This window comes from Streptomyces sp. NPDC001920, assembly GCF_053594495.1.
In genome coordinates this window covers 57,672-171,875 of the sequence record NZ_JBSFEP010000013.1, presented here as the reverse complement: position 1 = coordinate 171,875, position 114,204 = coordinate 57,672, and the positions used below count along the sequence as shown (strand labels likewise).

Annotated in this window: 106 protein-coding genes, 5 tRNA genes and 1 riboswitch (1 of these 112 cut by a window edge); of the genes, 78 read left to right on the top strand and 33 right to left on the bottom strand. The window is 70.7% G+C overall.

Annotation, left to right across the window (positions count from 1 at the left end; translation table 11 throughout):
* Positions 1-27: 27 nt before the first annotated feature.
* From cimA to ACWCPI_RS23355, 3 genes are all read left to right on the top strand, one after another.
* Positions 28-1,632, top strand: coding sequence for a citramalate synthase (gene cimA / locus ACWCPI_RS23365; RefSeq protein WP_451039917.1), 1,605 nt, complete (start codon positions 28-30; stop codon positions 1,630-1,632).
* A 54-nt stretch (positions 1,633-1,686) separates the two neighbouring features.
* The gene (locus ACWCPI_RS23360) at positions 1,687-2,121 is read left to right on the top strand and encodes a VOC family protein (protein WP_451039916.1); all 435 of its coding nucleotides are present in this window, start codon (positions 1,687-1,689) and stop codon (positions 2,119-2,121) included.
* A gap of 110 nt (positions 2,122-2,231) precedes the next feature.
* Entirely contained in the window at positions 2,232-3,578 is a 1,347-nt protein-coding gene (locus tag ACWCPI_RS23355; RefSeq protein WP_451039915.1) for a hypothetical protein, read from the top strand.
* A gap of 132 nt (positions 3,579-3,710) precedes the next feature.
* On the opposite strand, the gene ACWCPI_RS23350 is transcribed toward ACWCPI_RS23355, so the two are convergent.
* Positions 3,711-4,490 (bottom strand): S1 family peptidase, encoded by a 780-nt coding sequence (locus ACWCPI_RS23350; RefSeq protein ID WP_388801029.1) that lies wholly within the window; start codon positions 4,488-4,490, stop codon positions 3,711-3,713.
* 315 nt (positions 4,491-4,805) lie between these two features.
* On the opposite strand from ACWCPI_RS23350, the gene ACWCPI_RS23345 reads away from it, so the two are divergent.
* Positions 4,806-5,375 carry a YdeI/OmpD-associated family protein gene (locus ACWCPI_RS23345; RefSeq protein WP_451039914.1) on the top strand — a complete coding sequence of 190 codons (570 nt, stop codon included), beginning with the start codon at positions 4,806-4,808 and terminating at the stop codon, positions 5,373-5,375.
* 42 nt (positions 5,376-5,417) lie between these two features.
* Here ACWCPI_RS23345 and ACWCPI_RS23340 read toward each other — a convergent pair whose 3' ends face one another.
* Complete coding sequence (locus ACWCPI_RS23340) at positions 5,418-5,969, bottom strand: YceI family protein (protein WP_451039913.1); 552 nt, start codon at positions 5,967-5,969, stop codon at positions 5,418-5,420.
* A 137-nt stretch (positions 5,970-6,106) separates the two neighbouring features.
* Between ACWCPI_RS23340 and ACWCPI_RS23335 the strand changes: the two genes are divergently transcribed.
* From ACWCPI_RS23335 to ACWCPI_RS23325, 3 genes are all read left to right on the top strand, one after another.
* A complete protein-coding gene (locus ACWCPI_RS23335; RefSeq protein ID WP_451040016.1) occupies positions 6,107-8,431 on the top strand; it encodes a polysaccharide lyase 8 family protein in 2,325 nt (774 codons plus the stop codon).
* 154 nt (positions 8,432-8,585) lie between these two features.
* On the top strand, positions 8,586-10,169 hold the full coding sequence (locus ACWCPI_RS23330) for an acyl-CoA carboxylase subunit beta (RefSeq protein ID WP_451039912.1): 1,584 nt from the start codon (positions 8,586-8,588) through the stop codon (positions 10,167-10,169).
* A gap of 57 nt (positions 10,170-10,226) precedes the next feature.
* Complete coding sequence (locus ACWCPI_RS23325) at positions 10,227-10,421, top strand: acyl-CoA carboxylase subunit epsilon (RefSeq protein ID WP_451039911.1); 195 nt, start codon at positions 10,227-10,229, stop codon at positions 10,419-10,421.
* A 58-nt stretch (positions 10,422-10,479) separates the two neighbouring features.
* On the opposite strand, the gene ACWCPI_RS23320 is transcribed toward ACWCPI_RS23325, so the two are convergent.
* From ACWCPI_RS23320 to ACWCPI_RS23280, 9 genes are all read right to left on the bottom strand, one after another.
* Positions 10,480-13,509, bottom strand: coding sequence for an NACHT N-terminal Helical domain 1-containing protein (locus ACWCPI_RS23320; protein ID WP_451039910.1), 3,030 nt, complete (start codon positions 13,507-13,509; stop codon positions 10,480-10,482).
* Between the two features lie 91 nt (positions 13,510-13,600).
* Positions 13,601-14,182 carry a GTP-binding protein gene (locus ACWCPI_RS23315; protein ID WP_031224757.1) on the bottom strand — a complete coding sequence of 194 codons (582 nt, stop codon included), beginning with the start codon at positions 14,180-14,182 and terminating at the stop codon, positions 13,601-13,603.
* A complete protein-coding gene (locus ACWCPI_RS23310) occupies positions 14,163-14,735 on the bottom strand; it encodes a DUF742 domain-containing protein (RefSeq protein ID WP_451039909.1) in 573 nt (190 codons plus the stop codon). Before ACWCPI_RS23310 ends, ACWCPI_RS23315 begins: the two co-directional genes overlap by 20 nt.
* A 94-nt stretch (positions 14,736-14,829) precedes the next feature.
* Positions 14,830-15,243: a roadblock/LC7 domain-containing protein gene (locus tag ACWCPI_RS23305; protein WP_004983065.1), complete on the bottom strand. Its 414-nt coding sequence runs from the start codon at positions 15,241-15,243 to the stop codon at positions 14,830-14,832.
* Positions 15,244-15,253: 10 nt separating this feature from the next.
* On the bottom strand, positions 15,254-18,526 hold the full coding sequence (locus ACWCPI_RS23300; protein WP_451039908.1) for a nitrate- and nitrite sensing domain-containing protein: 3,273 nt from the start codon (positions 18,524-18,526) through the stop codon (positions 15,254-15,256).
* Positions 18,527-18,913: 387 nt separating this feature from the next.
* Positions 18,914-19,489: a GTP-binding protein gene (locus tag ACWCPI_RS23295; RefSeq protein WP_388801008.1), complete on the bottom strand. Its 576-nt coding sequence runs from the start codon at positions 19,487-19,489 to the stop codon at positions 18,914-18,916.
* Complete coding sequence (locus ACWCPI_RS23290) at positions 19,470-19,868, bottom strand: DUF742 domain-containing protein (RefSeq protein WP_003997626.1); 399 nt, start codon at positions 19,866-19,868, stop codon at positions 19,470-19,472. Before ACWCPI_RS23290 ends, ACWCPI_RS23295 begins: the two co-directional genes overlap by 20 nt.
* 112 nt (positions 19,869-19,980) lie before the next feature.
* Positions 19,981-20,394, bottom strand: coding sequence for a roadblock/LC7 domain-containing protein (locus ACWCPI_RS23285; protein ID WP_030216565.1), 414 nt, complete (start codon positions 20,392-20,394; stop codon positions 19,981-19,983).
* 9 nt (positions 20,395-20,403) lie between these two features.
* Positions 20,404-24,129 carry a sensor histidine kinase gene (locus tag ACWCPI_RS23280; RefSeq protein WP_451039907.1) on the bottom strand — a complete coding sequence of 1,242 codons (3,726 nt, stop codon included), beginning with the start codon at positions 24,127-24,129 and terminating at the stop codon, positions 20,404-20,406.
* A gap of 614 nt (positions 24,130-24,743) precedes the next feature.
* Between ACWCPI_RS23280 and ACWCPI_RS23275 the strand changes: the two genes are divergently transcribed.
* From ACWCPI_RS23275 to ACWCPI_RS23230, 10 genes are all read left to right on the top strand, one after another.
* Positions 24,744-24,917, top strand: a complete 174-nt coding sequence (locus ACWCPI_RS23275) for a hypothetical protein (protein WP_451039906.1) — start codon at positions 24,744-24,746, stop codon at positions 24,915-24,917.
* Positions 24,918-25,070: 153 nt separating this feature from the next.
* Positions 25,071-25,856, top strand: coding sequence for a fumarylacetoacetate hydrolase family protein (locus tag ACWCPI_RS23270; protein WP_451039905.1), 786 nt, complete (start codon positions 25,071-25,073; stop codon positions 25,854-25,856).
* Complete coding sequence (gltX, locus tag ACWCPI_RS23265) at positions 25,840-27,324, top strand: glutamate--tRNA ligase (RefSeq protein ID WP_451039904.1); 1,485 nt, start codon at positions 25,840-25,842, stop codon at positions 27,322-27,324. The genes ACWCPI_RS23270 and gltX overlap by 17 nt, the downstream gene beginning before the upstream one ends.
* Before the next feature lie 209 nt (positions 27,325-27,533).
* Positions 27,534-27,947 carry a hypothetical protein gene (locus tag ACWCPI_RS23260; protein WP_451039903.1) on the top strand — a complete coding sequence of 138 codons (414 nt, stop codon included), beginning with the start codon at positions 27,534-27,536 and terminating at the stop codon, positions 27,945-27,947.
* Positions 27,948-27,999: 52 nt separating this feature from the next.
* Positions 28,000-28,731: an HAD family hydrolase gene (locus tag ACWCPI_RS23255; RefSeq protein WP_451039902.1), complete on the top strand. Its 732-nt coding sequence runs from the start codon at positions 28,000-28,002 to the stop codon at positions 28,729-28,731.
* A gap of 92 nt (positions 28,732-28,823) precedes the next feature.
* Positions 28,824-28,895: transfer RNA gene (locus ACWCPI_RS23250), tRNA-Gln, on the top strand.
* A gap of 21 nt (positions 28,896-28,916) precedes the next feature.
* Positions 28,917-28,989: transfer RNA gene (locus tag ACWCPI_RS23245), tRNA-Glu, on the top strand.
* Positions 28,990-29,051: 62 nt separating this feature from the next.
* Positions 29,052-29,124 (top strand) — tRNA-Glu (locus ACWCPI_RS23240).
* A gap of 20 nt (positions 29,125-29,144) precedes the next feature.
* Positions 29,145-29,216: transfer RNA gene (locus ACWCPI_RS23235), tRNA-Gln, on the top strand.
* Positions 29,217-29,260: 44 nt separating this feature from the next.
* Positions 29,261-29,333 (top strand) — tRNA-Glu (locus tag ACWCPI_RS23230).
* A 56-nt stretch (positions 29,334-29,389) separates the two neighbouring features.
* On the opposite strand, the gene ACWCPI_RS23225 is transcribed toward ACWCPI_RS23230, so the two are convergent.
* A complete protein-coding gene (locus ACWCPI_RS23225; protein ID WP_451039901.1) occupies positions 29,390-30,043 on the bottom strand; it encodes a MerR family transcriptional regulator in 654 nt (217 codons plus the stop codon).
* Between the two features lie 88 nt (positions 30,044-30,131).
* Between ACWCPI_RS23225 and ACWCPI_RS23220 the strand changes: the two genes are divergently transcribed.
* Positions 30,132-30,653 carry a DUF4188 domain-containing protein gene (locus ACWCPI_RS23220; protein WP_451039900.1) on the top strand — a complete coding sequence of 174 codons (522 nt, stop codon included), beginning with the start codon at positions 30,132-30,134 and terminating at the stop codon, positions 30,651-30,653.
* A gap of 85 nt (positions 30,654-30,738) precedes the next feature.
* On the opposite strand, the gene ndgR is transcribed toward ACWCPI_RS23220, so the two are convergent.
* A complete protein-coding gene (gene ndgR / locus ACWCPI_RS23215) occupies positions 30,739-31,455 on the bottom strand; it encodes an IclR family transcriptional regulator NdgR (protein WP_388800988.1) in 717 nt (238 codons plus the stop codon).
* A 201-nt stretch (positions 31,456-31,656) separates the two neighbouring features.
* Between ndgR and leuC the strand changes: the two genes are divergently transcribed.
* The 4 genes from leuC to ACWCPI_RS23195 all read left to right on the top strand — a co-directional run bounded on the left by leuC (position 31,657) and on the right by ACWCPI_RS23195 (position 34,975).
* Positions 31,657-33,087: a 3-isopropylmalate dehydratase large subunit gene (gene leuC, locus ACWCPI_RS23210; RefSeq protein ID WP_019755406.1), complete on the top strand. Its 1,431-nt coding sequence runs from the start codon at positions 31,657-31,659 to the stop codon at positions 33,085-33,087.
* A 6-nt stretch (positions 33,088-33,093) separates the two neighbouring features.
* A complete protein-coding gene (gene leuD / locus ACWCPI_RS23205; RefSeq protein ID WP_451039899.1) occupies positions 33,094-33,687 on the top strand; it encodes a 3-isopropylmalate dehydratase small subunit in 594 nt (197 codons plus the stop codon).
* Between the two features lie 278 nt (positions 33,688-33,965).
* The gene (locus ACWCPI_RS23200) at positions 33,966-34,196 is read left to right on the top strand and encodes an SCO5555 family protein (RefSeq protein WP_093910159.1); all 231 of its coding nucleotides are present in this window, start codon (positions 33,966-33,968) and stop codon (positions 34,194-34,196) included.
* Between the two features lie 137 nt (positions 34,197-34,333).
* Complete coding sequence (locus ACWCPI_RS23195; RefSeq protein WP_451039898.1) at positions 34,334-34,975, top strand: HU family DNA-binding protein; 642 nt, start codon at positions 34,334-34,336, stop codon at positions 34,973-34,975.
* Positions 34,976-35,053: 78 nt separating this feature from the next.
* Here ACWCPI_RS23195 and ACWCPI_RS23190 read toward each other — a convergent pair whose 3' ends face one another.
* Positions 35,054-35,257 (bottom strand): hypothetical protein, encoded by a 204-nt coding sequence (locus tag ACWCPI_RS23190; RefSeq protein ID WP_388800977.1) that lies wholly within the window; start codon positions 35,255-35,257, stop codon positions 35,054-35,056.
* 120 nt (positions 35,258-35,377) lie between these two features.
* Positions 35,378-36,016 (bottom strand): 2-phospho-L-lactate guanylyltransferase, encoded by a 639-nt coding sequence (gene cofC / locus ACWCPI_RS23185; protein ID WP_451039897.1) that lies wholly within the window; start codon positions 36,014-36,016, stop codon positions 35,378-35,380.
* 169 nt (positions 36,017-36,185) lie between these two features.
* On the opposite strand from cofC, the gene ACWCPI_RS23180 reads away from it, so the two are divergent.
* From ACWCPI_RS23180 to ACWCPI_RS23170, 3 genes are all read left to right on the top strand, one after another.
* Positions 36,186-36,974 (top strand): lysophospholipid acyltransferase family protein, encoded by a 789-nt coding sequence (locus tag ACWCPI_RS23180; RefSeq protein WP_451039896.1) that lies wholly within the window; start codon positions 36,186-36,188, stop codon positions 36,972-36,974.
* Positions 36,971-37,981 (top strand): NAD(P)H-dependent glycerol-3-phosphate dehydrogenase, encoded by a 1,011-nt coding sequence (locus tag ACWCPI_RS23175; RefSeq protein WP_451039895.1) that lies wholly within the window; start codon positions 36,971-36,973, stop codon positions 37,979-37,981. Before ACWCPI_RS23180 ends, ACWCPI_RS23175 begins: the two co-directional genes overlap by 4 nt.
* An 80-nt stretch (positions 37,982-38,061) precedes the next feature.
* On the top strand, positions 38,062-39,219 hold the full coding sequence (locus tag ACWCPI_RS23170; protein ID WP_451039894.1) for a D-alanine--D-alanine ligase family protein: 1,158 nt from the start codon (positions 38,062-38,064) through the stop codon (positions 39,217-39,219).
* A 12-nt stretch (positions 39,220-39,231) separates the two neighbouring features.
* On the opposite strand, the gene ACWCPI_RS23165 is transcribed toward ACWCPI_RS23170, so the two are convergent.
* Complete coding sequence (locus ACWCPI_RS23165) at positions 39,232-39,741, bottom strand: DUF3515 domain-containing protein (RefSeq protein WP_451039893.1); 510 nt, start codon at positions 39,739-39,741, stop codon at positions 39,232-39,234.
* A 20-nt stretch (positions 39,742-39,761) separates the two neighbouring features.
* The gene (locus tag ACWCPI_RS23160; RefSeq protein ID WP_003993216.1) at positions 39,762-39,995 is read right to left on the bottom strand and encodes an Lrp/AsnC family transcriptional regulator; all 234 of its coding nucleotides are present in this window, start codon (positions 39,993-39,995) and stop codon (positions 39,762-39,764) included.
* 206 nt (positions 39,996-40,201) lie between these two features.
* Here ACWCPI_RS23160 and ACWCPI_RS23155 point away from each other — a divergent pair, with 206 nt between their 5' ends.
* Together ACWCPI_RS23155 and thiD are read left to right on the top strand one after the other, a co-directional pair.
* Positions 40,202-41,170, top strand: coding sequence for a thiamine-phosphate kinase (locus tag ACWCPI_RS23155; RefSeq protein ID WP_451039892.1), 969 nt, complete (start codon positions 40,202-40,204; stop codon positions 41,168-41,170).
* On the top strand, positions 41,167-41,958 hold the full coding sequence (thiD, locus tag ACWCPI_RS23150) for a bifunctional hydroxymethylpyrimidine kinase/phosphomethylpyrimidine kinase (protein WP_451039891.1): 792 nt from the start codon (positions 41,167-41,169) through the stop codon (positions 41,956-41,958). Before ACWCPI_RS23155 ends, thiD begins: the two co-directional genes overlap by 4 nt.
* 159 nt (positions 41,959-42,117) lie before the next feature.
* Here the strand turns inward: thiD and rpmB are convergent, their stop codons facing one another.
* The gene (gene rpmB / locus ACWCPI_RS23145) at positions 42,118-42,303 is read right to left on the bottom strand and encodes a 50S ribosomal protein L28 (RefSeq protein WP_003993230.1); all 186 of its coding nucleotides are present in this window, start codon (positions 42,301-42,303) and stop codon (positions 42,118-42,120) included.
* A gap of 257 nt (positions 42,304-42,560) precedes the next feature.
* On the opposite strand from rpmB, the gene ACWCPI_RS23140 reads away from it, so the two are divergent.
* Positions 42,561-44,267 carry a DAK2 domain-containing protein gene (locus ACWCPI_RS23140; protein WP_451039890.1) on the top strand — a complete coding sequence of 569 codons (1,707 nt, stop codon included), beginning with the start codon at positions 42,561-42,563 and terminating at the stop codon, positions 44,265-44,267.
* 37 nt (positions 44,268-44,304) lie between these two features.
* On the opposite strand, the gene ACWCPI_RS23135 is transcribed toward ACWCPI_RS23140, so the two are convergent.
* Both ACWCPI_RS23135 and ACWCPI_RS23130 read right to left on the bottom strand, forming a co-directional pair.
* Positions 44,305-47,268, bottom strand: a complete 2,964-nt coding sequence (locus tag ACWCPI_RS23135; RefSeq protein WP_451039889.1) for a tetratricopeptide repeat protein — start codon at positions 47,266-47,268, stop codon at positions 44,305-44,307.
* Positions 47,265-49,121: an HSP90 family protein gene (locus tag ACWCPI_RS23130; protein ID WP_451039888.1), complete on the bottom strand. Its 1,857-nt coding sequence runs from the start codon at positions 49,119-49,121 to the stop codon at positions 47,265-47,267. The genes ACWCPI_RS23135 and ACWCPI_RS23130 overlap by 4 nt, the downstream gene beginning before the upstream one ends.
* A gap of 190 nt (positions 49,122-49,311) precedes the next feature.
* Between ACWCPI_RS23130 and recG the strand changes: the two genes are divergently transcribed.
* The 8 genes from recG (at position 49,312) to mutM (ending at position 56,617) form a co-directional block, all read left to right on the top strand.
* Positions 49,312-51,528, top strand: a complete 2,217-nt coding sequence (gene recG / locus ACWCPI_RS23125; RefSeq protein ID WP_451039887.1) for an ATP-dependent DNA helicase RecG — start codon at positions 49,312-49,314, stop codon at positions 51,526-51,528.
* 92 nt (positions 51,529-51,620) lie between these two features.
* The gene (gene rsmD, locus ACWCPI_RS23120) at positions 51,621-52,208 is read left to right on the top strand and encodes a 16S rRNA (guanine(966)-N(2))-methyltransferase RsmD (protein WP_451039886.1); all 588 of its coding nucleotides are present in this window, start codon (positions 51,621-51,623) and stop codon (positions 52,206-52,208) included.
* A gap of 26 nt (positions 52,209-52,234) precedes the next feature.
* Positions 52,235-52,714, top strand: coding sequence for a pantetheine-phosphate adenylyltransferase (coaD, locus tag ACWCPI_RS23115; RefSeq protein ID WP_217215171.1), 480 nt, complete (start codon positions 52,235-52,237; stop codon positions 52,712-52,714).
* A 58-nt stretch (positions 52,715-52,772) separates the two neighbouring features.
* Entirely contained in the window at positions 52,773-53,858 is a 1,086-nt protein-coding gene (locus ACWCPI_RS23110; RefSeq protein ID WP_451039885.1) for a cell division initiation protein, read from the top strand.
* Between the two features lie 138 nt (positions 53,859-53,996).
* Positions 53,997-54,638: a YceD family protein gene (locus ACWCPI_RS23105; RefSeq protein ID WP_388800940.1), complete on the top strand. Its 642-nt coding sequence runs from the start codon at positions 53,997-53,999 to the stop codon at positions 54,636-54,638.
* 2 nt (positions 54,639-54,640) lie between these two features.
* Entirely contained in the window at positions 54,641-54,814 is a 174-nt protein-coding gene (gene rpmF, locus ACWCPI_RS23100) for a 50S ribosomal protein L32 (RefSeq protein WP_003951102.1), read from the top strand.
* 19 nt (positions 54,815-54,833) lie between these two features.
* The gene (rnc, locus tag ACWCPI_RS23095) at positions 54,834-55,628 is read left to right on the top strand and encodes a ribonuclease III (RefSeq protein WP_451040015.1); all 795 of its coding nucleotides are present in this window, start codon (positions 54,834-54,836) and stop codon (positions 55,626-55,628) included.
* 128 nt (positions 55,629-55,756) lie between these two features.
* Positions 55,757-56,617, top strand: coding sequence for a bifunctional DNA-formamidopyrimidine glycosylase/DNA-(apurinic or apyrimidinic site) lyase (gene mutM, locus ACWCPI_RS23090; RefSeq protein WP_451039884.1), 861 nt, complete (start codon positions 55,757-55,759; stop codon positions 56,615-56,617).
* On the opposite strand, the gene ACWCPI_RS23085 is transcribed toward mutM, so the two are convergent.
* Complete coding sequence (locus ACWCPI_RS23085; protein ID WP_451039883.1) at positions 56,590-56,991, bottom strand: winged helix-turn-helix transcriptional regulator; 402 nt, start codon at positions 56,989-56,991, stop codon at positions 56,590-56,592. The two genes, mutM and ACWCPI_RS23085, sit on opposite strands and share 28 nt — an antisense overlap.
* 106 nt (positions 56,992-57,097) lie before the next feature.
* Between ACWCPI_RS23085 and ACWCPI_RS23080 the strand changes: the two genes are divergently transcribed.
* Both ACWCPI_RS23080 and ACWCPI_RS23075 read left to right on the top strand, forming a co-directional pair.
* Positions 57,098-57,682 carry a flavodoxin family protein gene (locus tag ACWCPI_RS23080; protein ID WP_451039882.1) on the top strand — a complete coding sequence of 195 codons (585 nt, stop codon included), beginning with the start codon at positions 57,098-57,100 and terminating at the stop codon, positions 57,680-57,682.
* A 91-nt stretch (positions 57,683-57,773) separates the two neighbouring features.
* Complete coding sequence (locus ACWCPI_RS23075; RefSeq protein ID WP_451039881.1) at positions 57,774-58,118, top strand: hypothetical protein; 345 nt, start codon at positions 57,774-57,776, stop codon at positions 58,116-58,118.
* A gap of 54 nt (positions 58,119-58,172) precedes the next feature.
* Here ACWCPI_RS23075 and ACWCPI_RS23070 read toward each other — a convergent pair whose 3' ends face one another.
* Entirely contained in the window at positions 58,173-59,321 is a 1,149-nt protein-coding gene (locus tag ACWCPI_RS23070) for a CAP domain-containing protein (protein ID WP_451039880.1), read from the bottom strand.
* Between the two features lie 152 nt (positions 59,322-59,473).
* Between ACWCPI_RS23070 and ACWCPI_RS23065 the strand changes: the two genes are divergently transcribed.
* From ACWCPI_RS23065 to ACWCPI_RS23050, 4 genes are all read left to right on the top strand, one after another.
* The gene (locus ACWCPI_RS23065) at positions 59,474-59,755 is read left to right on the top strand and encodes an acylphosphatase (RefSeq protein ID WP_451039879.1); all 282 of its coding nucleotides are present in this window, start codon (positions 59,474-59,476) and stop codon (positions 59,753-59,755) included.
* Positions 59,756-60,137: 382 nt separating this feature from the next.
* Positions 60,138-60,341, top strand: coding sequence for a hypothetical protein (locus tag ACWCPI_RS23060; RefSeq protein WP_007493378.1), 204 nt, complete (start codon positions 60,138-60,140; stop codon positions 60,339-60,341).
* A 264-nt stretch (positions 60,342-60,605) separates the two neighbouring features.
* Positions 60,606-64,163, top strand: a complete 3,558-nt coding sequence (gene smc / locus ACWCPI_RS23055) for a chromosome segregation protein SMC (RefSeq protein ID WP_451039878.1) — start codon at positions 60,606-60,608, stop codon at positions 64,161-64,163.
* 215 nt (positions 64,164-64,378) lie between these two features.
* Positions 64,379-65,797 carry a sugar porter family MFS transporter gene (locus tag ACWCPI_RS23050; RefSeq protein WP_451039877.1) on the top strand — a complete coding sequence of 473 codons (1,419 nt, stop codon included), beginning with the start codon at positions 64,379-64,381 and terminating at the stop codon, positions 65,795-65,797.
* A gap of 127 nt (positions 65,798-65,924) precedes the next feature.
* Here the strand turns inward: ACWCPI_RS23050 and ACWCPI_RS23045 are convergent, their stop codons facing one another.
* Positions 65,925-66,896, bottom strand: a complete 972-nt coding sequence (locus ACWCPI_RS23045; RefSeq protein WP_451039876.1) for an LLM class flavin-dependent oxidoreductase — start codon at positions 66,894-66,896, stop codon at positions 65,925-65,927.
* 105 nt (positions 66,897-67,001) lie between these two features.
* Between ACWCPI_RS23045 and ftsY the strand changes: the two genes are divergently transcribed.
* Positions 67,002-68,213: a signal recognition particle-docking protein FtsY gene (gene ftsY, locus ACWCPI_RS23040; RefSeq protein ID WP_451039875.1), complete on the top strand. Its 1,212-nt coding sequence runs from the start codon at positions 67,002-67,004 to the stop codon at positions 68,211-68,213.
* A gap of 91 nt (positions 68,214-68,304) precedes the next feature.
* Here the strand turns inward: ftsY and ACWCPI_RS23035 are convergent, their stop codons facing one another.
* Complete coding sequence (locus ACWCPI_RS23035) at positions 68,305-68,961, bottom strand: bifunctional DNA primase/polymerase (protein WP_451039874.1); 657 nt, start codon at positions 68,959-68,961, stop codon at positions 68,305-68,307.
* A 457-nt stretch (positions 68,962-69,418) separates the two neighbouring features.
* Between ACWCPI_RS23035 and nsdA the strand changes: the two genes are divergently transcribed.
* The 6 genes from nsdA (at position 69,419) to ftsH (ending at position 79,089) form a co-directional block, all read left to right on the top strand.
* Positions 69,419-70,912, top strand: coding sequence for a transcriptional repressor NsdA (gene nsdA / locus ACWCPI_RS23030; RefSeq protein ID WP_451039873.1), 1,494 nt, complete (start codon positions 69,419-69,421; stop codon positions 70,910-70,912).
* Positions 70,913-71,246: 334 nt separating this feature from the next.
* Positions 71,247-72,593, top strand: a complete 1,347-nt coding sequence (locus tag ACWCPI_RS23025; RefSeq protein ID WP_451039872.1) for an ammonium transporter — start codon at positions 71,247-71,249, stop codon at positions 72,591-72,593.
* On the top strand, positions 72,590-72,928 hold the full coding sequence (locus ACWCPI_RS23020) for a P-II family nitrogen regulator (protein ID WP_003997576.1): 339 nt from the start codon (positions 72,590-72,592) through the stop codon (positions 72,926-72,928). The genes ACWCPI_RS23025 and ACWCPI_RS23020 overlap by 4 nt, the downstream gene beginning before the upstream one ends.
* Positions 72,929-72,951: 23 nt before the next feature.
* Positions 72,952-75,399: a [protein-PII] uridylyltransferase gene (locus ACWCPI_RS23015; RefSeq protein WP_451039871.1), complete on the top strand. Its 2,448-nt coding sequence runs from the start codon at positions 72,952-72,954 to the stop codon at positions 75,397-75,399.
* 84 nt (positions 75,400-75,483) lie between these two features.
* Positions 75,484-77,037, top strand: coding sequence for a signal recognition particle protein (gene ffh / locus ACWCPI_RS23010; protein ID WP_451039870.1), 1,554 nt, complete (start codon positions 75,484-75,486; stop codon positions 77,035-77,037).
* Positions 77,038-77,154: 117 nt separating this feature from the next.
* On the top strand, positions 77,155-79,089 hold the full coding sequence (gene ftsH, locus ACWCPI_RS23005) for an ATP-dependent zinc metalloprotease FtsH (protein ID WP_451039869.1): 1,935 nt from the start codon (positions 77,155-77,157) through the stop codon (positions 79,087-79,089).
* Between the two features lie 28 nt (positions 79,090-79,117).
* Here the strand turns inward: ftsH and ACWCPI_RS23000 are convergent, their stop codons facing one another.
* Positions 79,118-79,975, bottom strand: coding sequence for an SAM-dependent methyltransferase (locus tag ACWCPI_RS23000; RefSeq protein WP_451039868.1), 858 nt, complete (start codon positions 79,973-79,975; stop codon positions 79,118-79,120).
* A 559-nt stretch (positions 79,976-80,534) separates the two neighbouring features.
* On the opposite strand from ACWCPI_RS23000, the gene ACWCPI_RS22995 reads away from it, so the two are divergent.
* The 17 genes from ACWCPI_RS22995 to ACWCPI_RS22915 all read left to right on the top strand — a co-directional run bounded on the left by ACWCPI_RS22995 (position 80,535) and on the right by ACWCPI_RS22915 (position 93,657).
* A complete protein-coding gene (locus tag ACWCPI_RS22995; RefSeq protein ID WP_003997568.1) occupies positions 80,535-81,131 on the top strand; it encodes a hypothetical protein in 597 nt (198 codons plus the stop codon).
* Positions 81,132-81,475: 344 nt separating this feature from the next.
* Positions 81,476-81,895, top strand: a complete 420-nt coding sequence (gene rpsP / locus ACWCPI_RS22990; protein WP_133046791.1) for a 30S ribosomal protein S16 — start codon at positions 81,476-81,478, stop codon at positions 81,893-81,895.
* Positions 81,896-81,897: 2 nt separating this feature from the next.
* Complete coding sequence (locus ACWCPI_RS22985) at positions 81,898-82,137, top strand: RNA-binding protein (protein WP_003973401.1); 240 nt, start codon at positions 81,898-81,900, stop codon at positions 82,135-82,137.
* 85 nt (positions 82,138-82,222) lie between these two features.
* On the top strand, positions 82,223-82,774 hold the full coding sequence (rimM, locus tag ACWCPI_RS22980; RefSeq protein WP_451039867.1) for a ribosome maturation factor RimM: 552 nt from the start codon (positions 82,223-82,225) through the stop codon (positions 82,772-82,774).
* Positions 82,774-83,607 (top strand): tRNA (guanosine(37)-N1)-methyltransferase TrmD, encoded by an 834-nt coding sequence (gene trmD, locus ACWCPI_RS22975; protein WP_451039866.1) that lies wholly within the window; start codon positions 82,774-82,776, stop codon positions 83,605-83,607. Before rimM ends, trmD begins: the two co-directional genes overlap by 1 nt.
* 134 nt (positions 83,608-83,741) lie before the next feature.
* Positions 83,742-84,092, top strand: coding sequence for a 50S ribosomal protein L19 (gene rplS / locus ACWCPI_RS22970; RefSeq protein WP_019760519.1), 351 nt, complete (start codon positions 83,742-83,744; stop codon positions 84,090-84,092).
* Positions 84,093-84,152: 60 nt separating this feature from the next.
* A complete protein-coding gene (lepB, locus tag ACWCPI_RS22965) occupies positions 84,153-84,869 on the top strand; it encodes a signal peptidase I (RefSeq protein WP_451039865.1) in 717 nt (238 codons plus the stop codon).
* Positions 84,862-85,953: a signal peptidase I gene (lepB, locus tag ACWCPI_RS22960; protein ID WP_451039864.1), complete on the top strand. Its 1,092-nt coding sequence runs from the start codon at positions 84,862-84,864 to the stop codon at positions 85,951-85,953. The genes lepB (ACWCPI_RS22965) and lepB (ACWCPI_RS22960) overlap by 8 nt, the downstream gene beginning before the upstream one ends.
* Positions 85,841-86,815 (top strand): signal peptidase I, encoded by a 975-nt coding sequence (lepB, locus tag ACWCPI_RS22955; protein WP_451039863.1) that lies wholly within the window; start codon positions 85,841-85,843, stop codon positions 86,813-86,815. Before lepB (ACWCPI_RS22960) ends, lepB (ACWCPI_RS22955) begins: the two co-directional genes overlap by 113 nt.
* Positions 86,816-86,930: 115 nt before the next feature.
* A complete protein-coding gene (lepB, locus tag ACWCPI_RS22950; protein ID WP_451039862.1) occupies positions 86,931-87,707 on the top strand; it encodes a signal peptidase I in 777 nt (258 codons plus the stop codon).
* Entirely contained in the window at positions 87,697-88,251 is a 555-nt protein-coding gene (locus ACWCPI_RS22945; protein WP_451039861.1) for an NUDIX hydrolase, read from the top strand. The genes lepB (ACWCPI_RS22950) and ACWCPI_RS22945 overlap by 11 nt, the downstream gene beginning before the upstream one ends.
* A 56-nt stretch (positions 88,252-88,307) precedes the next feature.
* Entirely contained in the window at positions 88,308-88,616 is a 309-nt protein-coding gene (locus tag ACWCPI_RS22940) for a DUF2469 domain-containing protein (RefSeq protein WP_003965949.1), read from the top strand.
* Between the two features lie 107 nt (positions 88,617-88,723).
* The gene (locus tag ACWCPI_RS22935; RefSeq protein WP_451039860.1) at positions 88,724-89,086 is read left to right on the top strand and encodes a YraN family protein; all 363 of its coding nucleotides are present in this window, start codon (positions 88,724-88,726) and stop codon (positions 89,084-89,086) included.
* A gap of 1 nt (position 89,087) precedes the next feature.
* Positions 89,088-90,710, top strand: coding sequence for a YifB family Mg chelatase-like AAA ATPase (locus ACWCPI_RS22930; RefSeq protein ID WP_451039859.1), 1,623 nt, complete (start codon positions 89,088-89,090; stop codon positions 90,708-90,710).
* Positions 90,707-91,867, top strand: coding sequence for a DNA-processing protein DprA (gene dprA / locus ACWCPI_RS22925; RefSeq protein ID WP_451039858.1), 1,161 nt, complete (start codon positions 90,707-90,709; stop codon positions 91,865-91,867). Before ACWCPI_RS22930 ends, dprA begins: the two co-directional genes overlap by 4 nt.
* Positions 91,868-92,160: 293 nt before the next feature.
* Entirely contained in the window at positions 92,161-93,003 is an 843-nt protein-coding gene (whiG, locus tag ACWCPI_RS22920) for an RNA polymerase sigma factor WhiG (RefSeq protein WP_388800862.1), read from the top strand.
* 96 nt (positions 93,004-93,099) lie between these two features.
* Positions 93,100-93,657, top strand: a complete 558-nt coding sequence (locus ACWCPI_RS22915; protein ID WP_019755150.1) for a TetR/AcrR family transcriptional regulator — start codon at positions 93,100-93,102, stop codon at positions 93,655-93,657.
* 438 nt (positions 93,658-94,095) lie between these two features.
* Here the strand turns inward: ACWCPI_RS22915 and ACWCPI_RS22910 are convergent, their stop codons facing one another.
* Positions 94,096-94,734, bottom strand: coding sequence for a peptidoglycan DD-metalloendopeptidase family protein (locus ACWCPI_RS22910; RefSeq protein ID WP_451039857.1), 639 nt, complete (start codon positions 94,732-94,734; stop codon positions 94,096-94,098).
* Positions 94,735-95,007: 273 nt separating this feature from the next.
* Here ACWCPI_RS22910 and rpsB point away from each other — a divergent pair, with 273 nt between their 5' ends.
* The 11 genes from rpsB to ACWCPI_RS22855 all read left to right on the top strand — a co-directional run bounded on the left by rpsB (position 95,008) and on the right by ACWCPI_RS22855 (position 106,419).
* Complete coding sequence (rpsB, locus tag ACWCPI_RS22905) at positions 95,008-95,880, top strand: 30S ribosomal protein S2 (RefSeq protein WP_451039856.1); 873 nt, start codon at positions 95,008-95,010, stop codon at positions 95,878-95,880.
* A gap of 161 nt (positions 95,881-96,041) precedes the next feature.
* Positions 96,042-96,878, top strand: a complete 837-nt coding sequence (gene tsf, locus ACWCPI_RS22900; protein ID WP_388800856.1) for a translation elongation factor Ts — start codon at positions 96,042-96,044, stop codon at positions 96,876-96,878.
* Positions 96,879-97,082: 204 nt separating this feature from the next.
* Entirely contained in the window at positions 97,083-97,841 is a 759-nt protein-coding gene (gene pyrH / locus ACWCPI_RS22895; protein ID WP_019757092.1) for a UMP kinase, read from the top strand.
* A gap of 168 nt (positions 97,842-98,009) precedes the next feature.
* Positions 98,010-98,567 (top strand): ribosome recycling factor, encoded by a 558-nt coding sequence (gene frr / locus ACWCPI_RS22890; RefSeq protein WP_062709224.1) that lies wholly within the window; start codon positions 98,010-98,012, stop codon positions 98,565-98,567.
* The gene (locus ACWCPI_RS22885; RefSeq protein WP_451039855.1) at positions 98,567-99,724 is read left to right on the top strand and encodes a phosphatidate cytidylyltransferase; all 1,158 of its coding nucleotides are present in this window, start codon (positions 98,567-98,569) and stop codon (positions 99,722-99,724) included. Before frr ends, ACWCPI_RS22885 begins: the two co-directional genes overlap by 1 nt.
* A gap of 116 nt (positions 99,725-99,840) precedes the next feature.
* Positions 99,841-100,290 carry an SRPBCC family protein gene (locus ACWCPI_RS22880; RefSeq protein WP_451039854.1) on the top strand — a complete coding sequence of 150 codons (450 nt, stop codon included), beginning with the start codon at positions 99,841-99,843 and terminating at the stop codon, positions 100,288-100,290.
* A gap of 225 nt (positions 100,291-100,515) precedes the next feature.
* Positions 100,516-101,622: a 23S rRNA (adenine(2503)-C(2))-methyltransferase RlmN gene (rlmN, locus tag ACWCPI_RS22875; RefSeq protein WP_451039853.1), complete on the top strand. Its 1,107-nt coding sequence runs from the start codon at positions 100,516-100,518 to the stop codon at positions 101,620-101,622.
* A gap of 24 nt (positions 101,623-101,646) precedes the next feature.
* Positions 101,647-101,752, top strand: a riboswitch (TPP riboswitch).
* Positions 101,753-101,827: 75 nt separating this feature from the next.
* On the top strand, positions 101,828-102,928 hold the full coding sequence (locus ACWCPI_RS22870) for a thiamine ABC transporter substrate-binding protein (RefSeq protein ID WP_451039852.1): 1,101 nt from the start codon (positions 101,828-101,830) through the stop codon (positions 102,926-102,928).
* A complete protein-coding gene (locus ACWCPI_RS22865; RefSeq protein ID WP_451039851.1) occupies positions 102,904-104,580 on the top strand; it encodes an ABC transporter permease in 1,677 nt (558 codons plus the stop codon). Before ACWCPI_RS22870 ends, ACWCPI_RS22865 begins: the two co-directional genes overlap by 25 nt.
* Positions 104,581-105,600, top strand: a complete 1,020-nt coding sequence (locus tag ACWCPI_RS22860; protein ID WP_451039850.1) for an ABC transporter ATP-binding protein — start codon at positions 104,581-104,583, stop codon at positions 105,598-105,600.
* Between the two features lie 24 nt (positions 105,601-105,624).
* Entirely contained in the window at positions 105,625-106,419 is a 795-nt protein-coding gene (locus tag ACWCPI_RS22855) for a maleylpyruvate isomerase family mycothiol-dependent enzyme (protein ID WP_451039849.1), read from the top strand.
* Positions 106,420-106,497: 78 nt separating this feature from the next.
* Here the strand turns inward: ACWCPI_RS22855 and ACWCPI_RS22850 are convergent, their stop codons facing one another.
* The 7 genes from ACWCPI_RS22850 to ACWCPI_RS22820 all read right to left on the bottom strand — a co-directional run bounded on the left by ACWCPI_RS22850 (position 106,498) and on the right by ACWCPI_RS22820 (position 113,376).
* Entirely contained in the window at positions 106,498-107,160 is a 663-nt protein-coding gene (locus tag ACWCPI_RS22850) for an LAETG motif-containing sortase-dependent surface protein (RefSeq protein WP_451039848.1), read from the bottom strand.
* A 182-nt stretch (positions 107,161-107,342) separates the two neighbouring features.
* Complete coding sequence (locus tag ACWCPI_RS22845) at positions 107,343-108,464, bottom strand: LOG family protein (RefSeq protein WP_451039847.1); 1,122 nt, start codon at positions 108,462-108,464, stop codon at positions 107,343-107,345.
* 37 nt (positions 108,465-108,501) lie between these two features.
* Positions 108,502-108,918, bottom strand: coding sequence for a VOC family protein (locus tag ACWCPI_RS22840; RefSeq protein WP_451040014.1), 417 nt, complete (start codon positions 108,916-108,918; stop codon positions 108,502-108,504).
* A 108-nt stretch (positions 108,919-109,026) separates the two neighbouring features.
* Entirely contained in the window at positions 109,027-110,538 is a 1,512-nt protein-coding gene (locus ACWCPI_RS22835) for a hypothetical protein (protein ID WP_451039846.1), read from the bottom strand.
* On the bottom strand, positions 110,520-111,260 hold the full coding sequence (locus tag ACWCPI_RS22830; RefSeq protein WP_451039845.1) for an ABC transporter ATP-binding protein: 741 nt from the start codon (positions 111,258-111,260) through the stop codon (positions 110,520-110,522). Before ACWCPI_RS22830 ends, ACWCPI_RS22835 begins: the two co-directional genes overlap by 19 nt.
* Positions 111,261-111,464: 204 nt before the next feature.
* The gene (locus ACWCPI_RS22825; RefSeq protein ID WP_451039844.1) at positions 111,465-112,838 is read right to left on the bottom strand and encodes an aspartate aminotransferase family protein; all 1,374 of its coding nucleotides are present in this window, start codon (positions 112,836-112,838) and stop codon (positions 111,465-111,467) included.
* Positions 112,839-112,857: 19 nt separating this feature from the next.
* A complete protein-coding gene (locus tag ACWCPI_RS22820) occupies positions 112,858-113,376 on the bottom strand; it encodes an Lrp/AsnC family transcriptional regulator (RefSeq protein WP_019754642.1) in 519 nt (172 codons plus the stop codon).
* A 170-nt stretch (positions 113,377-113,546) separates the two neighbouring features.
* On the opposite strand from ACWCPI_RS22820, the gene ACWCPI_RS22815 reads away from it, so the two are divergent.
* A protein-coding gene (locus tag ACWCPI_RS22815; RefSeq protein ID WP_451039843.1) for a gamma-aminobutyraldehyde dehydrogenase crosses the window boundary here: on the top strand, positions 113,547-114,204 show its 5' end (the start). The gene runs 791 nt beyond the window's last position; only the first 658 of its 1,449 coding nucleotides appear in the window; the start codon lies at positions 113,547-113,549; its stop codon lies off the right edge, out of view.

Genomic DNA, 114,204 nt, shown 5'->3' with positions numbered 1-114,204 from the left:
GAGATCCAACACAGGAGCCTTGTGACCATGTCGGTATCCAGCGAGCTCGACGATTCGTTCCACGTCTTCGACACCACCCTGCGCGACGGCGCCCAGCGGGAGGGCATCAACCTCACCGTCGCCGACAAGCTGGCCATCGCCCGTCACCTGGACGACTTCGGCGTGGGCTTCATCGAGGGCGGCTGGCCCGGCGCCAACCCGCGCGACACAGAGTTCTTCGCGCGTGCCCAGCAGGAGATCGACTTCCGGCACGCCCAGTTGGTCGCCTTCGGCTCCACCCGCCGCGCGCATGCCAAGGCCGCCGACGACCCGCAGGTCAAGGCCCTGCTGGACTCCGGTGCCCCGGTGATCACGCTGGTCGCGAAGTCCCATGACCGGCATGTCGAGCTGGCCCTGCGCACCTCGCTGGACGAGAACCTGGAGATGGTCCGCGACACGGTGTCGTACCTGCGCGAGCAGGGGCGCCGGGTCTTCGTCGACTGCGAGCACTTCTTCGACGGCTACCGCGCCAACCCCGAGTACGCTAAGTCCGTCGTCCGTGCCGCCTCCGAGGCCGGCGCCGACGTGGTCATCCTCTGCGACACCAACGGCGGCATGCTCCCCGCCCAGGTCCAGGCGGTCGTCGCCACCGTCCTGGCCGACACCGGCGCCCGGCTCGGCATCCACGCCCAGGACGACACCGGCTGCGCGGTGGCGAACACGCTCGCCGCCGTCGACGCCGGCGCCACCCACGTCCAGTGCACGGCCAACGGCTACGGCGAGCGCGTCGGCAACGCCAACCTGTTCCCGGTGGTGGCGGCTCTGGAGCTGAAGTACGGCAAGAAGGTCCTCCCCGACGGCCACCTGCGGGAGATGACCCGTATCTCGCACGCCATCGCCGAGGTCGTCAACCTCACGCCCTCCACGCACCAGCCGTACGTCGGTGTCTCCGCCTTCGCGCACAAGGCCGGACTGCACGCCTCCGCGATCAAGGTCGACCCGGACCTGTACCAGCACATCGACCCCGAGCTGGTCGGCAACACGATGCGCATGCTGGTCTCCGACATGGCGGGCCGCGCCTCCGTGGAGTTGAAGGGCAAGGAGCTCGGCATCGACCTGGGCGGCGACCGCGAGCTGGTCGGGCGGGTGGTCGAGCGGGTCAAGGAGCGGGAGCTGGCGGGCTACACCTACGAGGCCGCGGACGCCTCGTTCGAGCTGCTGCTGCGCACCGAGGTCGAGGGCAAGCCGCTGAAGTACTTCGACGTGGAGTCCTGGCGCGCGATCGTCGAGGACCGTCCCGACGGCACCCACGCCAACGAGGCCACCGTCAAGCTCTGGGCCAAGAGCGAGCGCATCGTGGCCACGGCGGAGGGCAACGGCCCGGTCCACGCCCTCGACCGCGCCCTGCGGGTCGCCCTGGAGAAGATCTACCCCCAGCTCGCCAAGCTGGACCTCGTCGACTACAAGGTCCGCATCCTGGAGGGCGTCCACGGTACCCAGTCCACCACCCGCGTCCTGATCTCCACGTCCGACGGGACCGGGGAGTGGTCGACGGTCGGCGTCGCCGACAACGTGATCGCGGCGTCCTGGCAGGCCCTGGAGGACGCGTACACGTACGGGCTGCTGCGGGCCGGGGTGTCTCCGGCGCAGTAGTCCGAACGGCCCTCGCGCCGCCCCCGGGCCTCTCGCCCACGGCACAGTGGAGCCATGGACGACAGGGAAAGCGACGCCACGCACTTCCTCGCCCGGGGTCAGGTGGCGACCCGGCTGCCCGCCCAGGACCTGGCACGGGCGCGGCGCTTCTACTCCGAGAAGCTGGGGCTGGAGCCCGTCGACGAACGGCCGGGCGGGCTGCTGTACCGCTGCGGCGGCACCGAGTTCGCCGTGTACCTGTCGACGGGCGCCTCTCCCGGCACCTTCACCCAGATGGGCTGGCAGGTCGAGGACGTCGAGGCGGTCGTCGCCGAACTCGGCCGGCGCGGCATCGAGTTCGAGGAGGTGGACGTACCCGGGCTGCGCACGGTCGACGGCATCGCCGACGTCGAGGGCCACTACCCGAGCAAGGGCCACCGCGGCGAACGCGCCGCCTGGTTCCACGACAGCGAGGGCAACCTCCTGGGCATCGGTCAGCCGTACACCTGACCCAAAGCCGTCGTACGAGCGGGGAGGGGCCCGGCACGAGCGGTGCCGCCTGCGGATTCCGCCCACCGGTAACGGTTCGTTCGTCCCGTCCATCAGGTAGCGTCGAGGGTATGAGGACTCCGCTGTTCCGGGGCCTCATGCGCTCGCTGATCGTGCCGGTCGTCGCCGCCGCGGCGGTGCTGACGGCCGGTGCGCCCGGCGCACATGCGGCCACGGACCTTTCCCAGGTCGCCGAGGCGCTGCGCGAGGGTCCCGTCTACGTGGACCCCGCCGCCTCGGACCAGTTGTCGTCGGCGGACGCCGAAGCGCTCGCCGACAAGATCAAGGACGCCGACAAGCCGGTCTTCGTCGCCGTTCTCCCGGCTGATCAGCCGACCCAGAACCTCCTGCTGAACCTCCGCACGCAGACCGGTGTCACGGGTCTGTACGGTGTCCGCGTCGGTGATCGCTTCGACGCGGCGGCGGACTCCGCGGTGCTGTCCGAGCAGGCGGTGGACAACCTGGTCGCGTCGGTGCAGAGCGCCGGCGACCCCAAGGCCCAGTTGAACGACTTCGTCGACGCGGCGCTGCGCAACGTGGGCGGCACCGCACCCGCCAGTTGGAGCGACGGCGGGGGCGGCGGCGTGGACGCCGGTGGCCTGATCGCCGCGGGCGCGGTGCTGGCGGCGGGCGGCGCGGGCGCGTACGCGCTGGTGCGGCGCAACCGGCGCCGCCACGAGGAGGAGCAGCGGGCGGCGCTGGAGAAGCTGCGGGTCGTCGTGGACGAGGACATCACCGCCTTCGGCGAGGAACTGGACCGACTGGACTTCCATCCGGCCGAACCCGGTGCCGACGACGCCATGCGCGCGGACTACGAGCGTGCCCTGGACTCCTACGAACAGGCGAAACGGCTGATGGACGGGGCGCGCAGACCCGAGGACGTCAAGGCCGTCACCCAGGCCCTGGCGGACGGCCGCTTCTCCCTCACCCAGCTGGCCGCCCGCCGGGAGCACCGGCCCCTGCCGGAGCGCCGGCCGCCCTGCTTCTTCGACCCGCGCCACGGTCCGGCGGTGGCCGACGAGACCTGGACGCCGCCCTCCGGCACCGCGCGCGAGGTCCCGGTCTGCGCGGCCGACCGCACCCGGCTGGCCGAGGGCCGCGACCCCGTGGTCCGCGAGGTCGACACGGAGTACGGCCGCCGCCCGTACTGGGACGCCGGTCCCGCCTACGGGCCGTGGGCGGGAGGCTACTTCGGCGGCGGCATCCTCCCCGGCCTGCTCATCGGCACGATGCTGGGCTCCATGATGGCCGCCCCCGCCTACGCCGCCGACTACGGCGCGGGCTACGGCTACTCGGGCTACGAAGGCGGTGACGTCTCCGGCGCGGACTTCGACAGCGGGGACTTCGGCGGTGGATCCGACGGCGGAGGCTTCGGGGGCGGGGACTTCGGCGGCGGCTTCGACGGCGGAGGGTTCTGACCGGCCTCCACAGCGAGCAGATCGCCCATGGCGGACGCCGCGGACGCGGCACGGGCCCGGCGTCCTCGGACGCCGGGCCCGTGGTTACCGGCGGGTCGAAGCGCCCGCGCGGTCGCAGAGTCACAAAGCGGCTCAGAGAGAGGACGCCGCCGAGGCGATCTGGGAGGCGAAGGTCGAGACCTCCGTGTAGACGCCCGGAGCGTTCGGACGGGCGCAGCCTATGCCCCAGCTGACGATGCCCACCTGGATCCAGGCGTTGTTGGCGTCGCGGCGGAACATCGGGCCGCCGGAGTCGCCCTGGCAGGTGTCGACGCCGCCCGACGGGAAGCCGGCGCAGATCTCCTCGTTGGCGACGAGGCCGCTGTAGCCGCTGTAGGAACGGCACTGGGCGTCGCTGACGAACGGCACGGTGGCCTTGAGCATGTAGCGCTGCTGGGCCCCGCCCTCACGGTTCGCGCCCCAGCCGGCCACGGTGAAGGTGCCGGTGTTGTACTGCGTGGTGGTGGCGATCTTCAGCGTCGGCAGGTTGATCGGCTGGGCGAGCTTGATGAGGGCCCAGTCCTTGCCGGTGCCGTTGTAGCCGGGGGCCCGGTACACGTACGTGGAGCGGACCTGGACCCGGCCGCTGGTGGACTGCAGGTCCACGACGCCGGCGGTGGCGGTGATGCTGGTGGTGGGGCCGGTCGCGCCCACGCAGTGCGCGGCGGTGAGCACGATCTGCTGGGTGTACAGCGCGCCGCCGCAGCCCATGGAGAGCCGGACCATGAACGGGAACTCGCCCTGCGTGGCACGGGTTCCGCCGACGACGCGCGTGTCGGCCTGCGCTGCCGAGACGGGCTGAAGGCTGACGATCGCCAGAGCGGCTGCGCCGAGGACCGCGCATCTCTTGAGCGCGGTGAGTAGCTTCTTCAACGTGATGCCTTCCGTGGGGGGTTGGACATACGAACGTGAGAGCGCTGAGATGTCAGGGGCATGTCACGCAAGGGGAGTGAGAGAGGCGAGAGCCCTCTCGTCGTGACATGCGCCGGTCAAGTGTGTTGCTGGATTATCGGAATTCTGTGCGGGTCCGGACAAGGGGCCAATTCAGGCCACGACCGTTCAGGGCAGGGTCCGTCGAGCCGCGCGGCGCCGCCTCGGACTCTCGGGCTCTCGGGCTCTCGGCCCCTCCCCGGTTTTGGCCTGGCACATAGGACAGGATCTGACCTGTATCCGGCCTAGCGTGCCCGTATGGCCTCCTCCGACGACACCCCGTCCCTCGCCTTCGCGTCGACCGCCGCTCTCGACGCCTGGCTGACGGCCCACCCCGCCCCGCACCCCGGCCTCTGGGTGGAGATCGCCAAGAAGGGCTCGGGGATCCGGTCCGTCACCGCCGCCGAGGTCAACGACGTGGCGCTGTGTCATGGCTGGATCACGGGACAGCGCAAGGGCCTGGACGCGTCGTCCTATCTGCAGCGGATCACGCCACGTCGGCCCGGCAGCCTGTGGTCGATGGTCAATGTGCGGCGCGTGGCGGAACTGACCGCCGAGGGGCGCATGCGTCCGGCGGGTCTCGCCGAGGTGGCGGCGGCCCGGGCGGACGGGCGCTGGCAGGCGGCGTACGAGTCGCAGAGCAGGGCAGAGGCCCCGGACGAGCTGGCCGCGGCGCTGAAGAGGGACCCGGCTGCGGCGGCCGCCTTCGACGCGCTGGGCCGGACCGAGCGCTACCAGGTCATGCTCGGTCTGCTGCGGGCCCGGACCCCGCGCGGCCGGGAGAGGCGGGTCGCCGCGATCCTGCGGGAACTGACGAGGCGCCGGTGAGCCGAGGGCTCGCCGGCGCCGTCGTCGAAGGGCGCGAAGGGTTCACGCGTTCCTGATCGCCGAGATGTCGAAGTTCAGCTTGATCTTGTCCGAGACCAGCACGCCGCCCGTCTCCAGAGCCGCGTTCCAGGTCAGGCCCCATTCGGAGCGCAGGAGCTGCGCCTTGCCCTCGAAGCCGACGCGCTCGTTGCCGAAGGGGTCCTTCGCGGCGCCGTTGAACTCCAGGTCGATGGTGATCGGCTTCGTGGTGCCGAGGATCGTCAGATCGCCGGTGATGCGGAAGTCGTCGCCACCGAGGGACTCCGCCCCGGTGGAGCGGAACGTCATCGTCGGGAACTCGTCCGTCCTGAAGAAGTCCGCGCTCTTGAGGTGGCCGTCGCGGTCCGCGGAGCCGGTGTCGATGCTGTCCATCTTGACGTCGATGGACGCCGAGGACGCCGACGGATCGGCGCCGTCCAGGTGCAGCGAACCGCTGAAGTCGAGGAACTTGCCCTTGACGTTGGTGACCATCGCGTGCCGGACGGTGAAGCCGATCGTGGAGTGGGCCGCGTCGATCGTGTAGTCGCCGGTCAGGGGGGTCAGGTCGGTGTTCATGGCTGCGCTCCTCCGCGTTGATGTTGAATCTTTAACTACCTCAACGCGACCCACCGTAGACCTATTCCGTTCAATGTTCAACTGAATCGAGGACGTGTCTGTGGCATCACGTACCGTTACGTGGTATGGGCATGAGCATGACCTTCACGCGCCGTGCCTTCCTGTGCGCCGCCGCCCTCACCGCGACGTCTGCCCAAGGAGCCCGTACCCCGGCCCGAGCGGCGGACGCCGCCCCCGACCCGTACGACGCCCTGCGCCTGCGCTGGCTGGACATCGCCCTCGGTGCCGGCTACGACCCCGCGGCGGAGCCGTACGCCGCCCGCCTCGCCGAGACCGGCACCCTGGCCCGCCGCTTCCGGGCCACCATGGCCCCCACCCCCACCTCGCTGTGGCCCGACCACCCCTACGACCCTCCCGCCGGCATCACCCAGAGCTACGGTCGCCTGTGGACGATGGCGCGGGCCTACGTCCAGCAGGGCACCGGCTGCACCGCCGACCCGTCCCTCCTGGCCGACGTGCTGCGCGGCCTCGACCATCTCGGCGCCACCGTCTACAACCCCTCCATCACCCGGTACGGCAACTGGTGGGAATGGCAGATCGGCAGCCCGCGCCTGCTGACGGACATCACGGCCGCCCTGTACGACCACCTCGGCGAGGCCCGGGTCGCCGCCGCCTGTGCGGCCGTCGATCACTTCGTCCCGGACTCGATGCTCGGCGACTACTCCGGCACCTCCACCGGGGCCAACCGCGTCGACCTGTGCCGCGGCGTCGCCCTGCGCGGCATCCTCGGCCGGGCACCGGCGAAGCTCGCGCTCGCCCGGGACGCCCTCTCCCCGGTCTTCCCGTACGTCACCGAAGGCGACGGCCTCTACGCCGACGGGTCGTTCGTCCAGCACACCTGGGTCGCCTACTCCGGCACCTACGGCCAGGTCCTCCTCGACGGCCTCGGCCGCCTCCTGGCCCTGCTCGCCGGATCCGAGTGGGAGGTCACGGACCCGAACAAGCAGATCGTCCTCGACAGCGTCGAGCGGGCGTTCGCGCCGCTCGTCCACGACGGGCTGATGATGGACGGCGTCAACGGCCGTGCCATCAGCCGGGGTCTGCTCAAGGCGGACGACCGGCAGGTGATGCGCAGCGACCACTTCCACGGGCAGGGCGTCATCGCCGCGGTGGCCCTCCTCGCGGACGGCGCGAGCGCGACGGAGCGCGAGCGTTGGTACGGCCGCGTCAAGGGATGGATCGAACGGGACACGGTGGCACCGATCCTGACGGCTCCTCAGTTCGGTACGGGTGACCTGGCCCGCCTGCACGCGATCGCCGGCTCGCCCGTCCCCGCCACCCCCGAACCCACCGCCCACCACCTCTTCGCCGCCATGGACCGGGCCGTGCACCGCCGCCCCGGCTTCGTCGCCCACATCGCCATGGCGAGCGAGCGCATCGCCCACTACGAGTGCGGCAACGGCGAGAATCCCCGCGGCTGGCACACCGGTGCCGGCATGCTCTCGTGGTGGGCCCAGGGCACCGGCGACCAGTACACGGACTGGTACTGGCCGACCGTCGACTGGTACCGCCTCCCCGGTGCGACCGTCTCCACCCGGCGCCTCCCCGACCGGGCCGGCGGGGAGTGGGGCGCGCCCAAGCCCGACGTGCGCTGGGTCGGCGGCACGACCGACGGCGAGTACGCGGCGATCGGGCAGCACCTGAAGGGGCTCGGCTCGACCCTCGAAGCCCGTAAGTCGTGGTTCTGCGTCGCGGACGCCGTGATCTGCCTGGGGGCGGGGATCACCTGCGCCGACGGCGTCCCCGTCGAGACGGTCGTCGACAACCGCAACCTGGGGGAGGGCGGCACCCGGGCCTTCACCCGCGGACCCGGCTGGGCCCACCTGGAGGGCCACGGCGGCTGGGTGGTCCCGTACGGCGATCTGCGCACCCTGCGCGAGGACCGCACCGGAGCCTGGGCCGACATCAACACAGGCGGTACGCCCGAGCGTCGCACCCGGCGCTGGCAGACCCTGTGGCTGGACCACGGCACGGACCCGACGGACGCCGCGTACCTCTACGTGCTGATGCCGGGTGCCCACCGGGGCGCGGTGGCGGCGCGCGCCGCGCACTGCGCGCGCTGGCTGTCGGTCCTCGCCAACGACACGGGGCGCCAGGCGGTCCGTGTCCCGTCCCTGGGCCTCACCGCCGCCACCTTCTGGCAGCCGGGTACGGCAGGCCCGCTGACGGCCTCCGCCGGCGCGAGTGTGCTGCTTCGCCGCCGGGGCCGTACCGCTACGCTCTGCGTGAGCGAGCCGCCCCGTACGGGCCGACCGCTGGAGATCACCTGGGACCACCCGGTGGGCCGGATCCTGCGGGCGGACGACACGGTCGAGATCCTCGCGACGGGCCGCCGACTGCGCGTCCGCGTCACTCCAGGGGTGGTATGCGGGGTCCACCGATGTGAGGTGGTTCTCCCCTGACGGCTTTGTTCGACCCCCACAACGCGCACGCCCTCTGAGCAGTCGGAAAGGCTGCATGCGGCCATGGTTCTGTTCAGTGGTGCCAGGAAAACGCGCCGGAGACTGTACGGAGTCAACGGCCCGCTTTCCTCGGTGTCCTTCGTAAGGTCACTACATGACCGTTTTGGATGAGGCACCGGGTGAGCCGATCGACGCCCGCGGACGGACGGCCGAGCTGCACGAGATTCGTGCGCAGGCCCTGGCCGGCCCGAGCGAGAAGGCGACCGCCGCGCAGCACGCCAAGGGCAAGCTGACCGCCCGGGAGCGGATCGAGCTGCTGCTGGACCCGGGCTCCTTCCGGGAGGTCGAGCAGCTGCGCCGGCATCGCGCGCAGGGGTTCGGCCTGGAGGCCAAGAAGCCGTACACCGACGGTGTCATCACCGGCTGGGGCACGGTGGAGGGCCGTACGGTCTTCGTCTACGCCCATGACTTCCGCATCTTCGGCGGCGCGCTGGGCGAGGCCCACGCCACGAAGATCCACAAGATCATGGACATGGCCATCGCGGCCGGTGCCCCTCTGGTCTCCCTGAACGACGGCGCGGGCGCCCGTATCCAGGAGGGCGTCTCGGCCCTCGCCGGGTACGGCGGCATCTTCCAGCGCAACACCAAGGCGTCCGGCGTCATCCCGCAGATCAGCGTGATGCTGGGCCCGTGCGCGGGCGGCGCGGCGTACAGCCCGGCCCTGACGGACTTCGTCTTCATGGTCCGTGAGACCTCGCAGATGTTCATCACCGGCCCGGACGTGGTCAAGGCGGTGACCGGCGAGGAGATCACCCAGAACGGCCTGGGCGGCGCGGACGTGCACGCGGAGACGAGCGGTGTCTGCCACTTCGCGTACGACGACGAGGAGACGTGCATCGCGGAGGTCCGCTACCTCCTGTCGCTGCTCCCGCAGAACAACCGCGAGAACCCGCCCCGGGCGGAGTCCTCGGACGCCCCGGACCGCCGCAGCGAGGTGCTCCTGGACCTGGTCCCGGCGGACGGCAACCGGCCGTACGACATGGCGAAGGTCATCGAGGAGATCGTCGACGACGGCGAGTACCTGGAGGTCCACGAGCGCTGGGCGCGGAACATCATCTGCGCGCTGGCCCGACTGGACGGCCAGGTGGTCGGCATCATCGCGAACCAGCCGCAGGTGCTGGCCGGTGTGCTGGACATCGAGGCGTCGGAGAAGGCTGCGCGCTTTGTCCAGATGTGTGATGCTTTCAACATCCCGATCGTCACTTTCCTGGACGTCCCCGGATTCCTGCCGGGCGTCGACCAGGAGCACGGCGGAATCATCCGCCACGGTGCGAAGCTGCTGTACGCCTACTGCAACGCGACCGTCCCCCGAATCTCCCTGATCCTGCGCAAGGCGTACGGCGGCGCCTACATCGTCATGGACAGCCAGTCCATCGGCGCGGACCTCACCTACGCCTGGCCGACGAACGAGATCGCCGTGATGGGTGCCGAGGGTGCGGCCAACGTCATCTTCCGCCGGCAGATCGCCGAGGCCGAGGACCCCGAGGCCATGCGCTCCCGCATGGTCAAGGAGTACAAGTCCGAGCTCATGCACCCCTACTACGCGGCCGAGCGTGGCCTGGTGGACGACGTGATCGACCCCGCGGAGACCCGCGAGGTGCTCATCAAGTCCCTGGCGATGCTCCACACCAAGCACGCCGACCTGCCCTCCCGCAAGCACGGCAACCCCCCGCAGTAACCCAGCGGACCCTTCGCGGCAACCCCGCGGACCTCTCTCTCACGGAGACTGACACCCATGAACCTCCCTGATATTCGCGTCGAGAAGGGCCACGCCGAGCCCGAGGAAGTCGCGGCCCTCACGGCGATCCTGCTGGCCCGCGCCGCCGCCCAGCCGACCGACGCCGCCCCGGCCCACCGCGGCCGCGCCAAGGCCGGCTGGCGCCGCCTGGAGCGCGAGCCGGGGTTCCGGGCGCCGCACAGCTGGCGCTGAGTTCTTGAGTTTGGCTACGGCCCCGTTCTCCTTCCGGAGGGCGGGGCCTAGCGCTGGGTCAGCGGACCTGGACGTCCACACCCGGGATGACGAGCGAGCCGAGGTCCTCGGGAAGGGTGCAGTCGTACAGGCGAAGGCGTGTCACCGTCGGAGGCGGGAACCGAGCCGTCCGCAACCAGGCAGCCACGTCCACTCCGTGCAAGCTCAGGCTGGTCAGCTTGGGCAGGGCGGCGAGGGCATCGATGCCCCTCGGCAGGCAGGTGGTCACCGTCCACAGGTCCAGGCTCCGGATGCCGGAACAGTTCGCCAGTAGCGCCAGGTCGGTGGTCTCCTCCACCTCTCCCAATGTGAGGGTGACGACCCGCGAGGCGAGGCGCAACCGCTTCAGATCTGGTGCGCCACGGAGCCCGAGCGCCAAGAACTCCAGCTCCCGTAGGTCGCCCAGTGCCTCGACGTGCTGCAAAGCGCCGCTGCCCCCCAGGCCGAGCGAGGTCAGCTGCGGCTGGGCACGGAGCGCCGAGAGATCGGGTGTGCCCCGGTGCCGGGTGACGACGAGCTGCTCCAGCGGGGGGAGTTCACTCAAGGCCGAGAAGTCCGTGACGGGGTAGGTGATCGTCACGTGGGTCAGCGACCTCAGCCTGGGCGCGACTTGCCACTGACCGGAGTGCGTGAGCGTGATGCTCCTCCTCTTCAGCGGAAGCCCGGTCAGCACGCGGTCCGCGTACATGTCCGCATCGAAGTAGGCCCAGGCGTCGATGAGTTCCGCGATGACCTCGTTGCGCTCGTCCCCCACATAGCCCGCGAGCAGCGACAGCGCATCCTCACCGCCGATGAGCGCCACTGTTCGTACGGTCTGTGCCGCCGACTTGCCCGACAGGTGCCCCAGGGACCGGGGCAGTCTCCGCAGCAGACTCGTGCCTACCGCCGCCAGCGCAGGCGGATCCGTCACCCGCCGGGCCGGCAACAACGCCTCCACTGCCGCGTCCAGCCGCCCCGCCAGTTCGTCGGAGACCTCCAGGACCGTCTCCTGGCAGGCCGCCGCCAACAGTCGCAGCCGCCGCGCGTGCCGGGGTTCCTCCTCCGCCCGGTCCAGGATCCCGCCGAGCAGTTCCTCCCGCTGGGGCCGGTTGGCACGGCCCGCGGCCATGATGATCGTCTCGCGCCAGATGTCCAGGTGAGCCCGTCCGACAAGGTTGCCGATGCGGTCCTCCTCCATTGCCTCCTCGGCGGCCAGGTACTCCTGGAACGTCCGGTGCACGAAGTCCAGCCGCCCCAGGGCGGGGGAGCGCAGCACCCCCGAGCGTCCCCGCAGTTGGTCAAGAACCCGTCCGCCGTCCTGCTCGTCCAGGTGCCGCATCCCCGACAGCTTGCGGCCGACGTATCTCCCCGCCTGTTCCAGGGAAATCTCGCTCCGGTTGTTGTCGGACAACCGCCACGCCAGATCCCGCAGCAGCACCAGCTTGTCCCCGAGGCTCAGTCTGCTGTCGACGGCGCTGGGGACGTTCCGGTGCGCGTCCCGCTCATGGACCAGGGTGTGCAGCGCGTTCCGGTACAACTCCATCCGGTCTCGGGGGAGTTGGCTGCCCCGGTTCAGATGCATCGCGCACAGCATCGACGCCAGCAACGGCGTCCCCGCGAGCGACTGCAGATGCGGCCGGTCCTTCAGGCTGTTCAGCAACGACTGCTCGTACTGCGGCAGCTCCTCCACCGCGCAGGGCAGCTCCTCGGCCAGCTCCCGCACCGCCTGATGCCACTGCCGTACGAAGGCCGCTAGGTCGGGCGGGGTCATGCGGTCCAGGTGCAGCGGCGTGAACTCCTCCCGTCGCAGCCAGTCCGCCCCTGCGGCAGCCGGCCGCGAGGTGACGACCACCCGCACGTCCCCGTACGCCGCCAGCAGCTTGCGCAGCCACTCCCGTACGGCACGCCGCTCACCGTCCAGCAACTCGTCCACGCCATCGATGAGCAGGAGCACCTTGCCCTCGGACAACTGCCGCTCCACCCACGCCCTCGGCATGACCCCCGTGATGTGCCCGGCCACCGAGTCCAGCATCGCCTCCGGGAGCGGAAGTGCCCGCCCGCTGTACTCCCGCAGCTTCACGATCACCGGCGTCAAGCCGTTCCACCCGCCCAGCTCACCCGCGAACGCACCCCGCGCCGCGGTGACCGCGAGCCACCGCAGGAGGGTCGTCTTGCCCGAGCCCGCCTCGCCGCGCAGCAGCACGCGCGAGGCGCCCCCCAGAGCGGCCTCGACACGCATCCCGGCGGCGTCCCCCCGGCCGCCGTCCTCCCAGTCGCTCATGTCCGGCCGCAACAGTGGCGAGGAGCGCCTCCCAGCCGCCCGCCGGGTAGTCCCGTCATCGCCCGTCGCCCGCAGGCTCACATACGCCATCGACAGCCGAGCCAGCGCCGCCCCCCGGTCCGAAGTACGGCGGAACAGCTCCACCTCGTCCAGCGAGGCGCTGACCAGTTCCAGGTACCGTCGCCGGAACTCCTCGTCCCGGTCGGTCCCCTCCGGCGCGAAGAGCGACCGGTCCGGCAACCGCTCCAGCACCCGGGCGATCTCCGCGCCCACCGACGTCGTGCGCGCGAGCAACTCCGTCAACGCCCGTTCCTCGAACACCGGCAGACTCCGCACGATCCGTACGTAGTACTCCACGCACTCGGTGAACAGCCGCTCGTACAGAGCGCCCTCCGCCTCGCCCAGCCCCACCGGCGGGCGCGCCTCGCGGGTGATCCGCCGGATCAGTTCGGCCGGCTGGGCGTCCGCCGCGAGCAGCGCCTCGTCGGAGAGGTCCGCCGCCGCGAACGTGTCGCACACGGCGTCGATCACCGACAGCCGCCCGGATTCCTCCAGACCCCGGAACTCGTGCTCCAGGAACGGCTCCAGACGGTCGAAGACCGCGTCCGCGATCTGCTCGAACTGCCGCTTCACAGTCCGCGAGAACTTCACCCCGGGCACCCGCACCCGGGCCAACTCCTCGATGGACAGGTGGCGTTCCTGCTCGCGCCGCTTGCCCCCCAGCCAGATCTGCGCCGCCGTGTTCGCCACGGTCGTCCCCAGCCGTAACGCGGCTGCCTCAGCGCTCATCCCCGTACCCCTCCCCGAACGACTTACGGCCCCCATCCCTCCCACAGGAGGAACGGGGGCCGCAACCAAAACGTGCCGAAAGGCGGTGCCGCTAGCGCAGCCGTGCCATCAGGGCGTGCTCGACCAGCGTGATCAGCGTCGACTTGGCGTCCGCGCGGTGGCGGGCGTCCGTCGTGATGATCGGGGTGTCGGGGCCGATCTGCAGGGCCTCGCGCACCTCGTCCGGGTTGTACGGCTGGTTGCCGTCGAAGCCGTTGAGGGCGATGACGAACGGCAGCCCGCTGTTCTCGAAGTAGTCGACGGCCGGGAAGCAGTCGGCGAGCCTCCGGGTGTCGACGAGAACGACGGCGCCGATGGCGCCGCGCACCAGGTCGTCCCACATGAACCAGAAGCGGTCCTGGCCGGGCGTACCGAAGAGGTACAGGATCAGGTCCTGGTCCAGGGTGATACGGCCGAAGTCCATGGCGACCGTCGTGGTCGTCTTGTCTCCGGTGTGGGTGAGGTCGTCGATGCCCGCCGAAGCAGACGTCATCACGGCCTCTGTGCGCAGCGGGTTGATCTCCGAGACGGCGCCGACGAACGTGGTCTTGCCCACGCCGAAGCCGCCCGCCACCACGATCTTCGCGGAGGTGGTGGAGCGGGAAGGACCGCCGCTAGAGCTTGCGAAGTCCACTGAGCACCCTTTCGAGCAGTGTCACGTCTGGCTGGCCGCCGGCGTTCTCGTCGCCGCCGGGCTGATGGATGGCGACCAGGCCCGCCTCCGCCAAGTCGGCGACGAGGATCCTGGCCACGCCGAGAGGGATCGTGAGGAGCGCCGAGATCTCGGCGACCGACTTGATCTCCCGGCAGAGGTTGCAGATCCGCTGATGCTCGGGCAGCTGGCCCTGCATCTGGTGCGGCTGCGCGGTGGTGTGCACCAGCGCCTCGATGGCGAGCTGGTAGCGCGGGCGCGTCCGGCCGCCGGTCATGGCGTACGGGCGCACCAGGGGGTTGTTCGACGCCCCGGCGGGCGCCGGCTCAGGGGCGCGTCGCTGCGGCTGCACCGGCTGGATGCGCGGCGCCGGCGGCTGGTCGTACGGAGAGGGCCCGGGGCCCTGCGGTGCGTACGGCTGCCGCTGGCTCGGCGAGGAGGGGAAGTTGTACCGGTTCTGGGAACCGTCGTGCTGACCCTGGGCAGGGCCGTACGACCAGTTGCCCGATGACGAACCGTCTGGGGGTGTTGCCACTTTCTCTCCTCCTCCGACTGTGCCTGGCACCCAACATGGGAGCCGCGTCCCGAAACCTTACGGCCCCGGGACGCCAAAACGCACCGACTGTCTGTTAGTTGAGCAGGCTCCCCTGGAGCTCCGCACGCAGATCCGGTGTCAGGACCGTACCGGCACGGTCGACCAGAAGCGCCATCTCGTACCCGATGAGGCCGATGTCCGCTTCCGGGTGCGCGAGGACCGCGAGTGACGAACCGTCGGAAATGGACATGATGAAGAGGAATCCCCGCTCCATCTCCACAACCGTCTGGTTCACGCTGCCACCCTCGAAGATGCGGGAGGCGCCTGCCGTCAGAGACGTCAGACCGGAGGCGACGGCCGCGAGCTGATCGGCGCGGTCGCGCGGGAAGCCTTCGGACATCGCCAGAAGGAGTCCGTCGGCGGAGACCACCACCGTGTGAGACACCCCGGGGGTGTTGTCCACGAAGTTGGTGATCAACCAGTTCAGGTTCTGTGCCGCCTGGCTCATCGGGCTCACACTAACGCTCCTGGTTGTAGGTGCTGTCAGGACCGAAGCCCTGGCCGTTCGTTTCACTTCCCGCACTGCGACCCCTCTGGACACCCCGGCGCAGGTTGCTCAGCCTGCCCCGGACGTCCTCGGGAGCGCGGGAGACCTGTGGGCCCCCCTGGGGGGTGGTTGCGGCGGCTCCCTCGACCAGGTTGGCCTTGGGTACCCGCCGCGGCAGGCCGGAGGAGGTCACCCCGCCCGCCTTGGGCTTCCGGAGCTGCGAGGCCTGCTGCCAGCGCTCGTCGTTCTGCGAACGCCAGTCGCTGTCGCCCTTGCCCTCCGGCGCGGAGGCCGGCGCTTCCTGCCGTACGGGCCGTGCGCCGTTGCTGCCGCTCGCGGTGGATCCGCGGCGGGGAAGCCCGGCGTCGGTCAGCTCGTGGGCGGCGGAGGGGGCCGGTCCCGGACGGTCGAAGCCTACGCGGTCACGCTCGTTCGCGTCATCGGCCTGCGCGGATTCCGTTTCCGGAGCGTAACTGTCCGGGTAGCCGTTGCGGTAGCCGTTCGACTGCGGCCAGTCGTCCTGGTGACGCCGCTGCTCGAAGGCCGGGAAGGTCTCGGAGGCCGAGCCGCTCGGGGCCGCGGGCTCCTCACGGGCCGGCTCCGGATACGAGGGCTCGGGGTAGCCGCTTCCCGTCGAGAAGGTGTCGTTCTGCCGCAGGCCGCCGTTGGGCGCGTAGTACGCGTCGTCGTACGACGGCTGCCGGGGCTCTTCGTAGTCGGCACGCTGAGGCGCGTCGTACGCGGCGTGCTGCTCCCCGTACGAAGCCTGCTGCTGCTCTTCGTACGAAGCCTGCTGCTGCTCTTCGTACGACTGCTGCGGGTCGTAGCCGCCGGGCTGCTCGGTGAAGCCGCTGCGGTCGCCGTAGGCCTGCTGACCGGTGAACTCGTCGTACCCGGACGTCTCCGGGGCCTCCTGGCCGTGGGCCTGGGCCTCCAGGGCGGCGCGGCGCTCCTCGCGCATCAGGGAGCGGCCGACGGGGTCCAGCTCGCGGGCGTCGTCCGGCACCTCGACGTAGCGGCTGTCGTCGAAGCCGAGCTCGGCGGCCGTACGCATCGGCTGGCTGAAGTTCTCACCCTGGAAGTCCTGCTCCGGGATGATCTGCGAGACGGTGAACTCGTCCTGCATGGGCTGGTGCTCGCCGCCACCGCCGTGGGTGATCGCGTCGGGCAGCATGACGAGCGAGGTGGTGCCCGCCTGCTCGCCGGAGGGGCGCAGCTGGACCCGGATGCCGTGCCGGTCCGACAGCCGGCCGACCACGAACAGGCCCATGCGCTGGGATATCGCCGCGTCGACGGTGGGCGGGTTCGCGAGCTTGTGGTTGATGTCCGCGAAGTCCTCGGCGGTCAGGCCGATGCCCTTGTCGTGGATCTCGATCATGACGCGGCCGTCGGGGAGGCGGGTCGCGGTGACGCGGACCTTGGTCTGCGGGGAGGAGAACGTCGTGGCGTTCTCCAGCAGCTCGGCCAGCAGGTGCACGAGGTCGGTCACGGCGCGGCCGTGGATCTCGGCCTCCGGGACGCCGGAGAGCTCGATGCGCTCGTACTGCTCCACCTCGGAGGAGGCGGCGCGCAGCACGTCGACCAGCGGGACCGGCTGGTCCCAGCGGCGGCCGGGCTCCTCGCCCGCGAGGACCAGGAGGTTCTCGCCGTTGCGGCGCATACGGGTCGCGAGGTGGTCCAGCTTGAAGAGGTTCTCCAGCTGGTCCGGGTCGGCCTCGTTGTTCTCCAGATCGGTGATCAGGGTCAGCTGGCCCTCGATCAGCGACTGGTTGCGGCGCGAGAGGTTGGTGAAGATCGCGTTGATGTTGCCCCGCAGCAGGGCCTGCTCGGCGGCGAGCCGGACGGCCTCGCGGTGGACCTGGTCGAAGGCGCGGGCGACCTCGCCGATCTCGTCGCGGGTGTTGATCGGGATGGGCGCGACACGGGTGTCCACGCGGCCGGGGTCGGTGCGAGAGAGCTGGTCGACCAGCATCGGCAGGCGCTGCTCGGCGATGCCGAAGGCGGCGTTGCGCAGCTGGCGCATCGAGCGGCTCATCTGGCGGGCCACGGCACCGGCCAGGATGAAGGCGACGAGCAGGGCGACGACGACGGCGGCACCGGTGATGAGGGCGTCGCGCTTGGCGTCGTCGGCGATGACCGAGGCCTCGTTCACCGCGGTGTTGGCGAGGTCGTTCTCGATGTCGCGGTAGGCGTTGTACTTGAGTGTGTTGACCGCCCACCAGTTCTGCGCGGTGACGCCCTTCGCGGCGAGCGCGGCGCGCTCAGCGGGGTCGGTGGAGGTCAGCTGGGCGAGCAGCGTGACCATGGCGGTGGGCTTGGCCGGCGGGGCGACGTAGTCCGGGTTCTTCTGCTTGGCCTGGGCGGCCATGGCGGCGCCGTCGGCCTTGATCTGCGTCTCGGCGTCCTTGAGCCGCTGGTTGTCCTGCTCGGTGCCACCGCTCTGGTACTCCTGGATGGCGATGCCCTCCAGGTAGGCGTACGAGGAGAGGGCGACGCGCTGCCTGGCCAGATCGGTGCGCTCGGGACCCGGCTTGATCAGCATGTGCATGCCGATGGAGCGCTCCAGGGAGAGCGCGCCCTTGGTCAGCGAGATGGCGTAGACCGTACGGCCGTAGCTGGTGATGTTGCCGGTGCCGAGGCCGAGCTCGTTGGAGAACTCCAGCAGCCGGTGCTCGACGTTGACGTAGCCCTCTTCGGTCTCCACGCCGGTGAGCTTGTTGGTGTAGGCGGCCGCGCGCAGTTCCGTCAGATCCGGCTCCACCTCGCGGAACCGCTCCAGACGGCGCTCCAGGTTGGGCCGGTCCGGCATGTTCTGGGCGGCCTCGTCGAAGGCGTCGGCGGCCTTGTCGGTGGCGGCCCGGGCCTTGACGACCGTCGGGTCGTCCTCGCCCTTGCCCTGGAGCAGGGGAGCGGCCGTCACGTCGCGCTCTTCGAGGAGCGCGTCACCGTAGGTCAGCGCGGCGGCGACCAGGCGCGCGGTGTTCTCCGCGTCCTCGGCCTCCTGCCAGGTGTCGATCGAGCTCTTCACCTGGAAGCCGCCCATGACGAGGCCGACCAGCACGGGTATGAGCAGGATCGCGTTCAGTCGGGTCGGCACACGCCAGTTGCGTGGCGAGAACCGGCCACCGGCCGCCGGGGCCGCCGTGGGTTCCGATCCGGGCACAGGGGCGGGCGCCGCTCCGCGCGGCGGCGGGGTGAAGTTGCCCCGGGCCGACGGCTCGGGACTGTTCTTGCTTCGCCTCACTCGACCAACAACCTTCCGGCGGGGTCGGCACCAACGTTGTGCCGCAGTCTCTCAGAGCCCAGTTCGCCATCGAGTACGCAGTACTGACGAGTACGTCTTTGACTATTGGGCAGTTCAGGCATTCCAGCACGACGGCCTGCGCTCTTCCAAACAGTGGAAGCGGCGGATTCGGAGTGATGTAAGCCCTAGATAAAACGGTCATAAAGAGCGAGCCCCGCCAAAAGGCGGGGCGTTTGTGCGCGCAGCGAGACCGGTCGACCGCGACGCGTGGCCGTACCACCCGATTCCTCTGCCGAAACGTTATGAACAAGGGAGCCGGCCGTGTCAAAGGCCACAGCCGGCTCCGTCACATCTACGACAACTGCCGTATAACGCTTCCGACTTGATCTACCGCAGCCGTGCCATCAAGGCGTGCTCGACCAGCGTGATCAGCGCGCTCTTCGCATCCGAGCGGTGCCGGGCGTCCGTCGTGATGATCGGGGTGTCCGGACCGATCTGCAGCGCCTCGCGTACTTCCTCGGGCTGGTACGGCTGGTGCCCGTCGAATCCGTTGAGCGCCACGACGAACGGCAGGCCGCTGTTCTCGAAGTAGTCGACCGCCGGGAAGCAGTCGGCGAGACGGCGGGTGTCCACCAGGACGACGGCACCGATCGCGCCGCGCACGAGGTCGTCCCACATGAACCAGAAGCGGTCCTGGCCGGGCGTACCGAAGAGGTACAGGATCAGGTCCTGGTCCAGGGTGATACGGCCGAAGTCCATGGCCACCGTGGTGGTGGTCTTGTCCCCGGTGTGCGTGAGGTCGTCGATGCCCGCGCTCGCCGAGGTCATCACGGCCTCTGTGCGCAGCGGGTTGATCTCCGAGACGGCGCCCACGAACGTGGTCTTGCCCACGCCGAAGCCACCCGCCACCACGATCTTCGCGGAGGTGGTCGCCCGGCCCGGTTCAGAGCTTGCGAAGTCCACTGAGCACCCTTTCGAGCAGCGTCACATCCGGAGCGCCGCCGTTGTTCTCGTCGCCGCCCGGCTGGTGGATGGCGACCAGGCCGGCCTCGGCCAGGTCGGCGACGAGGATCCGGGCCACACCGAGGGGCATGGACAGGAGCGCCGACACCTCCGCGACCGACTTCACCTCACGGCACAGGTGGCAGATCCGCTGGTGCTCCGGAAGGAGCCCCATGAGCGCTGCCGGGTCGGCCGTGGTGCTGATCAGGGCCTCGATGGCCAGCTGGTAGCGCGGCCGGGTCCGGCCGCCGGTCATCGCGTACGGACGTACCAGCGGCTGGTCGCCCTCATCCTCGTACGGCTCCGCGTACGGATCATGAGAGGCGGTGGGCGGGGTCATGAATCCTCCGGGCGGGACAGCAAGTCGGTCAGTCAAGCCGTCTGGTCATGGCCGGTGGGGGGATTGTGGCGGCCGGACGGTGATTTGGTGAGACGGGTGGATCCGTGGGTGATCAGTGGAGCAGACTGCCTTGGAGTTCAGCGCGCAGATCCGGCGTGAGTACCGCGCCCGCTCGATCGACCAGCAGCGCCATCTCGTAGCCGACGAGGCCGATGTCACATTCCGGATGGGCCAGCACGGCGAGGGACGAACCGTCCGAGACGGACATGAGGAAGAGGAATCCTCGTTCCATCTCCACGACGGTCTGAGCCACGCTGCCGCCCTCGAAGATACGGGAGGCTCCCGCGGTCAACGAGGTCAGGCCCGACGCGACGGCCGCCAGCTGGTCTGCACGGTCGCGCGGGAAGCCCTCCGACAGTGCCAGCAGAAGGCCGTCGGCCGACACGACGACGGTGTGGGACACACCCGGGGTGTTGTCAACGAAGTTGGTGATCAACCAGTTGAGGTTCTGTGCCGCCTGGCTCATCGGACTCAACTAACGCTCCTGCTGGTGAGTGGGGTTCGGGAAGCTGCCGGTCTGGCCGCTGCCGACCTGACGGCCTTGTGCGATACCCCGACGGAGATTGGTCAGCCGGCCGCGTACGTCGTCAGGCGCACGGGAGACCTGCGGACCGGGTTGGTGCTGTTGCTGCTGAGCCGTACCCGGGACGAGGTTCGCCCTGGGCACCCGGCGCGGCAGGCCGGAGGTGGTGACGCCGCCCGCGGCCGGTTGCCGGACGCGTTCGGCCTGCCGGACGAGATCGTCGTTCGGCGAGCTGCGCCAAGCGGTCGACGAGGTCCGCTGGGAAGCGGAGGACGACTGCGGGGCGGAGGACTGCGGAGCGGACGACTGCGGAGCCGCCGCCGGAGCCTGCGACTGCTGCTGCGGGGCACCCGGGGCGGAGCCGTCGGAGCCCGTCTGACGCTGCTGACCGTGGAACCAGTTGGTCTCCAGCGTGTCGTACAGCGGGGTGCGCCCGTCACCCGGACCCGTCGCCGGCGGCAGTGCCTCGGGCTCCTGGCGGGCGGGCCGCTGCTGCGGACGCGCCGGGGCCGGGGGCTGCGGGGCGCCGAAGTCGGCGGGGCCGCCGAAGGCGCCGTTGACCTGGGGCCGCTCGAACTGCCCGGTGGAGTCGGGGTTGTGGCGGCCGGGCAGGGCGTGCTGGCCCGTCGAGCCGTTGTCGTAGCCCTGCGCAGCGGGGAACTGGCCCGTCTGCGACTGGCTGTCATGCCCGGTCGGTGTGCCGAAGACATCCGGGCGGACGAAGCCACCCGAGTTCTGCCGGCCGTTCACACCGGGGCGGTCGAAGTCGGAGGGAGAGCTCTGACCCTGGCGGCCGTCGTTGCGCGGGACCGCCGGCATCTCGGACGTCGAACCGTGGCCCTGACGGTCGTCGAAGCGCGGCATCCGGGACGTCTGCGCGGGGTCCTCGTCGTGTCCGCGCGGCGCGTCGAGCGAGGAGCGCGGCACCGGAGGCTGAGCGTTCTCGTCGCTCCAGCTCGGACGGGAAGGCTGGTTGCCGCCCGGCAGCTCCGCACGCGCGCCACCGCGCGGCGGCAGCTGCGGCCGACGGCCGCCACGACGGCTCTTCTCGCCACCGGAGGACGGCGGCGGGGTCTGCGGCCGCGACTGCTCACGGCCGCCGGAGCCGCCGAAGGCGTCCTGACCGCCACCGAAGGCGTCCTGACCCGCACCGAACGCGTCCTGGCCGGAGCCGAACGGGTCCTGGCCCATGCCCGCTGCCTGGAGCCCCTGCGGGGCGCCCGGAGCCTGGCCGCCGAACCCGGCGCCCGCACCGGCCGGAGGACGGCCCTGCGAGGGCCCGCCCGGACCCTGCGGTCCACGCGGCGCACCCGGAAGCCCGCCACCGTCACGCCCCGGAAGCGCTGCCCGCGGGCCCTGACCGGCACCGAGCCGGCCCCCGCCGGGCGCACCGGCGCCGAGGGAGCCGCCGGCGGCCTGGGCCTGGCGACGGGCGGCCGCCGCACCGGCCGCGGCCTGCGCGGCGGCAGGACCACCGGAGCCACCCGGGCCGCCCGGACCGGGCTTGCCCGGAGCGGGCTTCTTGTTGCCCTGGGCGACATCGACGGGAAGCATGACCAGCGCGGTCGTACCGCCGGAGTCGGACGGACGCAGCTGGATGCGGATGCCGTGCCGCTGCGACAGACGACCGACCACGAAGAGGCCCATGCGGCGGGAGACGGAGACGTCCACGGTGGGCGGCGAGGCGAGCCGCTCGTTGATCGCCGCGAGGTCCTCGGGGGAGAGGCCGATGCCGGTGTCGTGGATCTCGATCAGCACGCGGCCGTCGGGCAGCGCGTGACCGGTGACCTTGACCTTGGTCTGCGGGGAGGAGAACGAGGTCGCGTTCTCCAGCAGCTCGGCGAGCAGGTGCACGAGGTCGTTGACCACGCGGCCGGCCACTTCGGTGGTCGGCACGGAGGCCAGCTCGATGCGCTCGTACTGCTCCACCTCGGATGCGGCGGCGCGGAGCACGTCGACCAGCGGGACCGGGCGGGTCCAGCGGCGGCCGGGCTCTTCACCGGCGAGAACGAGGAGGTTCTCACCGTTACGGCGCATGCGGGTCGCGAGGTGATCGAGCTTGAACAGCGAGGACAGCTGGTCCGGGTCGGCCTCGCGGGACTCCAGTTCGGAGATGAGCGACAGCTGACGCTGGATGAGGCCCTGGGAGCGGCGCGAGAGGTTGGTGAACATCGCGTTGACGTTGCCCCGCAGCAGGGCCTGCTCGGCAGCGAGGCGGACCGCCTCGCGGTGCACGTCGTCGAAGGCCGCGGCCACCTGGCCGATCTCGTCCCGGGAGTGCACACCGACCGACTCCACGGACGTGTCGACGTCCTGCGGGTCGGACTCGGACAGCTGCTTGACCAGCTCGGGCAGACGGTCCTGGGCGACCTTGGTGGCGGTCTCCTCCAGGCGGCGCAGCGAGCGGATCATGGAGCGGGCCACGACGAAGGCGCCGACCAGCGAGACACCGAGCACGAGCAGGATCAGCGCACCGGAGATGATCGCCTCGCGCTCCGACTCGTTGCGCAGCTCGCGGGCCTTCTGCTCCATGTCCTCCAGCAGCGTCGTCTCGATGGCGCGCATCTGCTGGATCTTGGTGGTGCTGTCGTCGACCCAGTCGCGGTAGGAGCGCTTCTCCAGGTCGTTGAGGGCGTTCGGGTTGCTGAGCGCACGGCTGGCGTACTTGTCGCTGGCCGTGATCGTCGGGTTGTTCTGCTCGATCGACTTCAGCAGGTCGGCGGCGGCCTGCGTGCCGTAGATGTTCCGGAAGGCCTTGATCTCGGAGCGCTGGCTCGTCAGGGCGGAGTCGGCGTAGAGACGGTCGTTCTCGGACAGGTCGCCGACGGTGTCGTTGTTCGCGGGCAGCGCCGCCGCGAGGACGGCGCGCTGGACGGACGCGTACTCCTTGGCGTTGGAGAAGGCCGCCAGGGCGCGCGTGCTGCGGATCATCTCCGGGTTGCTGGTCGCCTCCGCCATGTCCTGGGAGAGGCCCAGCAGGTTGGTGATCAGGCGGTGGTACGCCTCCACCGTCTGGGTGGAGTTGTCCTTGGCCTCGTAGGCGGTGTTGCGGATCTTCGCGATGTTGTTCAGGTCGCCGACGAGCTGAACGAGGTTGTCGCGGACGCCCTTGAGGTTGCCGTCCTCGCTGTTGTTGTCGACCTCCTCGGAGGCCTCCCGGAAGCTCTCCGCGGCCCGGTCCGTCTTGTCGCGGTAGCCCTTGACCGTGTAGTCGGTCGCCTTGGCGCCGTGCGCGAGCGGACCGGCCGACTGGTCGCGCTCGTCCTGGAGCGCCGCGGCGAGTTCGGTGGCGCGCTTGGTCATGTCCGTCAGCAGCTTCATGTTCTCGAGCTGCTGGATGTCGTCCATGTTGTCGCTGATGCGCAGTGCGCCCAGCGAGGTGGCGGCGACCACGGGAAGGGTCAGCAGGGCGACCAGGCGCGTGGAGATACGCCAGTTGCGCAGGGCTATTCGCGAGCCCGGGCCGACCGTGCCCTTGGGGGCCTTCTTCGCCGGCGGCGCGGAGGGGCCGGCCGGCCCCGAGGACGCCGACACGGCGGGGCGCCCGGAGCGCTCACCGCTGTCCACGGACGGAGCCGCGCCTTGGTTGTGGGCGTGCTGGGGCGAGGGACCCCGGTCGGCCCCGCCGTGCTCCGGCTCCGCCGAAGCGCTGCCATCCCTCTTGAAACGTCCCTGCACTAGCGTCGCAACCTCTGGACCAGGCACCCTCCGCGTGAACGGACGGGCACGGTGTCGGCGTGTCGGGGAGCGCCCTGAATACGCTCCCTGATGGTCGTGGTGGACCGGCGCTGGCTCCCCCTTCTCGCCGCCACAAGGCGCTCGGTGCGCCCCCTGTGCGCCGGCTCGATGCTGCGGCGGTCCGTGGAATTCCAGCACAGTGCAGGATCTCCAACAAGGCCCGTTGGTCGAGCCGTGACCTAGGTGACACCAAGTGAGGGTGAGACTACCTGTCGTAGAACCTGATCCCACTCATATCGGACGTATGCCCGCGAGCCGACGGGGTGCGAGGGGTGTCCCAGTCGCCATGATCAGGAGCGGAATGCGGGCTTCAGGTGCTCAATGTCCGTTTCGGTACGGTCGATTGCGAGTCTGAGTTGACCGTTTTGTCCGTGCTCCCGTGAGCAAACTCACATGCCGATCGAGGGTCTTGGCAGCGTCCGGTGGGAACCGCGTGTCTAGCCTGACCCTTTACAAGAGGGATGTTTCTGCCAACCCGCGCCCGGAGACCCGGCCCTCAGGCCCCTCCGCGGCGCCTTGTCACGACAGGGCTCAGTACAACCGTGAAGACGACGATGATCCGCACGATAGCCAACCCGCGGCGCACGACGCTGGCGCACCTCGACGACGCCGGCGAACTGCAGACCCCGCAGCAGCCGGAGCACTCGCTCGACCTTCCCGCACAGACCGCGAACCCCAAGCGCACCATCCTCCAGGAGATCCCCGTCGCCGCCACCGCCGCCGTCTAGTACGGGGACCGACGGCCGATCGTTCATCCGGCCGCGAGATCCCGGTCGTACGGCGGTCAGGGCGCCCGCGGTGATGCGCGAGGCGCCCGCCCCTCCCCGCGCTAGCCTGGAGCGTCAGACTCCAGCCGGCTCAAGTGAGGGGCGCAAGATCCCGTGCGCATCGCCAGATTCTCCATCGACGGGAACGTCGCCTTCGGCGCGGTCGAGGGCGACAGGCCGGACGAGCTCGTCCTCGACATCATCAAGGGCATCCCGTTCGCGGACTTCGAGCTCTCCGGCACCAAGGTCCCGCTGAGCAAGGTCAGGCTGCTGCCGCCGGTCCTCCCCAACAAGGTCGTGGCGTTCGGCCGCAACTACGCCGAGCACGCGCGCGAGCTCGGCAACGAGGTCCCCGACGCCCCGTTCGCCTTCTTCAAGCCGTCCACCTCGGTGATCGGCCCCGGCGACGAGATCCAGTACCCGCCCTTCACCGAGGACCTCCACCACGAGGCCGAACTGGCCGTCGTCATCGGCCGTATGTGCCGCGAGGTCCCGCGTGAGCGCGTCAAGGACGTGATCTTCGGCTTCACCTGCGCCAACGACATCACCGCCCGCGACGTGCAGAAGCGCGAGAAGCAGTGGGCGCGGGCCAAGGGCTTCGACACCTCCTGCCCGCTGGGCCCCTGGGTGGAGACGGGCCTGGCCCTGGAGGCCGCGGCCGACCTCACCATCCAGCTCACCGTCAACGGCGAACAGCGCCAGCTCGGCCGCACCAGCGAGATGGTCCACTCCATCGAGGAACTGATCGTCAACATCTCCGAGGCCATGACGTTGCTCCCGGGCGACGTGATCCTCACGGGCACCCCGGCAGGGGTCGGCCCCCTCAACGTCGGCGACGAGGTCGCCGTCACCATCGAAGGCATCGGCACTCTCACCAACAAGGTTGTCAAGCGTGGCTAGCGCACCCGTCCGCGTACGTTTCTGCCCCTCGCCCACCGGTAACCCGCACGTGGGCCTGGTCCGCACCGCCCTGTTCAACTGGGCGTTCGCCAAGCACCACCAGGGCACCCTGGTCTTCCGCATCGAGGACACCGACGCGGCCCGCGACTCGGAGGAGTCGTACCAGCAGCTGCTCGACTCGATGCGCTGGCTGGGCTTCGACTGGGACGAGGGCCCCGAGATCGGCGGCCCGCACGCGCCGTACCGCCAGTCGCAGCGCATGGACCTCTACAAGGACGTCGCGGCCAAGCTCCTGGACGGCGGCTACGCCTACCGCTGCTACTGCTCCCAGGAGGAGCTGGACGCCCGCCGCGAGGCCGCTCGCGCCGCCGGCAAGCCCTCCGGCTACGACGGCCACTGCCGGGACCTGTCCGAGGCGCAGGTCGAGGAGTACAAGGCCCAGGGCCGCACCCCGATCGTCCGCTTCCGCATGCCCGACGAGACGATCACCTTCACGGACCTGGTCCGCGGCGAACTGACCTTCACTCCGGAGAACGTCCCGGACTACGGCATCGTCCGTGCGAACGGCGCCCCGCTGTACACGCTGGTCAACCCGGTCGACGACGCCCTGATGGAGATCACCCACGTCCTGCGCGGCGAGGACCTGCTCTCCTCCACGCCTCGACAGATCGCCCTCTACAAGGCACTGACCGAACTCGGCATCGCCAAGCGGATCCCGGCCTTCGGCCACCTGCCGTACGTGATGGGCGAGGGCAACAAGAAGCTCTCCAAGCGCGACCCGCAGTCCTCGCTCAACCTCTACCGCGAGCGCGGCTTCCTGCCGGAGGGCCTGCTCAACTACCTCTCGCTGCTCGGCTGGTCGCTCTCCGCCGACCAGGACATCTTCACCACGGGCGAGATGGTCGCGGCCTTCGACATCGCGGACGTGAACCCGAACCCGGCCCGCTTCGACCTCAAGAAGTGCGAGTCGATCAACGGCGACCACATCCGCATGCTGGATGTGAAGGACTTCACCGAGCGGTGCCGCCCGTGGCTCCAGGCCCCCTTCGCCCCGTGGGCCCCGGAGGCGTTCGACGAGGTGAAGTGGCAGGCGATCGCCCCGCACGCCCAGACCCGCCTGAAGGTGCTGTCGGAGATCACGGACAACGTCGACTTCCTGTTCCTGCCGGAGCCGGTGTTCGACGAGCCGTCCTGGACGAAGGCCATGAAGGAGGGCTCGGACGCCTTGCTGCGGACGGCCCGCGAGAAGCTGGAGGCGGCCGACTGGACGTCCCCGGACTCCCTGAAGGAGGCCGTCCTGGCCGCCGGTGAGGCCCACGGCCTCAAGCTCGGCAAGGCCCAGGCCCCGGTCCGCGTCGCCGTCACCGGCCGCACGGTCGGCCTGCCCCTCTTCGAGTCCCTGGAGGTCCTGGGCAAGGAGACGACCCTGGCCCGGATCGACGCGGCGCTGGCGAAGCTGGCGGCGTAGCCCGTGACATCGGTGAGGGGCGGCAGCCACGGCTGCCGCCCCTCACCGATGCGCGCCCCGGGACGGGTGCGGAGCGTCGCCCCCGTGATCGTGAACTCCTGGCGAACTCTTGTACGAAGATCATCAGTCGTGCATAGTTCCACCTCGAAATACGCACACTCACCTGCCTTCAGGTGACGCGTAGCCATGCGCTCATCGCAAGGAGTCACATGTCCCACGCCCGGCGCTTCGCCATCGCGGCCATCGCGGCCTCGGCCCTCACCCTGGGAACGGCCACCGCGTCCCACGCCGCCCCGTACACGAACTCGTCCAGCGACAACTGCGGAGCCGTGTACTTCTACGACTACGGTGACACCTTCAAGTTCCTCGACGTCTGCTCCGACGGCAAGGGCGTGCGTCTGCAGTACACGAGCCCCACGACCGGCACTCCCTCCACCAGCCACACCAAGATCCACGTGGACTACACCGGCGGCTACACCGGCTGGGACCTGAACAACGCGTACGTCTACGACACCGACATGAACGAGAACGCCTGCTTCTACTACCGCGTCGGCCACGTGGACAACGGCGCCTACGTCAGCGGCTCCTACGGCGGCTGGAGCATGGCCTGCGCGGCCAACTAGTCCTCTGTGCGGTCGGCGGACGGGGCCGCGTGCCGCAGGCTACCGTCGCGTCATGAGCATTCGTGCCGTGATCTGGGACGTCGACGACACTCTTTTCGACTACACGGGCGCCGACCGGGCCGGAATGCGCCTGCATCTGATGGCCGAGGGCCTGCTGGACGCGTACGACGGCGTCCAGCAGGCCCTCGCGCGCTGGCGGGAGGTCACCGACGTCCAGTGGACGAGGTTCTCCGCGGGCGAGGTCTCCTTCGAAGGGCAGCGCCGCGACCGGGTGCGCGTCTTCCTGGGCGAGGAGCTGACCGACGACGATGCCGACGCCTGGTTCCAGCGCTACCTCACGCACTACGAGACCGCCTGGGCCCTCTTCCCCGACGTCCTGCCGGTCCTGGACGCCCTCGCGGCCAGCCACCGGCACGCGGTGCTGTCCAACTCCAGCATCCACGTCCAGGACCGCAAGCTGCGCGTGCTCGGTGTGTACGACCGGTTCGAGGCGATCCTGTGCGCCGCCGAGCTCGGCGTCTCCAAGCCGGAGGCCGGCGCCTTCCACGCGGCCTGCGACGCCCTCGACCTGGCCCCGCACGACGTCGCGTACGTCGGTGACCACCCGGAGATCGACGGCCGCGGTGCGGCGCAGGCCGGGCTGCTGTCGGTGTGGATCGACCGTGACGGCGTGTACACCGGCGACGACGGCCCCGGCGGACCGCACCGGATCGCGTCCCTCTCCGAACTCCCCGCGCTCCTCGGCGCGGATACCCGTTTTGGAGCCCCGTCCACCTTCGGGTAATGTTCTTCCTGCGCCGCCGGGGAGCGGGCCGAAAGGCCGGAATCCCGGGGGAGCGAACTAGAACAAGATCCCCTCTGGGGCTTGCGTTCCAGTGGCCTATGGTGTAATTGGCAGCACGACTGATTCTGGTTCAGTTAGTCTTGGTTCGAGTCCAGGTAGGCCAGCTCGCAGAGCTCATCTGCAAAGCCCCCGTTGTGTAGCGGCCTAGCACGCTGCCCTCTCAAGGCAGTAGCGCCGGTTCGAATCCGGTCGGGGGTACAGATCCTTCCCGCGAGGATGGTCAGGGTAGCTCCCGCCGACCTCGATGCAGGATCGCTAGGGCCCCCGTTGTGTAGCGGCCTAGCACGCCGCCCTCTCAAGGCGGTAGCGCCGGTTCGAATCCGGTCGGGGGTACTGACTGGTCTAAACCACATTGGTCTATGGTGTAATTGGCAGCACGACTGATTCTGGTTCAGTTAGTCTTGGTTCGAGTCCAGGTAGACCAGCTCGGACCTGCGGCGGTGCAGTACTGAACGCCTGCAGGCTCCATGCCCCCGTTGTGTAGCGGCCTAGCACGCCGCCCTCTCAAGGCGGTAGCGCCGGTTCGAATCCGGTCGGGGGTACACAGTGAAGGCCCTCCACTTCGGTGGGGGGCCTTCGTCGTGCCCTGTCCCGTCCGTCAGGACTGCTCGCCGAAGCCGTACCGCCGTGCCGACTCCTCCTCCTGGGCCAGCCGGTGCAGGGCCTGGAGCATCGGCTCGACCAGGATCGCCCCCAGGACCGCCGTCTCGACCTTCTCCGCCTCCGAGGCGTGGGTCTCCACGAAGTCCAGGTCGAGGACGGCCGCCCCGTGCATCAACCGGGCGTACTCCAGCAGCAGTTGAGGGTCCCATTCGTAACCGAGGCGTCTGAGGGCGGCCATGGCCACCACCAGTGAGCGGTAGGAGGGCGAGATGGTCACCAGGGACTGGGCGTTCGACCAGCCCAGGGACTCCAGCAGCCGGTCCGCCGCGTCGTGGGCGGACCGCACGAACTCGTCGTCCTCGTCCGGTTCGCGGACCTGTGGCAACGCCCACAGTGCCGCGCCCATCCGGATCGTACGGGGCAGGGAGTCGTCGTCGACGTGCCCGAGGACCTCGCGGACCGTGGCCACCGGCACGCGGCCGACCTGGATCATCGCGCGCACCAGACGGAGCCGGCGCAGATGCTCCTCGTCGTACTCCGCGGTGCGGGCGTTGATCTGGCGGCCGGGCTCCAACAGCCCTTCGCGCAGGTAGTACTTGATCGTCGCGATGGGCACCCCACTGCGCTCGCTGAGTTCGGCCAGCCGCATCTCTTGCGCCTCTCCTTGGGAAGTGCCACTATCCAAGCATCGCTCAGAAGGATAGTGCCGCTATCCGACGGGGAGCCAGGGGGCCGCCATGTTCGCGAAACCGGTGCCGGGACGTACGACCGCGGACGCCGAAGGCGAAGTGGTGGTCCTGCTCATCGGGATGCGGATCAACCGCTTCTGGGCGGTGCACCAGTGGCTGCCGGTCATGCTGTCGATGTTCCGCATGCTTGGGGAGCTTGCGCGGGACGGCGACCGGGGGCTGCTGGGGCGCGTGTTGCTCGCGGCCTCGCCGCGGACGTACTACGTCGTCCAGTACTGGGAGTCCAAGGAGAAGCTGTACGCGTACGCCACCGCGCCGGAGATGTTCCACCACCGCGTGTGGGGGATCGTCAACCGCAAGGAGCGGGCGGGAAGGGCGCGTGGACACGTCGGGATCTGGCACGAGGCCTACGTGGTGCCCGAGGGGGCGTACGAGTCGATCTACGCGGACATGCCGGCCTTCGGGCTCGCGGCGGCGCACGGGCAGGTGCCGGTCGAGAGGCGCGGGCGCCGTGCGAAGGACCGGTATGCGTACCGGCCGGCCGCCGAAGCGGCCGAAGAGACCCGGTGAGCCGGGGGGATCGGGGGACGGGGAGGGCCCGCCGCGGCGTTGAGGCGGGTCCTCCCCGGTGACGTTCCCGTGAGGGCGCCCGGGCTCAGCCCGAGCGGCGCAGGGCCTCGGACAGGCGGGAGGCGGCGTCGATGACCGCCTGGGCGTGCATGCGGCCGGGGTGGCGGGTGAGGCGCTCGATGGGACCGGAGACCGATACGGCGGCCACCACCCGGTTCGACGGGCCGCGTACGGGCGCGGAGACGGACGCGACGCCCGGCTCGCGCTCACCGATCGACTGGGCCCAGCCCCGGCGTCGTACGCCGGAGAGCGCGGTGGCCGTGAAACGGGCGCCCTGCAGGCCCCGGTGCAGGCGCTCCGGCTCCTCCCAGGCCATGAGGATCTGCGCGGAGGAGCCCGCCTTCATCGTGAGCGTCGAGCCGACCGGGACCGTGTCCCGAAGACCGGACAGACGCTCCGCCGCCGCGACGCAGATGCGCATGTCGCCCTGGCGGCGGTAGAGCTGCGCGCTCTCGCCGGTGACGTCCCGCAGGTGGGTGAGGACCGGGCCCGCCGTGGCGAGGAGGCGGTCCTCACCGGCCGCCGCGGCCAGCTCCGCGAGCCGGGGGCCGAGAATGAAACGGCCCTGCATGTCACGCGCCACCATGCGGTGGTGTTCGAGGGCCACGGCCAGTCGATGGGCCGTGGGTCGTGCCAATCCGGTGGCCGAGACGAGCCCCGCGAGGGTGGCCGGACCGGACTCCAGGGCGCTCAGGACAAGGGCTGCCTTGTCCAGAACGCCGACGCCGCTACTGTTGTCCATGCAACGATACTCGCGTCTCACTCTGTGAAACGCAAGTTCAATTTTCCGTGGAACACGCCACTCTGGAAGAACGAAGGCAGGGCGGCCCGTGAACAGGACGGGCCCGGCGGCGGACGCCCGGAAGCAGGGGCGCGGGCGCCGGTCGCCTTCTCAAGATCTCTAGTTGGGCCGGTGGACCGTATGCCGGCCGGAGGGAAAGCGATGGGTAGGACACTCGCGGAGAAGGTCTGGGACGACCACGTCGTCCGGCGCGCCGAGGGCGAGCCCGACCTCCTCTTCATCGATCTGCACCTGCTGCACGAGGTGACCAGCCCGCAGGCCTTCGACGGCCTTCGCAAGAGCGGTCGCACGGTGCGCCGGCTCGACCTGACCATCGCCACCGAGGACCACAACACCCCGACCCTCGACATCGACAAGCCCATCGCCGACCCGGTCTCCCGGGTCCAGCTGGAGACGCTGCGCAAGAACGCCGCCGAGTTCGGCGTGCGTCTGCACCCGCTCGGTGACGTCGAGCAGGGCGTCGTGCACGTCGTCGGCCCGCAGCTGGGTCTGACCCAGCCCGGCATGACCGTCGTCTGCGGTGACTCGCACACCTCCACGCACGGCGCCTTCGGCGGTCTGGCGTTCGGCATCGGCACCTCCCAGGTGGAGCACGTGCTGGCCACCCAGACGCTGCCCATGGCCCGTCCGAAGACCATGGCCATCACGGTCAACGGCGAACTGCCCGAGGGCGTCACCGCCAAGGACCTGATCCTGGCGATCATCGCCAGGATCGGTACGGGCGGCGGCCAGGGCTATGTCCTGGAGTACCGCGGCGAGGCCATCGAGAAGCTCTCGATGGAGGCCCGCATGACCATCTGCAACATGTCGATCGAGGCCGGCGCCCGGGCGGGCATGATCGCCCCCGACGAGACCACCTTCGAGTACCTCAAGGGCCGTCCGCACGCCCCCGAGGGCGAGGACTGGGACGCGGCCGTCGCGTACTGGAAGACGCTGAAGACGGACGAGGACGCCGAGTTCGACGCCGAGGTCGTCATCGAGGCCGCCGAACTGTCGCCGTTCGTCACCTGGGGCACCAACCCGGGCCAGGGCGCTCCGCTTTCGGCGTCCGTCCCCGACCCGGCTTCGTACGAAGACGCTTCGGAGCGCCTCGCCGCCGAAAAGGCCCTGGAGTACATGGGGTTGGAGGCCGGTCAGCCGCTGCGCTCCATCAAGGTGGACACCGTCTTCGTAGGCTCCTGCACCAACGGGCGCATCGAGGACCTGCGCGCCGCGGCCGAGCTCGTGAAGGGCCGCAAAGTCGCCGACGGCGTACGGATGCTGGTCGTCCCGGGCTCCGCGCGGGTGGGTCTGCAGGCCGTCTCCGAGGGCCTGGACGTCGTCTTCAAGGAGGCCGGGGCCGAGTGGCGGCACGCGGGCTGCTCGATGTGCCTGGGCATGAACCCGGACCAGCTGGCCCCGGGTGAGCGCTCCGCGTCCACCTCCAACCGCAACTTCGAGGGCCGGCAGGGCAAGGGCGGCCGTACCCACCTGGTGTCGCCGCAGGTCGCGGCGGCCACCGCGGTCCTGGGCCACCTCGCCTCCCCGGCCGACCTGTCCGACGCCGAGACCCGTACGCCCGCTGGAGTCTGAGAAGTCATGGAAGCATTCACCAAGCACACCGGCCGGGCCGTCCCGCTGCGCCGCTCCAACGTCGACACCGACCAGATCATCCCTGCTCACTGGCTGAAGAAGGTGACTCGGGACGGGTTCGAGGACGGGCTGTTCGAGGCCTGGCGCAAGGACGAGAGCTTCATCCTCAACCAGCCCGAGCGGCAGGGCGCGACGGTCCTGGTCGCCGGTCCCGACTTCGGTACCGGTTCCTCTCGTGAGCACGCGGTCTGGGCGCTGCAGAACTACGGCTTCAAGACCGTGATCTCCTCCCGCTTCGCCGACATCTTCCGTGGCAACTCGCTCAAGAACGGCCTGCTCACGGTGGTTCTGGAGCAGAAGATCGTGGACGCGCTCTGGGAGCTCACGGAGAAGGACGCGACCGCTGAGGTCACTGTGGACCTTGAGGCTCGTGAGGTGCGGGCCGAGGGCATCACCGCCTCCTTCGAGCTGGACGAGAACTCCCGCTGGCGGCTGCTGAACGGCCTCGACGACATCTCGATCACCCTCCAGAACGAGGCCGACATCGCGGCCTACGAGGCGAAGCGTCCCTCCTTCAAGCCGCGCACGCTTCAGACCTGATCCGAAAGGCCGGTCCGGAGGTTCGGCGCAAGGCGACTTTCGGCCACCGCGACACTCACGCAGTACCCCCGATCAGCTCCGATCGGGGGTACTGCCATGTCTGCACCCGAACGGCCCTGCTCCGGTTCGAATCAAGTTCAACTTCCCACGTTACGCAGGGTGTTACCGGGGTACGCGAGTCTCATGCCCGCGGCTTTCGCAAGTGCCCGGAAGGCCATTTGAGGCCGGAGTTGCACCCCTGGCAGGCGACAACTCGCCCCAGATGGCACAATCTGTGCATGGAACACGACGGCCAACTCGAGCTCTATGCGGCAGTCGCGGACCAACTCAAGGAAGCGCACACAAGGGTGCGCGCACTGCAAGTCCCGGAGGGCGTACGGATGGCGCTGACCCGGAAGCTGCTGGTCATTACGGCCGCGGCCAAGCACGACGTCGCCGAAGCGACAAGGCGTCTGGAGCGGTTCATCGCGGACCTCGACGCGGGGCGATTCCCCGAAGAGGAACGCTGAACACCTTCGAGACAGTCGAGTCTGTTGCGGCACAAGGGTGATTAGCCCGTTTCGTGTTTGATTTGCGGTATATATCTGCCTAACGTGCGAAAAAGCTTGAACACTTTCGTTCTGGCGATGTCTCCGAAGGGGAAGACGTGAACAAGGCGCAGCTCGTAGAAGCGATTGCCGACAAGATGGGCGGCCGCCAGCAGGCCGCCGATGCTGTCGACCACGTACTGGACGCCATCGTCCGCGCGGTCGTCGCCGGTGAGCGGGTCTCCGTCACCGGCTTCGGTTCGTTCGAGAAGGTCGACCGTCCGGCCCGTTACGCCCGCAACCCCCAGACGGGCGAGCGGGTTCGGGTCAAGAAGACCTCGGTTCCCCGCTTCCGTGCCGGTCAGGGCTTCAAGGACCTGGTGAGCGGCTCGAAGAAGCTCCCGCGGGGCGGCGAGGTCTCGGTGAAGAAGGCGCCCAAGGGCAGTCTGACCGGTGGCGCCTCGGCCACGGTCAAGAAGGCCGCCGCCAAGAAGACCACCAAGGCCGCCGCGAAGAAGACGACCGCGAAGAAGACGACCGCGAAGAAGACCACGGCCGCGGCGAAGAAGACCACCGCGAAGAAGGCGCCGGCGAAGAAGACCACGACGGCCGCCAAGACCACCGCGGCGAAGAAGACCACCGCCAAGAAGGCGACGGCCAAGAAGGCCCCGGCGAAGAAGGCGACCGCCAAGAAGGCGCCCGCCAAGAAGTCGACGGCTCGCAAGACCACGGCCAAGAAGGCCACCGCTCGCAAGAGGTAGGAACGCTGGGGCACTCACGCGCCGGGCCGGACTCCGTGGGGAGTCCGGCCCGCGGCGTGTTCGGGATGCGGTGCCCGCTCAGAACGTCTGCAGTGTCACGAGCGTGATCCGCAGGGACTCGCCCTCGCCCGCCGTCTCGATGCGGACCCGCTGCCCGGGACGCAGCAGCCGCAGGCCGCCCGCGTCGAAGGCCGGGGCGTCGAAGGGGACGGGGGTGCCGTCGTCCAGGAGCACGCTGCCGGTGCGGGATCCGGCGTCGTAGGTGTAAGCGGTGGCCTGCATGGCGGTCAGCCTAGTGTCCGCCGGGTGAGAGGGCGCGCCGTGGGGCTCTTCGTCTCCCTGCCGGGCGCGGACGCCGATGGCCGCTCGCCCGGGTTCCCCGCGCCGCTTCGGGGGAGTGGGCTACTGTTCCCCGATCAGCAGCCGGGCCGCCATCGCCGCTGTACGCGGGCCTACGCCCAGGGCCAACGCGGAGCGCAGGTCGTCTCCCGTGTCCACGTCCTGGCGTACGGAGTCCACGTCGTCGAGGGGCAGCTCCACCGCCCCGGAGGCGCGGTGACGGGCCCGGGAGTCCTCGCCGAACGCGGGAAGCAGTTCCCGGCCCGGGGCCGCGGCCAGCAGGGTCGTGCCCAGCGCTGCCGCGTCCGGGAGGAATGCGCGGGGGAATTCCGCGGCCGCGTCCAGGACCCGGGCCAGTTCCAGAGGGCGCAGTGCCGGGAGGTCCGCGTTCAGGGCGGCCACGGCGCCGTCGGGGCGGGACGCGCGTACGGCCGCCGCCGCGTGCTCCAGCGCCGCGTTCAGGCCACCGCCGGGCTCGTCGGGGACGATGTGCGCGCCCAGTCCGCCCAGCTCACGGCCGGCCAGGGCGTCGCCCGTGACGACAGCCACATCCTTCACCGCCGGGCAGGCCAGCGCCGCGGCCACGGTGTCCTGCGCGAACGCCAGGGCGAGGCCGGGCCGCAGCCCGTCCGTGGCGGTGTCCGACAGCCTGCTCTTCGCCCGCGCCAAGGGCTTCACGGGTATGACCAAGGTCCATTGCACGAGCGTTTCGTCCCTCTCCAGTCGCGGTCATTGTCACTCAGCAGTCGCCAGGGGCATCCGGCGGCCGGGGCGGCGGGGCGTACGGTGTTCTCGACAGACCGGCGGCCTGGGGCGACACTTGTGCGGCCCCCCGGCCCGATGTCATTGATCCCTAGAGGAAGGTGTCCGCGTGCCCCGCCGCAGAATCGGCTTCTGGTACCGCTTCGCCGCGGTGATCTGCAAACCGCCGCTGGTGGTTCTGATCAAGCGGGACTGGCGCGGAATGGAGCACATTCCGGCCGAGGGCGGATTTATCACCGCGGTGAACCACAATTCGCACATCGATCCCTTCGCATACGCGCACTTTCAGTACAACACCGGCCGGGTGCCGCGATTCCTCGCGAAGAGCGGGCTTTTCAAGAAGGGATTCATCGGCGCCGCGATGCGCGGCACCGGTCAGATCCCCGTCTACCGGGAGACCACGGACGCGCTGAGCGCCTTCCGGGCCGCGATCGCCGCCGTGGAGCGCGGTGAGTGCGTCGCGTTCTACCCGGAGGGCACCCTCACCCGCGACCCGGACCAGTGGCCCATGACCGCCAAGACCGGTGCCGCACGGGTCGCCCTGCAGACCAGGTGCCCGGTGATCCCGGTCGCGCAGTGGGGCGCCAACGAGCTGCTGCCGCCGTACGCGAAGAAACCCAACATCCTTCCGCGCAAGACCCACCGGGTCCTCGCGGGCCCGCCCGTGGACCTGACGCGTTTCTACGGCAAGGAGATGACCCCGGAGCTGCTGAAGGAGGCGACCGAGGTCATCATGGCCGCCATCACCCGCCAGCTGGAGGAGATCCGCGGCGAGAAGGCGCCCGAGACGCCGTACGACCCGCGCCGGGAGCGCATCGAACAGCGGCGCAGGACCGCCGCGCAGAACCGGCAGGCGCAAGTGGCGAAGGCCGAGCAGGAAGAGGGGCAGGGTACGTGAGCAAGCCCGTCAAGGCGGCCGTCATGGGCACCGGGTCGTGGGGCACCGCCTTCGGCATGGTCCTCGCCGACGCGGGGTGCGAGGTGACCCTCTGGGCCCGTCGCGCCGACCTCGCGGAAGCGGTCAACTCCACGCGGACGAACCCGGACTACCTCCCCGGCGTCGAACTGCCCGAGAACCTGCGCGCCACCCCGGACGCCGCCGAAGCAGCGCACGACGCCGACTTCACCGTCCTCGCCATCCCCTCGCAGACGCTGCGCGGCAACCTCGCCGAATGGACCCCGCTGCTCGCGCCCGGCACGACCCTCGTCTCGCTGATGAAGGGCGTCGAGCTGGGCTCCGCGATGCGGATGAGCGAGGTCATCGAGGATGTCGCCAAGGTCGGTTCGGACCGCATCGCCGTGGTCACCGGCCCCAACCTCGCCCGGGAGATCGCCGCGCGGATGCCCGCCGCCGCCGTGGTCGCCTGCACCGACGAGGCCGTCGCCCAGCGCCTCCAGGCCGCCTGCCACACGCCGTACTTCCGTCCGTACACCAATACGGACGTGGTGGGTTGCGAACTCGGCGGAGCTGTGAAGAACGTCATCGGGCTCGCCGTCGGCATCGCGGACGGCATGGGCCTCGGCGACAACGCCAAGGGCTCGCTCATCACCCGCGGCCTCGCGGAGACGACGAGGCTCGGGATGGCGCTGGGCGCCGACCCGCTGACGTTCTCCGGTCTCGCCGGCCTCGGCGACCTGGTGGCCACCTGCTCCTCGCCGCTGTCGCGCAACCACACCTTCGGCACCAACCTCGGCAAGGGCATGACCCTCCAGGAGACCATCGCCGTCACCAAGCAGACCGCCGAGGGCGTCAAGTCCTGCGAGTCGGTGCTGGATCTGGCCCGCAGGCACGGTGTCGACATGCCGATCACGGAGACCGTCGTCGGCATCGTGCACGAGAGCAAGCCTCCGGTGGTCGCCCTCAAGGAGCTGATGTCGCGCAGCGCCAAGCCGGAGCGACGCTGAGCGAAGCCCGGGCGACGCTGAGCGAACCCCACCCTCCGGACGCTGACTCGGACCCTACGGGCGGGTACGCTCAACGCGATATGAGCACCGAGAACCTCCCCCAGAGCCCTGACCGGCCTTCGCGCAAGCCGCGGGTTGCCGTCGTGTTCGGCGGTCGCAGCTCCGAGCACGGCATCTCCATGGTCACCGCCGGCGCCGTGCTGCGCGCGATCGACCGGACCAAGTACGACGTCCTGCCGATCGGCATCACGCAGAGCGGCCGCTGGGTGCTCACCGCGGACGAACCGGAACGCATGGCGATCACCGAGCGCCGTACGCCCAACGTCGAGGAACTGGCCGAGTCCAGCGAGGGCGGCGTCGTGCTTCCCGTGGACCCGGCCAACCGCGAAGTGGTCTACAGCGAGCCCGGATCGGTGCCCAAGGCGCTCGGTGAGATCGACGTGGTCTTCCCGGTGCTCCACGGCCCCTACGGCGAGGACGGCACCCTCCAGGGCCTCCTGGAGCTCTCCGGAGTGCCGTACGTCGGCTCGGGCGTGCTCGCCTCGGCCGTCGGCCAGGACAAGGAGTACATGAAGCGGGTGTTCACCTCCTTCGGGCTCAAGGTGGGCCCGTACGTGGTGATCCGGCCGCGTGAGTGGGAGCAGGACGAGTCCGCCGCCCGCAAGAAGATCATCGACCTCGCCGGCGACCATGGCTGGCCGCTCTTCGTGAAGCCCGCGCGCGCGGGCTCGTCCATCGGCATCACCAAGGTCGACGACCTGTCCGGCCTGGACGAGGCGATCGCCGAGGCACAGCGGCACGACCCGAAGATCCTCGTCGAGGCGGCACTGCGCGGCCGGGAGATCGAGTGCGGGGTGCTGGAGTTCGAGGACGGCCCGCGTGCCTCCGTCCCCGCGGAGATCCCGCCGCCGGACGCGCACGCGTACTACGACTTCGAGGCCAAGTACATCGACTCCACGCCCGGCATCGTCCCGGCGCCGCTGACGCCTCAGGAGACGGCCGAGGTGCAGCGCCTGGCGGTGGACGCCTTCGAGGCGGCCTCGTGCGAGGGCCTGGTGCGCGCGGACTTCTTCCTCACCGAGGACGGGGAGTTCGTGATCAACGAGATCAACACCATGCCCGGGTTCACCCCGATCTCGATGTACCCGCAGATGTGGCAGGCGAGCGGGATCAGCTACCCGGACCTGGTGGACATGCTGATCCAGGCGGCGCTGCGGCGGTCCACCGGGCTCAGGTGACGTCCGCGCGGTTCAGTCGGCGATCCCCGTGGGGATCGCCTTCTTGACGGCCGACGCCAGATCGATGAGCACGCTCGAACTGTCCCGGCCCTCTTCCACGGTGACCTCGACGTAGGCGCGCCGCAACGCGGAGGTGAAGCGGTACCCCCCGTCGTCGCGCTTCTCCATCAGCCACCGGACGCCGTTCACGCCACCGGGCACCGCGTCCGGGTCCCGGCCCTCGGCCACCTTGGGATCGAGCATCTTGGGGGGCCGCGTGACACCGCACCGCAGTATGATCGCCGCGTCCCCCCACCCGGCGGTCAGCGCGGACCGAGGCGAGGGATCCTCCCGGCTCTCACCGTCCACCTCGGCCGGCAGTACCTTGTCCAGGTTCCGGCACAACTTCGTGGTCTTCGCGCTGGGGCTGGGAACCGCCGCGGTCGCGCTGCCGTCTGCTGATGAGCAGCCCGCGGCGGTGATCAGCAGGACGAGCGCGGGCAACCCGAGGGCGGAAGTGCGCCGGTGACGGAAAGAGTTCACCGGCCAAGGGTAGACGGGGGCTACAGATGGACGACCGGGCAGGTCAGGGTGCGGGTGATGCCGTCCACCTGCTGGACCTTGGCGACCACCATGCGACCCAGGTCGTCGACGGTGTCGGCCTGGGCGCGCACGATGACGTCGTACGGCCCGGTCACGTCCTCGGCCTGGAGGACTCCAGGGATCTTGCTGATCGTCTCGGCGACGGTCGACGCCTTGCCGACCTCCGTCTGGATCAGGATGTACGCCTGTACCACGGAACCTCCAGGGCGGCCACGAGGATCATGTGGGGAAAAGGAACGCCACGGTATCGCGTCGCCGCTCGCCGCGGGGAGACCCCCGGTGACCGGGGCTTGCGCGCCGGGATGCCGACAGGGAAGAAGTTGACGTACACCTCGACGGTAGCGAGGACACCAGTGACGCGCGACCGGGTGCGGACAGGGACAGAAGGGGCGTAAGGGCAATGAAGGGCACTGTTGGTGAGCTCGGCGAGTTCGGGCTCATCAGGGAGCTCACCTCCCGTCTCACCACCACCCCGGCGGTCCGGGTCGGCCCCGGCGACGACGCCGCGGTGGTGGCCGCGCCCGACCGCAGGGTGGTGGCCAGCACCGACATCCTGGTGGAGGGGCGGCACTTCCGCCGCGACTGGTCCACCGCCTACGACGTCGGCCGCAAGGCCGCCGCGCAGAACCTCGCGGACATCGCCGCCATGGGTGCCGTGCCGACCGCCCTGCTCCTCGGCCTGGTCGTGCCGGCCGAACTCCCGGTGGCCTGGCCGACCGAGCTGATGGACGGCCTGCGCGACGAGTGCCAGGTCGCGGGCGCCTCGGTGGTCGGCGGTGACGTCGTACGGGGCGACTCCATCATGGTGTCGATCACCGCGCTCGGCGATCTGCGCAACCAGGAGCCCGTCACGCGGGCCGGCGCGCAGCCCGGGGACCTCGTCGCGGTGACCGGCTGGCTGGGTTGGTCGGCCGCCGGATACGCCGTGCTCGCCCGGGGCTTCCGCTCGCCGCGCGCCTTCGTTGAGGCGCACCGGCGCCCCGAGCCGCCGTACCACGCCGGCCCGGCCGCCGCGGGGCTCGGCGCGACCGCGATGTGCGACGTCAGCGACGGGCTGATCGCCGACCTCGGGCACATCGCCGAGGCCAGCAAGGTGCGCATCGACATCCGCTCCGGCGCCATCGACATCCCGACCCAGATGAACGACATCGGCCAGGCCGTCGGCGTCGACCCCATGCAGTGGGTGCTGACCGGGGGAGAGGACCACGCGATCGTGGCGACCTTCCCGCCGGACGTGAAGCTGCCGGCCCGCTGGAAGGTCATCGGCGAGGTGCTCAACCCCTCGGCCCTGCCCCAGGTGACGGTCGACGGGGCGCCGTGGACCAAGAAGGGCGGCTGGGACCACTTCGGAGGGGACATCGAGTCATGATCCCGAACGTCCTCACGGTCGCGGGCTCCGACTCCGGCGGCGGCGCGGGCATCCAGGCCGACCTGAAGACGATGCTCGCGCTCGGCGTGCACGGCATGAGCGTGATCACCGCGGTCACGGCCCAGAACTCCCTGGGCGTGCAGGGTGCCTGGGAACTGCCGGTGGCGGCCGTACGGGCCCAGTACCGCAGCGTCGTCGACGACATCGGCGTACACGCGGTCAAGACGGGGATGCTGGCATCTGCAGAACTCGTCGAGACGGTCGCCGAGTTGATCGGGGGCACGGACGCCCCCGCCGTCGTCGACCCGGTGGGGGTCTCCAAGCACGGGGACCCGCTGCTCGCGGCTTCCGCGCTCGACTCGGTGCGCACCAAGCTGCTGCCGGTCGCGACCGTGGCCACGCCCAACCTGGACGAGGTGGCGCAACTGACGGGGGTCCACGTCGAGTCGGAGGAGCAGCTTCGGCAGGCCGCGGCCGCGGTGCTGGCGTACGGGCCGCGCTGGGTTCTGATCAAGGGCGGTCATCTGACCGGCGACGCCGTGGACCTGCTGACCGACGGCTCCGAGGAGCACTGGCTGCGGGCGCCTCGCCACGACAACCGGCACACGCACGGCACGGGCTGCACACTCGCCTCCGCGGTCGCCTCGGGCCTCGCCAGGGGGCTGCCGGTGCCGGAGGCGGTGACGGCTGCCAAGGAGTACGTCACCGGGGCGATCCGGGCCGGGTTCGCGCTCGGCGGGGGGATCGGGCCGGTGGATCACGGGTGGCGGTTCCGCGAGGGCGGGTAGCGGCTCAGGGCCGTTGTCCGGGCCGAGCCGTCGGCCCTCCCACCACAGCCGTCGGCCCTCCCACCACAGCCGTCGTTCGAGCACAGCAAAAAGCCGGTCCACTCGAGGTGGACCGGCTTCGTGCGGCGAACCAGCGGTGGCCGCGCGCTCAGCTGAGCGTCAGCGCGAGACCTTGCCGGCCTTGATGCACGAGGTGCAGGCGTTCACGCGCTTCGGCGTCCCGCCGACCACGGTACGCACACGCTGGATGTTCGGGTTCCAGCGACGGGACGTACGGCGGTGCGAGTGCGAGATGTTGTTGCCGAAGCCCGGCCCCTTGCCGCAGACGTCGCAGTTGGCAGCCACGGGTCACTCCAAAGACTTCAGATGCACTTACGGTTGATCCCGGCCTGCCGGGATCGCGATCTAGGATCAGAGATCTGAATGGCATTGCCAGGGGGAATGGCCCGATCTGGATCGGGCAACCGGAGCAGCATACAACGACTGCGCCAGTACAACGAAACTACCATGGCTGCTCAGAGCCCGGCCCCCGGCCCTCTTCCGGAGCGCCCCGGCCCTGGGTCTACGCTGCGTGCCACGTCCAGCAGCTCAAGGAGGCGCAGGTGGCGCAGGTGCCGCAGACATTCTTCGATGCTCTCGCGGTACGCACCTGGTGCGGTCTCGCGCTGGAGTCCCTCGGGCGCGCACGCGAGGAGATCGACGCGATCAACGTCTACCCCGTTGCCGACGGGGACACCGGGACCAACCTGTACCTGACCGTGGAGTCGGCGGTCGCCGCGGTGGAGGCGGTGTTCAGCGCGTACGAGGTGGGCAAGCCCACTCTGGCCGACGCCTCCCGCGCGATGGCGCACGGCGCCCTGATCGGGGCCCGGGGCAACTCCGGGACGATCCTCGCCCAGCTGCTGCGGGGCATGGCCCAGGTGCTCGCCGCCGACGGTGGGACGGCTCACACCGACGGCTCGGGACTGCGCCGCGCGCTGCGGCAGGCCGCCGACTCCGCCCGCCAGGCCGTGGCCCACCCCGTCGAGGGCACCGTCCTCACGGTCGCCTCGGCCGCCGCCGACGCGGCCGGCGGAGCCGAGGGCGCCGACTGCGGGGCGGTCGCACGGGCCGCGTACGAAGGGGCCCGCGCGGCGCTGGCCGCCACACCCGGGCAACTGGCGGTCCTGCAGCGCGCCGGGGTCGTCGACGCCGGGGGGCGGGGTCTGCTCGCGGTGCTCGGCGCGCTCGTGGAGACGTTCACGGGGCAGGCCGCCCCGGCCCCGGTGCCTGCCTTCTCCGGTGCGCACGCGGGCGTGGAGGGCGGTTCCCGGGCCGTCCCGACCGCCGGCGGGAGCCCGTCGGACGCCGACGTCGAGGACTGCGCCGACGTGCTGGACGCGGGCGGGCCCGCCTTCGAGGTGATCTACCTGCTGGAAGCCGAGGACGCGGCCGTGGCGCGGCTGCGGCGGCGGCTCGACGCCCTCGGCGACTCACTGGTCGTCGTCGGCGGCGATGGACTCTGGAACGTCCATGTGCACGTCGACGACGCCGGGGCCGCCGTGGAGGCCGGGGTCGAGGCCGGGCGGCCGTACCGGATCCGGATCACGCACTTCGGGGCCGGCGACGTCCACACCACCGGCGGTGAGCGGCCGCCCCGGGAGCGTGCCCAGCGGGCCGTCGTCGCCGTCGTCCCGGGCGAGGGCCTTGCCGGGCTGTACACCGAGGCCGGAGCCACCACCGTGCTCGCCCGCCCGGGGGAGCCGCCGGCCAGCGGGGAGCTCGTGCAGGCGGTACGGCGGGCCCACGCCCGCGAGGTCGTCCTGCTGCCCAACGACGCGGAGCTGCGCCACACCGCGGCGGCGGCGGCCGAACAGGCCCGCACGGAGGGCATCCGCGTGGCGCTGATCCCGACCCGTTCCGCGGTCCAGGGCATCGCGGCGCTCGCCGTGCACGAGCCGGAGCGCCGCTTCGACGAGGACGTGGTGTCGATGACCTCGGCGGCCGGCGCGACCCGGTACGCCGAGGTCGCGGTCGCCGAGCGGCAGTCCTGGACCATGGCCGGCATCTGCCAGGCCGGTGACGTCCTCGGCCTCATCGACGGGGACGTGGCCGTGATCGGCTCGGACGTCACGGCCACCGCGGAGGCCGTCCTCGACCGCATGCTCGCGGCCGGCGGGGAGCTCGTCACCCTCGTCCTCGGCGACGAGGCCCCCGAGGCGATCGCCGAGCACCTCGAAGCACGCGTGCGTGAGTCCTACCTCGCCGTCGACACGGTGGTGTACCGGGGCGGACGGCAAGGGGCGCTGCTGCTCATCGGCGTGGAGTGACGGCCCCCCGGGTGGGGAGCGGACGGCTCGGCGCGCCTCACCCGGGCTCCTGCTCCGTCGCCACCTGAAGCAGCTGACCGGCCTCCGCCCGCCGCTCCTGTGCCGCCTCGTCGTCACCGCAGGCCGCCTCGGGACCGCCGTACACCGCCAGCACGGCACGCGCGCGTGCCGCCGCCTGCGCGGTGCGGCCCAGGTCCGCCTCCAGCCAGCCCGCCGCCAGCTCCGCCCCGGTACGGCTGTGCACGGCGGCGTCCCCGAGCGTGGCGAACACCGTGACGGCGTCCGTCACCTCCGACAGCGCGTCCTCCAGCACGGCCCTGATCGAGTCGTCCTCGGCGTCCTCGGCGGCCGAACGGGCCAGCAGGTCACCGAACTGCCGGTGGGTGTGACCGAGTTCCGCGGTGAGCCGATGGCGGGCCTCCTCGTCGGCCCCCGCCGGGCCGTCGAGCGCGGCCGCGCACTCCCGCACCGCGCCCGCCATCAACTCCCGTGCCGTGTCCGTCCCGCCCTGCGTGCGCAGCGCCAGCCACGCGCGGGCCCGCAGGGAGCGGACGAGGCCGTGGACGTTGCCGAGTTCGCCCCACAGGGCACCCGCGCGCGCGTAGGCCTGGTCCGCCTCGGTGAGCAGGTCCGCGTGACCGAGGGACTCGGCGGCGAGGTGGGCGAGCGTGGCGTGGTCGTGCTGATCGGGCCACTGCCGGGCGGTCTCGGCGGCCTGCAGCCGGCGTTCGGCCGCCGCGCGGTGCTCGCCGAGCTCGCTCAGGCAGTCGCCGAGCCACCACTGGGTCTGCACGACCATCCCGTCACCGTGCGTCTCGGCACTCAGGTCGGCCAGCGCGGACTCCAGCACCTCGGCTGCCTCGGCGAACCGCCCCTGCCGCAGCAGGAACCCGCCGAGCTGGTGCCGCGCCCACGCGCCCAGCGTCCGGCTGTCGCCCGCCTCGTCGGCCCAGTGCGCCGCCTCCAAGGCGTGCTCGGCGGCCTCCTCGGCGAGCCCCCGGCCGCCCACCACCTCCGCCAGCTGCAGATGCAACTGGGCCCGTCCCGGCGCCTCCAGGTACGGCCCTGCGTGCTCCAGGGCCGCCCGCAGCGCCCGCTCGGCCCCCGCGATGTCCCCGAGCTGGTGCGCGAGCCCGGCCAGCCGGGCCTCGTACTCCACCGCGAACCAGGGCAGCCCCGCCCCGACGAACGTCTCCGAGGCCCGCGCGAACAACTCCGCGGCGCCCTCGGCGTCCCCGGCGAGCGCCGCCAGCTCCGCGAGCATCGCCTGCCCCTCCGCGATCCGCGCGACAAGCCGTACGTCGTTCCCGGTCCGGCCGTCGACGAGCGCGAGCACCTCCCGCGCGGCGCCTTCGGCGTCGGCCAGGGCAGCGCCGCGCACCGCGTCCTGCGCCTCGTGCGCGCGCCGCATCAGGATCCGCGCCCGGCTCATCAGCACGGCAGCCGTCTGCCGTACGCCGGTCCCGTCCTCGGCGTACAGCGCGAGGATCCGGTCGTACAGCTCGGCGACGGCTGCCAGGGCCGGCCGCACCTCGCCCGTGAGGGCGCGTACGTACGCTCCACGCGCGCGTGCCGCCAGCGCCTCCCCGGGGTCACCCGCCTGCGCGTACAGCTCGGCGGCCCGCTCGAACAGGGCGATGCCCTCGGGACCCAGGTCCATCGCCCGGTGATCGGCGATCTCCGCCCGGACGAGGGGGGTGAGCTCGACGCCCTCCGCGGCCCGCGAGACGGCCGCCCACGCCTCGATCGCGTTCGGCCGCAGGGTGTCCGAGAGCCGCCGTGCCTCCGCGAGCAGCGCGGGCAGATCGGGGGGCGTGCCCGCGTCCTCCCGCGGATGTGTCGCGACCGGGGCGGGCATCGTGACCGCCGCCGGCCGGGCCGCCGTACGCACCCCCAGCGGCAGTCTCTCCACCAGCGGCTCCTGCGCCATACGCGCGCGTGCCCGCGCACCGACGTGCCCCGTGCCGTTGCGCTCGTCGAAGCGCGCGGCCAGCGCGAGGGCCTGCCCGCGCGCGTGGGCGGCGAGTTCCCGAGCGGTCCAGGGGCGGTCCGCCGGGCCGGGCACCCGCTGGTCGCCCAGGCCCAGCGCGGTCAGGCGGTCCATCAGCAGGACCACCACCGTCATGAACTCCAGCCTGCTGCGCGGATGCCCGTCGTCCGTGAAGTACGCCGGCCGCTCCGCGAGCAGCTCCAGCCCCCGCGCCTCGTTCCCGGTCAGGGCGCAGAACTCCACGTGGTCCGCGTACGCCCCGCGCATGCTCTCCATGGCCCGGACCAGCCGGAAGCCCCGCAGGTGGTGGGCGCGGGCCTCGTCCACGCGGCCCAGGCGCAGCAGTGGCGCCAGGGAGGAGGCGAGGACCGTGTGCGGCTCGTGGGCGCAGGTGAACTCGCCCTCCAGGACCGGCCTCCACAGCTCCAGCGCCTCGGCGTCCCGGCCCAGCTCCGCCTGCCACCACCCCTGCCCGTGCAGCTCGCAGGCGTGGCAGTCGGCCATGGCGTCCCGGTCCGCGGCCAGCCAGGCGCGGTACGCCCGCTCGGCGCGCGCCTCGTCCCCGACGTGCGCGGCCACGCTGAACTCGGCGCTGCGCACGGCCCGTTCGGAGTGCCCGGCGAGCCGGTAGCGGTGCTCCATCTCGCCGAGCCACTTCTCGATCGAGGCCAGCGGGATGTGCGGCTGGTCGAGCATCCCGGCCGACATCCACTTGAAGACCCAGTGCAGCGAGTGCGTCTCGTACGCGTCGAAATCCCCGGGCCGCTCGTCCCACATGCGCAGCAGGCGCGCGAACGGGACGAACATCTTCGCCTTCTCGGAGCTGTAGTTGTAGACCTTCAGCTGGTGGCCGAGCGCCTCGATCACGGCGAGCGGGACGTTCAGCTTCTCCGCCTCGGCGAGCAGCTGCTCCGCGCGCGCGTTGCGGGCGGGGCCCTCCGGCTCCTCGCCGTTCTCCGCCATCGCCCGGCGCAGCGAGTCGAAGTCCGTGATCTTGCCGGTCCCGCTCATCGGCGGCCCTCCTCGCCGTTCGTGGCCCACTCCAGCAGACCGATGAAGGCCCGGTTCAGCAGCGCCGAGTCGGCGGGCCTGAGCGGGCGCTGCGCCATCAGCAGCGCCTGCCCGTACAGGGACTCGGTGGCGGTGCCGATCAGCTCCGGGTCACCCAGCGAACTGATCCGCCGGATCAACGGGTTGAGGTGGTTGAGCACCAGACGCGCGCGTGGCGCGCTGCCGCGCAGCGACCCGAGGATGCCCGCCCACAGGTCGTCGGCCTGCTCCTGCGCCGCCGCGCGGGCCTGCTCGTGCCGGGCCGCCCGGTCGTCCAGGTGCAGCGCCGGCACCGACAACGGGTGGAAGGCGCGCAGGACCACGTCACAGCCGAGCGGGTCGAGCTTCGCCCGCGCGGCCGCCAGGAAGCCCGACAGGGCCAGCTCCTCGGCCGGGTCCACCGCGTCCAGATGCGCGGTCACGGTGTCGGCGTCCAGCTCGGCGACGACCGTCCCCGGCCGCACCGACGGGAGCGCCTCGACCAGCTCGCTGTCGTAGGTGTAACCGCCGTTGACCACTCCGACGCCCTGCGCGGACGCGATCGGGGCGACCTGCCGGTACTCCTCGACGGTCCGCGTGAAGTGCACCACCCGGTGCCGCTGCGCGAACTCCTCCAGCGACAGCCGCCCGTCCGTGGTCTCGAAGGGCAGCCACGGCAGCATCGTGCGCAGCATCTCCTTGTCGTGCCGCGCCAGGGACTTCACCCCCAGGTGGTGCACGGCCAGGAAGGCCTCCAGCCGTTCCGGATCACCGGCCGCCAGTCCCGTCAGCCAGGACCGAATCCTTTCGCCCAGCGCCTCCCGTACGGCCGCCAGCGTCTCGTCCTCGTACAGCGCCTCGCGCGAGGCCGTCGGCCGCAGGCTGTCGGTGTCGAGCACGCACCGCACGAAGAACGCCCAGTCCGGCAGCAGCTGTTCGGCCCGCTCGGTCAGCAGCATGCCCTTGAGGTGGACGCGATGCCCCGCCCGCCGGGCCGGGCTGACCGCCGACGGCAGCACGTACGCCACCCCGCGGACACCGGCGAGCGGCACGTCCAGCGCGATCGAGTCCAGCGGTGTGAAGCCGAACAGGTCGTGACAGTGCCGGGCCAGGGCCACCCGCCGGTTCGCGGGGGAGGGGTACGGCCGGTCCCAGGGCGCGGGCAGGTCGGTGACCGCCTCGCCGCCGACCCGGACGTCGTACGGCAGCAGCGAGCCGAAGTCCCGCGCCAGCGCCAGGACCCGCTCCTCGGCCAGCCACTCCGCGGCCCCGGCCCGCGCCACCAGGTGCACCGTCGTGCCCGGCTCGGCGCGCGCCTCGTCCGGCAGCGTCCGCACGGTGTACGAGCCGTCGTCCCCCGCCGTCCACTCCACGGGCGCGGCGTCCGGCGTACGGGCGCTGCGGCTGACCACCCGGATCCGCTCGGCGACCACGAAACACGCCAGCAGACCGATGCCGAACTGCCCCAGGAAACCGGACCGGGCCTCCTGCAGCCCCTCGGCGCGCTTGGAGCTGCGCCCGATGGTCGCGAGGAGGTCGTGCACGTCCGCCTCGGTGAGCCCGACCCCGGAGTCCTCCACCCGCAGGGCGCCGGCCTCGGCGTACAGCCGGACCACCGCCGGGGCGTCGGGCTCCTCGACGCGTCTGGCGGTGATGGCGTCCACCGCGTTCTGCAGCAGCTCGCGCAGGTAGACCTTCGGGCTGGAGTAGAGGTGGTGGGAGAGCAGGTCCACCAGACCACGCAGGTCGACCTGGAACGTGTGCGGTGTCCGGGAGGGTTGAGGTGACTGGGGCGGCTGAGGAACCTGGGATGACTGTGAGGTCTGGGAGTCCATCGTCGCTGCGCCGGTGGGAGGACTTCGCGCGGCGCGGGGTCGGGCGGTCCCGGTGAGGCGGTGACCGCGGAAAGGATGGCCGGAGCGCGTCATCCTAGGGCCGGACCGAACCGCCTGACCAGGGGTTTCCGGGACGTTTACCTTTCCGGCCGCCGCGACCGCTACGGCATTGTCAGTGCCGTGGTGTGGAATGGATCTCGTGCCCGCACTGGAAGAACCACTGAAGAAGGTGCTCGGCCCTGCCACCGCGAAGGTGATGGCCGAGCACCTCGGCCTGCACACCGTCGGCGATCTGCTGCACCACTACCCCCGCAGATACGAGGAGCGCGGCCAGCTCACCCACCTCGCCGACCTTCCCATGGACGAGCACGTCACGGTGGTCGCCATGGTCGCCGACGCCCGCCTGCACAGCTTCGCCTCCAGCAAGGCCCCGCGCGGCAAGGGCCAGCGCCTCGAAGTGACGATCACGGACGGCAGCGGCCGCCTCCAACTGGTCTTCTTCGGCAACGGCGTTCACAAGCCCCACAAGGAGCTCCTGCCGGGCACGCGCGCGATGTTCGCGGGCAAGGTCTCCGTCTTCAACCGCCGGCTGCAACTGGCGCACCCGGCGTACGAGTTGCTGCGCGGTGCCGACGGCGAGGGTGCGGAGGCCGTCGAGACCTGGGCCGGCGCCCTGATCCCGATCTATCCCGCCACCGCCAAGCTGGAGTCCTGGAAGATCGGCAAGGCCGTCCAGACGGTTCTGCCCAGCGCCCAGGAGGCGATCGACCCCCTCCCGGACGCCCTCCGCGCAGGCCGCGGCCTGGTCTCCCTCCCCGAGGCCCTCCTGAAGATCCACCGCCCCCACACCAAGGCGGACATCGCCGACGCCCGCGACCGCCTCAAGTGGGACGAGGCCTTCGTCCTCCAGGTCGCCCTGGCCCGCCGCCGCCACGCGGACGCCCAACTCCCGGCCGTGGCCCGCAAACCCAAGCCGGACGGCCTGCTGACAGCCTTCGACGACCGCCTTCCCTTCACGCTCACCGAGGGCCAGCGGAAGGTCTCCAGGGAGATCTTCGACGACCTGGCGACGGAGCATCCGATGCATCGGCTGCTGCAGGGAGAAGTGGGTTCCGGAAAGACGCTGGTCGCGCTGCGCGCCATGCTCGCCGTCGTCGACGCGGGCGGCCAGGCGGCCATGCTCGCGCCCACCGAGGTGCTGGCCCAGCAGCATCACCGGTCGATCGTCGAGATGATGGGCGAGCTGGCCGAGGGCGGGATGCTGGGCGGTGCCGAGCAGGCCACGAAGGTCGTGCTGCTGACCGGCTCCATGGGAGCGGCCGCCCGTCGGCAGGCGCTGCTCGACCTGGTCACGGGCGAGGCCGGGCTGGTGATCGGCACCCACGCCCTGATCGAGGACAAGGTGCAGTTCCACGACCTCGGCCTGGTCGTCGTCGACGAACAGCACCGGTTCGGTGTCGAACAGCGCGACGCCCTGCGCGGCAAGGGCAAGCAGCCCCCGCATCTGCTGGTCATGACCGCGACCCCGATCCCGCGCACGGTCGCCATGACCGTCTTCGGCGACCTGGAGACCTCGGTCCTCGACCAGCTTCCGGCCGGCCGTTCACCCATCGCCTCCCACGTCGTCCCGGCCGCCGACAAGCCGCACTTCCTCGCCCGGACCTGGGAGCGGGTGCGGGAGGAGGTCGCTAAGGGCCACCAGGCCTACGTCGTCTGCCCCCGCATCGGTGACGAGGAGGACGACCCGAAGAAGGCCGGCAGGACGAAGTCCCCCGAGGACGAGGCGGAGAAGCGCCCGCCGCTCGCGGTGCTCGACGTGGCCGGCCAGCTCTCCAAGGGGCCGCTGAGCGGTCTCGGTGTGGAGGTGCTGCACGGCCGCATGCCCCCCGACGACAAGGAGGCTGTCATGCGCCGCTTCGCCGCCGGCGAGACGGACGTCCTGGTCGCCACGACGGTCATCGAGGTCGGCGTGAACGTCCCGAACGCCACCGCCATGGTGATCATGGACGCCGACCGCTTCGGCGTCTCCCAGCTCCACCAGCTGCGCGGCCGGGTGGGCCGTGGCTCGGCGCCCGGTCTCTGCCTCCTGGTCACCGAGATGCCGGAGGCCAGTGCGGCCCGCCAGCGCCTGAACGCGGTCGCCGCCACCCTCGACGGCTTCGAGCTCTCCCGCATCGACCTGGAACAGCGCCGGGAGGGCGATGTCCTGGGGCAGGCCCAGTCGGGCGCCCGCACCAGCCTGCGGATGCTGGCCGTCATCGAGGACGAGGAGATCATCGCGGAGGCGAGGCAGGAGGCTGCGGCGGTGGTGGCGGCGGACCCGGAGCTGACGGCACTCCCCGGCCTGCGCACGGCCCTGGACGCCCTCCTGGACGAGGAGAGGGAGCAGTACTTGGAAAAGGGGTGACGAAAGGGGTGAGGGAGACTCCCCCAGGGGCGCGGGGAACCGCGCGACCAGCCACACTGATACCTGATGCCGCCCACAACCGAGGACCCGAGATGACCCGCGTGATCGCCGGCGCAGCCGGCGGACGTCGCCTGGCGGTGCCGCCGGGCACCGGCACCCGCCCCACCTCCGACCGCGCACGCGAGGGTCTCTTCTCCACCTGGCAGTCCCTCCTGGGCGGCCCTTTGCAGGGGGAGCGGGTCCTCGACCTGTACGCCGGTTCCGGCGCGGTCGGCCTGGAGGCCCTCTCCCGCGGTGCCGGCCACACCCTGCTCGTGGAGGCGGACGCCCGAGCCGCCCGCGTCGTCCGCGAGAACGTGAGGAATCTCGGCCTGCCGGGCGCCGAGGTGAGATCGGGCAAAGCCGAGCAGATCATCCAGACACCGGCGCCGGGCGAGCCGTACGACATCGTCTTCCTCGACCCTCCGTACGCCGTCTCGGACGACGATCTTCGCGAGATTCTCCTCACACTCCGCTCGGGAGGCTGGCTCGCGCCGGACGCGCTCGTCACCGTGGAGCGCAGCACCAGAGGCGGGGAGTTCCGATGGCCGGACGGCTTCGAGGCCATCCGGGCCCGTCGTTACGGCGAGGGAACGTTTTGGTACGGTCGCGCCGCCTCTACGTGCGAAGACGCACGATGACCGGACCGGAGAGCGAGGGATCACAAGTGCGCCGCGCCGTATGTCCCGGGTCGTTCGACCCGATCACCAACGGACACCTCGACATCATTTCCCGCGCCTCCAGGCTGTACGACGAGGTCTACGTCGCCGTGATGATCAACAAGGCGAAGAAGGGCCTGTTCGAGGTCGACGAGCGGCTCGACCTGATCCGCCAGGTCACGGCCGAGTACGGCAACGTCCGGGTCGAGGCCTTCCACGGTCTCCTCGTCGACTTCTGCAAGCAGCGCGACATCCCGGCCATCGTGAAGGGCCTGCGCGCGGTCAGCGACTTCGACTACGAGCTGCAGATGGCCCAGATGAACAACGGCCTGTCGGGTGTGGAGACGCTCTTCGTCCCGACCAACCCCACCTACAGCTTCCTGTCCTCCTCCCTGGTGAAGGAAGTCGCGACCTGGGGCGGCGACGTCTCCCACCTGGTGCCCCCGGTCGTCCTGGAGGCCCTCAACAAGCGCCTGCGCAAGGACTGATGGGGCTACAGTCGTCCCGTCCGTCTCCATCACAGCTGTAGAGAGTGGCGAGCACACGGTGGACGTGCAGAAGAAGCTCGACGAGATCGTCGCGTCGGTCTCAGGTGCCCGGTCGATGCCCATGTCGGCCTCGTGCGTGGTCAACCGCGCCGAGCTGCTCTCGATGCTGGAAGAGGTCCGTGCGGCCCTGCCCGGTTCCCTCGCCCAGGCCCAGGAGCTGATCGGCGGACGCGAGCAGATGGTCGAGCAGGCCCGTCAGGAGGCCGAGCGGATCATCCAGGGCGCGCACGCCGAGCGCGGCTCGCTGATCTCCGACACCGAGGTGGCCCGGCGCTCCCAGGCCGAGGCCGACCGCATCCTCGCCGAGGCCCGCAAGGAGGCCGAGGACATCCGCGCGGAGGCCGACGACTACGTCGACTCCAAGCTCGCCAACTTCGAGGTCGTCCTCACCAAGACCCTGGGATCCGTCGGCCGCGGCCGCGAGAAGCTCCTCGGCACCGGCCCCGGCACCGACGAACAGGGCTACGAGGACGAGGACGCCCCCGAGCGCAGCCACGACCCCGACACCCTGCGCCGCACCGCCGACGAGTACGTCGACGCCAAGCTCGGCGCCTTCGAGGCGGTCCTGGCCAAGACGCTGGAGGCCGTCGGCCGCGGCCGCCAGAAGCTGCACGGCCGGATCGCCACCGACGACCTCGGCGCGCTCGCCGACGACGCCACCACCGTCCAGCACTCCAGCGACGCCGACTACCTCGCCGACCTCGCCGCCCTCGCGGAGCGGGACACCCCGGCGGCATCCGCCGAGCGGGCCGCACCGGAGCGGCAGCAGTACGACCACCAGGCGGCGCAGCCGGCGTACGGCTACCAGCAGCAGGGCGCGGATCCGTACGGCGGCTACCAGCAGCAGTACGCGGGCCGGCAGGACCCGTACGGCTACCAGCAGGCCGATCCCTACGCCTACCAGGGCTACGACGCCCAGCAGGCCGCCTACGACCCCCATCAGGCCCAGCAGGCCCATCACACCCAGGCCCAGCAGGCCGGGCAGGGCGACCAGGGCTACGCCCTCGACGAGACCAGCCTCTTCGACACCAGCATGATCAGTGCCGAGCAGCTGAGGGCGTACGAGCAGGGCCGCGGCCAGTAGACAGCCACCGGATTGGGCCGTGAGCGAAAGGTCCAGTATCCTGGCTCTTCGGTCGCGCGTACGTCCGCGATCAACGCTGCCCGCGAGCACCGAAGGGCAGTGACCCCCTGAGCTCAGCAGATCGAAAGCAGGAATGGCGTGACAGCCCGCCTCGACCACCGCAACCCTCTCGTGTTCGACACGCACGAGCTGGGTCGGCGGCCCGGTGCGCTGCAGCGCCTGACCCGCGAGGTCGACGCCCCCAAGGATCTCGGGATCCAGGGAGTCGTCGGAGTGCCGGAAGGCGCCCCGGTGGAGCTCGAACTCCGGCTGGAGTCGGTCATGGAAGGGGTGCTTGTCACAGGCACCGCCCGTGCACAGGCCGAGGGGGAGTGCGTAAGGTGTCTGGAGCCGCTTCAGCTCGACGTGGAAGCGGACTTCCAGGAGATGTTCTCGTACCCTGACGCCGACGATCGGGGCCGCGTGCACCACGCGGAGCCCGGCGACGACGCCGAGGACGACGAGGACAGGCTCTTTCTCGAGGACGGCCTGTTCGACCTCGAACCCGTGCTGCGTGATGCGGTGGTGCTCGCACTGCCGATGCAGCCGGTGTGCCAGGAAGACTGCCCAGGACTGTGCGCCGAGTGCGGAGCACGTCTCGCGGACGACCCGGACCACCACCATGACGCCGTCGACATCCGTTGGGCGGCACTGCAGGGACTCGCCGATTCACTCGAACCCGGCGATAAGGACGACAAGAGCGGCGCCGAACCGGGCGTCGACGAGAAGCAGGAGAAGTAGCCGTGGCTGTTCCGAAGCGGAAGATGTCGCGCAGCAACACGCGCCACCGCCGGTCGCAGTGGAAGGCTGCGGTCCCCACCCTGGTTGCGTGCGAGCGCTGCCACGAGCCCAAGCAGCAGCACATCGCGTGCCCGTCGTGCGGCACCTACAACAAGCGCCAGGTCCTCGAGGTCTGAGCGGCTGGTGAGAGGCACTGTGTCCACGCCGAAGAAGAACGCAACGGACAACCAGGCCTCGTCCCACACGTTGTTGGAAGGGCGGCTCGGGTACAAGCTCGAGTCCGCCCTTCTGGTGCGTGCGCTGACCCACCGTTCCTACGCATACGAGAACGGCGGCCTGCCCACCAATGAGCGCCTGGAGTTCCTCGGGGACTCCGTGCTCGGCCTGGTGGTCACGGACACGCTGTACCGCACCCACCCCGACCTGCCCGAAGGCCAGCTGGCCAAGTTGCGGGCCGCGGTGGTCAACTCGCGTGCGCTGGCGGAGGTCGGCCGCGGGCTCGACCTGGGCGCCTTCATCCGGCTCGGCCGGGGTGAAGAGGGCACGGGCGGCCGGGACAAGGCATCCATCCTCGCCGACACCCTGGAAGCGGTGATCGGCGCGGTCTATCTCGACCAGGGCCTGGACTGTGCGGCGGAGCTGGTGCACCGCCTGTTCGACCCCCTGATCGAGAAGTCCTCGAACCTCGGAGCCGGACTGGACTGGAAGACGTCCCTCCAGGAGCTCACCGCGACCGAGGGCCTCGGAGTCCCCGAGTACCTGGTCACGGAGACCGGCCCCGACCACGAGAAGACCTTCACTGCTGCCGCCCGCGTCGGAGGCGTCTCGTACGGCACCGGCACCGGCCGCAGCAAGAAGGAGGCGGAGCAGCAGGCCGCCGAGTCCGCATGGCGGTCCATCCGGGCCGCGGCGGACGAGCGAGCCAAGAAGGCCGCGGCGGCAGCGGATGCCGTCGCGCCCGAAGCCGACACCTCGTCGGCCTCCGCCTGACCGGACAGCGCGATCCGAGCGCCCGTACCCCGCCGTGGGGCGGGCGCTCGGTCCATTGGGCGGCCCCAACGGGGCCGCGCAGGTGTAGGACAGGCCCTACGGGCCCACGCAGGTGTACGGGGGATCCCATGCCCGAGTTGCCCGAGGTCGAGGTCGTCCGGCGCGGTCTGGAGCGGTGGGTCGCCCACCGCACGGTCGCCGACGCCGAGGTGCTGCACCCACGCGCCGTGCGCCGGCACCTCGCGGGCCCGGACGACTTCGCGCACCGCCTCAAGGGGCACCGCGTCGGCACCCCGAGCCGCCGCGGCAAGTACCTGTGGCTCCCCCTGGAGGACACGGACCAGTCGGTCCTGGCGCACCTCGGCATGAGCGGCCAGCTGCTGGTGCAGCCGCACTCCGCGCCGGAGGAGAAGCACCTCAGGATCCGGGTGCGCTTCGCGGACGCCCTCGCCACCGAACTGCGCTTCGTCGACCAACGCACCTTCGGCGGCCTGTCGTTGCACGACAACACCCCCGACGGGCTGCCCGACGTCATCGCGCACATCGCCCGCGACCCCCTCGACCCGCTCTTCGACGACGAGGCCTTCCACCAGGCCCTGCGCCGCAAGCGCAGCACCATCAAACGGGCCCTGCTCGACCAGTCGTTGATCAGCGGCGTCGGCAACATCTACGCGGACGAGGCCCTTTGGCGCGCCCGCCTCCACTACGACCGCCCGACCGCGACCTTCACCCGCCCGCGCACCCTCGAACTCCTCGGCCATGTGCGGGACGTGATGAACGCCGCCCTCGCGGTCGGCGGCACCAGCTTCGACAGCCTGTACGTCAACGTCAACGGGGAGTCGGGGTACTTCGACCGGTCGCTCGACGCGTACGGCCGCGAAGGGCTGCCGTGCAAGCGGTGCGGCACGCCGATGCGCCGGCGGCCTTGGATGAACCGGTCCAGTTACTTCTGCCCGAGGTGTCAGCGGGCGCCGCGCGTCTCGTCGTAACGCTCACGTGCCGCGAGCACGTCGTCCATCTGCCCTTCCACGAAGTGGATGAGGTTCAGCAGCCGCTCGGCGACCCCGCGTCCCAGGGGTGTCAGCTCGTAGTCCACCCGGGGTGGATTGGTCGGCTGTGCGTCACGGTGCACCAGACCGTCGCGCTCCAGGGCGTGCAGGGTCTGGGACAGCATCTTCTCGCTGACGCCGTCGACGCGGCGGCGCAGCTCGTTGAAGCGCAGCGAGCCCTCGTACAGCGCGCCGAGCGTGAGTCCGCCCCAGCGTCCCGTGACGTGCTCCAGCGTGCCGCGTGACGGACAGGCCTTGGCGAACACGTTGTACGGGAGGTCCTGCGCCTCCGTGCGCTCCTGCGTGGTGTCCATGGTTGAAGGCTACTCGAAGGCAGCGCTAACCAACAGGTTGCACTATCTAGAAGTTAGTGCTTTCCTTTTCGCACTGTCAGTGAGCTGCCCATTCAGGAGTACCTACGTGACCATCCCTGTTGTCTCCATCGCCTACCACTCCGGTTACGGCCACACCGCCGTCATCGCCGAGGCCGTCCGCTCCGGCGCCGCCGAGGCCGGTGCCGACGTGCACCTGATCAAGGTCGACGAGATCACCGAGGAGCAGTGGGCGATCCTCGACGGCTCGGACGCCATCGTCTTCGGCTCGCCCACCTACATGGGCACCGCGTCCGGCGCCTTCCACGTCTTCGCCGAGGCGACCTCGAAGCGCTGGGCCGAGCAGGCCTGGACGGACAAGCTGGCCGCCGGCTTCACCAACTCCGCCTCCAAGAGCGGCGACAAGCTGCACACGCTGCAGTTCTTCCAGATCCTGGCCGCCCAGCTCGGCATGCACTGGATCAACCTCGGCCTGCTGCCCGGCTGGAACCACAGCGCCGGCTCCGAGAACGACCTCAACCGCCTCGGCGTCTTCACCGGCGCCGCCGCCCAGACCGACGCCGACCAGGGTCCGGAGGCCGTCCACAAGGCCGACGTGGCCACGGCCGAGCACCTGGGGCGCCGGGTCGCCGAGACGGCGAAGGTCTTCACCCGGGGCCGAGCGGCCGCCTGAGCGACGCCGGAAACGCACGTGCGCGAGGCGCCGACCCCGCAGTAGCCTGCCCACCGGGCCGGCCACGGCGGGCGGCGCCTCGGGGGGAATCGTGGGAGACAGCCCGTTCTACCGGGTCAGCCGGGACGGATACGAGATCTGCTTCGTCCTCGGCCCGGGGGAGGACCTCGACGAGGTCAGCGACGTCGACATGTGGGTGACCTTCGCCGACGGGCAGCGGTGGTCCGGGACCGTCTTCACCCTCGACCAGGCACGCCGCCTGATGGATCGCTGGCAGGACACCGGCGAGTGCCTCGGCGGCCGGTACTTCTACGGCTGGGACGACCTCATCGTGCGCGACCCGGGCATCCCCGCCATGGTCCGCGTCATCGACGACCTCGTCACCACCGGTGCCTACACCTCGGCACTGCGCCCCCTGGGCCTTGCCGAGGACTGACGACCGGGGCCCGGCGCGCTCGTGTGCGCCGGGCCCGGTTCTCGCGTCCGCTGCTCAGTAGCCGAAGTCCTGCGTCCACCAGGGCCCGCCGGCACCGAAGTGCACGCCGACACCCAGGGTCTTGAAATCGCAGTTCAGGATGTTGGCCTTGTGGCCCGGGCTGTTCATCCAGGCCTCCATGACCGCCGCGGCGTCGGCCTGGCCGCGGGCTATGTTCTCGCCGCCGAGGTCGGTGACGCCGGCCTTCGCGGCCCGGTCCCACGGGGAGGCCCCGTCGGGGTCGGTGTGGTCGAAGAAGCCCCGCTGGGCCATGTCCTCGCTGAACTCCTGAGCCAGGTCGGCCAGCGAGCTGTTGGCGGCGACCGCGCTGCAGCCCACCTGGGCGCGCTCCTCGTTGACCAGCCTGAGCACCTCCGCCGCGGCGGCCGCCTCGGCGGACACCGTCACGGGGGCGTCGGTCCGCTCCTTCTTCTCCGGCTTCTCCGGCGCCTTCGTGGCCGGACGCGAAGGGGCCTTCTCCTTCGGCTTCTCGCTGGGAGTGGCCGACGGCTTCTTCGACGGGGTCTTCGTGGGCGCCGCCGGGGAGGTCGACGGGGCCGGTGCCGCGGGCCGCTCGGCGTCGCGGCTCGTCGGGGCCCCGCCCTCCTGGCTCTCGGCGCTGTCGGACGCGCCGCCCAGCTCGCTGGGCGAGTTGGTGGGGGAGTCGGCGGCCGTGACGTTGTCGGGGCTGCTTCCCCCGCCGAGCTGGTAGTTGTCGATGCCGGGCACCACGCCCGCGGCCACCGCGACGGTACCGATCGCGACCGCCGCGGAGACGCCGAGCAGCCCGGTCTTCACCGGCGCCACGGCCTTCTTCTTGCGGCGGCGGTGCGAGCGGCCCCCGGGGTGCCGGGACCCGCCGTCGGGGCGGAAGCCGTCGCTGCGGAAGGCCGTGGTGACCGCGGTGTCGTCGCTCGGGAACGTCGTGGGGTCGGTGATCCGGTCGTAGTCCTCGTCCGTGGCGAAGAGGTAGGCGTCACTCTCCGCGTAGGCCGCCGCGTACGCCTCCGGGTTGAGGTAGGGCGCGATGCCTCTCGCGGGGCGGGCGTTCTGGTACGAGTCCAGAGGGTCGTGGCTCTGTGTGGAAAAGCCGTCCGTATGTGTGACCCCCGTGGCGCGGCCCGTGGCGGCGCGGCCGGCGGCGGAGCGTCGGTGGCGTCCCATGTTCTGGCCTTCCTCGTCCGTGCGGTCTCAACGTCCTCACATAACTCACACGATCGAGTGAGTTTCATATGAGATTCATTGGGTGGGGACGGTACCCCATGGCGCGCGGGGAGGAAGTGCCCGGAGAGACATTGGACCGTTAGGTTGCACTCATGAGCGAGGATGTTCGGTTGGTCGCCTGGGTGCGTGGACGCGTCCAAGGTGTGGGTTTTCGCTGGTTCACGCGGGCCAAGGCACTGGAGATCGGCGGCCTGAGTGGTTTTGCTCTCAATTTGGCCGATGGCCGGGTCCAGGTCGTCGCAGAGGGTCCGCGAAAGGGCTGTGAAGGACTCCTGGATTGGCTCCAGGGTGACGACACGCCCGGGCATGTGGACGGTGTCACCGAGATCTGGGACACACCTCGCGGGGGTTACGACGGCTTCGCCATCCGCTGAGCCGGTTCTGTGAATCTGCCCCGGTGTCGGTGCCGGGACCTGCCAGCGGCAACTGCCCCGAGCAGAAATGAGCAGGTGGTTGCCAAGAACCGCTTGTAGTGGCAGGCTCCGCACGTAAGGATGATCGCCACGCCCCGAGGGGCCCGCAGGAGTCGCCGCACAGCCGCTTCCCGGCCGTGTGCCCCCGGGTTTCCCGCCGATACGGGGCGTGATCGTGTTGACCGTCAAACTTTTTGGTGAGACGCTGAAAGCCCCGCGCACCTTCGCTGTTTGGCGTGGCTGAACGGCAGCACAACTCCAGGCCTGCCAAGCAACCGCGGGTGCGAATCCCTCACGACCCACACCGCTTCGGTCGGTCACTCAGTGTGGAGGACCATCCATCATGGCAAAGGCGCTTCTCGGTTACGTCGGCGGCTCCGACCCTCGACTCCTCGCCGAGATGCGACGGCTCCAGCAGCGTGTCCAGGACCTGGAGTCCGAGCTCGGACGCATCCAGGCTGAGAACGACGCTCTGCAGGCTGCCGCTTCTCACGACAGGATCATGGAGAGCATCGACGCACACCAGGCGGAGCCTGCGCTCACCTGATCACTGCATCCGCTCCACGACAGCACCAGCAGTGGTTGGGCCGCCCGTATCAACCCGCTAAGTTCAACCACTAAGTTGTCAGACGGTCGCGTATCAGCCGTCAGAAGTTGCAAGGGACGCTTCGGCGTCCCTTCTTTCTTGCCCCCCGGCTTACTGCCCCGCGCATCCTTTCACCCTCTTTAACGTTTGGTCTGCCCTGCGCGTTCACCGGCGAAACCGTGCGTTCATGGAGCGAGACACCCCCTGCGGGTAGAGTCCAGCGGCGTGCACCTCAAGGCCCTGACCCTCCGAGGGTTCAAGTCGTTCGCCTCGGCGACCACGCTCCGGTTCGAGCCGGGCATCACGTGCGTCGTCGGACCGAACGGTTCGGGCAAGTCCAACGTCGTGGACGCGCTCAGCTGGGTCATGGGCGAACAGGGCGCGAAGTCGCTGCGCGGCGGCAAGATGGAGGACGTCATCTTCGCCGGCACCACCGGCCGCCCGCCGCTGGGCCGCGCCGAGGTGTCGCTGACCATCGACAACTCCGACGGGGCGCTGCCCATCGAGTACTCCGAGGTCACCATCACGCGGATCATGTTCCGCAACGGAGGCAGCGAGTACCAGATCAACGGCGACACGTGCCGTCTGCTCGACATCCAGGAGCTCCTGTCCGACTCCGGCATCGGCCGGGAGATGCACGTCATCGTCGGGCAGGGCCAGCTCGACTCCGTCCTGCACGCTGATCCCATGGGCCGTCGCGCCTTCATCGAGGAGGCCGCGGGCGTCCTCAAGCACCGCAAGCGCAAGGAGAAGGCGCTCAGGAAGCTGGACGCGATGCAGGCCAACCTCGCGCGCGTGCAGGACCTGACGGACGAGCTCAGGAGACAGCTCAAGCCCCTCGGCCGTCAGGCCGCCGTCGCGCGCCGGGCCGCGGTCATCCAGGCGGACCTGCGCGACGCCCGGCTCCGCCTCCTCGCCGACGACCTCGTACGGCTGCGGGAGGCGCTCCAGGCCGAGGTCGCCGACGAGGCCGCGCTGAAGGAACGCAAGGAAGCCGCCGAGCGGGAGCTGAAGAAGGCGCTCCAGCGCGAGGCACTCCTGGAGGACGAGGTACGGCAGCTCACCCCGCGCCTCCAGCGCGCCCAGCAGACCTGGTACGAGCTGTCGCAGCTCGCCGAGCGGGTGCGCGGCACGATCTCGCTGGCCGACGCGCGGGTGAAGAGCGCGACGTCAGCGCCGCCGGAGGAGCGCCGGGGCCGCGACCCCGAGGACATGGAGCGTGAGGCCGCCCGGATCCGCGAGCAGGAGGCCGAGCTGGAGGCCGCTCTGGAGGCGGCGGAGCGGGCCCTGGAGGACACCGTCGCCCACCGGGCCGAGCTGGAACGCGAGCTCGTGCAGGAAGAGCGCCGTCTGAAGGATGTCGCCCGTGCCATCGCCGACCGCCGTGAGGGCCTGGCCCGGCTGAACGGGCAGGTCAACGCGGCCCGCTCACGTGCCGCCGCCGCCCAGTCCGAGATCGACCGCCTGGCCGCCGCCCGTGACGGGGCCCAGGAGCGGGCCTTCGCCGCGCAGGAGGAGTACGAGACCCTGAAGGCCGAGGTCGACGGCCTCGACGCCGGCGACGTGGAACTCGCCGAGCAGCACGAGGCGGCGAAACGGCAGCTCACGGAGGCGGAGGCCGCCCTCACCGCGGCCCGCGAGGCGGCGACGGCGGCCGAGCGCCGGCGCGCCGCGACCCAGGCCCGCCACGAGGCGCTGGCACTGGGCCTGCGCCGCAAGGACGGCACCGGCATACTGCTCGGTGCCCGCGACCGCCTCACCGGCCTGCTGGGCCCGGCGGCGGAGATGCTGACGGTGACCCCCGGGTACGAGGTCGCCCTGGCCGCGGCGTTCGGGGCGGCGGCGGACGCGCTCGCGGTCACCTCGCCGTCGGCCGCGGCGGACGCGATCCGGCTCCTGCGCAAGCAGGACGGGGGGCGGGCGGCACTGCTGTTGAGCGGCGCCGTGGACGACGTACGCCGCCGGGAACCGAGGCCGGACGGGCCGCCGTACGCCGCTGACCTGGTCAGTGGCCCCGAGGAGCTCATGCCCGCCGTCCGCCGCCTGCTCCACGGCGTCGTCGTGGTCGGCACCCTCGAAGACGCCGAGGATTTCGTCTACGCCCACCCCGACCTCACCGCCGTGACCGCCGAAGGCGACCTGCTCGGCGCGCACTTCGCGCACGGCGGCTCCGCCGGCGCACCCAGCCTCCTCGAAGTGCAGGCCTCCGTGGACGAGGCCGCCGCGGAACTGGAGGAGCTGGCCGTGCGGTGCGAGGAGCTGACCGGGGCGCAGCACGCCGCCGTCGAGCGGCGCAAGGAGTGCGCGGCGCTCGTGGAGGAACTGGGGGAGCGGCGCAGGGCCGCCGACCGGGAGAAGTCGGCCGTCGCCCAGCAACTCGGCCGCCTCGCGGGGCAGGCGCGTGGTGCCGCCGGTGAGGCCGAGCGGTCCGTGGCCGCCGCCGCACGGGCGCAGGAAGCGCTCGACAAGGCCCTCCAGGACGTCGAGGAGCTGGCCGAGCGGCTCGCCGTCGCCGAGGAGATGCCGGTCGAGGAGGAACCCGACACCTCGGCGCGGGACCGTCTCGCCGCCGACGGCGCCAACGCGCGCCAGACCGAGATGGAGGCCCGCCTCCAGGTCCGTACGCACGAGGAGCGGGTCAAGGGGCTGGCCGGGCGTGCCGACTCCCTGGACCGGGCCGCCCGCGCCGAACGCGAGGCACGCGCGCGTGCCGAGCAGCGGCGCGCCCGGCTGCGTCACGAGGCGGCCGTCGCGGAGGCCGTCGCCTCCGGTGCCCGCCAGCTCCTCGCGCACGTCGAGGTCTCCCTCGCCCGTGCCGACGAGGAGCGCACCGCCGCCGACGCCGCCAAGGCCCGCCGCGAGCAGGAGCTGGCCCAGGCCCGTACCAGGGGCCGTGACCTGAAGGCCGAGCTCGACAAACTGACGGACTCCGTCCACCGCGGTGAGGTGCTCGGCGCCGAGAAGCGGCTGCGCATCGAGCAGTTGGAGACCAAGGCGCTGGAGGAGCTGGGCGTGGAACCCGCCGGGCTCGTCTCCGAGTACGGCCCCCATCAGCTCGTGCCCCCGTCCCTGGCCGCCGAGGGCGAGCAGCTTCCCGAGGACCCCGAGCACCCGCGCAACCAGCCCAGGCCCTTCGTGCGGGCCGAGCAGGAGAAGCGGCTCAAGGCAGCCGAACGCGCCTACCAGCAGCTGGGCAAGGTCAACCCGCTCGCGCTGGAGGAGTTCGCCGCGCTGGAGGAACGGCACAAGTTCCTCAGCGAGCAGCTTGAGGACCTGAAGAAGACCCGTGCCGACCTGCTCCAGGTCGTCAAGGAGGTCGACGAGCGCGTCGAGCAGGTCTTCACCGAGGCGTACCGGGACACGGCCCGGGAGTTCGAGGGCGTCTTCAGCCGGCTGTTCCCCGGCGGCGACGGACGGCTGATCCTGACCGATCCCGACAACATGCTCACCACCGGTGTGGACGTCGAGGCCCGGCCCCCCGGCAAGAAGGTCAAGCGGCTCAGCCTGCTCTCCGGCGGCGAGCGGTCGCTGACGGCCGTGGCGCTGCTGGTGTCGATCTTCAAGGCCCGGCCGAGCCCGTTCTATGTCATGGACGAGGTCGAGGCCGCCCTCGACGACACCAACCTCCAGCGCCTGATCCGCATCATGCAGGAGCTGCAGGAAGCCTCGCAGCTGATCGTGATCACGCACCAGAAACGCACGATGGAGGTCGCCGACGCGCTGTACGGCGTCTCCATGCAGGGCGACGGTGTGTCCAAGGTCATCAGCCAGCGGCTGCGCTGACCGAGGTTCGGGCGGACCGTTCCCGTCCGTCACTTCAAGAAGTGAACACAAACACCCCTTCACGTTCTCTTCACGTCTTAAAGTTCACACTCCTTCGACTATTGACTTCGAAACTTGAAGGCATAGTCTCTGCAACGTTGCCTTTACCTTCAGGTATCGCCACTTGGAGGGGCTGACCCCCACCCGGCAGCGTTGCCGGCGCCCGAGGAGTACACGTGACCAGCACAGCGCAGGCGTCCCCCACGCCAGGAGCCAGGACGGCCCACCCCGAACATCTCGGGCACGTCGTCTTCATCACCGCGGCGGCCGCCATGGGCGGCTTCCTGTTCGGCTACGACAGCTCGGTGATCAACGGAGCCAACGGCGGTATCCAGGGCAGGTTCGACCTCAGCTCCGGTGCCACCGGGACCGTCGCCGCATGCGCCCTGCTCGGCAGTGCCGTGGGCGCCGCCGTCGCCGGCCGGATAGCCGACCGCATCGGCCGCATCCGCGTCATGCAGATCGCGGCCGTGCTGTTCGCCGTGAGCGCCGTCGGGTCCGGTCTGCCGTTCGCCGCCTGGGACCTGGCGGCCTGGCGCGTCCTCGGCGGCATCGCCATCGGCATGGCCTCGGTCATCGGCCCGGCCTACATCGCCGAGGTCGCCCCGCCCGCCTACCGCGGCCGTCTCGCCTCGTTCCAGCAGGCCGCCATCGTCATCGGTATCGCCGTCTCCCAGCTGGTGAACTGGGCCATCCTGAACATGGCCGACGGCGAGGAGCGAGGCAGGGTCGCGGGCCTGGAGGCCTGGCAGTGGATGCTCGGCGTGATGCTCGTGCCCGCGATCGTCTACGGGCTGCTGTCCTTCGCCATCCCCGAGTCGCCGCGCTACCTGATCAGCGTGGGCCGCACCGAGGACGCCAAGAAGGTGCTCGCCGACGTCGAGGGCGACATCGACCTGGACGCCCGGGTCGCCGAGATCGACGAGGCGATGCGCAGCGACCACAAGTCCACCTTCAAGGACCTGCTCGGCGGCCGCTTCGGCCTGCTGCCGATCGTCTGGATCGGCATCGGCCTCTCCGTTTTCCAGCAGCTGGTCGGCATCAACGTCATCTTCTACTACTCGAACCTGCTGTGGCAGTCCGTCGGCGTCGACCCGTCGAGCTCGTTCTTCTACTCGTTCGAGACGTCGATCATCAACATCCTCGGCACCGTGATCGCGATGATCTTCGTCGACCGCCTCGGCCGCAAGCCGCTCGCCCTCATAGGCTCCGTCGGCATGGGCATCTCGCTCGCGGCCGCCGCCTGGTCCTTCTCCTTCCAGAACGGCAACGACCCGCTGCCGACCGCGCAGGGCTACGTGGCGCTGATCGCCGCCAACGCCTTCGTCCTCTTCTTCGCCCTGTCCTGGGGCGTGGTCGTCTGGGTCATGCTCGGCGAGGTCTTCCCGAACAAGATCCGCGCCGCCGCCCTGGGCGTGGCCGCCTCGGCCCAGTGGATCGCCAACTGGCTGATCACGATCACCTTCCCGGACCTGTCGGACTGGAACCTGTCGCTCACCTACGTCATGTACGCGGTGTTCGCCTTCCTCTCCATCCCGTTCATCCTCAAGTTCGTGCCCGAGACCAAGGGCAAGAAGCTGGAGGAGATGGGCTGACCGGCCCCCGAACTCGGGGGGAAGGGCCAAGTCCCCGCTGCCCCTCTCCCCGTAACTCCGCCGCCGTCCCCGACCCGGCCACTGCCCGGGTCGGGGACGGCGGTGCCGTACGCGCCGGCACCGCGGGTCAGCCGGCCAGCGCCGGAAGCACTTCCTCCGCGAACAGGCGCAGGCTCCGCCACCCCTCCTCCACCGGCATCCCGCCGGACAAGGGGTGCAGTACGTAGTTGTCGTGGCCGAGCGCCACGCACTCCCGCGGCGTCACGATCCGGTACACGCCCTCGGCGCGCAGCTCCTCGACCGTAGTGGCGGCCGACTTCACCGCCGAGCGGATGTCACCGGACTGCCAGGAGGCGTACGTGCGCGCCTCGTGCAGGAAGTGGCCGCCGTAGCGCGCCCAGGCCCGGTCGGGGTCCTCGGCCACGTGCAGCAGCGGTGTCCGGGCCGCCGGCATCATGGTCCAGCCCTCGGTGCCGTACTCGACCAGCCGTTCCTTGTAGTACGCCTCCAGCTCCGGCAGATGGGCGCTGGGGAAGAACGGCAGGCCCAGCCGGGCGGCCCGGCGGGCCGCGGCCTTCGAGGAGCCGCCGACCAGCAGGAGCGGGTGCGGATCGGTGTACGGGCGCGGAGTGATCCGCACCGTACGGCCCCGGTACTCGAAGGGCTCGCCGGTCCAGGCCCTGAGCAGCGTCTCCAGCAGCTCGTCCTGGAGGCTGCCGCGCCGCTTCCAGTCCACGTCGAACAGGGCGTACTCCTCGGGCCGGTACCCGATCCCGGCGACCGTCACCAGCCGGCCACCGCTGAGCAGGTCCAGTACGGCGATCTCCTCGGCGAGCCGGAGCGGGTCGTGCAACGGGCCGATGATCGCCGAGACGGTCGCCGCGATCCGCCGGGTCGCGCCGAAGACCGCGGCCGCGAAGGCGAAGGGCGACGGCAGCCAGTTGTTGTCGGCGCCGTGGTGCTCCTCGGTCTGCACGGTGGTGATGCCGTGCTCGTCGGCGTAGGCGGCCATCTCCAGGGCGGCACGGTAGCGGGCACTCAGGGAGGCGGGGGTCGCGTCGGGCTCGACGAGGTTGAAGCGTACGACCGTGACGGGCATGGGGGTCCCCCTTCACCGGGCGGGTGTGAAAGCGGACGTTAGCTGACGGTGTGTCAGACATCCAGGGGGGTGTCGCAGGACTCCATGGCCGATACTGGACGGGTTATGGACATCCTCATCCTTGCTGTAGTCATCGCCGTGGTCGTGCTCGGCGCGCTCGGCGGGCTCATCGTCGGCAGCCGGCGCAAGAAGCAGCTGCCCCCGCCGCCCCCCGCCGCGCCCGACATCACCGCCCCGCCGGCCGAGCCGCATGTCGGCGACGAGGCCGAGACGCCGCGCGACGAACCGCGCCGGACCATAGAGGAGGTGGACCTCCCGGGCGGCGGCGCGCCGACCGCCGTCGAGGAACCGCCCGTCGTCGAAGAGCTCCCGCCCGTCGAGATCGAGGTCCCGGAGCCGACCGCCGGCCGCCTGATCCGTCTGCGCGCCCGGCTCTCCCGCTCCCAGAACGCCCTCGGCCAGGGGCTGCTCACGCTCCTGTCGCGCGAGCACCTCGACGAGGACACCTGGGAGGAGATCGAGGACACCCTCCTGACCGCCGATGTCGGCGTGCAGCCCACCCAGGAGCTGGTCGACGCGTTGCGTGCGCGTGTCAAGGTGCTCGGCACCCGCACGCCGCAGGAACTGCGCGGCCTGCTGCGCGAGGAACTGCTCAAGCTCGTCGGCACCGACATGGACCGCACGGTCCGGACCGAGCCGGAGACCAGCAAGCCCGGCATCGTGATGGTCGTCGGCGTCAACGGCACCGGCAAGACCACCACCACCGGCAAGCTCGCCCGCGTCCTCGTGGCCGACGGCCGCAGTGTGGTCCTGGGCGCCGCCGACACCTTCCGTGCCGCGGCCGCCGACCAGCTCCAGACCTGGGGCGAGCGTGTCGGTGCCTACACCGTGCGCGGCCCCGAGGGCGGCGACCCCGCCTCCGTGGCCTTCGACGCGGTGAAGGAGGGCAAGGAGATGGGCTCCGACGTCGTCCTCATCGACACCGCCGGGCGCCTGCACACCAAGACCGGACTCATGGACGAGCTCGGCAAGGTCAAGCGGGTCGTCGAGAAGCACGCGCCGCTGGACGAGGTGCTGCTCGTGCTGGACGCGACCACCGGGCAGAACGGCCTCGTGCAGGCCCGCGTCTTCGCCGAGGTCGTCGACATCACCGGCATCGTGCTCACCAAGCTGGACGGTACGGCCAAGGGCGGCATCGTCGTCGCGGTGCAGCGCGAGCTGGGGGTGCCGGTGAAGCTGGTCGGGCTGGGCGAGGGCGCCGACGATCTGGCGCCGTTCGAGCCGGAGGCGTTCGTTGACGCCCTTATCGGAGAGTGACCGACCCTACTGCGAACTTTCGTATGCCAGGGGACGGAGAAGCGCCCGCCTTCCAAGGTGCAGTTGGGGGCGGGCGCTTCGCTGTGCGGTCCTACGCCCGTGAACGGTGGGCCACGTAGGCCAGCGTCCCCAGGAGCAGACGGGCCGCCGGCGGCTTCGACGCGGTGTCCAGCTGCGGCGGCCGCAGCCACCGCACAGGACCCAGGCCGCCCCGGTCGGACGGCGGTGCCGTGATGTGCGCACCGGGGCCGAGGCCGCGCAGGTCGAGGTGGGTCGGGTCGTCCCAGCCCATGCGGTAGAGCAGCCGGGGGAGCTCGGCGGCGGCGCCGGGGGCGACGAAGAAGTGGGCGCGGCCCTCGGGGGTGGCGGTGACCGGGCCGAGGGGCAGTCCCATGCGCTCCAGCCGGGTCAGCGCACGGCGTCCGGCGGGTTCGGCCACCTCGATCACGTCGAACGCCCGTCCGACCGGCAGCATCACCGCCGCGCCCGGGAACTCCGACCATGCCTTGGCGGCCTCGTCCAGCGTGGCCCCGGCCCGAACCTCCGGCGCGAACTCCAGGGGGTGCGCGCCCGGCGCGCGACAGTCAGGGCGCCCGCACGAACAGCCGCTCGCCGCGGCCCGCGCGCCGGGTACCACGTCCCAGCCCCACAGCCCGGTGAACTCGGCGACGGCGGTGCACTCCGAGGAGCGACCGCGTCGACGCGAGCCGGACCGGTTCTCCCGGATGCCGCCGATCGTGAAGCCCATGCCCCCTCCAACGGGTCCAGCGCGCCGGTGGTTACGGCGCGGATGCGTCTCGTGACCCTGTGTGTTCCTGGGCGGCCGGATACCCGCGGGACCCGCTCGTCCAACGTGTCGCTCGGAAGCGCTCGGGGTCGCAATGCGGCGACACGCGCCCTCGAGTGCTTCACTCCGCCCGCTCTCGGCCGTCCTCTGTCAAGTGAATCGCGGGGAGGTGGCCGCGAGTTCATCCGAAGGGGTGGCGAATGGTGGCGTTTCCGGGATCGCCGTGGATGGAGGCGTGATCGTAGGATTACCGTGTGTGCATGAACCCCGGGGGCACATGCAGGCGTGGGTATGCCGCAGGCAAGTCGACTTTCCGTTCGAAGGGTGACAACTGCCGGACGGGTGACCGTACTTCCCGGCATTCTGATAGGGCTTGGCGCACTCGGTGACAAGTGGTCCAAGGGATGGGGGCGTTCCAGTGAGCGGCAACAGCGGAAGCGGTACGAGCGCCGGTGGCGCGTCGCACGCTGACAGGCGCCCCAACGAGCTGCTCGCGTCCTGGTTCGTGCGCAGCGGCTGGTCGAAGGGCGAGCTGGCCCGCCAAGTCAACCGCCGCGCCCGCCAGTTGGGTGCCAACCACATCTCCACCGACACCTCGCGCGTACGCCGCTGGCTGGACGGCGAGAACCCCCGAGAGCCGATCCCGCGGATCCTGTCCGAGCTGTTCTCCGAGCGGTTCGGCTGCGTCGTCTCGGTCGAGGACCTCGGTCTGCGCGCCGCCCGTCAGTCACCCTCGGTGTCCGGTGTCGACCTGCCGTGGACGGGCCCGCAGACGGTGGCCCTGCTCAGCGAGTTCTCGCGCAGCGACCTCATGCTCGCGCGGCGCGGCTTCCTCGGGAGCTCGCTCGCCCTGGCGGCGGGCCCGGCCCTCATCGAACCGATGCAGCGCTGGCTCGTCCCCGTGCCGCCCGCCCCGTACCAGGAGCCCGCGTCCGTGCCGTCCTCCCGTGCGCGCGGGAGGCTCTCCAAGCCCGAGCTGGACCTCCTGGAGTCCACCACCGTGATGTTCCGGCAGTGGGACGCCCAGTGCGGTGGCGGCCTGCGCCGCAAGGCGGTCGTGGGGCAACTGCACGAGGTGACCGACCTGCTCCAGGAGCCCCACCCCGAGGCCACCACCCGGAAGCTGTTCAAGGTCGCCGCCCAGCTGGCGGAGCTGGCCGGCTGGATGTCGTACGACGTCGGACTCCAGCCCACCGCGCAGAAGTACTTCGTCCTCGCGCTGCACGCCGCCAAGGAGGCCGGTGACCGGCCGTTCGGCTCGTACGTCCTGTCCAACATGAGCCGCCAGATGATCCACCTCGGGCGGCCCGACGACGCGCTGGAACTGATCCACCTCGCGCAGTACGGCAGCCGGGACTGCGCGAGCCCCCGCACCCAGTCGATGCTGTATGCGATGGAGGCCCGCGCATACGCGAACATGGGCCAGCCCGGCAAGTGCAAGCGAGCGGTCCGGATGGCCGAGGACACCTTCGCCGAGGCCGGGGACTGGGACGAGCCGGACCCGGACTGGATCCGCTTCTTCTCCGAGGCCGAGCTGTACGGCGAGAACTCCCACTCCTTCCGCGACCTCGCCTATGTCGCCGGCCGCAGTCCGACGTACGCCTCGCTCGCCGAGCCGCTGATGCAGCGGGCCGTGGACCTGTTCGCGAAGGACGGCGAGCACCAGCGGTCGTACGCGCTCAACCTGATCGGCATGGCCACGGTCCATCTGCTGCGGCGCGAGCCCGAGCAGGGCACGGTGTACGCCGAGCAGGCCATGGCGATCGCCAAGAAGGTGCGTTCCGAACGCGTCAACACTCGTATCCGAAAGACGATCGACACGGCCGCACGCGACTTCGGCGACCTCGCCGAGGTCGTGGACCTGACGGACAAACTCGCCGTGGAGCTGCCCGAGACCGCGCAGGCGGTCTGAGCGCCGACGGCATACCTGGAACCCCCAGAACCCCGGCCGCGGCCGGCCCTCCCGAACTGCCCGACTCGGCTCCCCCATGCCAGGTCATCGGAAGGCCGACCGCGGCCGGATCCTTTTCCTTCAGTGAAGGTTGCGCCACGATAACGATCAGGCGGCCGCATATCCGCCAGTTCATCGACGTGTAACACAGCAGGCGCCCTTGTCACGGCGGCGAAACAACGAGGGGCTTCGACGGAAACCGCGCTGCGCCAATCTCTTGGCGCATAACCGGCCCGCCCCTCATTCCGCTCAGGCTTCGCCCGCACGGGGCCGTACCAATGACGAGGAGACGCCGATGGCTCCAGCCATCATGATGGCGGCAGACAAAGTAGAGCTGTCGCCCGCCAACACAGGTTTCATGCTCATCTGTTCCGCCCTGGTGATGCTCATGACCCCGGGCCTGGCCTTCTTCTACGGAGGCATGGTCCGCGTCAAGAGCACCTTGAACATGCTGATGATGAGCTTCATCAGCCTCGGGATCGTCACCATCCTGTGGGTGCTGTTCGGCTTCTCGCTCGCATTCGGCGATTCGCACGGCGGCCTCATCGGCTGGTCCTCCGACTTCGTCGGGCTCAGCGGAATCGGCAAGACCGAGCTGTGGGACATCTACAACATCCCGGTCTACGTCTTCGCGGTCTTCCAGCTGATGTTCGCGATCATCACGCCCGCCCTGATCAGCGGTGCGCTCGCGGACCGCGTGAAGTTCTCCGCGTGGGCGCTGTTCATCACGCTGTGGGTCGTCGTCGTGTACTTCCCGGTCGCCCACTGGGTCTGGGCGCCCAGCGGTGGCTGGGCCTTCAACCTCGGAGTGATCGACTTCGCCGGCGGTACGGCGGTCCACATCAACGCGGGTGCCGCGGCGCTCGGCGTGATCCTGGTCATCGGCAAGCGCGTCGGCTTCAAGAAGGACCCGATGCGTCCGCACAGCCTTCCGCTGGTCATGCTCGGCGCGGGCCTGCTGTGGTTCGGCTGGTTCGGCTTCAACGCCGGTTCGTGGCTCGGCAACGACGACGGCGTCGGCGCGCTGATGTTCGTCAACACGCAGATCGCCACCGCCGCCGCCATGCTGGCCTGGCTCGCCTACGAGAAGATCCGCCACGGCGCGTTCACCACCCTCGGTGCCGCCTCCGGCGCGGTCGCCGGTCTGGTCGCCATCACCCCCGCGGGTGGCGCGGTCTCCCCGCTCGGCGCGATCGCCGTCGGTGCCATCGCCGGTGTCCTGTGCGCCATGGCGGTCGGCCTGAAGTACAAGTTCGGCTACGACGACTCCCTGGACGTCGTCGGGGTTCACCTGGTCGGCGGTATCACCGGCTCGATCCTCATCGGCTTCTTCGCCACCGGTGGCGGGCAGTCCGACGCCAAGGGCCTCTTCTACGGCGGCAACGCCGACCAGCTGTGGAAGCAGCTCGCCGGTGTCGGCGCGGTCTTCGCCTACTCCCTCGTCGTCTCCGCTCTGCTCGCCTTCGTCCTCGACAAGACGATGGGCATGCGGGTCACCGAGGACGAGGAGGTCGCCGGTATCGACCAGGCCGAGCACGCCGAGACCGCATACGACTTCAGCGGCGCCGGTGGCGGTGCCGCCCGGACCGCCGCCGCCCCGGCCCCCGTAGCCGCCGCCGCGAGCAAGAAGGTGGACGCATGAAGCTCATCACCGCAGTCGTCAAGCCCCACCGGCTCGACGAGATCAAGGAAGCCCTCCAGGCCTTCGGCGTGCACGGCCTGACCGTCACCGAGGCGAGCGGCTACGGTCGTCAGCGGGGCCACACCGAGGTCTACCGCGGTGCCGAGTACACCGTCGACCTGGTCCCGAAGATCCGTATCGAGGTCCTGGCCGAGGACGACGACGCCGAGCAGCTGATCGACGTCATCGTCAAGGCCGCCCGCACCGGCAAGATCGGTGACGGCAAGGTCTGGTCCCTCCCGGTCGAGACGGCCGTACGGGTGCGGACCGGCGAGCGCGGGCCGGACGCGCTCTGACACAGGAGAACAGGAGCTGCTGGGTGTCGGGTACGCACGTACACAACGAAGCACAGGACTCGGGACCCAGCGGCTACGCGGCGGCCCGGCTGCGCCTCCTCACCGAGGGGGCGCGGTCCGGGCCGCCGCGCCGTGCCGCCCTAGCGGAGCTCACCGACGACTGGCTGACCGGCCTGTTCGCCGCCGGTGCCGAGGGGATGCGCGGTATCTCCCTGGTCGCGGTCGGCGGCTACGGCCGCGGCGAGCTGTCCCCGCGCAGCGACCTGGACCTGCTCCTGCTGCACGACGGGAGCGACAGCAAGGCGGTGGCCGCCCTCGCCGACCGCCTCTGGTACCCCGTGTGGGACCTCGGTCTCGCCCTCGACCACTCGGTGCGCACGCCCGCGGAGGCCCGCAAGACGGCCGGCGAGGACCTCAAGGTCCAGCTCGGCCTGCTGGACGCCCGGCACATCGCCGGCGACCTCGGTCTCACGGCCGGGCTGCGCACGGCGGTCCTCGCCGACTGGCGCAACCAGGCGCCCAGGCGGCTGCCCGAACTCCAGGAGCTGTCCGCCGAGCGTGCCGAGCGCCAGGGCGAGCTGCAGTACCTCCTGGAACCCGACCTCAAGGAAGCCCGCGGCGGCCTGCGGGACGCCACCATCCTGCGCGCGGTCGCCGCGTCCTGGCTGGCCGACGCCCCGCGCGAGGGGCTCGCCGATGCCCGGCGCCGGCTGCTCGACGTCCGCGACGCCCTGCACCTGACCACCGGGCGCGCCACCGACCGGCTCGCGCTCCAGGAGCAGGACCAGGTCTCCGCCGAGCTGGGGCTGCTCGACGCCGACACGCTGCTGCGGCAGGTGTACGAGGCGGCGCGGGTCATCTCGTACGCCAGCGATGTCACATGGCGCGAAGTGGGTCGCGTGCTGCGGGCGCGCGCCGTGCGGCCGCGGCTGCGCGCCATGCTGGGCGGCGGAAAACCGACCGCCGAGCGCTCACCGCTGGCCGAGGGGGTGGTGGAACAGGACGGCGAGGTGGTGCTCGCCCGTGCCGCGCGCCCCGACCGCGATCCCGTGCTCCCGCTGCGTGCCGCGGCCGCCGCCGCACAGGCCGGGCTCCCGCTCTCCCTTCACGCCGTACGGCGCCTGGCGGCCACCGTGCGCCCCCTGCCCACGCCCTGGCCCGCCGAGGCGCGCGAGCAGCTCGTGACCCTGCTCGGTTCCGGGCGCCCGACGATCGACGTCTGGGAGGCCCTGGAGGCGGAAGGGCTGATCACCCACTTCCTGCCCGACTGGGAGCGGGTGCGCTGCCGTCCGCAGCGCAACGCCGTGCACATCTGGACCGTCGACCGGCATCTCATCGAGACCGCCGTGCGGGCCTCCGAGTTCACCCGCCGCGTCCACCGTCCCGACCTCCTGCTGGTCGCCGCGCTGCTGCACGACATCGGCAAGGGCTGGCCCGGCGACCACTCCGTGGCCGGCGAGATCATCGTCAAGGACGTGGCCGCCCGGATCGGCTTCGACCGCGACGACGTCACGGTGCTCTCCACCCTCGTACGCCACCATCTGCTGCTCGTAGAGACGGCCACCCGGCGCGACCTGGAGGACCCGGCCACCGTGCGCTCGGTCGCCGACGCGGTCGGCACCCAGGGCACCCTGGAGCTGCTGCACGCGCTGACCGAGGCGGACGCCCTGGCCACCGGCCCGGCCGCCTGGTCGTCCTGGCGGGGCTCGCTCGTCGCCGACCTGGTGAAGCGGGTCGCGGCCGTGCTGGCGGGGGACGATCCCGCCGAGCCCGAGGCCGCCGCGCCCACCGCGGAGCAGGAGCGGCTCGCCATCGAGGCGGTCGCGACGGGCAGCCCCGTGCTGTCACTGCGCGCGCAGACCGAGCCACCGGCCCAGGAGCAGCCCGCGGGCGACCCGGAACCGCTCGGCGTGGAGCTCCTCATCGCCGTACCGGACCAGCCCGGCGTGCTGCCCGCGGTGGCCGGGGTGCTGGCGATGCACCGCCTGACCGTCCGCACCGCGGAACTGAGCGCCCTCGACCTGCCCGCCGGCGTCGACGGCTCCGTCCTGCTGCTGAACTGGCGGGTCGCCGCCGAGTACGGCTCGCTGCCGCAGGCCGCCCGGCTGCGCGCCGACCTGGTACGGGCCCTGGACGGCTCGCTGGACATCGCGGGCCGACTCGCCGAGCGGGACGCCGCGTATCCGCGCCGCCGGGGCGTGGAGGCGCCGCCGCCGAGGGTGTCGGTGCACCCGGCCGCCTCCCGGCTGGCCACGGTGATCGAGGTACGGGCACAGGACGCGCCCGGGCTGCTGTTCCGGATCGGCCGGGCGCTGGAGGACGCGAGCGTGCGGGTGCGCAGTGCGCATGCCAGCACACTGGGCGCGAACGCCGTCGACGCGTTCTATGTCACAGGCCCCGACGGTGCGCCGCTGCCCCGTGAGGAGGCGGCTTCGGTGGCCAGGAAGCTGGAGGAGACGTTGCGAGCCTGAAACAGGGATCCCGGCCACCTGCGTCGCCGGGATACCCTGGAGGGCGATTGCCAGCCGCCACCGACCCCGAGGACCGCGAGCGCCGTGTTCGATACTCTTTCCGATCGCCTCTCAGCGACTTTCAAGAACCTGCGCGGCAAGGGACGGCTCTCCGAGGCGGACATCGACGCCACCGCGCGCGAGATCCGCATCGCACTCCTCGAAGCGGACGTGGCGCTGCCGGTCGTCCGGTCGTTCATCAAGAACGTCAAGGAGCGTGCCCTCGGCGCCGAGGTCTCCAAGGCGCTGAACCCCGCCCAGCAGGTCCTGAAGATCGTCAACGACGAGCTCGTCACGATCCTCGGCGGTGAGACCCGGCGCCTGCGCTTCGCCAAGCAGCCGCCCACCGTGATCATGCTGGCGGGTCTGCAGGGTGCCGGTAAGACCACCCTCGCGGGCAAGCTCGGCCGCTGGCTGAAGGAGCAGGGCCACTCGCCGCTGCTGGTGGCCTGCGACCTCCAGCGCCCCAACGCCGTCAACCAGCTGAGCGTCGTCGCCGAGCGCGCCGGCGTCGCGGTCTACGCGCCCGAGCCGGGCAACGGCGTGGGGGACCCGGTCAAGGTCGCCAAGGACTCCATCGAGCACGCCAGGGCCAAGGTCCACGACATCGTGATCGTGGACACCGCCGGCCGCCTGGGCATCGACCAGGAGATGATGCTGCAGGCCGCGGACATCCGGGACGCGGTCTCGCCGGACGAGATCCTCTTCGTCGTCGACGCGATGATCGGTCAGGACGCCGTCAACACCGCGGAGGCCTTCCGTGACGGCGTCGGCTTCGACGGCGTGGTGCTCTCCAAGCTCGACGGTGACGCCCGCGGTGGCGCCGCCCTGTCGATCCGCCAGATCACCGGCAAGCCGATCATGTTCGCGTCGAACGGCGAGAAGCTCGACGACTTCGACGCCTTCCACCCGGACCGGATGGCCTCCCGCATCCTCGACATGGGTGACCTGCTCACCCTGATCGAGCAGGCGGAGAAGACCTTCGACCAGGCCGAAGCCCAGAAGATGGCCGAGAAGCTGGCCTCCAAGAAGGGCCAGGACTTCACCCTCGACGACTTCCTGGCCCAGATGGAGCAGGTCAGGAAGATGGGCTCCATCTCCAAGCTGCTCGGCATGCTCCCCGGCATGGGCCAGATCAAGGACCAGATCAACAACCTGGACGAGCGGGACGTCGACCGCACCGCCGCGATCATCAAGTCGATGACGCCGGGCGAGCGCCAGGACCCGACGATCATCAACGGCTCGCGCCGCGCCCGTATCGCCAAGGGTTCCGGTGTCGAGGTCAGCGCGGTCAAGAACCTCGTCGAGCGGTTCTTCGAGGCCCGCAAGATGATGTCCCGCATGGCGCAGGGCGGGGGCATGCCCGGTATGCCGGGGATCCCGGGCATGGGTGGCGGTCCCGGCCGCACCAAGAAGCAGCCGAAGAAGGCCAAGGGCAAGCAGCGCTCCGGCAACCCGATGAAGCGCAAGCAGCAGGAGCAGGAGGAGGCCGCACGCCGGGCCGCCGCCGCGCAGGGCGCAGGAGCCTTCGGGCTGCCGGGCCAGCAGGCCGGGCAGGACTTCGAGCTGCCGGACGAGTTCAAGAAGTTCATGGGCTGACGCTCGGATAAGTTCCCGGGCTGACAGCCCGAGGTGTACGTGGCCGAGGGCGCCCTTCCTGCGGGGAGGGCGCCCTCAGCGCATGCCGCGGAGAGGTATCTGCCGTAACGTCCAGATATGAGCAATGCCGCGCCACCCCGGAAGGCCCCTGACCAGCCGTGGCGCACGGAGGGCACACCTGAGGAGCCGCCCCCTCGGCCCGGAGGCCGACGCATACGCGGCCGCTGGTGGGGCCTGCTCGTCACCGCGGTGGTCGTGTTCCTGCTCGCCTACGTGGGACTGACGTACCTCGACCGCGGCAACGAGCCGACGATCTCCTACACGGAGTTCAGCAGGCAGGTCGACGCCGACAACGTCTCCAAGATCTACTCCAAGGGCGACGCGATCGAGGGCGAACTCAAAAGCGCCCGGGACAACCCCGACGGCGACGGCGACTACACCAAGTTCCGCACCCAGCGCCCCGCCTTCGCGGACGACGAGCTCTGGGCCCAACTGCGCAGCCACGACGTGACGGTGACCGCGGAACCGGTGGTGCGCGAGCGCGGCGTCGTGTCCAACGTGCTGTTCTCCCTGATCCCGATCGCGCTGCTGATCCTCGTCTGGGTCTTCCTCGCACGGCGGATGGGAGCGGGCCTGGGCGGAGCGGGCGGCATGCTCGGCCGCAAGGCACCGCCCAAGCCGGTCGAGCTCCAGCCGGGCACGGAACGCACCACGTTCGCCGACGTGGCAGGCATCGACGAGGTCAAGGGCGAACTGGACGACGTCGTCGACTTCCTGGAGCATCCCGACGCCTACCGCAGGATGGGCGCCAAGATGCCGCGCGGCGTGCTGCTGGCGGGATCACCCGGCACCGGCAAGACGCTGCTCGCGCGTGCCGTGGCGGGCGAGGCGGGCGTGCCGTTCTTCTCCGCCTCCGCCTCCGAGTTCATCGAGATGATCGTCGGCGTCGGCGCCTCCCGTGTCCGGGAACTGTTCGCCGAGGCCCGCAAGGTGGCGCCGTCGATCATCTTCATCGACGAGATCGACACCATCGGACGGGTGCGGGGCGGCGGCGCGTCGGTCAGCGGCCACGACGAGCGCGAGCAGACCCTCAACCAGATCCTCACCGAGATGGACGGATTCTCCGGCTCGGAGGGCGTGATCGTCATCGCCGCGACCAACCGCGCCGACATCCTCGACCCGGCGCTGACCCGGCCCGGCCGCTTCGACCGGGTGGTCAGCGTGGCGCCGCCGGACCGCGGCGGGCGCGAGGCCATCCTGCGGATCCACACCCGCGACATCCCGCTCGCCCCGGACGTGGACCTGACCCAGCTGGCCCGTACGACCCCCGGCATGACCGGTGCGGATCTGGCCAACCTCGCCAACGAGGGCGCGCTGCTCGCGGTCAAGCGGGGGCAGGACCACGTGACCGCCGCGGACCTGTCGGAGGCTCTGGAGAAGGTGCAACTGGGCGCGGAACGCACCCTGGTCATGCCCGAGGAGGACCGCCGCCGCACCGCCTACCACGAGAGCGGTCACGCCCTGCTCGGCATGCTCCAGCCCGGCGCCGACCCGGTCCGCAAGATCACCATCGTGCCGCGCGGCAGGGCGCTCGGGGTGACGATGTCGACGCCCGAGGTGGAGCGGTACGCGCACTCCGAGGGGTATCTGCGCGGCCGCATCATCGGCGCCCTCGGAGGCATGGCGGCGGAACAGGTGGTCTACGGCGTCGTCACCACGGGTGCCGAGAACGACCTCGAACAGGTCACCAACATCGCGCGCGGCATGGTGGCCCGCTGGGGCATGAGCGAGCGCGTCGGCCGGCTGTCCGCCCTGCCGAGCGACGCCCAGCAGGCGTACGGGCTCTCGGCCGCCCCGCAGACCCTGGATGTGATCGACGCCGAGATGCGCCGGATCGTCGACGAGTGCTACGAGGAGGCCTGCCGGAAACTCACCGACCACCGGGGTCAGTTGAACGCCCTGGCCGAGGCCCTGCTGGAGAACGAGACGCTGGAGGAGGTGGACGCGTACCGGATCGCCGGCATCACGCGGCTGACCAAGGAGAACCGGTAGGGCGGGGCCGCCACCGGAGAGCGCCGGCTCAGGGCACGCGCGCGATCAGGTACCGGAACACGTTCGGCATCCACACCGTCCCGTCCCGCCGCTGATGCGGATGCAGCGCCTCCGCCACCTCCTTGTCCACCTGCGCCCGGTCGGTCGCCGCGATCGCACCGTCGAACAGGCCCGTCGACAGCAGCCCGCGTACGGCGCTGTCGACGTCCGCGTACCCGAAAGGGCACGCCACTCGCCCGGAACCGTCCGGCCGCAGGCCCGCACGCTGGGCCACCTCCTCCAGGTCGTCGCGCAGGGCGGGGCGCCAACTGCCCGTACCGCGCTCGGGATCGGCCAGCTTCGTGGCGACCCGCAGCACCGACGAGGTGGCACAGCGCTCCGGTGGGCCCCAACCGGCGAGCACCACGGGCGCCCCTCGTTCGACGAACGGCGTCGCGTCCGTGAGCGCCTCACCGAGCCCCTCCGAGTCACCCGCGAGGCACCCGATGGGCTCGAACGCGGTCACCAGCGTGTACGCGGACGCCGGTGCGCCCGCCGCGTCCCGAGGCGTGCCGTCGACGAGCCGGGTGTCTGCACGCGCGCGCGTGTCCCATGTGTCGGGCAGCAGCCGCTGCCGCGCGAGCGCCAGCCGTTCGGGGCAGGAGGACTCCACACCGGTGACGGCCGCGCCTCTGGACGCCGCCATCAGCAGGGCGAGCCCACTGCCGCAGCCGAGGCCCAGCAACCGGGTGCCGGGTCCGACATCCAGTCGCTCGTAGACGGCCTCGTAGAGCGGAACCAGCATCCGCTCCTGGATCTCGGACCAGTCACGCGCGCGTGCACACAGGTCCACACGGGGTGCCGCTCCCGTATGAGGTAGGTGCTGACGCACGAGCGTAGGTGTCATCGAAAGCGCCCCAATCCGCCGAGAGTTGTCTCTGTGCCCGATTCCGTGGCCCCCGTGACATGCGCTCAGGCTCCCCCGTATGCCAGGAAACTCCGCAGCCGACGCCGCGTCCAGGGGTCGCGGGGCCCTGCTTGTGGCTTCCCCGTGGGCGTGGGCGGAATTCACATTCCGGAGGAACATGCCCGGCCGGACCGGGGCGAGCGGGCCGGGATCGTACGGTGTCTGGTCGCCACGGACGGGGCGGTGCCGGGGGCCGATGACGCACCCGGTAACGTCACGGTCGGGGTGCGCGCTGATCGAGGTGACGGCGGTGCGGCGAGAGCGGCCGAAACGCCTCTTGCGCATCGGCGGACCGCAGGGGCTACGGCGCGTGGACGCGGCCTACGCGCCGGGGCGTACGTGTGACTACGCACCGGCTTGGTAGGAGCTGCGAGGCTTCTCCGCAGATCGACGCACCCGCCCTCGTCGGGGCGCATCATTCGCAACTGACGGGTACGTGCAAAATATTTGGGATGGCCCGGAATCGGAACACAGCGGCACTCCGGCTCGTTGTCATTACGTGAGCACGACACAGACACCACCTGTTCTCGCCGCAGAGCTGGCGCAGGCGTGGGCCGACATTCAGCGGTACCACCCCGAGCTGCCGGATCTCGCCGCGCCAGAGTCCCTGATCGGGGAGTCGTCGTCCGCGTGCGGTCACGAGCTCTCCTTCGAGCGACTGCTTCATGAGGCAGTCCATGGCATCGCCGCCGCGCGCGGCGTCCGCGACACCTCCCGAGCCGGCCGGTACCACAACCGCAGATTCCTCGCCATCGCCGAGGAACTGGGCCTGGACCACCCCGAGGAACCGCACCCCAGCAGCGGCTTCTCCCTGGTCACCCTCAATCCAGAGGCCAAGCGGCGCTACCGCCCGACCATCGAACGCCTCCAGCGCGCGCTGAAGGCCCACACCGCGGCGACCTCCGCCGACACCAGCAGGACCTTCCGGGGCCCGGCGGCCCGCCACGGATCCTCCGGGGGCGGCGTCCGCGTCAAGGCGGTCTGCGACTGCGGCCGCAACGTCCGGGTCGTGCCGTCGGTGCTGGCGCAGGCGCCGATCGTGTGCGGCGGGTGCGGCAAGCCGTTCCGGATCCCGGAGGTGGTCGGCGCGGCGTGACGGGGCCCGCCCGGAATCCGGCATCTCGTGGCTGCCGGAACCGAGCCGCCGTTTCGCCGGGGTGCCGCGGCGCGCGAGCCGAAGGCGGCACCCCTCGCGCCGGGACACGCACCCGAGCCGTCGACCGCGGCGCCGGGTGCGGCCGAGTCGTGCCCGGACGCCTTCGCCGCCCCCTCGGCCGGAGGCGACCCGCGCGGTATGGCACAATGGCTAGCTGTACTCGACAGCCGCACAGGACCCCTCTCTCCTCCGGCTGACGCGTCCATCGGGCACTCGGGTACCGCAACCCCACGCGGCAGCTCTCGCCGTGCCCAACCACGTCAAATCCAGGAGAACCTACTCCCGTGGCAGTCAAGATCAAGCTGAAGCGTCTGGGCAAGATCCGTTCGCCTCACTACCGCATCGTCGTCGCCGACTCCCGTACCCGTCGTGACGGCCGTGCGATCGAGGAGATCGGCAAGTACCACCCGACCTACAACCCGTCGGTCATCGAGGTGGACGCCGAGCGCGTGGCGTACTGGCTGGGTGTCGGCGCGCAGCCGACCGAGCCCGTCCTCGCCATCCTGAAGAAGACCGGCGACTGGCAGAAGTTCAAGGGCGAGCCCGCCCCGGCGCCGCTGCTCGTCGCCGAGCCGAAGAAGGCTCGCCCGTCGTTCGAGGCCCTCGGTGGCGACGACGAGGGCAAGGGTGAGGCGATCACCCAGAAGAAGAAGGCGGAGAAGAAGGACGAGGCTGCCGCCGAGTCCGAGTCGGCCGAGGCCTGAGCATGCTCGAGGAGGCTCTCGAGCACCTCGTGAAGGGCATCGTCGACAACCCTGACGATGTGCAGGTCGCCTCGCGCAACCTGCGCCGCGGTCGCGTGCTCGAGGTCCGGGTCCACCCCGACGACCTCGGCAAGGTGATCGGTCGCAACGGCCGCACCGCACGCGCTCTGCGCACCGTCGTGGGCGCCATCGGCGGTCGCGGTGTCCGCGTCGACCTCGTCGACGTGGACCACGTCCGCTGACGCCGAACGCAGCACCGGCTCGGGCCGGGGAGGGCCACTGGGCCGTCCCCGGCCCGACGTCGTGACGAGTAGGAGATCTTCGAAAGTGCAGCTCGTAGTCGCACGGATCGGCCGCGCCCACGGCATCAAGGGCGAGGTCACCGTCGAGGTCCGTACCGACGAGCCGGAACTGCGGCTCGGGCCCGGCGCAGTCCTGCTCACGGATCCCGCCGCGGTGGGCCCGCTCACCATCGAGACCGGCCGGGTGCACAGCGGCCGGCTCCTGCTCCGCTTCGAGGGCGTCGCCGACCGCACGGCGGCCGAGGCCCTGCGCAACACCCTCCTGATCGCCGAGGTCGACCCGGACGAGTTGCCCGAGGAGGAGGACGAGTACTACGACCACCAGCTGATCGACCTGGACGTGGTCACCGCCGACGGCGTGGAGGTCGGCCGGATCAGCGAGATCTCGCACCTGCCCTCCCAGGACCTCTTCATCGTCGAGCGGCCCGACGGCAGCGAGGTGATGATCCCCTTCGTCGAGGAGATCGTCGCCGAGATCGACCTGAAGGAGCAGCGCGCGGTCATCACACCGCCGCCGGGCCTGATCGACGACCGGGCCGACATCGCCTCGTCCCGTGACGCGGAGGCCGAGAGCTGATGCGGCTCGACGTCGTCACGATCTTTCCCGAGTACCTCGAGCCGCTGAACGTCTCCCTCGTGGGCAAGGCACGCGCACGCGGCCAGCTCGACGTGCGGGTGCACGACCTGCGGGACTTCACCTACGACCGCCACCACACGGTCGACGACACCCCGTACGGCGGCGGCCCCGGCATGGTCATGAAGACCGAGCCCTGGGCGGACGCGCTCGACTCCGCCCTGGCGGACGGCTACGAGACCGGCGCGCACACGCCGACCCTGATCGTTCCCACGCCCAGCGGCCGCCCCTTCACCCAGGAACTCGCCGTCGAGCTCTCCGAGCGGCCCTGGCTGATCTTCACGCCGGCCCGCTACGAGGGCATCGACCGCCGGGTCGTCGACGAGTACGCGACGCGGATGCCCGTGCACGAGGTGTCCATCGGCGACTACGTCCTCGCCGGCGGCGAGGCGGCCGTCCTGGTCATCACCGAGGCCGTGGCCCGGCTGCTGCCCGGCGTCCTGGGCAACGCCGAGTCGCACCGGGACGACTCCTTCGCGCCCGGCGCCATGGCCAACCTCCTGGAGGGCCCCGTCTACACCAAGCCGCCCCAGTGGCGCGGCCGGGACATTCCGGAGGTGCTGCTCAGCGGCCACCACGGCAAGATCGCCCGCTGGCGCCGCGACGAGGCACTGCGGCGTACCACGGCCAACCGGCCCGACCTCATCGAACGCTGCGACCCCAAGGCCTTCGACAAGAAGGACCGCGAGATGCTCTCCATCCTGGGCTGGATGCCCGACTCGGAGGGGGAGCGGTTCGGCCGATTTTGGCGCAGGACCGACGGCGTGGAAGAATAGGTCGCTGTTGTGCGCCGTCCGGTGTGCGCCCCTGCCACAGGGGGACACGACGCCCGCCCCGACGCGCACGGCTCTCATCCAGAACATCTAGTTCCCGTTGATGACCTGTGGCATCAGCGAAGAAAGCAGACGAAATGTCTCACCTGCTCGACTCCGTCGACGCCGCGTCGCTGCGCAGCGACGTCCCGGCCTTCCGCCCGGGTGACACCGTCAACGTCCACGTCCGCGTCATCGAGGGCAACCGCTCCCGTGTGCAGCAGTTCAAGGGCGTTGTGATCCGCCGTCAGGGTGCCGGCGTGCGCGAGACCTTCACGGTCCGCAAGGTCTCTTTCTCCGTCGGCGTCGAGCGCACCTTCCCGGTGCACACCCCGATCGTCGAGAAGATCGAGCTCGTCACCCGCGGTGACGTGCGTCGCGCCAAGCTGTACTACCTGCGCGACCTGCGCGGCAAGGCCGCGAAGATCAAGGAGAAGCGCGAGAGCTGAGCGCGTTCGGGGGCTCGCCCCCGCGGGGCCCACAGCGGGGCCGGATAGCATCTGGCCCCGATGGACACCGAAGCACAGCCGACGGAGCGCGACCGCTCCTCCCGCCCTTCCGACTCCGAGGAGACCTCGGACACGCAGGGGCAGGAGGGACGGTCGCGTTTCGTGTTGGTGTCGCGGCTCACCGACTGGCTCCCGGGCGGCCGTATCAGCCTGACCCTGCTGGTCTTCCTCCTTCTTCTGCTGCTGCTCAACACGTTTGTGCTGCAGCCGTTCCAGATCCCCAGCGGATCCATGGAGTCCGGATTGAGGATCGGCGACCGCGTTCTCGTAAATAAGTTGGCGTACCGTTTCGGTGCCGAGCCGCAGCGGGGCGATGTTGTCGTGTTCGACGGAACGGGGTACTTCGGGGATGCCGACTACATCAAGCGCGTTGTAGGTGTGGGGGGTGACCGCGTGGTCTGCTGCGACAAGGAGGGGAGGATCCGGGTGAACGGCCGGTCGGTCGACGAGTCGACCTTCCTCCACCCCGGCGACGAGCCGTCCCAGGTGCGCTTCGACGTCGTCGTGCCCGACGGCGCCCTGTTCGTCCTCGGCGACCACCGCAGTGAGTCCAGCGACTCCCGCGACCGTCTGGGCTCGCCCGGCGGTGGGATGGTCCCGGTCGAGGACGTCATCGGTCGCGCCGACTGGATCGTGTGGCCCTCCGCCCACTGGACCCGCCTGCAGCGTCCGGACGCCTACGCGCGCGTGCCGTCGGGGGAGGGCGCGCATGGGTAACCGTGGCAAGCCCCGCGGCGTGCCCAGCAGCCCCGCCGACAATCTGCTGCCCACCGGCGCCCGGCGCGCCGCCAGCCCCTCAGGCGGTCGTACGCGCGCGGAGCGTCGCAAACTCCAGCGCAAGGTCAAACGACGCCGCAGGCGCTCCGCGATCAAGGAGATACCCCTCCTCGTCGGCGTCGCCGTCCTCATAGCGCTCGTGCTGAAGACCTTCCTCGTCCAGGCCTTCGTGATCCCGTCGGGGTCGATGGAGCAGACGATCCAGATCGGCGACCGCGTCCTGGTCGACAAGCTCACCCCCTGGTTCGGCTCCAAGCCGCAGCGCGGGGACGTCGTCGTCTTCAAGGACCCCGGCGGCTGGCTCCAGGACGAGCAGACGACGGTGAAGAAGGAGGACCCCGTCGTCGTGAAGCAGGTCAAGCAGGCCCTCACCTTCATCGGCCTGCTGCCCTCGGACGACGAGAAGGACCTCATCAAGCGTGTCGTCGGCGTCGGAGGCGACCGTGTGAAGTGCTGCGACACCCAGGGGCGGGTCACCGTCAACGGCGTTCCCCTGAACGAGGACTATCTGTATCCCGGCAACGCCCCCTCGGACGCGCGGTTCGACATCACCGTCCCGCCGGGGCGGCTGTGGGTGATGGGCGACCACCGCGCCGACTCCGCGGACTCCCGCGCGCACCAGGACCGGGACTACGGCGGCACCGTCTCCGAGGACGAGGTCGTCGGACGGGCCATGTGGATCGCCTGGCCGCTGGGCCACTGGACCTCTCTGGACGAACCGAAGACCTACGCCACCGTGTCCGACTCGGCGACCGGGTCGACCGCGGCTCCCCAGCTGTCGCATAGGGTTGCTTCCGACGATTCGAACGGAACGATCCAGCTCCCGAGCCCTGCGGAACTCCCGCTCGTTATGGGAGTGGTGGGCCTGCGCCGTGTTTGGGGCAGGCAGCGGCACAGAGTGAGGAGTTGGCGTGGGGGATGTTGCGGTTGGCGCACGGTCCGGACACGACGGCGAGGAGCACCGCGGACGCCCCGTGGGAGCGGCCGCCCCGGCCACGGACGGCGCCGTGACCTCCGGGAATGACCACCCCGGAGCGGCTGGTGGCGGCAGAGGGTCGGGCGAGCAGCCCCCGGCCGGAGGTGAGGGGCCGGGCGGGGCAGCACCGAGCCCCAAGAAGCAGCGCTCCTTCTGGAAGGAGCTGCCCATCCTGATCGGTATCGCGCTCGTCCTCGCGCTGCTGATCAAGACCTTCCTGGTGCAGGCGTTCTCCATCCCCTCCGACTCGATGCAGAACACCCTCCAACAGGGTGACCGCGTCCTGGTCGACAAGCTCACTCCCTGGTTCGGCTCCGAGCCCGAGCGCGGCGAGGTCGTCGTCTTCCACGACCCCGACAACTGGCTCGCGGGCGAGCCCACCCCGGATCCCAACGCCCTGCAGACCTTCCTCAGCTGGATCGGCCTGATGCCCTCCGCGGAGGAGAAGGACCTCATCAAGCGTGTGGTCGGCGTCGGCGGTGACACGGTCGAGTGCAAGAACACCGGCCCGCTGAAGGTCAACGGCAAGGCGCTGGACGAGCCGTACGTCTACCCCGGCAACACGCCGTGCAGCGTGGACGACCAGGGTGGCCAGTTCAAGGTGAAGGTGCCCGAGGGCTACATCTGGGTCATGGGCGACCACCGCCAGAACTCCCGCGACTCGCGCTACAACCAGGCCGACAAGAACCACGGCATGGTCCCCGTCGACAAGGTCGTCGGCCGCGCCATCGTGATCGCCTGGCCGGTCAACCGCTGGGACAACCTGCCGGTCCCGGACACCTTCGAGCAGGACCTGAACGCCCGGTCCGCCGCGCTCACGGTGGCGCCGCAGGGGCTCGCCCTGGCCGGTGCGGTGCCGCTGGTGCTGTGGCGCCGCCAGCGCGGCAAGGCGGTGGACCGGACCCGCTGACCCGCGCGGGGCGGACCAGGTCGGCAAGGGCTTGGGAAAGCTTTGGTGAGGTGGTGGCCCCGGGCGCTCGGGAGGGGCTGCCGGGGGTCGGTACCGCCGGGTAGGGTGCGGACCCATGGGTGGCGAGAGCACGATACGTACGGTGCCGCACGACGGTGGCGCGAGCAGTGGCCCGGCGGGCAGCCGGACCGGACAGCGGTTGTCCGGGCTGGCCGTGGCGCTGGGCCTTGTGCTGTTCCTGGGCGGATTCGCCTGGGGAGCGGTGGTCTACCGGCCGTACACCGTGCCCACCGGTTCGATGGCGCCGACGATCGATGCGGGGGAGCGGGTCCTGGCCCAGCGGGTCGACGGCGGTGAGGTACGCCGCGGTGACGTGGTCGTGTTCACCGAGAAGTCCTGGGTGAGCAACGCGCCCGTGGTCAAGCGCGTGGTCGCCGTCGGCGGGGACGTCGTCGCCTGCTGCACGGACGGCAAGCTGACCGTCAACGGCAAGCAGATCGACGAGCCCTATCTCGCCGAGGGCAGCCTTGCCGGGATCGAGCACTTCCCGACCGTGAAGGTGCCCGAGGGCAGGCTCTTCCTGCTGGGCGACGAGCGCAGCGGCTCCCTGGACTCCACGGCCCATCTGACGGACGCCGCCGGCGGCACCGTGGGACGCGACGCCGTGTCGGCCCGGGTGGACGCCGTCGTCTGGCCCATGGACGGCATGCTGCAGCGCCCCACGGGTTTCGAGAGCCTCGGTGCGCTGTCCTCGCCCGGTCCGCTGCGGACCATCGTCGCCCTGATCGTCGCGGGCGCCGTGCTGGTCCTGGGTGGCGGGGCCTACGGCCCGATCGCCAAGGGGCTCGCAGGCGCTTCCCGCGCCCGGACGGAGCCCGCTGGTGCCCGCTGAGGCTGCGGACGTGGCGGACGGGCCGTACCGCGAGGAGAGCCCGTACGGCGACTCGTACGAAGGCGGATTGCGCAAGGTCGCGCGCGTGGTGCTGCTCGATCCGCGGGACCGCATCCTGCTGCTGCACGGCCATGAGCCGGAGGATCCGGCCGACGACTGGTGGTTCACCCCGGGCGGCGGGGTCGAGGGCGACGAGAGCCGTGAAGAAGCCGCCTTGCGGGAACTCGTCGAGGAGACCGGCATCACGGAGGTCGAACTCGGCCCCGTGCTGTGGCGGCGCATGTGCTCCTTCTCGTTCGCGGGTCGTCGCTGGGACCAGGACGAGTGGTACTACCTGGCCCGTACGACGCAGACGGCCACCCGGGCCGTCGGCCTCACCGAGCTGGAGCGGCGCAGCGTCGCCGGAGCGCGCTGGTGGACGTGTCAGGAACTTGCCCGAGCACATGAGACGGTGTATCCGACCAGACTCGCCGAGCTGCTGCGCACGCTGCTCGACGAAGGTCCCCCCGCCGGGCCCGTGACCCTTGACCCTGAAATCGTCTAGGTGCTGACGGGACTGGCGCACAATGGTGGGATCGCACGGCTGAAGGGGAACATGCCATGAGCGCCGAGGACCTCGAGAAGTACGAGACCGAGATGGAGCTCAAGCTCTATCGGGAGTACCGCGATGTCGTCGGTCTGTTCAAGTACGTGATCGAGACCGAGCGGCGTTTCTACCTGACCAACGACTACGAGATGCAGGTGCACTCGGTCCAGGGTGAGGTGTTCTTCGAGGTGTCCATGGCAGATGCCTGGGTGTGGGACATGTATCGGCCGGCTCGCTTCGTGAAGCAGGTTCGGGTCCTGACGTTCAAGGACGTGAACATCGAGGAGCTGAACAAGAGCGATCTGGAGCTTCCCGGTGGGTGATGGTCACCCGCAGGGGTGAGCGGGTTTTCCACAGTCGCGTACTTGTCCACCAAGATCCAACAGCTCGCTGAGTCGGCTTCATCGTTGGCGCCGGAGGTGGTGCCGACATGAACGCACGCAGTGCACTCGGCAAGTACGGCGAGAATCTCGCCGCCCGCCGGCTGGTCGAGGCCGGGATGACGGTTCTGGAGCGCAACTGGCGCTGCGGCAGGACCGGAGAGATCGACATCGTCGCCAGGGACGGTGACGTGCTGGTCGTCTGCGAGGTGAAGACGCGCAGGGCCATCGGGTTCGAGCACCCGATGGCAGCCGTGACCCCCGAGAAGGCGCAGCGGCTGCGCGGCCTCGCGGAACGCTGGATCCACGCGCACGGAGGCGCACCACCCGGCGGCGTCCGCATCGACCTCGTCGGCGTCGTCCTGCCCGAGCGAGGCGCCCCCGTGGTCGAGCACGCCCGGGGGGTGGCCTGACATGGGATTCGCGCGTACCTGCTCGGTGACCCTCGTGGGCGTCGAGGGCGTGGTGGTCGAGGTGCAGGCGGACCTGGAGCCGGGGGTGGCGGCCTTCACCCTGGTGGGACTGCCGGACAAGAGCCTGACCGAGAGCCGGGACCGTGTGCGGGCGGCCGTCGTGAACTCCGGCGGTGAGTGGCCGCAGAAGAAGCTCACCGTCGGCCTCAGCCCCGCCTCGGTGCCCAAGGCGGGCAGCGGCTTCGACCTGGCCGTCGCCTGCGCCGTCCTCGGCGCCTGCGAACGCATCGATCCACGGGTCCTCGCCGACATCGTGATGATCGGAGAGCTCGGCCTGGACGGGCGGGTGCGCCCCGTGCGGGGCATCCTGCCCGCCGTGCTGGCGGCGGCGGACGCAGGCTACGAACAGGTGGTCGTCCCGGAGTGCGCCGCGGCCGAGGCATCGCTGGTGCCGGGGGTCTCCGTACTGGGCGTGCGCAGCCTGCGCCAGCTGATCGCCGTCCTCGGTGACGAGCCGGTACCCGAGGAGGAACCCGACGACCTGGGGCGCCCCGATCCGCTGCTCGCCGGTCTGCGCATGCCGGGGACGGGCGCGGCCACGGGTATGGGCACGGGCGCCGTCCAGCCCGAGCACGGCCATGACCTCGCCGACGTGGTGGGGCAGATGTCGGCGCGTACGGCCGTGGAGGTCGCTGCCGCGGGCGGGCACCACCTGTTCCTCGAAGGACCGCCCGGCGCGGGCAAGACGATGCTCGCGGAGCGGCTGCCTGCCATCCTGCCCCGGCTCAGCCGGGGGGAGTCCCTGGAGGTGACGGCGGTGCACTCGGTGGCCGGAATGCTGCCTGCGGGAAAGCCTCTGATCGACGTGGCCCCCTACTGCGCCCCCCACCACTCGGCGACGATGCAGGCCCTCGTCGGTGGTGGTCCCGGCATCGCGCGGCCCGGCGCGGTGTCACTCTCCCACCGGGGCGTCCTCTTCCTGGACGAGACCCCCGAGTTCAGCAGCCGGGCCCTCGACGCCCTGCGGCAGCCGCTGGAGGCCGGGCATGTCGTGATCGCGCGCAGCGCGGGGGTCGTACGTTTTCCGGCCAAGTTCCTCATGGTGCTCGCGGCCAACCCCTGCCCCTGCGGCCGCTTCTCCCGGACGGACGACATGTGCGAGTGCCCGCCCTCGGCGATCCGCCGATACCAGGCTCGGCTGTCCGGGCCGCTGCTCGACCGGGTCGACCTCCGGGTGGAGGTGGACCGCGTCACGCGCGCGCAGCTGGCCGAGCGCGGGGCCCGGGGCGAGTCCACGGCGATCGTCGCCGACCGGGTGCGGGCGGCCAGGGAGCGGGCGTCGGCCCGGCTCGCCGGCACCCCGTGGCACACCAACAGCGAGGTCCCGGGCCGGGAACTGCGCAGCCGCTGGCATGCCGTGGCCGGTGCCATGGACGAGGCGGAACGCAACCTGGAGCGCGGAGTGCTGACCGCACGCGGACTCGACCGCGTCCTGCGCGTCGCCTGGACCGTCGCGGACCTCGTCGGCCACGACCGGCCCGACACGGCCGACGTCGCCCTGGCACTGCAACTGCGCACCGGCGTGCCGAGGGGCGTGCCCATGGCCATCGGGGCGATGACATGACCGGGGCTGCGGGGCCTGACCGCGAACTGCTCGGGCGGGTCCTTCTGAGCCGGGTCGTCGAACCCGGGGACGAGGCTGCCGGGCGGTGGGTGCGGGAGTACGGGGTGGGGGAAGTGGTGCGGCGGCTTCGGCAGGGGGCACAGCCCCTGCCGGGTGTGAGTGACAAGCGGTGGGACGGCCTGCGGGCCCGCGCGCTGTCGGCCGACCCCCGCCGGGACCTCGACGTCGCCCGGGAGGCCGGGGTGCGGTTCCTGCGCCCCGGGGACTTGGAGTGGCCGGGGCAACTCGATGACCTGGGGGACGCGCGGCCCATCGGGCTGTGGGTGCGAGGGCCGGCCAGCCTGCGGATGTGGGCCCTGCGTTCCGTGGCCGTCGTCGGGGCGCGAGCCTGCACCGAGTACGGCGCGCACATGGCGACCACCCTCGCCGGCGACCTCGCCGAGCGGGGATGGGTGGTGGTCTCCGGCGGGGCCTACGGCGTCGACGGCGCGGCCCATCGTGGCGCCCTCGGCGTCGGCGGTGCCACCGTCGCCGTGCTGGCCTGCGGGGTCGACCGTCCCTACCCACCGGGGCACACCCAGTTGATCAACAGGATCGCGGACCAGGGGCTGGTGATCGGGGAGCTGCCTCCGGGCGATCACCCGACGCCCAGCCGATTCATCGTGCGCAACCGGGTGATCGCGGCGCTGACCCGAGGCACGGTCGTCGTCGAGGCCGCCCACCGCAGCGGCTCACTGGCCACGGCTCGGGCCGCCCAGCGGCTGGGCCGGCACACGATGGCGGTACCCGGCCCCGCCACCAGCGGGCTCTCGGCCGGCGCCCACGAACTGCTGCGCGCCGACGCGGTACTGGTCACCGATGCCGCCGAGATCGTCGAACTCGTGGGTGACATGGGAGAACTCGCGCCCGAGCGACGTGGCCCCGTGCTGCCGCGCGACCTGCTGGAGCCGGGCGCGCGTCGTGTCCTGTCCGCACTGCCGGCTCGTCAGGCGGCGAGAGCGGACGAGGTCGCGCGTGGTGCCCGGACCAGCGAGGACGACGCGGTCGCGCGACTGTACGAACTCCGCTCACTTGGTTACGTCGAACGACACGGCGACGGCTGGAAGTTGACACGCCAGGCAGTGATGTCCGTTCGAGCCGGTCGACGTCACTGTTGACCGAGCGTGTTCGGCCGTACGGGGGAACACGGATGCCCTTGTGAATTCCCCCAGTTGGGGTGTTCGGGTGATCACGTAGAGCGATCGCCCTGCCCCGGTGGGGCGTCCAGCGGAACGTATCTGCGTACGGCTTGCGCTCCGCTCTTCGCGCACCGCGACTCCGCAGTCACGCTACGCTCACGGGGATCCCGGCGCAGGACGACACCACGACCCCCGAACGGCACCAGAACGACGTCAGACCGGCAGCTCCCCCAGGCCGCCCCAGTTCACGGCAGAACGGCACAAGGCAACGAATGCCCCAGCACACCTCCGGGCCCGACCGGGCGGCGCTCCCCCCAGCCGCCCGCGACGGTGGCAGCGTGCGACCACCCGCTCCCTCGACACTCGACGAGCTGTGGCGGTCGTACAAGGCGACGGGGGACGAGCGGTTGCGCGAGCAGCTGATCCTGCATTACTCGCCGCTCGTCAAGTACGTGGCAGGCCGGGTGAGCGTCGGTCTGCCGCCCAACGTCGAGCAGGCGGACTTCGTGTCCTCCGGGGTCTTCGGGCTCATCGACGCGATCGAGAAGTTCGACATCGACCGGGAGATCAAGTTCGAGACGTACGCGATCACGCGCATCAGGGGCGCGATGATCGACGAGCTGCGGGCACTGGACTGGATCCCGCGGTCCGTGCGGCAGAAGGCGCGGAACGTGGAGCGGGCCTACGCGACCCTGGAGGCGCGGTTGCGGCGGACGCCCACGGAGGCGGAGGTGGCCGTCGAGATGGGCATCGCGGTGGACGAACTCCACGCCGTCTTCAGCCAGTTGTCGCTGGCGAACGTGGTGGCGCTGGAGGAGCTGCTGCACGTCGGCGGCGAGGGCGGCGACGGTCTGAGCGTCATGGACACGCTGGAGGACACCGCCGCGGACAATCCGGTGGAGGTGGCCGAGGACAGGGAGCTGCGACGGTTCCTGGCACGGGCGATCAACACGCTGCCGGAGCGGGAGAAGACGGTCGTCACGCTGTACTACTACGAGGGGCTGACCCTCGCCGAGATCGGCAACGTGCTGGGCGTGACGGAGAGCCGGGTGAGTCAGATCCACACCAAGTCGGTGCTGCAGCTGCGGGCGAAGCTGGCCGGCTTCGGTCGTTGACCGGGCGGGGCGCGTCGTGGGGTTGCGCGGAGAGACTCCCGTCCGTGGTGGCACCTCCGTAAAGTGGTTGACGTGCCAAGGATTCGAGCGGCCTCCGTGGCCGAGCACCGGTCGATGCAGCGAGCCGCCCTGCTGGACGCGGCGCGTTCCCTGTTGTCCGAAGGCGGGACGGAGGCGCTGACCTTCCCGGCCCTCGCCGAGCGGACGGGACTCGCGCGCTCGTCCGTGTACGAGTACTTCCGGTCGCGGGCAGCCGTGGTCGAGGAGCTGTGCGAGGTCGACTTTCCCCTGTGGGCCGCGGAGGTCTCCACGGCGATGGAGCGGGAGTCGACGGCCGAGGGCAAGGTCGAGGCGTACGTACGACAGCAGCTCGCGCTGGTCGGGGACCGGCGGCACCGGGCTGTGGTGGCGATCTCCGCGAGTGAGCTGGACGCGGGGGCCCGGGAGAAGATCCGGGCGGCGCACGGCGGCCTGGTCGCGATGATCGTCGAGGCGCTGGCGGAGATGGGGCACCGTGAGCCTCGGCTGGCGGCCATGCTGTTGCAGGGCGTCGTGGACGCGGCCGTTCGGCGGATCGAGCTGGGGGCGGCGGAGGAGCCTTCGGCCATCACCGAGGCCGCCGTGGCCATGGCGCTTCGCGGGGTTGGGGGCTGACCCGTTCGGGTGGGCCGTTCGGTTGACCCGGCTCGGTCGAGGGTGTGTGCCTCCTCTTCGAGGACGCGCCGGTCGGTCGGGCGCCACGCTCGGCGCTCACGGGGGCGCCCGCGCTCGCCGGTGGCGGTCTGTGCCGTCGGCGCCCGGCGGGTGCGCGCCTGTGACGTCGACTCTTTCTGCGTGGCCTGTGCCCCCGATGCCGGTCCTTGACGTCGGCCCCTTTTGTCTGGCCCGTGCCGGGTGGCGTCCGCCTGCGAGGCCCGCGGCGTGCCTGCCCGTGAGGTCCGTGCCCGGCGGTGTCTGCTCGTGAGACGGCGTCCGCTCGTGCAGCCCGCGCCCGGCGAATGCCCACCCGTGTCGTTCGAACCCGCGTCCCCCGGCTCAGCACGAACCCCGCCGCTGCCCGGACGCCCGCAGCCCCGGAGCGCCAGAGCTCGCTCACCGCGGCACGGGTACCCCCAGCACCGGCAGCAACCGCGACGGGCCCCTGTGCAGCAACCAGGGCGGCAGCAGCGCGAGCGGATCCAGGTAGGCCTCACCTCTCCGCAGCCCCCAGTGCACGCACGTCCCCGCGCAGTGCGACCCGGTCGGCTCCACCGTGCCCACGACCTGGCCCGCCTCCACCTCGTCGCCTTTCGCCACGGTCGCCCGCACCGGCTCGTACGTCGTCCGCAAGGGTGGACTTCCCGTCCCCGTGAGCTCCACCGAGACCACCCCCTTTCCCGCGACCCGGCCCGCGAAGGACACCCGTCCGGCCGCCACCGCCCGTACCGGGGTTGCGGCAGCGGCCGCCAGATCGACGCCGCGGTGGCCGCGGGCGTACGGGGAGGCAGGGGGTTCCCAACCGCGGAGGATCGAGGGGCGTGAGGCCACGGGCCAGGTGCGCCCGATCGGCGCAACCACAGGCGCCGGGGCCGGCTCCGCGCGGGCCGTCGTGGCGGTCGGGGTCAGCCGCGGGGCCGGTGCCAGCAGGACGGCCGCCGTCAGGAGCAGCAGCAGAATCAGCCGCCCGCACACCCTCACCGCGCCGCCCGCCCGGGTCGTTCCCGGCTTCCTCGCACATCGATTCGCTCGCATGGCAGAACGGTCGCGCATGTCCGTCGATCATGGCCGGGATCTGTGGACGACTCCCGGGTTGTGGACATCGGCGTCACCCGCCGCCTCGCGGGTCCCGTACACTTCTTCTGGCGATCCGGGTCACCGGGTCGACTTCGCACGCCCCGATACGGCCACCGGAAACGGTCCGTGTCAGCGCCCCTCGGTCCTTCGTGGCACGGCGCATGCGGGCGTCAGGCGCGGGAGCCGTCCGGCATCCGCGGCACAACCGAGAACATTCAAGGAGATACGGCCATGGCCGTCGTCACGATGCGGGAGCTGCTGGAGAGCGGCGTCCACTTCGGTCACCAGACCCGTCGTTGGAACCCGAAGATGAAGCGCTTCATCTTCACCGAGCGCAACGGCATCTACATCATCGACCTGCTCCAGTCGCTGTCGTACATCGACCGCGCCTACGAGTTCGTCAAGGAGACCGTCGCCCACGGTGGCACGGTCATGTTCGTCGGCACCAAGAAGCAGGCGCAGGAGGCCATCGCCGAGCAGGCCACCCGCGTCGGCATGCCCTACGTCAACCAGCGCTGGCTGGGCGGCATGCTCACCAACTTCTCGACGGTCTACAAGCGTCTGCAGCGCCTGAAGGAGCTTGAGCAGATCGACTTCGAGGACGTCGCGTCCTCCGGTCTGACCAAGAAGGAGCTGCTGGTCCTCTCCCGCGAGAAGGCCAAGCTGGAGAAGACCCTCGGCGGTATCCGCGAGATGCAGAAGGTGCCCAGCGCCGTCTGGATCGTGGACACCAAGAAGGAGCACATCGCCGTTGGTGAGGCCCGGAAGCTCAACATTCCGGTCGTCGCGATCCTCGACACCAACTGCGACCCCGACGAGGTCGACTACAAGATCCCGGGCAACGACGACGCGATCCGCTCCGTCACCCTGCTCACCCGTGTGATCGCCGACGCCGTCGCCGAGGGCCTCATCGCCCGTTCCGGCGTGGCGACGGAGGGCAAGGGCGAGAAGGCCGCGGGCGAGCCGCTCGCCGAGTGGGAGCGCGACCTGCTCGAGGGCGAGAAGAAGGCTGAGCCCCAGGAGGCCGCCCCGGCCGCCGCCGAGGCGCCCGCTGCCGAGGCCCCCGCCGCTGAGGCTCCGGCCGCCGAGGGCGAGCAGGCCTGACCGTCTTGTCAGCGTTGACGGCGGGAGCGGTCCTGCGACCAGTCAAGTCCGCTCCCGCCGTTCACCCGTAGGTCAGCGGTGGGCAGCGACCTCCGTCCACAGTTGAGGTCGCACCCCGTAGATCTTCGATCTTCCAGACTTCGAGAAAGATTCACAGACTCATGGCGAACTACACCGCCGCCGACGTCAAGAAGCTCCGTGAGCTCACGGGCGCCGGCATGATGGACTGCAAGAAGGCGCTGGACGAGGCCGAGGGCAACGTCGAGAAGGCCGTCGAGGCGCTCCGCATCAAGGGCCAGAAGGGCGTCGCCAAGCGTGAGGGCCGCTCCGCCGAGAACGGCGCCGTGGTCTCGATCATCGCTGACGACAACTCCTCCGGTGTCCTCGTCGAGCTGAAGTGCGAGACGGACTTCGTCGCCAAGGGCGAGAAGTTCCAGGCCGTCGCCACCGCGATCGCCGAGCACGTCGCCAAGACCTCCCCGGCCGACATCGAGGCCCTGCTCGCCTCCGAGATCGAGGCCGGCAAGACCGTCCAGGCGTTCGTGGACGAGGCCAACGCCAACCTCGGCGAGAAGATCGTGCTGGACCGCTTCGCGCAGTTCGCCGACGGCTTCGTGATCGCGTACATGCACCGCACGATGCCCGACCTGCCCCCGCAGATCGGTGTCCTCGTCGAGCTGGACAAGCCGAACGCCGAGGTCGCCAAGGGCGTCGCCCAGCACATCGCCGCCTTCGCGCCGAAGTACCTCTCCAAGGAGGACGTCCCGGCCGAGGTCATCGAGTCCGAGCGTCGTATCGCCGAGGAGACCACCCGCGCCGAGGGCAAGCCCGAGGCCGCGATCGCCAAGATCGTCGAGGGTCGGGTGAACGGCTTCTTCAAGGACGCCACGCTGCTCGGTCAGCCGTACGCGCTCGACAACAAGAAGTCGGTCCAGAAGGTCCTGGACGAGGCCGGTGTCACCCTGAAGCGCTTCACGCGCATCAAGGTCGGCATCTGAGTCCGTACCGCGATCGACGCTCGACCCCGATAGGGTCGAAGGCAGTCGTCAGCATCCATGACGGATGCCGTCACCACGCACGCGCGCGTGACGGACGACAGCAGATCTGACGAGGAGGCCATTGCCGCGCATGGGATGCGAAACACGCCCGGGCCGGCAGTGGCCTTCTTCGTATGTGCACCACGTAACAAAGGCGGGATCTCGATGACCACCAAGGCCCAGAAGAGCGACGACGGCAAAGTACACGGCCGGTTTCTGCTGAAGCTGTCCGGAGAGGCCTTCTCCGGTGGCGGGGGACTCGGCGTCGACCCGGACGTGGTGCACAAGATCGCCCGCGAGATCGCCGCCGTCGTGCGCGACGGCGCGCAGGTCGCGGTCGTCATCGGCGGTGGCAACTTCTTCCGCGGCGCCGAACTGCAGCAGCGCGGCATGGACCGGGCCCGCTCCGACTACATGGGCATGCTCGGTACCGTGATGAACTGCCTCGCCCTCCAGGACTTCCTGGAGAAGGAGGGCATCGACAGCCGGGTCCAGACCGCCATCACCATGGGCCAGGTCGCCGAGCCGTACATCCCGCTGCGGGCCGTGCGCCACCTGGAGAAGGGCCGTGTGGTCATCTTCGGCGCCGGTATGGGCATGCCGTACTTCTCCACCGACACCACCGCCGCCCAGCGCGCCCTGGAGATCGACGCCGAGGCGCTGCTCATGGGCAAGAACGGCGTGGACGGGGTCTACGACGCCGACCCCAAGACCAATCCCGACGCGGTCAAGTTCGACTCCCTCGGCTACGGCGAGGTCATCACCCGCGACCTGAAGGTCGCCGACGCCACCGCCATCACCCTGTGCCGCGACAACAACCTGCCGATCCTCGTCTTCGAGCTTCTGACGGAGGGCAATATCGCCCGCGCCGTCAAGGGTGAGAAGATCGGCACGCTCGTGGGTGAGCAGGGCAGCCAGGGCTGACGCCCGAGTACCACCCCGTCCGGGGGACGGACGGGACGGACCCTGACCGGGGGATGGACAATGTCCTGCCGGTCGGGAACCGTGCAGGAAGAAGACGCGACGCAGCCGGCCGCCGCCCTCCATCCAGGAACCGCAGCCGGGCCTTTACTCAAGACGCAGGAGCAAGTGGTGATCGAAGAGACCCTCCTCGAGGCCGAGGAGAAGATGGAGAAGGCCGTCGTGGTCGCCAAGGAGGACTTCGCCGCGATCCGCACCGGCCGTGCGCACCCGGCGATGTTCAACAAGATCGTGGCCGACTACTACGGTGCGCCGACGCCGATCAACCAGCTGGCTTCGTTCTCCGTGCCGGAGCCGCGCATGGCGGTCGTGACCCCGTTCGACAAGACCGCGCTGCGCAACATCGAGCAGGCGATCCGGGACTCCGACCTGGGCGTCAACCCGAGCAACGACGGCAACATCATCCGAGTGGTGTTCCCCGAGCTCACCGAGGAGCGCCGCCGCGACTACATCAAGGTCGCCAAGGGCAAGGCCGAGGACGCGCGGGTGTCCATCCGCTCCGTCCGCCGCAAGGCGAAGGACGCCATCGACAAGCTGATCAAGGACGGCGAGATCGGCGAGGACGAGGGCCGCCGCGCGGAGAAGGAGCTCGACGACACCACGCACAAGTACGTTGCTCAGGTGGACGAGCTCCTCAAGCACAAGGAAGCTGAGCTGCTCGAGGTCTGATGAACGACTCTTCCTGGGGCGCTCCGCCACAAGCCGGGCAGGCCGGGTACTGGGGGGCCGCCGAGCGTGGACCTGTCCAGGGGGCTGCCCCGGCGGGTCCCACGTACGATGCGCCTGAGGCGCAGCAGACTCGCCCCATGCCCATCGTGCCCGAGGTACCCGCGTACGGCGGAGACCAGGATGACGACCGGGGGGCCGCTCGGCTGAGCGGCCCCTTGTTCCGCGACCAGCCGCCGCAGCCGCGGCCTTACGACACGCCGCAGGCGCGGCCCTTCGAGGCGGCGCCGCAGAATCCGGAGCCCATGCCCGACGCCCCGCAGCCGGCGCCCCCGCCGCAGAAGAAGAGCGCGGGGCGCGACCTGGGTGCGGCCATAGGGGTGGGTGTCGGACTCGGCGTGGTGATCGTCGCGTCGCTGTTCGTCGTCAAGGCCGTGTTCGTCGGCGTGGTCGCGGTCGCCGTGGTCGTGGGCCTGTGGGAGCTGACGAAGCGGCTCGAAGAGCGCAAGGGCATCAAGGCGCCGCTCGTGCCGCTCGCGGTCGGCGGTGCGGCCATGGTCGTCGCCGGGTACGTCCGGGGCGCCGAGGGCGCCTGGGTGTCGATGGCGCTGACCGCGCTGGCCGTACTGGTCTGGCGGATGACGGAGCCGCCCGAGGGCTACCTCAAGGACGTCACCGCGGGCGTCTTCGCAGCGTTCTACGTACCGTTCCTGGCCACGTTCGTCGCGATGATGCTCACCGCTGAGGACGGGGCCTTCCGGGTCCTGACGTTCCTGCTCCTGACGGTCGTCAGCGACACCGGCGCGTACGCCGTCGGCTGGCGCTTCGGCAAGCACAAGCTGGCCCCGCGTATCAGCCCGGGCAAGACCCGCGAGGGCCTGCTCGGCGCGGTGAGCTTCGCGATGGTGGCGGGCGCGCTGTGCATGGAGTTCCTGATCGACGACGGAGCCTGGTGGCAGGGTCTGCTGCTGGGCCTCGCGGTGGCGGCCAGCGCCACGCTCGGAGATCTCGGCGAGTCCATGATCAAACGGGACCTGGGCATCAAGGACATGGGCACCTTGCTGCCGGGCCACGGTGGAATCATGGACCGACTGGACTCGCTGCTGCCCACGGCACCCGTGGTGTGGCTGCTGATGGTGATCTTCGTGGGGTCGGGCTGACGAAGCCGTGACCGGAAGCCCTCGCTCTTGAGCGGGGGCTTTCTGCCGTGGTGCCCCCGGCCTCGCGGTGGGACGATGCGGGTGTACGTCATCGAAGGCACCCGAAGGGGGTCGTCATGACCGCCATCCGAGAAGTCATCGACGTCGACTGCACGCCGGCTGAGCTCTACGCGTATGTCACCGACCCGTCCCACCTGCCGGAATGGCAGCTGAGCGCGGTCTCAGCGGAGCGGCTCGACGAGGGGCCCGTCCACACCGGCTCACAGGTCCGGGTCACCCGCCGCATCGGAAGCCGCCAGATTCCGATGACCATGGAGTTCGACGAACTCGACCCACCGCACAGCTGGGATATGCACGGGGTCGACGGTCCCATCCGGCCCCGGACCCACGGCGAGATCGAACCGCTCGACGGCGGGCGCCGGTCCCGGCTGACGATAGACATCGATTTCGAGGGACACGGCCTGGGCAAGGCTCTGGTGCCCCTCGTCGTCCGCCCACAGGTCCGCAAGGAACTGCCCCGCGACGAGCGACTGCTCAAGGACAGGCTGGAGGGCACGGGCGGCTGAGGGCGGACGAGCAGGACCGGGTCACCTACGGCGGGCGTCACCCCTGGCCGCCGCCTCGTCCTCGAAGAAGGCGACGGGCAGGTCGGCACCCGGTCCAGGCCGTCGGCCGTCACCGGTTCCCAGACGGCCCCCGTGCGACCGCCGCTGCCGCTCTCAGCTGCGACGACAGCCGTCGAAAGCCAGGGCCGCAGGTCACCTGATTGGATCTGCGACACTGGTACAGCCATGCCTAAGCCCGGAGAACTCACTTTCGTCGCCCCGCGCGGAGCCAAGAAGCCGCCGCGGCATCTTGCCGATCTCACGCCCGGAGAGCGCAAGGACGCCGTTGCCGCGATCGGCGAGAAGCCGTTTCGTGCCAAGCAGCTCTCGCAGCACTACTTCGCGCGGTACGCGCACGAACCGGAGCAGTGGACCGACATCCCCGCCGGTTCGCGCGACAAGCTGCGCGAGGAGCTGTTCCCCGAGCTGATGACCGTCGTACGGCATCTGTCGACCGACCAGGGCGACACGCGCAAGACGCTGTGGCGGCTGTTCGACGGGACGCTCGTCGAGTCGGTGCTGATGCGGTACCCGGACCGGGTCACGATGTGCATCAGCTCGCAGGCGGGGTGCGGGATGAACTGCCCGTTCTGCGCGACCGGGCAGGCGGGGCTGGACCGGAATCTGTCCACCGCCGAGATCGTCCACCAGATCGTGGACGGGATGCGGGCGCTGCGGGACGGAGAGGTGCCGGGCGGGCCCGCGAGGCTGTCCAACATCGTCTTCATGGGGATGGGCGAGCCGCTCGCCAACTACAACCGGGTCGTGGGGGCAATCCGGCGGCTGACCGATCCCGAGCCCGACGGGCTGGGGCTGTCCCAGCGCGGGATCACCGTCTCGACGGTCGGGCTCGTCCCGGCCATCCACCGGTTCGCCGACGAGGGCTTCAAGTGCCGGCTCGCCATCTCGCTGCACGCCCCCGACGACGAGCTGCGCGACACCCTCGTCCCCGTGAACACGCGGTGGAAGGTGCGGGAGGTCCTCGACGCCGGGTTCGAGTACGTCGCGAAGAGCGGACGGCGGCTGTCCATCGAGTACGCCCTCATCCGGGACATCAACGACCAGGCCTGGCGCGGTGACCGGCTCGGGCGGCTGCTCAAGGGCAAGCCCGTGCATGTGAACCTGATTCCGCTGAACCCGACTCCGGGCTCGAAGTGGACCGCCTCCCGGCCCGAGGACGAGAAGGCGTTCGTCGAAGCCATCGCCGCGCATGGTGTGCCGGTGACGATTCGGGACACCCGTGGTCAGGAGATCGACGGGGCGTGCGGGCAGCTCGCCGCGACCGAGCGGTAGTCTGACCGCCGTAAGAACATCTGCATATTCCGACAGGGGAGCGCCACAGCGCTGAGAGTGCGGCACCGGCCGCAGACCCTCCGAACCTGGCCCAGGTCATTCTGGGTAGGGAGATCGGTCACCACTCAAGCTGTTGCGCCCTGCCCGGAGCCCTGGGGTTTCCGGGCAGGGCCGCGTCTCTTCCTGGTCACTCCAGGAGGAATCAGTGAGCATCACCAAGTACAAGGCCACGGCCTCGCTCGCCGGTCTCGGTCTTCTCGCGCTGCCCGCGCTGGCCGCGTGCGGATCGTCCGACGGCGACGGCGCGGGCGCCAGCGGCGGTGGTTCCAAGACCGTCACGCTGGTCAGCCACAACTCGTGGGCCGTGTCCAAGGACGTCCTCGCCGCCTTCGAGAAGAAGTCCGGCTACAAGGTCAAGGTCCTGGAGGACGGCGACGCCGGGCAGGCCGTCAACAAGGCGATCCTGACCAAGGACAACCCGCAGGGCGACGTCCTCTTCGGCGTCGACAACACCCTGCTCTCCCGCGCGCTCGACAACGGGCTTTTCCAGTCGTACGAGGCCAAGGGCTCCGACCAGGTCCTGCCCGAGTACCGGGTCGACCAGGACAAGCACCGGGTGACGCCCGTGGACACCGGCGACATCTGCGTCAACTACGACAAGGCGTACTTCAGCGAGCACAAGCTGACCCCGCCATCCTCCTTCGACGACCTGGTCAAGCCCGAGTACCGGAACCTCCTCGTCACCGAGAACGCCTCCACCTCCTCGCCGGGCCTGGGCTTCCTGCTCGGCACCGCCGCCAGGTACGGCGACGACGGCTGGCAGGACTACTGGAAAAAGCTGAAGGTCAACGGCGTCAAGGTCGTCGACGGCTGGGAGCAGGCCTACAACGAGGAGTTCTCCGGCTCCGCGGGCGGCAAGAAGGCCAAGGCCGACCGGCCGCTCGTCGTGTCGTACGCCTCCTCACCGCCCGCCGAGGTGATCTACGCCGACCCCAAGCCGACCACCGCGCCCACGGGCGTCGCGACCGGCACCTGCTTCCGCCAGGTCGAGTACGCGGGCCTGCTGAGCAACGCCCGGAACGCCGAGGGCGGCAAGGCGCTCCTCGACTTCCTGCTGAGCAGGACGTTCCAGGAGGACATGCCGCTCAACATGTTCGTCTACCCGGTGCGCGAGGGCGCCCAGGTGCCGCCGGAGTTCACTAAGTACGGCCCGCAGGCGGAGGACCCCGAGACGATGGCCCCGGCGAAGATCGCCGACAACCGTGACGACTGGGTCAAGTCGTGGACCTCGCTCGTACTGAAGTAGCGGTCTGGCGCAAGAGGGCCACGCGGAGCGCGGCGGTGCGGCTCGGCCTCGTCGCCGTGCCCGTCGCGTTCTTCGCGGTCTTCTTCGCCTATCCCGTCGCCGCCATCGTCGCGCGCGGTCTGAAGGTCGACGGGGCATGGCAGTTCGGGCGGCTGGCGGACGTGCTCGGGCAGTCCGACATCCGGCACGTCCTGTGGTTCACCACCTGGCAGGCCCTCGCCTCCACCGCGCTGACCCTGCTGATCGCGTTGCCGGGCGCGTACGTCTTCGCACGCTTCGACTTCCCCGGCAAGCAGATCCTGCGGGCCCTGGTGACCGTCCCCTTCGTGCTGCCGACGGTCGTCGTCGGCACGGCGTTCCTCGCGCTGGTCGGCCGCGGCGGACTCCTCGACGAGCTGTGGGGCGTACGGCTGGACACCAGCGTGTGGGCGATCCTCCTGGCGCATGTCTTCTTCAACTATGCCGTCGTCGTCAGGACCGTCGGCGGGCTCTGGTCCCAGCTCGACCCGCGCCAGGAGGAAGCCGCGCGGATGCTCGGAGCGTCACGCCTCACCGCCTGGCGGACCGTGACCCTCCCTGCGCTGGCGCCCGCCGTGGCCGCTGCCGCGCTCATGGTCTTCCTGTTCACCTTCACCTCCTTCGGCGTGGTGCAGATCCTCGGCGGACCCACCTTCTCCACCCTCGAAGTGGAGATCTACCGGCAGACCTCCGAGATCTTCGACCTGTCCACGGCCGCCGTCCTGACGATGATCCAGTTCCTGGCGGTGGGCGCAATCCTCGCCGTGCACGCCTGGACGGTACGGCGGCGGGAGAGCGCCTTGCGTCTGGTGGACGCGTCCGTGACAGCGCGCAGGCCACGGGGTGCGGGGCAGTGGGCGCTGCTCGCCGGTGTCCTGGCCGTCGTCGCGGTACTGGTGCTGCTGCCGCTCGCCGTCCTGGTCCAGCGGTCGCTGGACGCCCCCGACTTCGGCTACTACCGGGCGCTGACCGACGCCGACGGCGGGGTCTTCCTCGTCGCGCCGATCGAGGCGATCGGCAACTCGCTGCAGTACGCGGTCGTCGCCACGCTCATCGCCGTGCTGATCGGCGCTCTGGCCGCCGCCGCGCTGACCCGGCGGGACGCGGGCCGGTTCGTGCGGGGCTTCGACGCGCTGCTGATGCTGCCGCTCGGGGTGTCCGCGGTGACGGTCGGGTTCGGGTTCCTGATCGCCCTGGACGAGCCGCCGTTCGATCTGCGCGGTACGTGGATCCTGGTGCCGCTGGCCCAGGCGCTGGTCGGCGTGCCCTTCGTAGTACGGACCATGCTGCCCGTGCTGCGGGCCGTGGACCAGCGGTTGCGGGAGGCGGCCGCGGTGCTCGGGGCCTCGCCCTGGCGGGTCTGGCGGGAGATCGACCTGCCGATGGTACGGCGGGCGTTGCTGATCGCGGCCGGGTTCGCCTTCGCGGTGTCGCTGGGGGAGTTCGGCGCGACCGTCTTCATCGCCCGGCCCGACAACCCGACGCTGCCGGTCGCCGTGGCACGGCTGCTGGGGCGGGCCGGTGAGCTCAACTACGGCCAGGCGATGGCCCTTTCGACGGTGCTGATGGTGGTGTGCGCGGTGGCCCTGCTGGTGCTGGAGCGGCTGCGGACCGACCGGACCGGGGAGTTCTAGATGCTGCTGAGCCTGCAAGGTGCGACGGTCCGCTTCGGTGGGCGGGCGGTGCTCGACGCCGTCGACCTGGACGTCGCCGAGCACGAGATCGTGTGCGTGCTCGGGCCCAGCGGCAGCGGCAAGTCGACGCTGCTGCGGACGGTGGCGGGGCTCCAGCCCCTCGACGCCGGGCGGGTGTCGCTCGACGGGCGGGACCAGGCCGGGGTGCCCGCGCACAAGCGGGGCGTGGGGCTGATGTTCCAGGACCATCAGCTGTTCCCGCAGCGGGACGTCGGCGGCAACGTGGCCTTCGGGGCGCGGATGCACGGCGCCTCCAGGGGGGAACAGGACGAGCGTGTACGGGAGTTGCTGGACCTGGTCGGGCTGCCGGGTGCCGCCCGCCGAGCCGTCGCCTCGCTCTCCGGCGGGGAGCAGCAGCGGGTGGCGCTGGCGCGTGCGCTCGCGCCCCGGCCGCGGCTGCTGATGCTGGACGAGCCGCTGGGCCAGCTCGACCGCTCGCTGCGGGAGCGTCTGGTCGTCGAACTGCGTGAGTTGTTCGGCCGGTTGGGGACCACCGTGCTGGCGGTGACCCACGACCAGGGGGAGGCCTTCGCGCTCGCCGACCGGGTCGTGGTGATGAGGGACGGGCGGATCGCTCAGAGCGGGACGCCACTTGAGGTGTGGCAGCGGCCGGTGGACGAGTTCGTGGCCCGCTTCCTCGGCTTCGACAACGTGATCGCGGGCACGGTGCTCGGTGAGGCCGCGGACACGGCCTGGGGCAAGCTGCCGGTCGGCGCGGGCACCGCCCAGGGGCCGCGGACCCTGCTCGTACGGCCGGCCGGAGTGCGGCTCGTGACCGCCGACGAGGGCCTGCGCTGCACGGTCACCGCGCGGACGTTCAAGGGCACACATGTCGCCCTGCACCTCCAGCCGGAGGACGCGCCACGGCTGGAAGCGGCCTGTGCGCTGCGGGAGGCCCCGGCGGTCGGGGACACGGTCGGCGTGGAGTTCGACGCGGCGGAAACTGTCGTGCTCGGCTGATCGGCTCGCGCATAGGGTCGGCGCATGACGTCTCTCCCGCATGATCGCTACTGCGATGAAATAGCCCACCAGGTCGCACTGTTGAGGGCCGTGGTGACCTCCGGCGCCGATCTGTCGACCACTGTGCCGACCTGCCCCGACTGGTCGCTGGAGCAGCTCGTACGGCACACCGGCGGGGCCCTGCGCTGGGCGGAACTGATGGTGCGTACGCGGGCCGAGGAGGAGATCGACGAGGAGCGGGTCCCCGGGGCGGGCGGCCCCGAGGGCGAGGGGGACGCCGCCGCGCTGGACGACTGGCTCGCGGAGAGCGGCGAGATGATCGTCGGCACGCTGCGGGAGGCCGGGCCGGACGCCGGGGTGTGGGGGTGGGCGGGGGCCCACGACGCCGGGTTCTGGGCCCGTCGTATGACGCACGAGCTCACCGTCCACCGCGCGGACGCGACGCTCGCCGCCGGACTGCCCTACGAGGTCGCGCCGGAGGTGGCCGCCGACGCGGTCGACGAGTGGCTCCAGATCGTCGAGTGGGCCCAGCGGACGATCCCGGACGACCCGGCACGGGAGTTGCACCGCCCCGGGAGCAGCATCCATCTGCACGCCACCGACGCCGGCGCCGTGCACGGCGAGTGGTTCATCGACCTGTCCGGCGAGGTCGTCGCCTGGCGGCGCGGCCACGAGAAGGCGACCGTCGCCCTGCGCGGCCCCCTCACCGCCGTGCTGCTCGCCTTCTACCGGCGGCTGCCGCTGGACAGCCCCGAGGTGGAGGTGCTCGGCGAGCGGGAGTTGCTGGAGTTCTGGCTGGAGCGGGCCACCTTCGGCTGACGGCGCCCGGGAACGCGACGGGCCCGCCCCCGGTGAACGGGGACGGGCCACAAGGGTGTCGCTCGGTGTGGCTGCGGGTCAGCGGTCGCCGTTCGCCCCGCGCCGGCGCAGACCGAAGAAGATCGCGCCACCGCCGACCGCCACCAGGGCGACCGCGATGCCGGCGATCAGGCCGGTGTTGGAGTTCGCCCCGGTCTCGGCGAGGTTGGAGTCACCGGCCGCCGGGGACGGGGCGTTGCTCTCGGTGCCCGCGGGGGCGGTGCTCTCGCTCTGTGAGGGGGTCGGGGCCGGGGTGTCGGTCTCCTCGGCCGGGGTCGAGGCGGAGGCCGACGGGGTCGGCTTCTGCGGCGGGGCCGGCGGCTTCTCCTCGTCCTTCTTGCAGGCCGTCGACGGCGTCGTCAGGTTCGGCTTGATGTCCTCGTCGACATAGCCGACCGCCTTGACGTGGACGCGGTACTCCGCGTCCGGCTTCCAGTCCTCCGCGAAGGTGATGGTGACGCCCTCGCGCGAGCCCTTGACCACCTGCTCGCCGACCTTCTTCAGGTCCGCGCCGTTGTTCTGCAGGAACACGCTGACGGTCGCGGGGATGCCGCTGGGGTCCACGTCGGTGACGGTGATGACGCCCTTGGCGCCGTCGCACTTGGCTTCGGCGGAGAATTCACTGATGTCGCACGCGAGAGCGTTGCCGGCGAGGCCGAGCGTCAGCGCGGCCGACGCGGAGGCAACACCCAGAGCGCGCATGGAACGCGCGACAGTACGGCGGTTTATGGACACGTTTGTCCTTACGAGTTGCATCACTGAGGGGGGTTGAACGGAGGCGGCGATGCGTCATCGCCGTCCCACAGCAGTCTCACTGGTTTATAAGCGTGACATAAGCAGTGTCAACGCATATGCGGTCCACAGGTGTTGGCTTTGCCTTCTTGTTAACCACCGAGACGTTTCAACGCCTCCGGAGCCTCTTCGATCCGGTCGACCAGGGCGATGCGCGACTCCATCGACCGGTCCCGGGCCAGCGACTTCAGCAGCGGCCACGCCGGCAGCTTCTCGGTCCAGTGCGTGCGGTCCACCAGAACCATGGGCGTGGGCTCGCCCCGCGACTCGTAGTAGTTCGGCGTGGCGTTGTCGAAGATCTCCTGTACGGTCCCGGCGGCGCCCGGCAGGAAGACGACGCCCGCGTTCGAACGGGCCAGCAGGCCGTCCTCGCGGGTGGCGTTGGCGAAGTACTTGGCGATGTGCGAGGCGAAGGGGTTCGGCGGCTCGTGGCCGTAGAACCAGGTCGGGATGCCGACGGAACGGCCCCCCTGCGGCCAGCGCCCGCGCACCTCGAAGGCGACCGCCGCCCAGTTCGTGACGGAGGGCGTGAACATGGGCGCCTTCGCCAGCAGCGCGAGGGCGTCGGCGAGCATGCCGTCGTCGTGAGGGGCGGCGTACGCGCCGAGGTTGGCCGCCTCCATCGCGCCCGGGCCGCCACCGGTGGCGACCGTGAAGCCCGCGCGGGTCAGTTCCCTGCCGAGCCGAGCGGCGCCCTCGTACTGCGCGGTGCCTCGGCGCATCGCGTGGCCACCCATGACGCCCACCACCCGGGCGCCGGACAGCAGTTCGTCGAGCGCGTCCGACACGGAGTCGTCGTGTACGGCGCGCAACATGGACGCGTAGATGTCGCCGTCCGCCTTGGTCCGCTGGAACCAGGCGTAGGAGCGCGCGTCGGGTGTGGCCTCGTAACCGTCCGCCAGGGACGCGAAGAGCTCGTCGGGGGAGTAGACGTGACCCCGGTACGGGTCGAAGGGCAGGTCGGGTATCGGAGGGAAGACCAGCGCACCGTCCGCACGGATCTTCGCCGCCGCGTCCTCGCGCATCGGGCAGCCGAGGAAGACGGCTCCCGCCGTGTCCGTGGTGAGCAGTTCGCGCGTACGGTCCGTCAGGTCGACGGCCTGGACGCGGAATCCGGTGAGGCTGCCGCGTGCGGAGACGGTCGCGTCGAACTCCTCCAGCGTCTCTATCTCACGGTCGTTGTGGTGGGCCGCATGAGCGGGCATTGTCTGCACCCGCCCATGCTAGGCACCCCACGAGAGCCGGTTGGGCTCAGCCCTCGACGGCCGCCGGGTCCATCCAGACGACCTCCCAGGTGTGGCCGTCGAGGTCGTCGAAGCCACGGCCGTACATGAAGTCCATGTCCTGGACCTTGTCCGACGCGGTGCCACCGGCGGCGACGGCCTTGTCGACCAACTCGTCCACCTTCGCGCGGCTCTCGGCGCTCAGGCAGATCAGCACCTCACTGGTGCGCGTGGCGTCCGCGATCTCCTTCTGGGTGAAGGTCGAGTAGAACGGCTTGGTGAGCAGCATGGCGACAATGGTGTCGCTGATCACGACGGAGGCGGCGTTCTCGTCGCTGAACTGAGGGTTGATCGAGTAACCGAGCTCCGTGAAGAACTTCTTCGAGGCGTCGAGGTCGTTCACGGGCAGGTTCACGAAGATCATCTGCTGGTAGGCCGTGGTCATCGGAGTCTCTCCCATCGGGTGGCTGCTTTCGAGGGGGTAGACCGGGCCGCCGTCCCGAACTCATCGTCGGCCGGGACATTTCTTCGAAGAATTTTCCCTCTTCCGCTCTCACTGCACCAGAGGTACGGCCGCCAGCTCGGCCACGACCAGGGTGAGCGGGCCGAAGACGGTCAGCAGGACGCCGGCCCGCAGGGCAGCCGCCCCGCGGAGCAGCGTCGCGGGAGCGCCGAGGCGCAGCAGGGCGGCCGTGGTGTCGGCGCGGGTCTGCTTGGCCTCCACGGCGGCCGTGAGCAGCGTGGCCACGGTGCAACCGGTGACCAGGGTGACGCCGACGGCGGTGAGGGGACCGAAGGGCGGCGCGGCCGCCGCGCCGGACACGGGCGCCATGGCGTAGGCGGCGGACGCGGCGGCGCACACGATGCCGAGGGGACGGCCGATCCGGGTGGCCTCCTCCATCAGGACGCGGCCGGCCAGGAGACGCAGCACCCCGGGGCGCGCGGCCTGCAGGACCCGGCCGCACAGGTGGGTGAGGCCGGGGCCGGCCAGGGCCAGGCCCAGGGCGGTGAGCAGCCAGCCGATCACCAGGCCGGCGGGACCGGTGGGAAGCACGGGGGGCACGGCGAGCGCGGTGTCGGTCGGGGTGCGGCCGGCGTAGGACTCCACGGTGAGGCCCGCGGCGAGGACGGCGATGCCCCAGGGCAGCCCGACGGGGGGCTTGCGCACGGCCGGGGAGCCGATGAGGTGAGGGTCGAAGGCGGTCCGGTCCAGGCTCGTGGTCCGGACGGCGTCCGACGCGTGCGCCGGGCGGTGGGGTGCGCCCGCGTGCGAGGTGCCGTCGTCCGCCGCCTCGGCAGGACGGCCGTCGGCCGCCGCGGCGTCGCCGTGCGCGGACCCCGCGGGCCGGCCGTGCGACAGCGGCTCGGCCCGGCCCGCGGCCGACTGCGCCGGACCCGCGCCGTTCTTCGAGGTGCCGTTCGCCCCCGCGCCGCCCCGCCCCAGATGGGTGCCGAACCGCCCGTACGCCCCGAACGTCTCCCGCGGCCCCGGTCTGCCGTACGCCCCGAAACGCCGGTAGGACCCGCCGTGGGCCCGCGCACCGGTCGACACGGGGTTCTTGGGGCGCAGGGTCAGCGCCACCGCCGTCGACGCGATCGCCGGCACCAGCGCCAGCAGGGTCACCGTGGCCGGCACCGGCAAAGGGGTGTCGGCGGCCAGGAACTCCGCCGCGGCACCGTCGAAGGGCATGCCCGTCAGGTCACCGCGCAGATGGAGGAAGAACAGCAGGGCCAGCATCGAGCCGAGGGTGCAGGACAGGGCGGTGGTCGCCGCCGAGACGGCCATCAGACGGGCCGGGCCCAGGCCGATCGCCGAGAGCCCCGGCCGGGGCTGCGTGCCCGGGTCGGTGCGGGCCACCGCCACCGCGAAGTGGACCGTGGCGGCCAGTGGGGGAACGCACCAGGCCAGACGCAGGAGGGACGCGGCGGGGGAGTCCGCGTGGGACATGGCGTAGCCCAGGGCGCACAGCAGCAGGAAGCCGGTGCCCGCCGAGGCGGCCGCGACCAGCAGGCGGCGCAGCTGTACGGCGGGCCGGCCACCGCGGCTCAGACGGAGAGCGAGCACGCGGCCCGGCCTTCCGACTCGCCGACCGGGGGCAGGTGCACCGTGTTCACGCGCCGCCCGTCGAGGAGGGCGAGCGTGCGGTCGGCGAGGGGTGCCGCGTCCGCGTCGTAAGTGGCCAGGACGACGGTGATGCCGTGCGAGCGGGCCGCTGTGGTCAGGGTGCGCAACACCTGGATGCGGTCGGCGCGGTGCAGCGGGGCGGTCGGCTCGTCGGCGAACACGACCGTGGGCGAGGGGGCCAGCGCCCGGGCGATGCAGACGCGCTGGCGTTCGGCCTGCACCAGCTGGTGGGGGCGCTTACGGGCCACCTCGCCGACGTCCAGGCGCTCCAGCCACTCCAGCGCGACCGTCTTGGCGCGGCGACGGCTGGTGCCCCGCAGCATCAGGGGGAGGGCGGCGTTCTCCCAGACCTTCAGCTCCGGGACGAGGGTCGGGACCGGGTCGATCCAGCTGAAGCGGTCGCGGCGCAGCCGTTCACGGGCCGCCGCGTTCATCCTGTGCACGGGCACGCTGTTGAACCAGATCTCACCGCGGCCCGGCGCCGTCAGCCCGGACAGACACCGAAGGAGCGTGGTCTTGCCGCTGCCGCGCGAACCGATGACGGCGAGGACCTCGCCCTCCTGGACACCGAGCGAGACGCCGCTGAGAGCGGGCGAGCCGTCCTTGTAGGTGAAGTGCAGGGCGCGCGCCCAGAGCACGTCGTTGTCCGGCGGGGCCACCATGACGTACACCTCGCTTCTGATCCGTTTCCCGTACCTGATCCCCCGTGCGGGGGAACGAAGGCTCGGCCGATCGGTCACATGCACGCTAGGCAGCCGTCACCCGGACCCCGGACAGCACACGGCCCCGGGCCGCCGTTTCTCACTCGAACGGGCGGCACCGGGGCCGGTGTGATCATCCCTGAGGAAGATCGCGGTCGTGGACGGTCAGAGCTTCGTCCACGCCTCCGACAGCGTCGCGCGCAGGATCTGCTCGATCTCGTCGAACGTCCCCTGGTCGGAGATCAGCGGCGGGGCGAGCTGGACGACCGGGTCGCCGCGGTCGTCGGCACGGCAGTACAGGCCGTTCTCGTACAGCTTCTTGGAGAGGAAGCCGTACAGGACGCGCTCGGTCTCGTCGGCGTCGAAGGACTCCTTCGTCGCCTTGTCCTTGACCAGCTCGATGCCGTAGAAGAACCCGTTGCCGCGGACGTCGCCGACGATCGGAAGGTCGTACAGCTTCTCCAGCGTCGCGCGGAACGCGCCCTCGTTGTCGAGGACGTGCTGGTTGAGGCCCTCGCGTTCGAACAGGTCCAGGTTGGCCAGGCCGACGGCCGCGGAGACCGGGTGGCCGCCGAAGGTGTAGCCGTGCAGGAAGGTGTTGTCGCCCTTGTAGAAGGGCTCGGCGAGGCGGTCCGAGATGATGCAGGCGCCGATGGGGGAGTAACCCGAGGTCATGCCCTTGGCACAGGTGATCATGTCCGGGACGTAGCCGAACTTGTCGCAGGCGAACATCGTGCCGAGGCGGCCGAAGGCGCAGATGACCTCGTCCGAGACGAGCAGCACGTCGTACTGGTCGCAGATCTCGCGCACCCGCTGGAAGTAGCCGGGCGGCGGCGGGAAGCAGCCGCCGGCGTTCTGCACCGGCTCCAGGAAGACCGCGGCGACCGTGTCCGGGCCCTCGAAGAGGATCTGCTGCTCGATCTGGTCGGCGGCCCAGCGGCCGAAGGCCTCCGGGTCGTCGCCGAAGATCGGGGCGCGGTAGATGTTGGTGTTCGGGACCTTGTGGGCGCCGGGGACCAGCGGCTCGAACGGGGCCTTCAGGCCCGGCAGGCCGGTGATCGACAGGGCGCCCTGCGGGGTGCCGTGGTAGGCGACGGCGCGGGAGATCACCTTGTGCTTGGTGGGCTTGCCGACCAGCTTGAAGTACTGCTTGGCGAGCTTCCAGGCGGTCTCCACCGCCTCACCGCCGCCGGTGGTGAAGAAGACCTTGTTGAGGTCGCCCGGCGCGTGGTCGGCCAGACGCTCCGCGAGTTCGACCGCCTTCGGGTGGGCGTAGGACCAGACCGGGAAGAACGCCAGCTCCTGCGCCTGCTTGAAGGCGGTCTCGGCCAGCTCCACCCGGCCGTGCCCGGCCTGGACCACGAACAGGCCGGCGAGACCGTCGAGGTAACGCTTGCCCTTGTCGTCGTAGATGTAGGTGCCCTCGCCCCGGACGATGGTGGGGACGGGGGAGTTCTCGTACGAGGACATGCGGGTGAAGTGCATCCACAGGTGGTCGTACGCGGTCCTGCTGAGGTCCTGAGGGGTGTCGGTGCTCACGGTTATCGGGTCCTCACGGTCATCGGGTTCCCCACATGTAGGTCTGCTTCTTGAGCTTGAGGTAGACGAAGCTCTCGGTCGAGCGCACTCCGGGGACGGCCCGGATGCGCCGGTTGATGACCTCCAGGAGGTGGTCGTCGTCCTCGCAGACGATCTCCACCATCAGGTCGAAGGACCCGGCGGTCATCACCACGTACTCGCACTCGGACATGGCGGTCAGGGCGTCGGCCACGGACTCCACGTCGCCCTCGACGTTCACACCGACCATCGCCTGCCTGCGGAAGCCCACCGTGAGCGGGTCCGTGACGGCGACGATCTGCATCACGCCCTGGTCGAGCAGCTTCTGGACGCGCTGGCGCACGGCCGCCTCGGACAGGCCCACGGCCTTGCCGATCGCGGCGTACGGCCTGCGGCCGTCCTCCTGGAGCTGTTCGATGATGGCGAGGGAGACGGCGTCCAGCTGGGGACCGCCGCCGTTCCTGGACTCGCGGGAGTCCCTGTGCTCTGCGCTTCGACTGGCCACGACGTCACTCTGCACGACGTATCGACAGTTCCGCAAGGCCATGGCGATGAAATTCGTTGTTTACGCGACTGAGACCTGCGGATTTCGCAGGAGCGGGGCAAGTGGGGGTGTTGAAAACGTGGGTACGGCGATTAGGGTGGGTGTCTCAGAGAATGGACAGCTCGACCTGAAACAGGAGGCCGGCAGTGAGCACCGAGCTGGGACGGCTGCGCAAACTACGGAACTACATCGACGGTGAGTTCCGGGACGCCGCCGACGGACGGACCACCGAGGTGGTCAACCCCGCGACGGGCGAGGCGTACGCGACAGCGCCGCTGTCCGGGCAGGCGGACGTCGACGCCGCCATGGAGGCTGCTGCCCGGGCGTTCCCCGGCTGGCGTGACACGACCCCCGCCGAGCGCCAGAAGGCCCTCCTGAAGATCGCGGACGCGTTCGAGGAGCGCGCCGAGGAACTGATCGCCGCCGAGGTGGAGAACACCGGCAAGCCGGTCGGGCTCACCCGGTCGGAGGAGATCCCGCCGATGGTCGACCAGATCCGCTTCTTCGCGGGCGCGGCGCGGATGCTGGAGGGCCGCTCGGCCGGTGAGTACATGGAGGGCCTGACCTCGATCGTCCGCCGTGAGCCGGTCGGCGTCTGTGCGCAGGTCGCGCCCTGGAACTACCCGATGATGATGGCCGTGTGGAAGTTCGCCCCGGCCATCGCGGCGGGCAACACGGTCGTACTGAAGCCGTCGGACACGACTCCGGCGTCGACCGTCCTGATGGCCGAGATCATGGGCTCGATCCTGCCCAAGGGTGTCTTCAACGTCATCACCGGTGACCGCGACACCGGCCGCATGATGG

Coding starts and splice junctions, on each gene's coding strand:
- tsf (WP_388800856.1), top strand. CDS start 96,042: ATGGCGAACTACACCGCCGCCGACGTCAAGAAGCTCCGTGAGCTCACG.
- ACWCPI_RS23330 (WP_451039912.1), top strand. CDS start 8,586: ATGACCGTTTTGGATGAGGCACCGGGTGAGCCGATCGACGCCCGCGGA.
- cimA (WP_451039917.1), top strand. CDS start 28: ATGTCGGTATCCAGCGAGCTCGACGATTCGTTCCACGTCTTCGACACC.
- ACWCPI_RS23065 (WP_451039879.1), top strand. CDS start 59,474: ATGAGCGAGGATGTTCGGTTGGTCGCCTGGGTGCGTGGACGCGTCCAA.
- ACWCPI_RS23035 (WP_451039874.1), bottom strand. CDS start 68,961: ATGGGCTTCACGATCGGCGGCATCCGGGAGAACCGGTCCGGCTCGCGT.
- rpsB (WP_451039856.1), top strand. CDS start 95,008: ATGGCCGTCGTCACGATGCGGGAGCTGCTGGAGAGCGGCGTCCACTTC.
- mutM (WP_451039884.1), top strand. CDS start 55,757: ATGCCCGAGTTGCCCGAGGTCGAGGTCGTCCGGCGCGGTCTGGAGCGG.
- ACWCPI_RS23000 (WP_451039868.1), bottom strand. CDS start 79,975: ATGACACCTACGCTCGTGCGTCAGCACCTACCTCATACGGGAGCGGCA.
- ACWCPI_RS22885 (WP_451039855.1), top strand. CDS start 98,567: ATGAACGACTCTTCCTGGGGCGCTCCGCCACAAGCCGGGCAGGCCGGG.
- ndgR (WP_388800988.1), bottom strand. CDS start 31,455: ATGGACAACAGTAGCGGCGTCGGCGTTCTGGACAAGGCAGCCCTTGTC.
- ACWCPI_RS23025 (WP_451039872.1), top strand. CDS start 71,247: ATGGCTCCAGCCATCATGATGGCGGCAGACAAAGTAGAGCTGTCGCCC.
- leuC (WP_019755406.1), top strand. CDS start 31,657: ATGGGTAGGACACTCGCGGAGAAGGTCTGGGACGACCACGTCGTCCGG.
- rlmN (WP_451039853.1), top strand. CDS start 100,516: ATGCCTAAGCCCGGAGAACTCACTTTCGTCGCCCCGCGCGGAGCCAAG.
- ftsY (WP_451039875.1), top strand. CDS start 67,002: ATGGACATCCTCATCCTTGCTGTAGTCATCGCCGTGGTCGTGCTCGGC.
- pyrH (WP_019757092.1), top strand. CDS start 97,083: ATGACCACCAAGGCCCAGAAGAGCGACGACGGCAAAGTACACGGCCGG.
- ACWCPI_RS23045 (WP_451039876.1), bottom strand. CDS start 66,896: ATGCCCGTCACGGTCGTACGCTTCAACCTCGTCGAGCCCGACGCGACC.
- ACWCPI_RS22830 (WP_451039845.1), bottom strand. CDS start 111,260: ATGGTGGCCCCGCCGGACAACGACGTGCTCTGGGCGCGCGCCCTGCAC.
- ACWCPI_RS23220 (WP_451039900.1), top strand. CDS start 30,132: ATGTTCGCGAAACCGGTGCCGGGACGTACGACCGCGGACGCCGAAGGC.
- ACWCPI_RS23225 (WP_451039901.1), bottom strand. CDS start 30,043: ATGCGGCTGGCCGAACTCAGCGAGCGCAGTGGGGTGCCCATCGCGACG.
- ACWCPI_RS22930 (WP_451039859.1), top strand. CDS start 89,088: ATGGGATTCGCGCGTACCTGCTCGGTGACCCTCGTGGGCGTCGAGGGC.
- lepB (WP_451039862.1), top strand. CDS start 86,931: ATGGGTGGCGAGAGCACGATACGTACGGTGCCGCACGACGGTGGCGCG.
- ACWCPI_RS23155 (WP_451039892.1), top strand. CDS start 40,202: ATGAAGGGCACTGTTGGTGAGCTCGGCGAGTTCGGGCTCATCAGGGAG.
- leuD (WP_451039899.1), top strand. CDS start 33,094: ATGGAAGCATTCACCAAGCACACCGGCCGGGCCGTCCCGCTGCGCCGC.
- ACWCPI_RS23305 (WP_004983065.1), bottom strand. CDS start 15,243: ATGAGCCAGGCGGCACAGAACCTGAACTGGTTGATCACCAACTTCGTG.
- ACWCPI_RS23085 (WP_451039883.1), bottom strand. CDS start 56,991: ATGGACACCACGCAGGAGCGCACGGAGGCGCAGGACCTCCCGTACAAC.
- ACWCPI_RS22985 (WP_003973401.1), top strand. CDS start 81,898: ATGCTCGAGGAGGCTCTCGAGCACCTCGTGAAGGGCATCGTCGACAAC.
- ACWCPI_RS23325 (WP_451039911.1), top strand. CDS start 10,227: ATGAACCTCCCTGATATTCGCGTCGAGAAGGGCCACGCCGAGCCCGAG.
- recG (WP_451039887.1), top strand. CDS start 49,312: ATGGATCTCGTGCCCGCACTGGAAGAACCACTGAAGAAGGTGCTCGGC.
- ACWCPI_RS23340 (WP_451039913.1), bottom strand. CDS start 5,969: ATGAACACCGACCTGACCCCCCTGACCGGCGACTACACGATCGACGCG.
- ACWCPI_RS23070 (WP_451039880.1), bottom strand. CDS start 59,321: ATGGGACGCCACCGACGCTCCGCCGCCGGCCGCGCCGCCACGGGCCGC.
- ACWCPI_RS22850 (WP_451039848.1), bottom strand. CDS start 107,160: ATGCGCGCTCTGGGTGTTGCCTCCGCGTCGGCCGCGCTGACGCTCGGC.
- whiG (WP_388800862.1), top strand. CDS start 92,161: ATGCCCCAGCACACCTCCGGGCCCGACCGGGCGGCGCTCCCCCCAGCC.
- dprA (WP_451039858.1), top strand. CDS start 90,707: ATGACCGGGGCTGCGGGGCCTGACCGCGAACTGCTCGGGCGGGTCCTT.
- ACWCPI_RS23260 (WP_451039903.1), top strand. CDS start 27,534: ATGTCCCACGCCCGGCGCTTCGCCATCGCGGCCATCGCGGCCTCGGCC.
- ACWCPI_RS22910 (WP_451039857.1), bottom strand. CDS start 94,734: ATGCGAGCGAATCGATGTGCGAGGAAGCCGGGAACGACCCGGGCGGGC.
- trmD (WP_451039866.1), top strand. CDS start 82,774: ATGCGGCTCGACGTCGTCACGATCTTTCCCGAGTACCTCGAGCCGCTG.
- rplS (WP_019760519.1), top strand. CDS start 83,742: ATGTCTCACCTGCTCGACTCCGTCGACGCCGCGTCGCTGCGCAGCGAC.
- ACWCPI_RS23355 (WP_451039915.1), top strand. CDS start 2,232: ATGAGGACTCCGCTGTTCCGGGGCCTCATGCGCTCGCTGATCGTGCCG.
- ACWCPI_RS23170 (WP_451039894.1), top strand. CDS start 38,062: ATGAGCACCGAGAACCTCCCCCAGAGCCCTGACCGGCCTTCGCGCAAG.
- ACWCPI_RS22880 (WP_451039854.1), top strand. CDS start 99,841: ATGACCGCCATCCGAGAAGTCATCGACGTCGACTGCACGCCGGCTGAG.
- ACWCPI_RS23320 (WP_451039910.1), bottom strand. CDS start 13,509: ATGAGCGCTGAGGCAGCCGCGTTACGGCTGGGGACGACCGTGGCGAAC.
- ACWCPI_RS23200 (WP_093910159.1), top strand. CDS start 33,966: ATGGAACACGACGGCCAACTCGAGCTCTATGCGGCAGTCGCGGACCAA.
- ACWCPI_RS22840 (WP_451040014.1), bottom strand. CDS start 108,918: ATGACCACGGCCTACCAGCAGATGATCTTCGTGAACCTGCCCGTGAAC.
- rsmD (WP_451039886.1), top strand. CDS start 51,621: ATGACCCGCGTGATCGCCGGCGCAGCCGGCGGACGTCGCCTGGCGGTG.
- ACWCPI_RS23360 (WP_451039916.1), top strand. CDS start 1,687: ATGGACGACAGGGAAAGCGACGCCACGCACTTCCTCGCCCGGGGTCAG.
- ACWCPI_RS23060 (WP_007493378.1), top strand. CDS start 60,138: ATGGCAAAGGCGCTTCTCGGTTACGTCGGCGGCTCCGACCCTCGACTC.
- ftsH (WP_451039869.1), top strand. CDS start 77,155: ATGAGCAATGCCGCGCCACCCCGGAAGGCCCCTGACCAGCCGTGGCGC.
- ACWCPI_RS23275 (WP_451039906.1), top strand. CDS start 24,744: ATGATCCGCACGATAGCCAACCCGCGGCGCACGACGCTGGCGCACCTC.
- ACWCPI_RS23190 (WP_388800977.1), bottom strand. CDS start 35,257: ATGCAGGCCACCGCTTACACCTACGACGCCGGATCCCGCACCGGCAGC.
- ACWCPI_RS22940 (WP_003965949.1), top strand. CDS start 88,308: ATGAGCGCCGAGGACCTCGAGAAGTACGAGACCGAGATGGAGCTCAAG.
- ACWCPI_RS23290 (WP_003997626.1), bottom strand. CDS start 19,868: ATGACCCCGCCCACCGCCTCTCATGATCCGTACGCGGAGCCGTACGAG.
- thiD (WP_451039891.1), top strand. CDS start 41,167: ATGATCCCGAACGTCCTCACGGTCGCGGGCTCCGACTCCGGCGGCGGC.
- lepB (WP_451039865.1), top strand. CDS start 84,153: ATGGACACCGAAGCACAGCCGACGGAGCGCGACCGCTCCTCCCGCCCT.
- ACWCPI_RS23345 (WP_451039914.1), top strand. CDS start 4,806: ATGGCCTCCTCCGACGACACCCCGTCCCTCGCCTTCGCGTCGACCGCC.
- ACWCPI_RS23335 (WP_451040016.1), top strand. CDS start 6,107: ATGACCTTCACGCGCCGTGCCTTCCTGTGCGCCGCCGCCCTCACCGCG.
- ACWCPI_RS23255 (WP_451039902.1), top strand. CDS start 28,000: ATGAGCATTCGTGCCGTGATCTGGGACGTCGACGACACTCTTTTCGAC.
- ACWCPI_RS23285 (WP_030216565.1), bottom strand. CDS start 20,394: ATGAGCCAGGCGGCACAGAACCTCAACTGGTTGATCACCAACTTCGTT.
- ACWCPI_RS22860 (WP_451039850.1), top strand. CDS start 104,581: ATGCTGCTGAGCCTGCAAGGTGCGACGGTCCGCTTCGGTGGGCGGGCG.
- ACWCPI_RS23135 (WP_451039889.1), bottom strand. CDS start 47,268: ATGAGCGGGACCGGCAAGATCACGGACTTCGACTCGCTGCGCCGGGCG.
- ACWCPI_RS22855 (WP_451039849.1), top strand. CDS start 105,625: ATGACGTCTCTCCCGCATGATCGCTACTGCGATGAAATAGCCCACCAG.
- ACWCPI_RS23020 (WP_003997576.1), top strand. CDS start 72,590: ATGAAGCTCATCACCGCAGTCGTCAAGCCCCACCGGCTCGACGAGATC.
- lepB (WP_451039864.1), top strand. CDS start 84,862: ATGGGTAACCGTGGCAAGCCCCGCGGCGTGCCCAGCAGCCCCGCCGAC.
- ACWCPI_RS22935 (WP_451039860.1), top strand. CDS start 88,724: ATGAACGCACGCAGTGCACTCGGCAAGTACGGCGAGAATCTCGCCGCC.
- ACWCPI_RS23130 (WP_451039888.1), bottom strand. CDS start 49,121: ATGGACTCCCAGACCTCACAGTCATCCCAGGTTCCTCAGCCGCCCCAG.